A 115,343-nucleotide genomic window follows, 5' to 3' on the forward strand; every position below is an offset into this window, starting at 1 on the left:
ATTCATTGTTTGATCCAAATCAGGAAATGTCTTTAAACGCTTTGCTATTTGCTGAGGAGACCATAAACAACGGATCGCTTCAACAATAAATTTCCAGAGGATTGAATCGATTTTGAGTTTTCTGTGACCACGTCTACGTCTAGCGAAGGTGTTATCAGAAGCATATCGAGCTTGATAAACGTCATTGATGCTATTTCTTTTAAGCTCACGATAGATCGTACTAGGATGTCTTTTAATGAGTTCAGCAAATTTTCTGGCTGAAAAGCCTTCTTTTCTTGACTCAAGCATTAATGCAGTACGATCTTCAAAGTTAAGATGATGGTATGACAATTTTATATACTCCATAAACCCTTTAAATTAATTAGGTGGTTTATGTCGCACTTCAAGTTTTACTCTGCCATGCTTTAAAAGAAAAAGTCTTCTCAATTATTTACACACAAAAAGATTTAGTGGTGCGTGAAAAGTTAAAGGAAATATTCTTTTTACATGTCAATCTGGAAGGGCATTATTATTTGCCATTTAGAGCTATTTTTGAAATTGAAAAAATTTACCCTACAGCCTATCAAGTGGTTATACAGTACCGTCAATGGTTAATTGATGAAGTTTATAAATTACTTTTAACAGCGAAGAATGATGCTACTAAAAAAGATGCTCATATGTTTTTATTTGTAATTGATGGTGCCATTATTCAACTGCTAGATGAAACAAAGGCTGATAATAGAGAACTGTTATTGCAATATATTTTAAAAAGTATTTTTCTTAGTGATTAATTAATTAAATAGATGAGCTTAACTAACATTAGAGTTTTATTAATAAATTTTTTTTAAGAAAAGCTTGAACTTATATAAAATAAGGCCGCTATGCATTTAAAACATAACGACCTAATCTATATATAGCTAAGAAGATGAAACAAGTCTGTTCATGTAAAAGAGTATGTATTCAAGCTTTCGTATGGGTTAAAACAAGGTTTATTTATGAGATAGCATCATAAATAATTAAATCTATTTACGCAGCCGCACAGCTCTGCGTTGTTTCAAGCTCAATGAGTTTATTTATATAAGACCATGTTCTTTCAGCATTAATTTCTGGTTTATTAATGGTGCCATCAATAATAAGCCCATCAATAATATTTAGAAAAAGGCTGCTTAGAACTGTTGGATCTTCAATGTCTAGCTCTAAAAACATAGAGACTACTAAGTCGTAAATCCATTGTCTATATTGATTCACTTGGCTTTTAATGGATGGATACATTTGTAAAACTTCTATAGTCGCTTTTTTAAATAAACAACCATAAAAATCTTCAGTGTTAATCCAGTCTATATACCAGTTAAAAACATTTTTAAGTTTATTTAACGGATCATGTGCGCGGTTTACCTTTTCTAGTAAAGAAGCCTGCACTTCCAAAATTCTTCGCTGAAGGCATTCTTCAATTAAAACTTCTTTAGAAGAGAAGTACTTATAGAAAGTCATTTTTGCAACATTGGACTCAGCAATAATTTTGTCTACCCCAATCGAGGTATAACTTTTCTGATTAAAAAGGGTCATTGCTGTTGTTATAATCGTTTCTCTTTTTGACATTGGTTGCCCCGTCATAGATATTTTTTGATTAACTTTGCTATTGTAAAGTATGAAAGCTTAAATAAAACTTATTTTATGATATTTAAAAAATTATATTTATTCAATAGTTTGGTTTATTTTAAAAAACAATAATATATATTTTTTATTGGCAATAGTTTACTTTTTTAAATAATATTAATTAATCCATTGATTTGTTGAGATAATAAACATAATATCGACTCGTTAAGTATGGGTATATGGAATTTATCCTTTTAGCAATAGAGTGCGAAATGGAAATAGAGGGATAAGCCTTAGCTTAACTATAAGAAAAACTTTTTATTGAGAATGATTATGTCAAAAAAATTTGAAGACTTTGATAATCCAAGACAAAAAGCATTACAAGGTATGAAAAATAGTATTTCTGCCCAACAGTGGGAAGAAAACTTACAATTTCTCAAACAGTTAAGGAATAGAATTGCACATTTACCAGTAAGTCATCATCCAGCCATTGAAATATTAAATAACGGTTATCTTGATAAACAAACCTTGACACGTATTCATTTAGAATATCGTCATGCCATCGTACAAATTTTTACTGATGCTTTATTACAGGCACAGTTTTTAACAAAGCAATTGGAACCAAAGCTTCACTCTGGCGCCAAAATGTTTCCACGTGTGTTATTAAGCCTAAACATATTAGATGAATTTGGTTTTAGACCGGGTTTGGGTAAAGATAATTATTATTTAGGAAACCCTGAATACGCACATTATCCATTATATGAAGATTTATTAAATGACTACGGTTTGTCTGAGGACGACCGCCGTAATTATAAACCTTCAAAAATTGCAGATCAGGTGAGAACATTTTTAGAAGCTTCTTATGATAGCTATATGAATGTGGTGGCTTTATTGGCTGTAGCAGAAGAAGAGGTTATTCTTTTTAGCCCGCCATTAAGACAAGCCACCAAGTTTGTTAATATTGATGTTGAGGGTGGTGGTTATTATCACGTCCACGGCGTCTCAACAGATGAAACAGCAGAAGCTGCTGACGATGATCATCAAGACGATTTGTGGTTTGCATTAGCACAAGCGATTACCAAAGATGATTATGAAAGCTTGACCAAACTATGTCTTGATTATTGTGCATTGTGGACTGAGTTTTGGGATGCACAAATTGCCGATGTTCATTTTATTGAAGAAAAGAAATTGGCATAAGTTTTTTAAGTTCACTCGTAAAAGCCTGTTTATATTGGACAGGCTTTTTTATTGGTGTGAGGACCCAAATTTTTATATTTTCACCAAAGTTATTTCAAATATGAAAACACGGGCCAACAACTCAACAATCTCTAAACAGTACCTATAAATCTGCTACAATTACGCCAATTTTTATTTTGATCGACTTTAGATCTTTGGCACTGCAATCTCCGCAGTAGGTGTATTTCATGAGTTTTAAAGATGAGTTAGCGGCACAGGTCGCTCAACGACGCACATTTGCTATTATTTCCCACCCCGATGCCGGTAAAACCACCATGACAGAAAAACTGTTGTTATGGGGTAAAGCGATTCAGGTTGCAGGGATGGTAAAAAGCCGTAAATCTGACCGTGCAGCTACATCTGACTGGATGGAAATGGAAAAAGAACGTGGTATCTCGATCACTACGTCTGTTATGCAGTTCCCATATAAAGGTCACACCATTAACTTACTCGATACACCGGGGCACGAAGACTTCTCGGAAGATACTTATCGTACGCTTACCGCGGTTGACTCTGCACTGATGGTGATTGACGGTGCAAAAGGTGTCGAAGAACGTACCATCAAATTGATGGAAGTGTGTCGTATGCGTGACACACCAATTATTTCTTTCGTCAACAAAATGGACCGTGAAATTCGTGAGCCACTTGAGTTGTTAGACGAAATCGAAAACGTTTTAAATATTCGCTGTGTACCAATTACATGGCCACTTGGTATGGGTCGTGACTTTGCTGGTGTATACAATATTCTTGAAAATAAATTGTATGTTTACAAAGCAGGTTTTGGTTCAACCATTACCGATATTGAAGTACGCGATGGCTATGATCACGCCGATATTCGTGAAAAAGTAGGTGAGTTGGCTTGGGCTTCTTTTGAAGAGTCGCTTGAGTTGGTACAAATGGCAAACGAACCATTAGACCGTGAACTTTTCTTACAAGGTAAACAAACACCTGTTCTATTTGGTACAGCATTAGGTAACTTTGGTGTTGACCATGTTCTTGATGCATTTATGAACTGGGCACCTGAACCTAAAGCACATCCAACGCAAGAGCGTATGGTTGAAGCGAAAGAAGAAGGTTTCTCTGGCTTTGTATTTAAAATTCAAGCCAACATGGACCCTAAACACCGTGACCGTATTGCCTTTATGCGTATTTGTTCAGGTAAGTATGAAAAAGGCCTGAAAATGAACCACGTGCGTATTGGTAAAGAAGTCCGCATTAGTGATGCGTTGACTTTCCTTGCAGGCGAGCGTGAGCACTTAGAAGAAGCATGGCCGGGCGATATTATTGGTTTACACAATCACGGTACCATCCAGATTGGTGATACTTTCACTAGCGGTGAAAACTTACACTTCACTGGTATTCCACACTTTGCGCCAGAAATGTTCCGCCGTGTACGTTTGAAAGATCCATTAAAGTCAAAACAATTGCAAAAAGGCTTGAAAGAGTTGTCTGAAGAAGGTGCAACTCAGGTGTTTATGCCACAAATTAGCAATGATTTGATTGTGGGTGCGGTTGGTGTGCTTCAGTTTGACGTTGTTGCTTACCGCTTGAAAGAAGAATATAAAGTTGACTGTGTTTACGAGCCAGTAAGCGTAAATACTGTGCGTTGGATTCATTGTGATGATGACAAGATTCTTAATGAGTTCAAGAAAAAAGCACATGACCAACTTTCAATTGATGGCGGCGGTCACTTAACGTATCTTGCTCCTAGCCGTGTAAACTTGCAGATTATGCAAGAGCGTTGGCCTGATATTGAGTTCCGTAGTACACGTGAACACTAAGCATATAAATGTGACAAACAGCTTCGAACAGAAGCTGTTTTGTTTTGAAAAATAAGAAAGGATGATGAAATGAATTTGAGTAAAAAGGCTATTATTGCGCTTGTGGTTGCAGCCATAGCACTAATTTCTGCTATTTCTGCATTTGTCTGGAAAAGCACTCAGTCCTCATCATCTTCTGAAAAAAATATAGCTTCTGCCCAAAAGAATACTACTGAAAAGGCAGAGGTTTTACCTTACTTAAACTTGACTGAAACCAAGGCAAATTATGCAGTGCCTTTTTGTGAAAAGAAAAACTGTATTGATGTCGATATTCAAACCATAAAAACCCAAGATGCGTGGTTAAATAGCTGGATCGAAAAAAATCAGGCGAAAGTCATTCAGACTCAAATTAATTTGAAAAAAGATTTGAACCTGCAACAAGCAGTTGATGCTTACGTTAAAAAGTCAGACGAATGGCAAGATAAATATTCTAAAAACCGTGCCTATGAATTACACATTCATACACGCATTGCTTCGCAGCGTAATCAATATGTATTACTACAACTGGCTTTGGACAGTAAACAAGAAGAGATCACTATAAAAGATCGTTATTATTTTTTCGTGGCTGATCGTAAATTGCATAAAAGCTTAACTTTGCTTGATGTACTTCAAAAAGATCAGCAAACCACTGTGCATCAAATCGTGCAAACTGCGTATCAGGATTGGCTGAAAAAACAAAATGCTGATGTTAAAAAAGACGCACCAAAAACTTTGTATTGGGGACAGGCCGACTGGTTCTTTGATGGCGAAGGTGTAGGTCTGCATTATCAGGCAAATCAGATTACCAAAGATGCGCCTCAGCTCGATATTTATTTAACGACAGAACAAACCAAAAAAATATTACAACCTGAGGTTTATGAACAAATGTTTTAAGTTGGTAGCAGAATTTGCAACCTACTTATAGATGCGCTAACTTCATATCAGTTATGCATAATCTTCTCAGAATAAAGGCAAAATATGATGTTAACTTCTAAGGCCTCGCTACGTTTAACGCTACTTGCTTCTGCACTATTTTTAGTGGCATGTCAGCCTAAAAGTGATCCTAAAGAGTCGAAAGATCAGCAAAAGCCAGCAGTGGTTGAGCAAAAGCCTGTGGAACTGACTTTAAAAGGGGAAACAGTTCAAAGTAAGGTGGTTTTGCCAGACTGTAGTGGTAAAACTTGCCCTGAATTTACTGTAGAGCGCTTGCAAAGTAACTATCCATTTATTGATAAGATTATTGATCAACAAGTTTTAAAAGCACTCGGCCAGATTCTTGAAATTGCAGAACCAGATGCAAAAACAGCAAAAACTGATAAAAAGACAGAAGCTTCGGGAGTTGCTGCTGCTGACCAACAAGATAGTTTCGATGCTCAGGTTCAGCGCTATGCAAACTCATTTATTGGTTTAGACAAGGAACTAAAAGAGTTAAGTAGTAATCATCAGATTAATCTTTTAGTAAAACCTAAAATCATACAGTCGCAAGGTAAAGTCGTAACTGTTGTAGTTAACAGTAGTAGCTATTTGGGTGGGGCGCATGGTTCGGCTGCCCAGCATTATTACAATTTTGATTTAAAAGAGGAAAAGCAAGTCAAACTTGAAAACTTGCTGCGTCCAGAGAAAAAAGCCGCTTTAGAAAAGTTAGCACATGAAGCGTTTAAAGCTTGGGTGACTGACTCAAAACTTGCCAATAGTGTGAGTGAATATGAACAAGCTTGGCCATTTAAACTCACTGAAAACTTCTTGCTCGGTGATCAGGGCTTGATTCTTCAATATGGCGAATATGAAATTGGTCCTTATGTTGTGGGGTTGCCTCGTTTAGTTATTCCATACGACCAATTACAAGATGTATTGAAAGAAGAATATTTACCACAGCCTAAAGCTAAACCAGCTTCGACACCTGCCGAAAAAAGTGCTAGCTAATGCATTTGTTTGATACCCATACCCATTTCGATGTTGCCGATTTTGATGAAGATCGGCAGCAGTTAGCACTTGAGGCTAAAAAAGTGGGTGTGGATGCTTTGGTGTTAATTGGCTTTTTACAGTCACGTTTTGATGATTTGGTATACACTCATCATCAGCTCAAGCAGTGGGAGAAGGTGCCCGCTTCTTATTTAGCGCCGGGGTTGCATCCATTTTATATTGAGCAACACAGGCCAGAACATCTTTCTCATCTTGAACAAATTTTGCAGCAAGAAGACTGCGTGGCAGTGGGTGAAATTGGCCTCGACACTTTTTTGAAAGAGCATAAGCAGCCCGATATATATGCCAAACAAAAACAGTATTTTGCCGACCAGTTAGATCTGGCAACTCAATATCAAAAGCCAGTGTTACTTCATATTCGAAAAGCACACGGGGACGTATTAGCAATATTAAAAGCACATAAGTTTAAACTCGGCGGAATTGCTCATGCCTTTAGTGGTGGTGTGGAAGAGGCAAAAGGCCTGATTAAGCTTGGTTTTAAAATTGGTGTGACGGGACAAGTGACTAACCCGAATGCGAAAAAGCTTCATACTGTGGTACAGGCTATAGGTGCAGAGCATTTAGTGATTGAAACAGACTGTCCTGATATGACCCCGCTTTGCTGTCAAACTTCAACTGAGCAGCGTACTCGCAATACGCCTGTGAACTTACCTTATGTACTCAAAAGTTTGGCCGAAAATTTAAATATGGCCGAGTCAGATTTAGCTGATTTGCTATGGAAAAACTCACTATCAGCATTGAAATTATCGTAATAAAAATCAAAGATTAGAAATAGTAACTAAAACAAAACACAGCAATGAAAAAAGAAGCTTAAAGTAAGAAAACAACATGTAAAAACGTGAAAAATAACATTGCCAGACATGGGAGGATAACCCAATGGCTAAGTATAGCAATATCAATAGTTTTAATGCTCTACAGACGCTAACAGTAGGTTCCAGCAATTATCAGATTTTTAGCTTAACCCAAGCCGAGAAAAAGCTAGGTGACATTGCCAAACTGCCGAAATCATTAAAAGTACTGTTGGAAAACTTATTACGGTTTGAAGATCAGCACAGTGTTAAAACAGAACACATTCATGCTTTAGCTGAGTGGCTAAAAACCCGTACTTCCGATCAGGAAATTCAATATCGACCTGCACGGGTTTTAATGCAAGATTTTACCGGTGTTCCGGCAGTTGTTGACTTGGCTGCAATGCGTGCTGCAATGGCACAAGCGGGCGGCGACCCTGAAAAAATTAATCCTTTATCACCTGTAGACTTAGTCATTGACCACTCCGTGATGGTGGACTATTTTGCCGATGATCAGGCTTTTGAAGAAAACGTTCAAATTGAAATGCAGCGTAATGGCGAGCGATATCAATTTTTGCGTTGGGGACAATCTGCATTTAATAACTTTAGTGTTGTGCCACCGGGTACCGGTATTTGCCATCAGGTCAATTTAGAGTATTTGGCTCAAGCGGTGTGGCTAGGTGAAGACAGTGGTCAAACCTTTGCTTTCCCTGACACATTAGTAGGTACAGACTCACATACCACTATGATTAATGGTTTAGGGGTTTTAGGTTGGGGTGTTGGTGGTATTGAAGCAGAAGCTGCCATGTTGGGTCAGCCTATCTCTATGCTTATTCCTGAAGTGATCGGTTTTAAACTGACCGGCAAATTACAAGAAGGAATTACGGCAACCGACTTGGTACTCACCATTACTCAAATGCTTCGCCAAAAAGGTGTAGTAGGTAAATTTGTAGAATTCTATGGGGATGGCTTAGCCGACTTACCACTTGCTGACCGGGCGACCATTGCCAACATGGCACCTGAATATGGCGCAACTTGTGGTTTCTTCCCAATTGATGAAGTGACTTTGGGTTATTTGAAATTAACTGGTCGTCAAAGTGACCGTATTGCACTGGTTGAAGCATATAGCAAGGCACAAGGCTTATGGCGTAATCCGGGTGATGAACCTGTTTTCACAGATACCTTAAGTTTAGATATGAGTACGGTTCAGGCAAGTTTGGCAGGTCCAAAACGCCCTCAAGACCGTGTGCTTTTATCAGAAGTACCAAAAACGTTTAATGCGCTCATGGAGTTAACACTTAAGCCAGCCAAAGAAGCCAAAGAGCGTTTGGAAAATGAAGGCGGTGGTGGTACGGCTGTAGAAGCGACCAAAGCCAATATTCAGCATGAAAGCCCGTCTTGTGTGATTGAAGGACAGGAATATCCATTAAATCATGGTGATGTCGTCATTTCAGCGATTACTTCATGTACCAATACCTCTAACCCAAGTGTAATGCTGGCGGCAGGGTTACTTGCTAAAAAAGCCATTGAAAAAGGCTTGCAGCGTAAACCATGGGGAAAAAGTTCACTTGCACCTGGTTCTAAAGTCGTAACCGACTATTTATTGGCTGCTGGACTTACCCCGTATTTAGATGAGTTAGGCTATAACTTGGTAGGTTATGGTTGTACAACGTGTATTGGTAACTCGGGTCCTTTACCTGAACCAATTGAAGATGCAATTCAGTGTCATGATCTAAACGTGGCATCTGTACTTTCGGGTAACCGTAACTTTGAAGGGCGTGTGCATCCATTGGTTAAAACCAACTGGCTTGCTTCACCACCCCTTGTAGTTGCTTATGGTTTAGTTGGGAATATCCGTACCGATTTAACGACTCAACCGATTGGGCAAGGTAAAGATGGGCAACCTGTTTACTTAAAAGACATTTGGCCAAGTCAGGCAGAAATTGATGCCGTCTTACAAAAAGTAAATACCGACATGTTCCACAAAGAATATGCTGCGGTGTTTGATGGTGATGAAAGCTGGCAAGCGATTCAGATTCCAAAAAGTAAAACTTACGAATGGGCTGATGACTCGACTTATATTCGCCATCCGCCGTTCTTTGAAGGCATTGGTGAGCCACCAAAACCAATTAAAAATATTGAACAGGCACGTATTTTGGCAGTGCTAGGTGATTCGGTAACCACCGACCATATTTCACCAGCGGGTAATATCAAAAAAGACAGTCCGGCAGGTCGATACTTACAAGAGCAAGGTGTTGAGCCAAAAGACTTCAACTCTTATGGTTCACGACGTGGTAACCATGAAGTCATGATGCGAGGTACCTTTGCCAACATTCGTATTAAAAACGAAATGTTGGGTGGCGAAGAAGGCGGTAATACCATTCATGTACCAAGTGGCGAGAAGCTTGCTATTTATGATGCGGCGATGCGTTACCAACAAGAGCATACACCGCTTGTGATTATTGCTGGTAAAGAATACGGAACAGGTTCTTCACGTGACTGGGCTGCCAAAGGTACGAATTTGCTGGGTGTTAAAGCTGTGATTGCTGAAAGTTTTGAACGTATTCACCGTTCAAACTTGGTGGGTATGGGCGTGTTGCCATTACAGTTTGTTGATGGTCAAACCAGACAGTCGCTTAACTTAACTGGTCATGAAGTCATTTCGATTCGTGGTTTATCGGATGGCATTCAGCCTCATGAAATTCTTGAAGTTGATGTGAAAGGGCCAAATGGAGTAGCCAGCCACTTTAATGTGTTATGTCGAATTGATACGTTAAATGAGGTTGAGTACTTTAAGGCAGGTGGTATTTTGCATTATGTACTACGGAATTTGATTGCTGGTTAATGTTGTCTTGAGATTAATACCAATCAATATTTTTATTGGTTGGTATTAATTGAGCTTTTACATTAGAACTTTTCATTTTATTTGCTTGAGCTAATCATCATTCACAACCTGCCCATTATAAAAAGATAATAGTTTCTGCGATTCTTCTGATACTCGTGAACAGATGACAGGTTTTGTGAATGAGAAAGTTTTTGCTTACTTTTTAAAAAAGTAATAAGATTTAGCTGTTAGTACTTGAATTATAATGATAAGACTTGTCGTGAATTTAAATATCACCATCTCAAGTTTTCTTTGATCTGAAATACACTTTCTTCTGAAAAGCAGTAAAATACTCTCCGTGTTTTATATCCCCTCAAAGAGTAGCAATGACCGATCTTCAACAAGATGAATATGACCGCCGTTTTGCAGGTGTAGCCAAAATTTATGGTGATTCATCGTTCCTGCACTATGAAAAAAGTCATGTGATGGTGATTGGTATTGGTGGGGTTGGCAGTTGGGCGGTAGAAGCTTTAGCGCGTACAGGTATTGGCGAGATCACACTAGTCGATATGGATGTGGTTGCGGCATCAAATGTGAACCGTCAGCTACCTGCAATGACCTCTACTCTGGGCTGTGAAAAAGTTGAGATTATGGCGGAGCGTTGTCGCCAAATTAACCCACGTATTAAAGTTAATATTATTGATGACTTCTTAACACCAGAAAATGTTGCAGAGCTTTTAAACCCTATACCAGATATTGTTTTGGACTGCATCGATGACGTTAAAGCAAAACTGGCTTTAATGCTGCATTGCCGCTTTAATAAGATTCCTTTGATCGTGTCGGGTGGGGCAGGTGGTAAACTCGATCCACTTAAAATTCGTGTGGCTGATTTATCAAAAACAGAACAAGACCCAATGTTAGCTAAGCTACGTAGTCAGCTTCGTGCTCGCGGCATCTGTAAAAAGCCAAAAGAGAAATTTGGCATTACCTGCATTTATTCTATCGACAACCCGTTTTCTAGTGCGGATGTCTGTCCATCGGCTGGCTTGCGCTGTGGAGGGTATGGTTCAGCGGTGGTGGTCACTTCAAGCTTTGCCATGATTGCTGTGGCGGAAGTTTTGAAAAAACTCGATTTAAAGAAAGCCTAATTTGAATATTGAAAAGGCATGCGCTTATGTGAGTGCATGCCTTTTATTTTTGAGAGAAACTATTTAATCATATAGCTCTATGTTGTCTTGCTGTGGCTGTGTAGGTAGCTGCTGATCATAAAATTTAAAGCACCATAAAATTAAAATAACGATGGTGCATATTGCGAAACCTTTTAAATACTTCATGAAGAATTCAATCAAGTGAATGGTCTTAATAAAATTCTAGCGAAGGGAATCTATCTAATCTAATATAGAAAACAGACCGAATGATCTAATTTTGAGATGGTAATGCTCACATTAAAACAATTCCAATATTTCATAAAAATTGTTGAAGAAGGGAGTTTTACCGCTGCTTCCGAAAAACTATTTATTGCTCAGTCTGCTTTAAGTCGACAAATGAAGCTATTAGAAGAAGAAATTGGTTTTCAGTTGTTTGATCGCACGGATAAAAGGGCAAAACTCACGGCGGCGGGAGAAGTGTTTTATAAGAAAATAAAAGATAATTTGCTCTACTTAAATGAAATCATTGATCTTGCCAAGAGTGTTTCGGAAGGGAAGAACCGCCAGATTAAAATTGCTCATTCAAGTAGTATTGTTATGGATCATAAAAAGGTACAAATATTAAAAGAAGTTAGCTTAACGCAGCAGCTGGGTTTTGAGATCAATACCTTGTCATCAGAGCAGCAAATCTTAGCTTTAATGAACGGTGAAATTGATATTGGTTTTATTAGACCTCCCGTTCGGCACACTCTAGATGAGATGAGCATTTTTAAGTTATATGAAGAGCCTTTAATGGTGGCTGTGCATACCGAGCATGCCAAATTTGCTAAAGCAGAAAAGGTTTATTTAAAAGACTTGAAAGATGAGTGTTTTGTAACTACACCTCATGCCGAAAGAGGGGGCTTGAGTTATTTGGTCGCAAATCTGTGTTTAGCTGCAGGATTTACTCCACAAAAAGCCCCCATTCTGTCACGTAAGGTTTCGCAGTTACAATTGGTCGCTGCAAATTTGGGAATCAGTATAGTTCCTGAAGAGTTCAAACAAATTTTGCCTAATCAGGTAAAGCTATTACCTTTGGCAGATGATTTGTCATTCTCAGAAGTTTTGTTGGTTTATAGAAAAGATCAGGATGAAATGATTCAGCATTGTGCCGAGCAAATTCATCAAATGTTCCGATCTTAAAAAGCAGTAAATTAACCTAATCTGTAGTAAGTATAGGTGACGTTGTCATCTTTATAGACGTCGTAACTGCTTTGTTTGAAGTCCGAAACCCATTCACTTCCTGTGTAACCAGCGATGTGACCATAAACATGGTTGCGGGTTCTGTGAATGATGTAAATGTCGCCTTCTTGAGGCTCATCAAAAGCTGGGTTAATTTCTTTATAGCCAATCTTTTTCAGGGTATCGCCCCAATCAGATGCTGCAATTGGATGGTTTTCAACATCGGCACCAGCAGATTCAAGTGCAAGACGAATGCTACGTGCACAACGAGCTTTGCTGCGTCTAGAAGTAACACTTTCTAGTTTTGCTACGAATTTTTCTACATCAATGGCGGGAGGGGGATTGCTTTCAGTGCGGTGATTGTTGGGTTTCATGGTGAAGGGATAAGGAAGGCTTGGTGTGCTGTGTGATACAACAATCGCTGCCTTATTTGAATCCTGATACATATAGTTATCAGCTACTTGTCCGTCATAAATAATCATCGTGAAATCTCTACCCGTACTACCTATATCCGTATTTAGAAAATCACCACCTACCTGTGGCGTTCAGAGATACTAATTGCCCAAACTTAAAAGTTTTGTTTATGTTATGTAATAACGTATCTTTTTTCCAGTTTTTATTTCTGACTGCGAAAAAATAGCCTAGTTAAAATAGTGGCTAAAACTAGTAAAATTTAAGTAACTGATATTATTGAGTATAAATAAATAATCAGAGCTTAAATTTGAATATTTCGAGCCGACATTTGCGAATATACTCAAAATCTAAGTCTCTGATTTAAAATGCCACATTTTCTTACAATTTAAGAAGGCTGAGTGGGCTTAAGCCTGATGCTCTTTCACATATTCTTCAGTACGAATAATTGCAGCTTGCATGTTTCGAATAGCATTCTCGACATCAGTTAAAGTTTTTGCATTTCCACCGCTTAATGCTTGACGCCATTTACGGGCACCCGGTAGGTTTTGAAATAAACCTAAAATATGGCGCGTAATGATAGAGAGTGGAGCTCCTTCCGCCATACGTTGTTCAATATAAGGCAACATCTGTTCCATGATATCGAAACGGTCTGGTGCTTCTAAGTTCCAAAGTTGGCCAAGCTCAGCAAGTAGGTAAGGGTTGTGATAGGCTTCACGACCAATCATCACGCCATCAACATGCTGTAAATGAGCTTGAGTTTCGGCAAAAGTTTTAATTCCGCCGTTAATTTCAATCGTTAAGTGCGGGCGTTCTTGCTTTAAACGGTAAACATCTTCATAGCGTAGCGGTGGTACTTCTCGGTTTTCCTTCGGAGATAAACCTTTTAATATCGCAATACGGGCATGTACGACAAAGTGTGTGCAGCCCGTTGCCGCAACGGTATCTACGAAGTGCAGCATTTCTTCGTAAGACTGCATGTCATCAATACCAATACGGTGCTTAACCGTTACCGGAATATTGACCGCTTTTTGCATGCTATGAATACATTCAGCAACTAAGTCTGGCTCTGCCATTAAACATGCGCCGATTTTATTGTTCTGTACACGGTCACTTGGGCAGCCTACATTCAGGTTGACTTCGTCATAGCCCCAGTCTTCAGCCATTTTTGTACAAGTGGCAAGCTCTTGAGGATTTGAACCACCAAGTTGCAGTACGATTGGGTGTTCTTGAGCGTTATAGTCCAAGTGGCGTTTTGCATCGCCAAATAAAATCGCGCCTGTTGTCACCATTTCGGTATACAGCACAACGTTTGGGTTAAACAACCGTGCAAAGAATCGGTAATCCTTTGTAGTCCAGTCCATCATTGGGGCTACACTGATTCTTGGAGATTTAATAGTTTCAATGGTTTTGTTAATAGTCATTAAAAATCATACCTTTAATCAGTGTTTTGCAACCTGTTTGAATCTGTGGGAACTCATGTTTAGCTGCGTTAATCGGTTTGCATTTACACCAGAATTTACACCATAATGAAAAAAATGGTTCATGGTGTAAAATTATGGGGTCAATTACTGCCAGAAAAAGTGCAGATGGAAGTGTTAGTTACCGAGCTGCTATCCGGATCAACAAAAAAGGTTATCCTGCTTATTCTGAAAGCAAAACATTTTATTCAAAAAAAGTGGCAGAAAACTGGCTTAAAAAAAGAGAAGTTGAGATTCAAGAAAATCCAGACATTTTACTTGGCAAAGAACAACTGATTGATCTAACTTTGTCAGATGCCATAGATAAATATTTGGATGAAGTTGGGAGCGAGTACGGCAGGACGAAACGCTATTCTCTACTCTTAATTAAGAAGTTGCCAATTGCGCGCAATATTATCACAAAAATACATTCGATACATTTGGCTGAGCATGTGGCTCTAAGACGAAGAGGCGTGCCTAATCTTGGTTTAGAACCTATTGCAACAAGTACACAGCAGCATGAGCTTTTACATATTAGAGGTGTTCTATCTCATGCATCTGTTATGTGGGGTATGGAAGTTGATTTAAGTAACTTCGATAAAGCTACAGCACAGCTTAGAAAAACTCGTCAAATCTCGTCTAGTAAAGTGAGAGATAGGCTTCCTACAAAGGAAGAGTTAATTGCTTTAACAAAACTTTTTGCTGAGCGTTGGAAGTTAAATAAATACGGTACTAAGTATCCAATGCATTTAATTATTTGGTTCGCAATTTTTTCATGTAGACGTGAAGCAGAGTTAACACGCTTATGGCTGCAAGATTATGATTCTTACAACTCTTCATGGAAAGTTCATGATTTGAAAAATCCGAACGGTTCTAAAGGTAATCACAAGTCTTTTGATGTGTTGGAACCTTGTAAAACAATAATTGAACTTTTATTAGATAATGAAGTGCGGAGTCGTATGCTTCGATTAGGATATGATGAACAACTCTTATTACCTTTGAATCCCAAAAGCATAGGAAAAGAGTTTCGCGAAGCATGTAAAATATTGGGAATAGAGGATTTACATTTTCATGATTTGAGACATGAAGGTTGTACGAGACTTGCAGAACAAAGTTTTACTATTCCTGAAATTCAGAAAGTAAGTTTGCATGATTCTTGGGGGAGCTTACAGCGGTATGTTTCTGTGAAGTCAAGGCGAAATGTAATTCAATTGGAAGAGGTGCTACGCCTCATTGATGAAACGTAGCAAAGTCTTTAGCAGCTTCAGAATACTTCTTATCTAAGATATCAGCCAAGTCTTTAACGTGCACCAGAAATGGTGCGCGTTTGCTTGAATCTATTTTAAAGACAGAGAAAGGAAACTCTTGATTATTTGCCTTTCTCAGCGCCTCTGCCTTGCTTAAGTGAGGATAGTAGTCTTGTACTATGCTCATTAATTCGACAGTCATAGAGCGATATTTCATAAATAGGTAATCAGCGGTGTTTAACTGGAATGCACCCATTGTGAAATAGCCTCTTAACTAGTTAGTTTTAAACTTTGAATACAACACATCAAAATTGGACTGTGTATCCCAAATTCGAAGGACTGCATCACTGCCTATCAGGTACGTTTTGAGCAGCTTAATAAGATCTTTGCACCTTGGATCACTTTTAAAAAAATGATTAGTTTGCATAAACCCGTTTAATGGCATAGATACAGGATATGCTTTGCAATTAAATAGGCCTTCCAGATTACCTCGTAAGGCAATGAAAGCATTTTCATCAGAAGAACCAACAGGATCATCTATGAACTGGCGTTCCAGTAAAAACACCAGCCTAAGTGCTAATTGTCCTTGGGGTGTAAGTTCCCATTTCGAAAATACGGCAATAATTTCATTATTTCCACCTTCATTAAGGAAAATGGCGATCATCTCTTTTTTCTGCTGATCTAAATATTGTTGTTTCGAATACATTGGAGTATTCGCTGAAAGCGTAAATAGCATTGGCAAATATAGCTCATGTGTTTCGAAGCCTGCGTAGTCTCTGAATAGAACCTTCATTGTCGAATCAAATAACTCTTCAGCACGACTTTGTTCTGTATTCCAAGCTGTTAAATCCTCACTAAACTGCCTAGTGTTGAGCATATATTGGTAGCCCGTAATTTGATTAGAAAAATACTGATCGTGGCAGTAAATCCCCCCATTAAGCATAGGCCCCATATGTTTAATAAACTGAATAAACAATTCGTTCTCTGGCTTTAGTCGAACAGATAACATCCCATTAGTGACAGGGGAGCCTGTCACTAATGGATATGCTGATCTAATCAACTCAACAGGTTTACTGAGAGATAATGCCTGATTACTATTTTGAGAATTTTGTTTTGCAAACATGCTTGTAGTTTTTGATCTCCCAAGAGCTTTTGCTGACTTCTCAGAACCAATCAGATCGTAAGCCCAAATAGGTTGAATGCTGCATGACGAATGTGTAGCTGCAAGTAAAGCATCTGATGCGTACTTAGTCATGTTACTGTCCTCCTACTTGAGCATCATCTGACTGATCAGAGTCTAGTAGGTTAAGTTGCTCGAACTTGCGTGGACGGCCAAGTTTGGTAGCAGGAACTTTTGGTATTTGGCTTGTTCGGAAGCTCCGAATTTGTTCTCCATTAGTAAAGGCGAAGTACTGATCATTTTTGCATATGTAGTCAAACGTAGCCTTGAGATTCTTAAGCATTTCATGGTCGGTATACTCCAAAATGCCTAAGGCACGATAGCGGTACTCATCTTTCTTCATATTGCAGATAAAAGCAGTCCCAAGATTGTTTGTAGCAACCCTCCATTTCTCAGCAATATATTGCCCCCACGTGATGTCCTCACGATGGTCATTGGCATTGAAGAAGTAATAAAGATGTCCATGGAATCCCTTGGTTGGGGTGTGTTCAATACGCAGGATATACCCGAGCGCTTGCTTAAGCTGATTATGCTTAGATGCATCATAGAACCGAATAAAAGACTCTTGCATAAACTCACTATCATGTTCAGCCTGAGCAAAATCAGTTGAGATAGCAAGCTGTTGAAGCTTAGCTGGATCGCGTATTAATCCTAGGTCTACTCGAACAACAAGGATTCGAGAATGGATCTTGAGTAGAGTCTCTACAAGCTCAACACAACGCTCTTTAGAACGGCGTCGATTACTAGCACGATTCGAAAGTTGTTTACGAATTGAGGCACTGCTCATTCTTATTGCAAACAACTTCTGAAATTTAATTAAAGCTGCAACATAAGCCTGAGCCTGTTCAGATGTGTAACACTGATTGATCAGAGAAAATTCATAAAGGGTATATTGTTCTTCCTTTGAAAGTTCTAAGAATGAATCCTTAAAGGCCTGTAACTCTATGCCCATCTTGTAATTGCCAGAGTGAGCAGACACAAAGATTGTTGTAAGCTGGCACTTAAGCAAAAGTGGAATATCCTTCGCATATTCAACACGTAGTTGCTCTTTGCCCTTAAAACTTTGAACAGATTTAAGAGTAGCGATTGGGCGCTCTTTCTCAAAATACTTGATGAACTCAACACGACTGAGCATTTTTTCAACTTCAGGGTTTATACTCGTTTTGAATATTTTAATCTTACCGTTTTCTGTCATGTACTCATGAGTTGAAAAATCTTCCTTGAGCTGTTCTAGGAATGCATCTCTATCTGCAACTGAGAACTGTGCGATAGGTGGAAGAATTGGTTTAGCTGTGTTGTTCAGAGATTTCATAGTATACCTACATACAAATAATTAATTACGTATCAGGCGTCATGAGGTAAATGCTCTCCCTATGGACATCGTTTAGAAATGTCCATTAGGGTAGGCGTAGAGTGGATATTGGCTAATCTATCTGGAGTGTATTCATCTCAAATGGATACACAATTAAATCAATCTAATCTATAAGCAGTATTTGCTAAGGCACACTGCTTATGACAATAAGTATCTAGTAGATTAATTACATATATCTAATATTACTTATTACAATTGTATTTAAACCGAAAAGCCGATTGCACTTTACTTCGAGAATGCTCTACCAAAAAATGACGGTAATACGAGGACTTTTTAAAAGTTGTGATGTCCTGCGTTATGCAGCATTTAAATGGCTTCGTTGAGCTATTCTTCGGGTGACCCACACCCGTAAATTGCTAAGCTTCCAATTGAATGTACTTATTAATTTGATGTGTTGCTGGCTTAGGTTTGAGTTGGTCATATTGGTTCCTTATGTAGCAAGTTTTGTATGCTTGATTGCATAAGGGAAATTCTAGAAAAAAATTAAGCACCCTCTAAAAATCTGCGAAGAATTTATTTAAGCTACTGATATATATGTATTTAAAATCTTTAAAATATAGAAATTTCATTGTAATTATTACTCTTTTAAAAATTTATTAATTTTTTTTAAGAGCATGTCAGTGTAGAACTAACAGGCTCTAAATAAATTATGTGAGTGATCGGATTTTTATTGGGGTGGGAGGGGAATTCTAAAGTTTTCTACCTTTCTTTTCTATAAAAATGTTCAGCGCATCATATAGGCTTGGCTCGCTTTCCTTTAACCAAGATTTAGCGCTATTCAGTAACTTCATTCTCTGATCGTCGGTTCTAATTTTACTTTTTTGAGTTTCTAAGGCAGAAATCTTTTTCTGATAAAATACTCTTATTTCCTTATAACGTTCGATAGGGCGACCTGCAAAAGAAGTTAGGGGTTGATCACGGTTCTGAGCTTGTATGATTACAGTTTTTTTACCATATTCTTCAATTTCTTTGACTTCAGCTGTAGATAGATCATTTCGAGCTGCAAAAAGAAAATATTCAGCTTCTTCTTTTTTTCGTAAACAATGTTCTATTTCAGCATTGTATTCTTGAGTGAGGTATTCTGGAATTTTTGAGATAGCTTGCTGCTCAATGGCTCCTAGAACCGTATCCATACTTGAGTAAGTTTTTTGATTACTGGTAATAAAACGTTGAACAAGTGAGAGGTAAGTTTTTTTTACCCTCTGGGATTTTTTATGGCTGTTTCGGGCTAATTGAGATTGCCTAATCTGTTTATAGATATCTTCTGGTAGCGTGTAGATATAGAAAGAACAATCATAATGTTTGGAGTAGAGACGAAATGCTTCTTCAAAATGTTTCTCAGCTTGTTGTGCTGTTTTTTTGAATATTCTGGTTTTAGTTGATACCAAGTTTTTGAATTTACGAATTTCAGTCGCGATTTCGCCATAGTGTCGGGCAAGTCGGTCCTCTTCGGGAATGTAGATGTAAATTTCCGATTTACCTCGAAGTAATGGTGGGGGTAATCTCCATGCCTGTTGACGGAGAGCCTTTTGTTCTGGCGATTCTTTTAATAAGCCTTGATCAAGCTGTTCATAAAACCACTTTCGGTCATTATCCGTCATTTCTTCACTGATAGGTTCCATTTGTTCGGGTAAATAAGCTTTGTAGTGTTCGGCATAGGCTGATGGCAAACCATAGGGAAATTTATGTCTTTTAATAATATGTTCTTCAAGTTGGTCAATTAAGCCAATAAGTTTTTTGATGTTACTCGTAGATGTGGTTTCTTGTTTAGCCTTAGCATTTTTTTTAGCTGAAGTTGCCATGTAATCAAGTTCACTTATTCATTTTAAAAGAAGTGCATATATTATAAGTCGTAACTACTTATAATTTAAAAATGATTTAGCTTAACTTGAGAGTGAATTATGAGCATTTGTAGAGGGGTGTTAGGTGTTAAACTGCACTCCATTTATGTACCGACTTATGATGATTCTGTACCGACTTGCGATGTTTTGGGTGAAAAGTAGTCAAAATCAAAATGTAGCTTAGAGTTATAATTGTTGGACTAAACTTGTAGTACTGTGAAGCATTCTACTGGATTATAAATTTATTATGGACTGAATCAAGTGCTAGAAAATCACTCATTATTGGTTAGTTAATAGTATGTCTTTGTATTACTAAAAGGTCTCAATAGCGTTTCATTAATTGCAATGCAAGATTGTAGGCTACGGTTGTAGAAATTGACTCTGCTATAAAGAACTCTTGGGGTGGGGTGAAGTTTAAAGCCTGCTTTCGATAACGCGTCTGCTTTCCTGTCTGTTTGTCTTTAAAAATAAACTCATCCTGAGCATGAGAATATTCTTGTCCATACAGTGGACCACCAAGACACTTTAACCGAAACACTGAATCATCCTTAAATTTACCTAATGGTTAGTTTAAAGAATTAATCTAATGAAAAACAATAACAATCACTTTACGACTTAGTCGATAGATCATTGACACCTTAAATATTGCACATTATCCTTTGCTTGCTGGCCACATTGCCAGTCGGTTTTGACAGACCGTTTTATTGGGTTGCATCAGAGTTATTCCTTCTGAGGAATAATTTTGAGGGTACATCTCGTCTCCTCCCGTTGCGGTAGGACGGGAGAGGGACACTTTCGAGTGTGCTGGTGTCAATCCAATCCGGTCTGTCAACCCTTTCTCGTTCTGCCACCATAATTCTCTAATGCTTTGGCAGAACTCCCAATATAAAGGAGTTGGCTATGCATATTCTTTTTATAACGCCTGATTAGTTTTAATAGGATTTGATGAACTTCTAGTTTCTCAAGCTTTAGATCTTTTCGTCTAAAAATTTACTTAAAAAAATGTCATGTGAGCTACACCATGGCAAGGCTTCGTGTTGCCTAAAAAAGCCTAAGCTCCATGACGACGTCACTGGATAAAATGATGAAAAATAAAATTTTGATGGGTTTGGTAGGTGTCAGTATTTTGTTGGTTACTGGTTGTTCTTCTGATTTCGAAAAGGGTATGAAACAAAGCTGTAGGAATACGGGAGGAAGTCGCAGTTTCTGTTCCTGCTTCTACGACAGGATGGAAGAACATTATGGTGAAGAAAAGCTGGAGGCGATTGGCATGATGCAAGTCAGGATGCCAGAGGATTTCGAAGAGGTGTCTTTTAAGTCTGGTCAGCAATGTGCACATAAACTTTAGAGCTCGTATTCACATTAAATCTTAGTTTGTCTTTTGATCTCACCTGCTGCCATAGAGCAGTGGGTTGGATAGGCTTACCTAAAAAAATGAGGAATTTACAATGAAACATCCATTGATTGGCCTTTATTTCACCATTGTGATTGGTTATTGGCTGTATTTGATTTGGCAGTACCCTATTTATTCTGGTTCATATTCTTTGGGTCAGGCACTTGTTTGGCCTGCTGATTTTCTACGTTGGTTGTTTTAGTCGCTAAATTGGGGAAGTTGCCATGACAATCATATCGAGAGAATCACTCCAGAAAAGCCGTTGGATGTTGATGTTAAGAGCGAGTGACAATATTTATTTTGCACCCGCTATTCCTTATAAAAAATTGCAAGGGGCTATGAGTTATCTCCCTCAAGGAATTCATCCAGATGAAATCCTTATGCTAATTGACGATACGGTATTTGGCAGTGCTAAAGCTGGACTTTGTGTGACGGCGACAGGACTCTTTTATAAAGAAAGCTTTGGAGATGAAGCGGTTTATCTCTTTAAAAGTATTCATCATGTCGAGGCAGATATTGGCGTCATTAATCATGGCATCGTACTGAATCGTATAGAAACCCTGACCTTTACCCAACTGGATAAGGGCACAGTACGAACATTGGCTTCATTTCTAAATGAAGTTTGTCAGGGTGAAACAGAAACCGATCGGGCTCCACCACAGATTGATGCAGAACTGAAGGTAATTATTGATCTGTTTGCTTATTTCATCACATTCAATATGGGTAAGTGGAATCCTGAATCTAGTCATGCAATATCTAAACATTTTGTAAAGCTGAATGATGAAGCATCACAGCACTATATTAAAAGGTTACTGACTGAACATCCCAACTTTGAATATGAAGAATTATTACATCGCTTTGCAGAACTGAAAGATGTGCTGGCTTACAAGCTTCGTACGGAGATGATCGAACAACTGGTTTATGCCATGGCACTGGGTCAGGTTGAGCAGAATCAGGCGGATCTCTTCATGACCCATTTATGTCGTGTATCCAATGTTTCTAAAGCCGTATTTCCTGATCTGGTCAAAATTATCTATCAATGTCTGGCTGATGAAATGAATCAGTCTACTACTTCTACTTTCAACGGTGGACAACTTCAAGCGTGCAAACTTCTTGATATTCAGCCTAATTCACTGACTGAGCAGAACTTACAATCTGCTTACCGAAAAAAGATGGCTGAGTTCCATCCCGATAAATACCAGAACTTACCTGAATCTGTTCGTCAGTTGATTGAAAGTCAGGCACAGCAACTGAATGAAGCAAGAGCTTTATTAAAAAGCTATTTGGACAATAACTGAAAATAAAGAATTTTTACTTACATATTACCCCAGTGAAGGCAGCCCTAAAGCGCCGTATATCCTCTATTTCAAGGTAATGATATGAATATGATAAAGAACAGCACTAACTCAACTAAAAAGATACCACCGTTATATTGGTTGTTAACTGTAGTCATGATGGCGGTGTTAATTGCAGGCGGTATTTTATTTAATCAACATCAAAAACGACAAACTGAACTTCAGTTAGCACAACTCGCTTTAGAACAATCTAAGGTACAAAATCAATCTGCCACAACACAAGCAGCATCGGAACCCGTTGAATCAGGTTTCACTGGAATTGAAAGTATGGTGGAAAACCCGGAATCAGAATCTGCTCATTCACAAGCTGAAGATGAGGTTGTTGCGGGGGCAATAGCCGCGGTTGATCAGGCAAAAGCACAAGATACAAGTCTAGGTAATCTCAGTTCAGAAGTTGATGGTGAGTACCATGAAGGGAAAACCTTAAGTTCCAATGCTTCTCGCTATGGATTAAAGCCAATCAAATCTGCTCCAGCTGATTTAAAGTCAACCATCCCGAATATTGATCAAATGTTAGCGTCACATCTCATGAATGTATGGGGCCGCTCAAGTCCAGATCAGGTGAGTAAACGAGTTGAAGGATGGAGCCAGCAAGGTAATACCATGACCTATCGTACTGCATGGGACTCTGACCGTTACCAATGTACTTGGTATGTGGTGAGTTGGGATAAGAACAGCAATCAAGTCCTTCACGAAGGATACCAGCCATGCTTTGGTCACTAATTAAAGCTGGTCTGTAGCATTCGTTTAATTATTACTTTACTTAATCAGAGAAAATACCATGAACCCAATCAAACTTATCGCATGTGGAATTTTAAGTCTTTCACTCAGTTCTATTGCTTTTGCTAAAACTGAGCAGATTACACTTAAAGCCAATGTCTATTACGGCGAAGAATCGGTGGTTTTTCCAACTACTAAAGGCGAAGTCATTTTAAATAGCTACGCTATACCAGCTAAAGTCGTTCCACAAGTTAAACCTTTTAAGAAGGGGCAATGTTTAGAAATCAAATCAAAACATGGTTTCTTTAAAGACACTGGAGATGGTCAATATATTGAAAGTATCCAACCTTGTAGCAAGAAAGGTTTAGCGACTCCAAAAGTAACTCGTTAATTTGACTTAATCTAAAACGACATAAAGCTCAATCAAACCACAAGCATTTGCTTGTGGTTTTTTTTATGCCTTTTATTGAGAGGAGACGACTATGCATCAATGTCCTTACTGCCATTCGAGACATCTGAAATTACTACGGCAGTCAGAACAAAGCCATCAAGGTGTATTTGCAAAACTTTCATCATTCTCCCCCATGTCTCTGGCAGCAGCCTGTATGCAATTGTCAAAACGTAGTCCTATTCACCCACTAGTCGGTGGCTTTGTTGGTTTAGTTGTAGGGGGCATGTTTCTGCTCTACGTCCAGCATCAAGACAATACAGTGTCCTTGCATTATCAGTGTGAGCAGTGTCTGCAACATTTTGAAATCCAGCAATCAAGCTTTTCTTAACTTCATCCCAAACTCTTAATCAAATTATTTAAATCACTTAATAGGAAAAACATCATGGCACATCAAGTTGAAACAATGGCTTTTGTAGGTCAAACCCCTTGGCATGGTTTGGGCAATCAACTCACTAGAAATCAACCTTTAGAAGTATGGGCACAACAAGCAGGGATGGATTGGCGAATTGAATCATCCAATGTCAGCTATATGACAAAAAATGAACGTGGACAAAACATCATCATGCCGTATGAAGATCAGAGAGTCCTTTATCGTTCAGATACTCATGCGCCGCTATCAGTGGTAAGTCAGCGTTATCAGGAGGTGCAACCGATGGAGATATTAAACTTCTATAAAGACCTGACAGAACAATCAGGCTTTGAACTGGAAACAGCAGGGGTATTGAAAGGTGGTCGTAAGTTCTGGGCACTGGCTACGACTGGACAATCAACAGCACTGAAAGGAAAGGATGTGAGTAATGGTTATATCCTTCTGGCAACAGCATGTGATGGGACATTAGCCACCACGGCGCAATTTACAAGTGTACGTGTGGTGTGTAATAACACCTTAGCGATTGCCTTACGTGGGCAGAATAGTAGTGCAGGTGTGGTGAAAGTTCCACACAGTACCAAGTTTGATGCTGAAAAGATTAAACAGCAATTGGGTATTTCGGTTCATGCATGGGACGAGCACATGTATGAAATGAAGCAGCTCAGCCAGCGTAAAGTCACCCAGCAGGAAGCAGCAGCTTACTTCGATGCAGTGTTCAATAATACAAACCTGAATATTGCTGAACAAGATGAAAGTATCATTCAGTTCTACCGTAATGTAGCTACGCCTAAACAAATCAACTCATCCAAAACCGACAATAAAACTGAGCCAAATGGACGTGCGATGTCTAAGGTCATGACCATGTTTAACGGGCATGGTCGTGGTGCCGAGTTAGCTTCAGCTAAAGATACGGCGTATGGACTGCTTTGTAGTATTACCGAGTTTGTTGATCATGAGCGACGTGCGATCTCAAAAGATCACCGATTAGATTCAGCATGGTTTGGGGTAGGAGCCAACCTTAAACAACGCGGGCTGGAACAGGCACTAAGAATGGTTGTATAAGTTATGATTATTTGTTTAAGTTTATTTATACATGAATTACAGAAAATCATGTAATTAATTTATAAAAACATGGGCAGATTATGGGGTAAGTAATTTTACCCCTATATTTTAAAAGATCTGAGACTCTACAGTCTTACACTACACTCTACTTACAATAGTAAAGCTTATGGAGTTAGAAAAAATATCAAGGATTGAACCAATGATGAAATCAAGCAGAATCAGATAATTTTTTTCATTTTACTTTTTTAAATTACTATATACCTATTTAATCAATTCCCACTACAGTTGTAATATATCCAGTCGTTAAAAGGATCATTAGGCCTAATGACATTTCAAATAAAATGGCATAGCCCAACTGTCTGGCAAATTTCGGGTCTTGTAAGCGAGGGGTAAAATACCATTTGTTGAAAGCAGCTAATAATAAAATGCTTAGAACAAATGCGATCTTAATAATAAAACCATGCCCATAAGGAGTATTTAGTAGAGTATTGAAATCTTTAATGAGTAACAGAGCAATACTAGCACCACAAGCGAGTAGTATTCCCACAACAAATGCTGCGATTCTCCCAAATAAGTGCATGCGATCTTTTAATGGAAGACCAGTAATTTTTTTACTTGTTTTCCATAAAGGAAAAAGTGATCCCATCCATAAGGACATTACAAGGACATGTATTGATAATAAGAATTGAGCGAAAAAGGGCAAGTTTGTGACATGGCCTAATTGTGAAAAACTAAAAACCATGGGGATAAGTAGGATGGTAAAAATTGTTCCTTCTACTTTGGAAACTTGGATAGTCCCTTTACTAAGCTTTACGATCATAAATAACAATAAAAGTGCAAAACTAACTGAGCGGATGATATGGATATGCCCAGTGGGAGTATTTATTAAGATATTAATGTAGTTACTGTCCCACATTCCTGAAAGACCTGTATTGGCAAAACTTCCTATAAGAACAAAGAAGCCTAAAGTGCTTGAAATAAAGCCTAATCCTGCACCAATAGTAATGTACTTTAGAAGAGTTTCCCTGATTTCTACATAACGTCCCAGTAGAAAATAGCTAAAGGCACCACCAACAACAAATGCTATTCCTAAATATAAAACGACTTTAATCAGCCACGTTGCATATATCCAAGTTTCAGGATTCATATTTTTCCTCCCTGCGATAGCAATATGCCAGCAAGCTGCTGGCATATAGACTATTGATGCTCTATAGTTATTTCGCTGATTTAATAGTGAAGCTATATTCGCCATTCATGTTATGGCCATCAGTACCCATTGTGGTCCAAACCACTGTGTATTTACCTTTCTTAAGTTTAGGTACTGCTACTTCAAATGATTTTTTTAAATCATGAGTTATCTGATAAGTTAAAGGGATGTCTTTACGTTGAGCATCAAGTAATTTGACATTCATTAACATGACTTCTTCACCAAAATTTAAAGTTATATTTTTTGGCTGACTTGCTACAGATGCATTAATAGCTGGAGTGGCACTTTCAAGTTTGACATGAGCAAATGCGCTTGAAGCAGCTACAACCATAGTCGCACCTACTAGTACATTACGTAGAGCTGACACTTTATTTTGGAAAATTTTCATTTCATCACCTTTTAAAAATTAGTACGTGCTAAGTAATGACCCAGTGAAATTCCTAAATTGATCGAGTTGGTCATCACTCTTTATATGCTTATTATTTAAGAAAGAGAGCAACGTCTTGATGACTCCAAAATTACATTTTTGTCATTTTTAGAATTAAAAACTCACAAGTGTTACACTGACTTTATCAAGAATAATGTTCATTAAATACTCAAATAATCAGAAATGTATTTCTGCACGAAGGTAATTAATTTTTTAAAATCAAATATGAAGGAGGTTTCTATATGGACCATCATCATGAAAAGAAAACTATAAATAACGTACTAAAGGATCCTGTCTGCGGCATGGCTGTAACAGAAGAATCTAAATTTCATGAACAAGTTGGCAATAAGACTTTTTACTTTTGTAGTGAAAAATGTCAGATAAAATTTAAGCATGATCCTACTTTTTACATTGCTAAAGAAGATAGATCTGTTTCCGAAAATGTCTCCCTAAATAAGATGGATACACACTCAGATAGTGTAAATACCTCATCAATTTATACTTGCCCAATGCATCCGGAGATCCGACAAAATCATCCTGGTAACTGTCCGATTTGCGGTATGTCACTAGAACCATTACTTCCCAATCTAGATGAAGCCGATGATAATCCTGAACTTAAAGATTTCAAAAGAAGATTTTGGTACACCTTACCGTTAACCCTCATTATCATATTTTTGGCGATGTTTGGTCATCAGTTGAACTGGTTTGAGATGAAGGTACAAAGCTGGATTGAACTTGTTCTTACTTTACCTATCGTCTTTTGGGCAGGTTGGCCATTTTTTGTTAGATGTTGGCATTCAATTTTAAATCGTAGTCCGAATATGTGGACTTTAATTGGAATTGGGACTGGAGCTGCATTTATTTATAGTGTCGTTGGAACCCTAGCCCCACAAGTTTTCCCAGCGTCTTTCATCTCTATGGGGCGTGTTGCTGTATATTTTGAGGCAACAGCCGCAATTATTTCACTGACCTTATTAGGTCAAGTTCTTGAGTTAAAGGCACGTTCGCAAACTTCGTCAGCAATAAAATCTTTACTTGGGTTGGCACCGAAAACCGCAAGAAAAATTAATGAAGATGGCACAGAGGAAGATATCCCACTTTCCCATGTACATGTTGGAGATTTACTGAGAGTACGACCAGGTGAGAAGGTCCCCGTTGATGGAATAATTACAGAAGGTTCAAGTTCTATTGATGAATCAATGTTAACGGGAGAGCCAGTTCCAGTAACAAAACGTATAGGTGACCAAGTAATCGGTGCGACAATGAATATGAACGGTTCATTAGTGATACGTTCGGAAAAGGTCGGTTCTTCAACAGTACTTTCACAGATAGTTCAAATGGTAGCGCAAGCTCAGCGTTCTAAAGCCCCTATGCAAAGAATGGCAGATCAGGTAGCTGGCTGGTTTGTACTGGTGGTGATCGGTATATCTATCCTTACCTTTTTTGGGTGGGGAATATTTGGACCAGAACCGAGTTGGGTATACGGACTAATCAATGCTGTCGCAGTTTTAATTATTGCTTGTCCGTGTGCTTTAGGATTAGCCACACCAATGTCAATCATGGTGGCAACGGGTCGTGGTGCATCCAATGGCGTACTCTTCCGTGATGCTGCAGCAATAGAAAATTTACGTAAGATTGATACATTAATTATTGATAAAACAGGGACCTTAACAGAAGGTCGCCCCTCATTTGATAAGGTCATTGCTTTATCTGGATATGAAGAAAATGAAGTTCTCAGATTAGCTGCCAGCTTGGATCAAGGTAGTGAACATCCATTAGCGGATGCAATTGTACAGGCTGCCCGTGAAAGAAATCTTGTACTAACAACACCAACATCTTTTGAGTCAGGTTCTGGAATTGGTGTTAAGGGTGAGTTAGATGGACAACAATTATCATTAGGCAATACAGCTTTAATGGAACAACTCGGCATATCAGTTGATACATATATCCCTCAAGCTGAGCAATTAAGAGCAGAAGGCGCAAGTGTTATGCATTTGGCTGTTGATGGGACGCTCGTAGGACTATTGGCTGTTTCAGATCCAATCAAAGTCAGTACACCTGAAGCTGTGCATGCTCTGAAGAATTCTGGATTAAGAATTATAATGGCCACAGGAGATGGTTTAACTACTGCAAAATCAGTTGGAGCTAAATTAGGTATTGATGAAGTTTACGGAGAAGTTAAACCAGCAGATAAACTGGAACTGGTTAATAAATTACAAAAAGAAGGAAGAATGGTTGCAATGGCAGGGGACGGTATCAATGATGCCCCAGCTTTAGCTCAAGCGGATATTGGTATTGCAATGGGGACTGGAACAGATGTGGCTATGAATAGTGCTCAAGTCACTTTAGTCAAAGGTGATTTACGAGGTATAGAGATCGCTCGCTCCCTGTCAGAGGCCACTATTAAAAATATGAAGCAAAACCTGATGTTTGCATTCCTTTATAATGCATTAGGCATCCCTTTAGCCGCGGGTATTTTATATCCATTTACTGGTTGGCTACTTTCTCCTATGATCGCAGCTTTAGCAATGAGCCTAAGTTCAGCATCGGTTATTGGTAATGCTTTAAGGCTACGTAGTTAAGAAAGGATCATTTTCTGACTACTCATAATTTTTTAGATACTGGAAATGAGTAGTCAGTTGTCTTTTATTTACAAAATTAGTTTTTAAAAGTTATTTTAAAAACTATCCGACCGTTGTTATAGTCTGCTTGAATCGTTGCGCCATGTACATCAAGAATTGACTTGGTAATTGCTAGACCTAAACCTGTGCCTTCCTCAACTCTTTGTCTGGATGCATCCGTACGGTAAAAACGGTCAAATAATCGATTCAGCTGTTCAGATGTTATTGGTGAGCTTTCATTTTCGATTGTGAATATAGTGGTATCAATATTTTGTCGGCAATTAATCTTAATTATTGAATCAGGTTTACCATATTTGATCGCATTTGATAGTAAATTACTCAGTGCACGACGTAACATTGAGGGATCGCCTTTTACGTATCCTTGTCCACTTTGTTCTAGGGACATTCCCTTTTCAGCAGCGATAGCATCATAGAAGTCAAATAAAGCAGAAATCTCTTTTACTAGGCTGACCTGTTGTAGGTTTGGTAAGTGTAGGCCATGCTCTGCCTTTGCAAGAAATAACATATCTGAAACCATTCGAGCCAAACGTTCAAACTCTTCCAGATTAGAAAAGAGGACTTCCTGATAAGTATTAATATCCCGACTACGAGATAAACATACTTGAGTTTGAGTCATTAAATTATTAATAGGTGTTCTAATTTCATGGGCCAGATCAGATGAAAAATCTGAGAGTTTTTCTACAGCCGTTTCTAGCCGATCTAACATATCGTTAAAGGCTATGGCTAATGATTTTAGTTCAGTGCGTGTATTATCGACCGCTAATCGTTCAGATAGATGCTGAGCTGAAATGCCTTCTGCAACTTTTGCCATTTTCTGAACTGGACGTAAGCCCCTCCATGCGGCAAACCAACCTAAAAACATTAAACAAATTGTGCCCACAACTCCGATATATAACAATTGTCGTCTAAAGTCGTTTAAAAAATGTTGATGTTCGGAGGTATCGATTCCAACAATAATTTGAGCAGTTGGAACACTCATATTTTTATCAAACGATTTTTTATAAACTAAGCCACGGTATGTTTTATTTTGAATTTCCCACTCTATCCAAGGGATATGTTTAGACTTTACTAATGTTTGAGCCTTTATAACGGCAGGGGCTGAACTAAAAATGATTTGGCCAGTTGGGCGTTCAATCTGGACAATTAGATCATGATGACCAACTAAAGCATCTTTTAAATATATCTTTAGTTCATCGGTGTTTTTCGGATTCTGTTCCAGTAAATTTTCTAAAAGCTGAATTTTCCCTTCTAGCTGAGTGCGGTCCTGAGTTTCAAAATGATGCATAACAAGCTGATGAATGACCAGCCCCATAATCATTAAGATAATAATGGTAGATAATGAAAAAATGATCGCAATACGGAAACTGATCGCATTAAACAGTTTATGAGTCATCTTCTACCTCTAAGACATACCCCATTCCGCGGATGTTTTGGATCAACTTAGGACTGAAATTACTATCTATTTTATTTCTTAGACGTTTAATAGCGACTTCTACAACATTGGTATCACTATCAAAATTCATATCCCATATTTGAGAAGCAATAAGAGCACGAGGTAGAATCTCTCCACGTCTACGCATAAATAATTCCATCAATGCGAACTCTTTAGCTGTAAGGTCAATTCTTTGTCCAGCACGTGTGACGCGACGTTTACGAAGATCAAGTTCAAGATCAGCAATTGTAATAATATTGCTATCTTCCTTTTGTTGACCGCGACGAAGTAAGGTTTTAATTCGGGCAAGAAGTTCTGCAAAAGCAAAAGGCTTAACGAGATAATCATCAGCTCCTAGTTCCAGGCCTTTAACTCTATCTTCAATTTGATCACGAGCTGAGAGAAAAAGGATAGGCATAGTTTTGCCACTTTTGCGAATATCATTAATGATATTCCAGCCATCTAACTTCGGTAACATTACATCTAGTATAATTAGATCGTATTCTTCTGAAAGAGCTTGATGTTTACCTGATAAGCCATCTGTAACCCAGTCTGTAATATATCCTGCTTCAGAAAGACCTTGCTTTAGATAATCACCAGTTTTTTGTTCATCTTCAACTAGTAAGATTCTCATTTATTAAGCCCCGTATCGCATATTAAGACCATAATAACGTTATAAATACAGGATGCGATGTAGATTACAAAAATGTCATTTTCAAGTCACATAGATGTCCGGTTCCAACCTATAAGTTAGTTATATAAAATTTATTTTTGGAGCAATCAATGAAAACTCTATTCCGTCGTGGCTTAACTGCTTTTATGTGTGTTGGGACTTTAATTGCTGGAAGCCAATCTTGGGCTGCTGATGCTCAACAGAAAAATACTTTAAGTACAGAAGTTAAAGTAAATTCAAAAGCGCAAGAGAAATGCAAAAAACCTTGTGATATGAAAGAAGATAAGGAAAATCAACAGAATCATAGTCAGCATGATCACAGCCAAATGTCTGATATGTCCCAAATGGACCATTCTAAGATGATGAATATGGACCATTCTAAGATGATGAATATGGATCATTCTAAAATGGGTGAGATGGACCATTCTCAAATGAATATGCCAAATAAATAATTAATACGCGAAATAAGATATTGAGGGAAAAGTATTTTATCCACCTGCTTAGCCCTCAATTAACTATAGATAGGTGAAAATAAATGTCTAGAAAATTAAGTCATGTCCTTTTAATAGGAGTCGGATTGTTTTCGTCGACTTGGGTTATGGCAGCGGTTAAAGAATATGATTTAACAATTGCTGAACAGACGGTGAATATTACAGGAAAGCCTCTAAAACGAATTACTGTAAATGGTAAGTTTGTTGCGCCTCTTCTTGAGTTTGAGGAAGGCGATGATGCCGTTATTCGTGTACACAACAAGTTGAAAAACCAAGATTCTTCAATTCATTGGCATGGTTTAATTTTACCTGGCATCATGGATGGAGTACCTGGGTTCAACCAGTTTGATGGTATTGCACCAAATAAAACCTATGAATATAAATTCAAGGTTCGTCAGAATGGAACCTATTGGTATCACTCGCATAGTAAAGGTCAAGAGCAAGATGGTCTGTATGGCCCTTTAGTCATTTATCCCAAAAATAAAGTACCTTTAACGGCCGGAGAAAAAGCTGATAGAGATTACGTAGTCTTACTCTCTGATTTTCACAACTCTACTAGTGGTCAGATTATGAGTAATCTCAAGAAAGAAGCTGATTACTACCAGAATCGAAGAGAAACAGTTTTTGATGTTTTTAGGCAGATTAAAAGAGACGGTTTAAAGGCAACATGGAAAGATCGTTCCATGTGGAATCAGATGCGAATGCTTAAGACAGATATGTCTGATGTAACAAACTATACGTTTTTAATGAATGGTAAGACTCCAGAACAAAATTGGACTGGAAATTTTAAAGCTGGAGAAAAAGTACGTCTTCGGTTTATTAATGCCTCGGCAATGTCTTTGTTCGATGTAAGAATTCCTAATCTGAAAATGACAGTAGTCAGCGCAGATGGACAACCAGTAAAACCCGTGCCAGTGTATGAATTCCGGATAGGAACAGCTGAGACTTATGATGTTATTGTAGAACCGAAACAAGCAAATTATCAGATTGAAGCTGAATCTATTGATCGAAGTGGTTTTTCTATTGGTACATTACATGATGAAAATACTTCACTTGTAAAAAGTACTACGATGCCGACACCTCGTCCCCGTGCTTTACTGACGATGGAAGATATGGGAATGGACCATGATATGTCTTCAATGAAAGGTATGGATCATGATATGTCTTCAATGAAAGGAATGGATCATGATATGTCTTCAATGAAAGGTATGGATCATGATATGTCTTCAATGAAAGGTATGGATCATGATATGTCTTCAATGAAAGGAATGGACCATGATATGTCTTCAATGAAAGGTATGGATCATGATATGTCTTCAATGAAAGGTATGGATCATGATATGTCTTCAATGAAAGGTATGGATCATGATATGCCTTCAAAAACAGTAAGCTCTTCTGGATCTGATCAAGTGGTTTACGGATGGGCGAATGCATCAACACCAGCTGGTCTAAAAGCACTTCAATATAGTGATTTACAATCTTTAACCCCCCAAAAAGATACCCGTGCTCCAGAACGTGAAATTGAAATCCGCTTAGGTGGAAATATGGAGCGCTATATTTGGACAATTAATGGTAAGAAGTTTAATGAAACTGAACCATTTAAAGTGAAATATGGTGAGCGTATACGCTTGAAATTTGTTAACGATAGTATGATGGCTCATCCAATGCATTTACATGGCATGTTTATGCAACTGGAAAATGGCCAAGATCCTAGCAATATGCCGAATAAACATACAGTAATTGTTCCACCAGGTAAAACAGTTACAACTTTATTAACGGCTGATGAGTTAGGTGAATGGGCTATCCATTGCCATTTGCTCTATCACATGTCTGCTGGAATGATGAATAAACTTATTGTGGCAAATGTCGATAGTAATAGTACTGATTCGAAAGATGTTGTTGCTCAACCTAATACTAATGATAAGGGGGTAAATCAACATGCGCACCACTAAAAAAATATATTCTAAGACATTTTTATCTATAGCTTTAATTGGATTATCAGGTGTAGCTTTTGCAAATGATACTGCTGTTCAAAGCATGGATAGTAGTACTAAATCCTCTCAGTCCGAGAGTATGAAAATGCTGTTAAAAGAGCCTGGTGGATTAGGTTATGTTGATCGTAATACTTACCAAAATTCAACTTCTGGTAATGATGGAGATAATGGTATAGGCCTGGAAGCCAAAACTTCTAATAACCGAAATCATGATAAACATCTGAAAGAACATGGTGGACAAGTTTTCCAAATGACTAAGTTTGAGAATGAGTGGACTGTGGATGAAGATGGCAAAGGTGCTTTAGGATCGAAAATTGAAACATTGATAGGTACAGATGAAAATCGCCTATTTATTGAAGCAAATTTGGATAAAGCAGAAAGTCATGATCCAAAATATGATGTATCTGCGCTTTATAGCCGTAATGTAGCACCCTTTTGGGATGTACAGGCTGGGGTGAGATACAGTGAAGATAAAAATAACAGCAACAGCGATCGGGTTGATGGTGTTGTTGGCGTGTTGGGATTAGCTCCATATTTCTTTGAAACCCAAGCTTATTTGTACGGTGGTGAGAATAATTTTTGGGGGGCAAGCTTAGAAGTCGAGCGTGATTTCCTGTTAACCCAGAAATTGATCACACAACCTTATCTTGAAGTAGATGCTGTATTTAGCGATGATTCTAACTATGCTGCAAAATCAGGTTTGTCTGAACTAAAAACCGGTATTAAAACCCGATATGAAGTCACTAAAAGAGTCAGACCTTTTGTGGATGTTGCTTACCAATATGAAAAAGGACAAAAAGCAACTAACGTGCAAGAAGCAACTGAGTCCGAAAAAGGATGGAAATATGGTGCAGGCATCGAATTGGTATTTTAAAATACTATAACTTGAAATCATGAATAGTAGTTTCGGCTACTATTCATGAAATTGTTGCTATTACGATTCAATTCTGTAAAACTAAAAAAGCTTAAAATTTGGTCTATGTCTATGCAGTGGTTAAAAACATGCCTATCGCTGTTTTTATCGTTTGCTATCCTGTTAGTAGGATCGGCTGCTGTTGCCTCGTCTGTACATAAACGATGTTTAATGCCATCTGAACAGATGCAATCCATGCAAATGGAAGAGTCGAAAAATCAGAATATGATGCATACTGATTGTATGAAAGGAGAAGCAAAGTCCAAAAAAACTCTGCATGATCCATCCTGTCTGTCTGAACAAGATTGCATTATGTCTTTTACCAAGCTTGTATATGCTAATGACGTTCAGGGTATTTTGCACTCAATGGTTTCCTTTCCTATAGAGCGCTCAGCTTTTTACTCTTTAGATCAAAATCTTCCTTCTCCATACCCTTCGGGTTTATGGAAGCCTCCACGCTCTAACTAATTTGATAGTCCTCTATCATTCATAGAATTTTCTATGAATGTTCTGCGCGTGCGCGTAAACATTTTAGAGCAAAAAATATGAATATTTATAAAGAAAAGCAATCTCATCGTAAGAGATGGCCAATAGCTACTATCTGTTTCTGTCTGGTCTATGGTCAGGCTTATGCTGAGCCATTAACTTTGAATACAGCTATGAAGCTTGCTGAGCAATATGCACCTACCCTAAGAGCAAATAGTGCAAGGATTGAAGGGGCTGAAAATATGGTTTCAGCTTCAGGTATTTTACCCAACCCTAAATTATTTGTAGGTTTAGATAATTACCCTGTATCCGGCGATGCCGCATGGTCAGTCACACGCGAAGGTATGACTATGCAAAAAATTGGCGTGATGCAAGATTTTCCAAATCGTGCCAAAAGACAAGCTGAGGTCGATTTAGCAAAAGCTGAACTAGGTTCGGCCAATGCTCAAACTGAGATTCTGCGTATTGAGGTACGTCAGAAAGTCGCATCTGCTTGGCTTAAGCGCTTTTATCTTGAACGTAAATTAGCACTATATGATGAACTGTTTTCAGAGAATCGATTACTTTCTCAAATTACTCAAACACAGGTCATCTCTGGTCGTACAATCATTGCCGATGCACTTGATCCAAGACAAGAAGCCACGGTATTGCTTGACCAGAAGGATGATTTACTTCGTGATTTAAATAAAGCCAAGTTAGAGTTGCATCGGTTAGTCAGTGCAGAACCTACTGAAAATCTCTCTCAAATTGAAACCTTACCTGACCAAGCACCATCTATCTACCTTGATACATCAAAGCTATATCATCATTTGCATCAACATCCTGAATTAAAAGCATTTCAGGCAGAAAAGCAAACTGCTGAAGCAAAACTGAAGCAAGCTCAGGCTTTACAGAAACCAGATTGGGGTATTGAACTTGCTTATCAGCATCGAGCACCCGAATTTGGCGATATGATCGGGGTGCAACTAACAACAGAGCTTCCTGTCTTTTCAAAAAGACGTAGTAGTCCACTCATTCAGGCAGCTTTAGCCGAACAAAACAGGATTACCGCCGATCAAGAAGTCCAATACCGTGACCATCTCACTATGCTAGATGATGGGTTATCCGATCTTGATGCACTTGATCAGCAAATTAGACGTGCGATGCAAACAAGTATTCCACTCGCTAAACAAAAAGTGGGTTTACAGTTGGCAAGCTATCAAGCAGGTAAAAGTAATTTGTCTAATGTTATTGCTGCTCGACAAGCTCTTTTAGAACAGCGTTTGCGTCTCATTGATCTCCAACAGCAACAGGCTGTGACTAAAGCCCAACTTTATTATGCCTTTGAAGAACCGACCTTAAACCATGTTGAGGGGCAGCCATAATGTTAAGAAATAAATTAGCAGTTACTGTCATGGGCGTTGCGGTAATTAGTCTGGCTGCGGGTGGTGGTGCTGGATACTGGATTGCACATCAGAAATACAATCCTCAATCAGGTCCGCAACAGGCTGCCAAAGTGTTGTATTGGTACGACCCAATGAAGCCTGAACAGCATTTTGATAAACCGGGGAAATCGCCATTTATGGACATGCAACTGGTTCCTAAATATGCAGATGAAAATACTACGATGACTGAAGACAGTTATCCTGCGGTTAAGATTGATCCATCCCTCCAACAAAATTTAGCAATTCGTTATGCTTCAGTCGAACAAGCTGTGATGGGAAATACTTTGTTAACCAATGGTATATTGCAGACCAATGAACGACAGGTAGCTATTTTACAAACAAGAGCAAGTGGTTTCGTCCAACGAGTGTACGGACATGCTGTTGGGGATATGGTGATGCAAGGCAGTCCCATAGCTGATATTTCAATACCTGAATGGACAGGAGAACAAACTGAATTTCTAGCTGTACTCCGAACAAGAGATCGTTCTCTTATTCAGGCAAGCCGACAACGTTTACAGCTTTTAGGAATCCCACAAAATGTGATTAATCAAGTCGAGCGGACACATCGAGTGCAATCCAATATGACTTTAAGTGCACCTGTAAGTGGATTTATTGATTCGTTAGAAGTCCGCAATGGAATGGCTTTAGCTATGGGGCAAACGCTTGTCACCATCAAGGGGATAAGCCCAATCTGGTTAGAAGCATCTGTTCCAGAAGCACAAATTGCCGGGATAAAACGGGGAATGAAAGTTGAAGCTACTTTTGTTGCATATCCTCAAATAGTGTCCGGTAAAGTCATTGATATTTTACCAACTTTGGATAGCACGAGTAGAACCATAAAAGTTCGTATTGAGTTGCCCAATAGAGAGGGATTGCTCAAGCCGGGAATGTTTGCTTCCGTTAAATTCTCCAACAACCCACAAAGCAATTTAGTTATACCAGAGCAAGCTGTTATACGTACAGGTACTCGGAACGTTGTCATTGTGGGACATGAGCAAGGGCGTTTTGAACCTGTTGTAGTACAGTTAGGTCAAAGTGATGGCAATAAAATTGCAATTCTAAAAGGGTTGAAAGCTGGTCAGAAGGTGGTAATTTCAGGGCAATTCCTGATTGATTCTGAAGCAAATTTACAAGGTGTATTGGATAAGCTGAACACTGGACAATCGAAGACTTCATCTCAAGTGGTTAAGACATCAATATATCAAGGCATTGGTAAAGTTGAAAAAGTCACAGCTCAAGACATTACCATTTCACATCAGGCGATTCCTGAGTTGGGTTGGGGGGCTATGACTATGAGCTTTAAACAACCAGTGCAACCATTTACCCAAATTCAGCAAGGCGATCAGGTCCGTTTTAGTTTTACACATGCTAGAGATACTTACGTTATTTCTGACATTTCCAAGATGTCTATGACATCTATGAAGAACTAAACGGGAGGACGATTATGATTGCCCGTATTATTCGTTTTTCAATTGCAAATCGTGTATTTGTCCTGTTGGCCGCTTTAATTCTGGCTGCTTGGGGAACTTGGGCCGTAAAGAATACTCCGGTCGATGCATTACCAGATTTGTCTGATGTACAAGTAATTATTCGAACTAATTTTTCTGGTCAGGCACCACAAATTGTTGAAAATCAGGTGACCTACCCTTTAACAACAACCATGTTATCGGTGCCCGGTGTTAAAACTGTTCGCGGTTATTCTTTTTTTGGTGACTCATTTGTTTATGTCATCTTTGATGAACATACTGACCTTTACTGGGCCCGTTCTCGTGTATTGGAGTATCTAAATCAAATTCAAGGGAAAATGCCTGCAAATGCGAAATCTTCATTGGGACCAGATGCCACTGGCGTTGGTTGGGTTTATGAATATGCATTAGTAGACCCAACAGGACAGCATGATCTTTCGGAGCTGAGAAGCATACAAGACTGGTTTTTAAAGTATGAACTGAAGACATTACCTAACGTGGCTGAAGTTGCCACAATTGGGGGAATGGTTAAGCAATATCAGGCTGTCTTAGACCCAAGCAAGATGGCTACTTTAGGTGTCACACAAAACAATGTCATTGAGGCGATTCAAAAAGCTAATCAGGAAACTGGTGGTTCAGTTCTGGAAATGGCTGAAACGGAATATATGGTGCGGGCTTCTGGTTATTTAAAAACTTTAGATGATTTTCGCCAAATTCCTTTACGAACAAATAGTTTCGGTGTTCCTGTTTCTTTAGGTGATGTTGCAACTATTCAACTTGGTCCAGAAATGCGTCGTGGCATCAGTGAATTGAATGGGCAAGGTGAAACGGTTGGGGGTGTCGTGATTTTACGAGCAGGTAAAAATGCACGTGAAACGATTACTGCTGTGAAAGCGAAGCTAGCTGAATTACAACAAAGTCTACCGAAAGGTGTACAAGTTGTTCCTGTATATGATCGCAGTCAATTGATTGATAGAGCAGTAGAAAATCTCAGCCATAAATTAATTGAAGAGTTTATTGTGGTGGCTTTAGTCTGTGGACTATTCCTCTGGCATTTACGTTCAGCAATGGTGGCTATTGTTTCTTTGCCGCTTGGGATTTTATCTGCTTTCTTGGTGATGCATTATCAAGGGCTAAATGCCAATATCATGTCGTTGGGTGGTATTGCTATCGCGATTGGCGCTATGGTCGATGCCGCAATTGTAATGGTTGAAAATGCACATAAGCATATCGAAACTTGGCAACACGAACATCCTGAGCAAGTCTTGGAAGCACAAGTCCGTTGGAACATCATTACACGTTCTGCCAGTGAGGTCGGGCCAACTTTATTTTTCTGTCTACTCATCATTACCTTATCCTTCATTCCTATTTTTACTTTACAGGCACAAGAAGGTCGCTTGTTCTCACCACTGGCATTTACTAAAACCTATGCAATGGCAGCAGCAGCAGGTTTATCCATTACCTTGATTCCCGTTTTAATGGGTTATTGGATTCGAGGGAAATTACCTTCTGAACAGCGTAATCCACTGAACCGTTTTCTGATCAAAATATACAGCCCTATGTTGGATAAGGTTTTAGCTCATCCAAAGACAATTTTACTTGGTGCATTGCTAATTTTCCTTATTAGTCTTTTCCCTTTAACACGGTTAGGTGGGGAGTTTCTACCCAATATGGATGAAGGTGATTTACTGTATATGCCTTCAGCTTTACCGGGATTGTCCGCAGCAAAAGCTTCTGAGCTACTCCAACAGACTGATCGAATGATTAAAACCGTTCCTGAAGTTGCAACAGTATTCGGTAAAGCTGGTCGCGCAGAGTCAGCCACAGATTCTGCACCATTAGAAATGTTTGAAACCACGATTCAGTTCAAACCACGGTCTGAATGGCGTTCAGGTATGACACCTGACAAATTGATAAAAGAACTAGATAAGGCAGTCCAAGTACCGGGTTTAACAAACATTTGGGTGCCACCTATCCGTAACCGGATTGATATGTTGGCAACTGGGGTGAAAAGTCCAATCGGGATTAAGGTTTCAGCAAATGATCTGCAAGATATTGATCGGGTAGCACAGCAAATTGAACAAGTGGCTAAACAGGTGCCCGGTGTTAGTTCAGCTTTAGCTGAACGGCTCACAGGTGGTCGATATGTTGATGTTGATATTAACCGTATGCAGGCTGCGCGATATGGTCTCAATATTAAAGATGTACAGCAAATCGTCTCATCAGCGATTGGCGGGGAAAATATTGGTGAAACTGTTGAAGGCTTGGCACGGGATCCCATTAATGTACGTTACCCACGAGAGATTCGAGATTCACTGGAAGCCTTAAGAAATTTACCGATTCTAACTGAATCTGGTCAACAAATAGTCTTGAGTAGTGTTGCTAATATTCAAATTACAGATGGGCCGCCAATGCTTAAAAGTGAGAATGCCCGTCCAAGTGGTTGGATCTATGTCGATGTACAAGGACGTGACTTAGCTTCGGTTGTACAAGATTTGAAGCAGGCCATAGACCAAAAAGTAAAACGTTCTTCTGCCATGAGCATTAGCTATTCAGGACAGTTTGAGTTCATGGAGCGTGCGAATGCTCGCTTAAAAGTTGTTATTCCAATTACTTTGATGATCATTTTTCTATTGCTCTATTTGATTTTTAGGCAAGTACAAGATGCTGTTCTGATTATGGCAACACTACCTTTTGCCTTGATTGGTGGTATTTGGGCTATGTACTTGAGTGATTATCACTTTTCGGTTGCGATTGCTGTTGGTTTTATTGCACTTGCTGGTGTTGCCGCAGAGTTTGGTGTAGTCATGTTGTTCTATTTAAAGCAAGCAATTGAGCATGCACAGCAAAGCCTATCTTCTTCAACGGCATCCTTAACAGAGCAACAACTCAATAAGGCAATTCATACAGGAGCCGTGCTACGTGTTCGCCCTAAAGCAATGACAGTCGCTGTCATTTTGGCGGGGTTAATCCCTATTCTGTTGGGGACTGGAACAGGTTCTGAATTAATGAGTCGTATTGCTTTACCTATGGTTGGGGGGATGATTTCAGCCCCTCTCTTATCTATGTTTGTTATCCCTGCGGCATATCAGCTTTTAATCAAAAGAAAACTATCAAAGAATTGATAGTTTTATTATTTCGTCAAAAGAGGTTTTATTATGTTGAAATTTATGAAAATTGTGGCTCTTGTTGCAACTGTTGCTGCGTTAAGTGCATGTAGCAAAAATGAGGCATCAGAGCAAAAGAAAGCGGAAGCACCGATGGAGCAGATGAGTAAAGAGTCATCTACAGTTGCAACAGCTCAAGCTGTTGGTGTGATTACTGCTATTGATACGAAAGAAAATATTCTAACACTCGACCATGAAGCAATTCCTGCAATTAAATGGCCTGCAATGACCATGGGCTTTAAAGTTGCAGATCCAGCATTATTGAATGGTTTAACTGTAGGGGAAAAGGTTGACTTCGAATTAAAAATAGAGGGTGAGAGTCAGATTATTGTTGCTGTGAAAAAAAGCTCATAATCAGTTTGATACTTAAAAGAAAAATGGATGCGAAGGCATCCATTTTTCTTTATGAAATATTCTTATTTTGATTAAAGTCTACTAATAAGCTGATATGTAATGAAGGCAAAGAAATACGCAAGCCCAAATAAGTAAGTCGCCATAATAACAGGCTGTTTCCAGCTACCAGTTTCACGACGAATGGTCGCTAATGTTGCAAGACAATGTGGTGCGAAAATGTACCAAACTAATAATGACATCCCTGTAGCTAGCCCCCAACCATCAGGACCAGAGATTTGACTCAACAATGTTTGAGTTACAGTATCTTCATCTCCAGACATAGCATAAATTACACCTAAAGCAGCAATGACAACTTCCCTTGCAGCCATAGCAGGAATTAATGCGATACAGATTTCCCAAGTAAAGCCAATAGGTGCAAATATAGGCTGAATAATGTGTCCAAGTTGTCCAGCTAAACTATAGTTGATAGCAGGCATCGTGGCATGCTCAGGTGGTTGAGGGAACGTAACCAACACCCAAAGCAATATAGATAATGCTACGATAATACCACCAACTCTTTTTAGAAAGATCGTAGCTCGATCATAAAGTCCTAATGCAACGTTTCGAATATCTGGCAATCGATAAGTAGGCAACTCAAAGATAAAAATACTTTCTGTTTTATCTTTTCTAACTAGTTTCAAAAATAAAGAAACACATAATGCTGAAACAATTCCAGCCATATATAGTCCAAAAAGAACTAAACCTTGTAGGCTCAACCAACCATAAACTAATTTGTTTGGAATGAATGCCGCAATTAGCAAAGCATAAACAGGTAATCTTGCAGAACAAGTCATTAATGGCGCAATCATAATGGTTGCTAGACGATCTCTTTCCGAACTAATGCTTCGTGTTGCCATGACACCAGGAATAGCACAGGCAAAACTAGACAATAGTGGAATAAAGGAACGTCCACTTAAACCAGCTTTGGACATTAATTTATCCAAAAGGAATGCTGCTCGTGGCAAATAACCTGATTCTTCTAAAATTAAAATAAAGAAGAATAAGATAAGGATCTGCGGCATATAAGCCAAAACACTACCCGATCCAGCGATTACCCCATCAACAATAAGACTTCTAAGTAATGGATGAGTAATAAGCGGGCCAATTGTATTACCTAACCAAGCAATTGCATTTTCAATTAATGAGATAAAAGGTTGTGCCCAGATAAAAACGGCTTGGAACATGACAAACATGGTAAGCGTTAGGATGACTAAACCAAGTACAGGATGTAAGAAAATTTTATCCAAGAAAGCTGTTCTTGCATCACCGTTATCATTTTTTAAAATTACCTGTTTAGTAATATTTTTAATCTGATCAAAATGATTCAGATCAGAATGATAAGGAGTGACAAATAGATTTTTTTGATCTAATTGATTTAGTAGTTCTTGCACGCCTTTAGTTTTAACGGCAACAGCCTCAATAACAGGGATACCCAACAATTCTGATAGCTTATTAATATCTATCGAAATACCACGCTTTTTGACCTCATCCATCATATTTAAAACAAGAAGCATTGGTCGATTCAATGCCCTTATTTCAAGCACAAGACTTAAATGTAAATGTAAATTAGTGGCATCAACCACACATACATATATATCAGGTAGAACCTCACCCTCAAGCTCACCTAAGCATACAGCCCTTGTTACCTCTTCATCTAGACTCGTAGGCTTTAAGCTGTATGTGCCGGGCAAATCTAAAACTCGAACTGATTCACCAGAAGGTAGTTTAAAAAAACCTTCTTTCCGCTCAACAGTAACACCAGCATAATTAGCTACTTTTTGACGAGTACCTGTTAAAGTATTAAAGAGAGATGTTTTCCCACAATTTGGGTTACCAATAAGTGCAATATTTTTACTGTTCATTTGAAACAATCTCTACAAAAATTCGTTCAGCTTCATTCTTTCTTAACGCAAATCGAGAAGTTTCAATTTGAACCAATACTGGATCACCACCGAAAAGTCCCTTAGCTAGAACTTGTAAAGTTTCACCAATTCTGAAACCTAACAATTCAAGTCGTTCGAGAACTGGATCATTTTTATCTAAATATTGGTTACCTTTTTTTAGGTCAACAATTTTGACAAATTCGTTTGGTTTAACTTGGAATAAATTCATTTTTAATACTCTTATTTCAATGCCAAAATTTTTCGAGCACCGTTAAGTACGAAAAGTGAAACAATTATTCCTATAACAAGATCTGGATATGCGGAACCTGTCAAAGCAACTAGTATCCCTGCACAAATCACACCAAAATTGACTATGATATCATTGGATAAAAAGACCCAACTAGCCTTCATGTGTGCACCATCATTTTTTTGATGAGACATTAGGTATATACAATAAAAATTGGCAATTAGCGCTAAAGCAGCAATTCCAATCATCAAGAAAGACTCTGGCTCACTACCATAAATGAACCGACGCACAACATCTACAATTACAGAAGTAGCGAGAATTAACTGTAACCAGCCTGAAAGATGCGCTGCTTTTAATTGTTTTTTTACACTTTTACCAACAACAAACAGTGCTATACCAAACACTGTGGCATCAGCAAGCATATCCAATGAGTCAGCAATCAAGCCTGTAGAGGCAGCTACCAAACCACTGATAAACTCTATAAAGAATAATAGGAGATTAATCGCTAAAAGAATTTTTAAAACTTTTGCTTGTTCAGACGTATCTGCTTTTTCAGGCATTTCACCCACAGAGGCAGCGGTACTTTCAAGTTTGGCTCCAAAACCAAGTGCTTCAAGTTTGCTAGTAATTTCATTAAGACCATCATTATGAAAAACTTTTAATTTCCGATTAGGTAAATCAAATATTAGTCCTTTGACCTCACTCACTGGAGACAATGCCATACGAACCATTTGCTCCTCAGCAGAGCAATCCATTTTCGGAATCAGAAACGTACTGATTTCTTTTGCATGCTCTTTATTTACATAGGCTTCAGTTTTATTTAATTTAGCGCCAAACCCAAGAGCTTCAAGTTTTGCAGTGATTTCATTACTTTCACCATTATGCATAACTTTTAGGTTTCGATTCGGCAAATCAAAAACTAGCCTCTTAACATTTACCAAAGAAGATAAAGTCATCCGAACCATTTGTTCCTCTGCGGAACAATCCATTTTAGGGATTTTATAGTCACTGATGAAAGTCGCTACACCCTCATTATCACTGATTATCTCAGGTGAACTTATTGAATCTGGGGTGCAACATGAGTTTGACTGCGTAGAACATGGCTGAGTACTAGCACAAGAATCTTTTTCATCTGGCTTAGATTGTTGTGGTACTTCATTACCACAACAAGAGCTTTTACTTTCTTCAGCAGTTAAATCTTTACTGTTACCAGAATTTGTTTCTGATTCATTTTGATTTTGCTTAGTGTCTTCACAAGAACTTTCTTTATTACAACCGCAACCACTCATTGATGTGCCCATAGTCATATCTTTACTTATTGCATATTAAAATCTCTATAGCTACTATAGAGTCAAGTTGGATTTTGAGTATTTCTAATGTTTATGAAGATAGGAGAGCTCTCTGAGAAAACGTCGTGCTCAGTACTGACAATACGGTTTTATGAAAAAGAAGGTTTAATCCCGCAACCTGATCGAACTCAAGGTAACTATAGACTATATACTGAAGATTACATTGATCGGTTGAAATTCATTGTGAATTGTCGTTCTTTGAATATGAACTTAATTGAAATCAAAAAATTACTAAATTATAAGGATCTGCCTAATCTAAATTGTTCTGATGTGAATGAGCTTATCGATTCACATATTAACGATGTAGAGGAAAATATTCGGAAGCAGCAGAAACTCATACAGCAGCTATTAGAAATAAGAAAGACTTGTGATGGGTTATGTACAGTGGACAAATGTGGTGTACTGAAGAAGTTAGCCTGAATAAAAAGTTAGTGATCACATTTGTTTCTCAAACTTACTGATACGTATATTGGCTTATTTAATATTATTGCTAAATTCTTAATCTAAAATGAATTGTTTACAGCAGTTTTTCAAATTTAACTAGCTTATTTAATGGATTGTATTTTGCAGACCATCATATATGAAGTTGCATATATATGCTAATTCATATATAAAGATATTAATATATTAGAGGTCCCAGTTTCATGACAACTTCATTAGATGTAAAGATTTATCACAATCCTGCTTGTGGCACCTCTCGGAATACTTTGGCTTTGATTCGCAATACAGGAATTGAACCAACCGTTATTGAATATCTCATTACACCACCTAGTCATGACGAATTAGTTAAATTGATTCAGGATGCAAACTTAACAGTAAGAGAGGCTATTCGTCAGAATGTAGATCCTTATCGGGATTTACAGCTTGATCGTAGTGATTTGAGTGATGAACAACTACTCAGTTTTATGCTTGAACATCCTATTTTGATTAATCGACCATTTGTTGTTACTGAATTAGGTACTCGCTTAAGTCGTCCTTCAGAAGTTGTCTTGGATATTCTGCCATTACCACAAAAAGGTGCTTTCACTAAAGAAGATGGTGAACAAGTGATCGACGAAAATGGTCAGAGAGTAAATTAAAAAATTTAGTTCTTGTATGTGATTATCTGCATATCCAAATTTATAGGTAGCAAAGATGGATCAAGTTAATTTTTTTAAATGCTTATCAGATGAAACCCGTCTCAATATTGTCACTTTAATTGCTGAGAATAAAGAACTCTGTGTTTGTGATCTGACAGAAAAGCTACAACTGAGTCAACCAAAGATTTCTAGGCATTTAGCTTTATTACGCTCTTCTGGTCTCTTACAAGACAGACGACAAAGCCAATGGGTGTACTACAGCATTAATCAACAACTTCCAGCATGGTGTTTTGAAATTCTAGATACTTTAAAAAAAACATCATCTAGTCAAGTTGTAAGCAATACCAACACGCTTTCTATAAATAGTTATTGTGAGTAATAGATTATGAAATTCCTTTTTTTGTGTACTGGAAATAGTTGTCGTAGCATTTTGTCTGAAGTGCTTTTTAACAGTCGTGCTCCTCATGACTGGAAAGCATACAGTGCAGGTAGTAAGCCATCAGGACAGGTGCATCCATTGACTATTGAAACTTTGGAAAACCTTGGTCTTTCAACAGAAGGTTTATGGAGTAAAACCATTGATGACTGTGAGCAATATAAACCTGATGTAGTGATTACTGTGTGTGATTCAGCAGCTCAAGAAGTTTGTCCTCTTTATTTGGGGGGAGCGATCAAGGCACATTGGGGCTTGGCTGATCCATCACATTTAGACTTGCCTAAAGAGGAAAAATTAAAAGCTTTCCAAGTGACAGTAGACCATATCAACCGTCGTTTAGATGCTTTATTTGCACTTGATACAGCAAATATGTCTCGTCCTGAATTAATTGCTGCAATCAATCACATATCAGATATTGAATGAGAAAATCATGGCTCAACAAAGACTGTCATTTTTAGATCGTAACCTGACGCTATGGATTTTCATTGCGATGGGGTTGGGGATTGCGATAGGTGTCTTCTTACCTCAAGCTTCCGTTACTTTAGACAAAATGAGTGTGGATTCTGTCAATATTCCAATTGCGATTGGTTTGATTCTGATGATGTATCCACCGTTAGCCAAAGTGGACTATGCAGCTCTACCACAAGTATTTAAAGACAAAAGAACATTAACTTTGTCTTTAGTACAGAACTGGATTATTGCTCCTGTATTAATGTTTGCATTAGCAATTATTTTTTTGCATAGCTATCCAGAGTATATGACTGGACTAATCCTGATCGGATTAGCTCGTTGTATTGCAATGGTTTTAGTTTGGAATGGTTTAGCCTGCGGCGATAACCAATATGTAGCAGCATTGGTTGCATTCAATAGTATCTTTCAGATTTTGTTCTTTAGTACTTATGCTTGGTTATTTCTTACCTTCTTACCACCTTATTTTGGTATTGCTGGGCAAGTAATCAATGTGGATTTTTGGACGATTACCCACGCGGTATTAATTTACTTGGGTATTCCTTTTTTTCTTGGTTTCTTGACCCGTTTGATCTTAGTCAACGCCAAAGGCTTAGAGTGGTACCAAAATGTCTTTTTACCGAAGATCAGTCCATTAAGTCTATTGGCATTACTGTTTACTATTGTTGCTATGTTTAGTCTCAAAGGTGGAGATGTAGTGAGTCTGCCTTTGGATGTAATTCGAATTGCGATTCCATTAACAATTTACTTTATCGTAATGTTCTTCATTAGTTTCTTTATGAGTAAGTGGATGGGTAATGACTACCCAAAAACTACAGCAATTTCATTTACTGCTGCGGGTAATAATTTTGAGTTAGCACTGGCTGTAGCCATTGCAACCTTTGGTTTAGCATCGCCTGTGGCATTTACTACAGTCATTGGGCCATTAGTTGAAGTACCAGTTTTGATTGCTTTGGTCAGTGTCTCTTTATGGCTAAGAAAAAAGTATTTTGAATCGGTGTAAATCTATGAATCTCCCAAATGTTGATATGAATCTTCTTGATCGACCTACTTTAGAGAAAGTTCAAGCTAAAGCACTGGATCATGCACCACGCATCTTATTGTTATATGGCTCGAATCGTGAACGTTCTTATAGTCGTTTAGCGGTGATGGAAGCAGGACGAATCTTGGAGGAGTTTGGTGCTGAGGTGAAAATCTTTCATCCGAAAGGATTGCCTTTGCCAGAAGATGCCGATACTGAACATCCAAAAGTAAAAGAATTGCATGAACTTTTGGCTTGGTCAGAGGGTATGGTTTGGTGTTCACCTGAGCGTCATGGTTCTATGAGTTCTATTTTTAAATCCCAAATCGACTGGATTCCTTTGGCTGGTGGTGCAATACGTGCGACGCAAGGTAAAACTTTAGCACTTATGCAAGTTAGTGGTGGTTCACAATCTTTTAATAGCGTTAACCAGATGCGTATTTTGGGGCGCTGGATGCGGATGATTACAATCCCGAATCAATCTTCAATTCCTAAAGCCTTTTTAGAGTTTGAAGAAGATGGACGTATGAAAGCATCTTCTTATTACGATCGTATAGTAGATGTGATGGAAGAACTCTATAAGTTTACATTACTTACGCGTGGACAAAGCCTGTATCTAACTGATCGATATTCTGAGCGTAAAGAATCTGCTGAAGAATTATCTAAACGTGTTAACCAGCGTAGTCTGTAACACATTGGAGAGAACTAAATGCAAAGTAGACATTCACGTCTGATAATTCTCGGTTCTGGCCCTGCGGGCTATAGTGCAGCTGTCTATGCAGCGCGTGCAAACCTTAAACCTACTTTAATTGCGGGTTTACAACTAGGTGGGCAACTTACAACAACAACCGAAGTTGACAACTGGCCGGGCGATCCTGAAGGTTTAACTGGTCCTGCATTAATGGATCGTATGCAAGCACATGCTGAACGCTTTGGTACAGAACTCGTCTATGACCATATTAACGAAGTGGACTTAAACGTACGTCCTTTTGTTCTAAAAGGTGATATGGAAGAGTACACATGTGATGCTTTGATTATTGCAACTGGTGCTACAGCTCAATATCTTGGCCTAGAGTCTGAACAAAACTTTATGGGACAAGGCGTAAGCGCATGTGCAACATGTGATGGTTTCTTCTACAAAAACCAAAAAGTAATGGTTGTAGGTGGTGGTAACACTGCTGTTGAAGAAGCGCTTTATTTATCAAATATTGCTTCACATGTAACGCTAGTACACCGCCGTGATAGCTTACGTTCTGAAAAGATTTTGCAAGATCATTTATTTGCTAAAGAAAAAGAAGGCAAAATCAGCATTATCTGGAATCACGAAGTTGAAGAAGTATTGGGTGACAATACTGGTGTAACAAGTGTTCGCCTTAAATCAACTCAAGATGAGTCTAAGCAAGACGTAGAGGTTCATGGTCTATTCGTTGCAATTGGCCACAAACCAAATACTGGAATGTTTGATGGTCAATTAAACTTACGTGATGGCTATATCCAAGTACAAAGCGGTACTTCTGGTAATGCAACAGCAACTTCTGTAGCTGGTGTTTTTGCTGCTGGTGACGTCGCTGACAGCATTTATCGTCAAGCGATTACTTCAGCTGGGTCAGGCTGTATGGCTGCTCTAGATGCTGAAAAATATCTAGATCAATTGAACGATTGAAAAGCTAATTCAATCACTTGAAAGTTTTAAGAAATAAGCCCAGTCTGTTAAACAGGCTGGGCTTTTGATTTTGTTTATGACAATAAAGAAGAGGGAGAGATAATTTGTCTCAATTACAAGCTGAAGTAGATGTAGTCATTATTGGTGGTGGACAAGCAGCTCTTGCTACAGCCTATTTTTTAAAACGTAAGAAAATTCCATTTGTGATTTTAGATGACCAAAATCAGGCAGGTGGTGCATGGTTACATGCTTGGGAGTCTTTACGTCTTTTTTCTCCAAATACTTGGAGTTCGTTGTCGGGCTGGATGATGCCAAAAACTGAACAAACTTATCCAACGCGGAATGAGGTGATTCAATACTTATCTGCATACGAACAACGCTATCAATTTCCTGTCATTCGACCTATACATGTTGATCATATTGAGAAAAAAAATGACTGCTTAGATGTATATGCGGGTGATAAATATTGGCGAGCAAAGGCCGTTGTCAGTGCTACAGGTACATGGAGTCAGCCTTATATTCCACATTACGAAGGATTAGAAAGATTTAAAGGAATACAAACCCATTCAGCACATTATGTTAATCCAGAACCTTTTATTAATAAAAAGGTTCTAGTGATAGGAGGAGGTAACTCTGGTGCTCAAATTCTTGCTGAAGTTTCAGAAGTTGCAGACACTATTTGGATCACAGTAAATCCTCCTCAATTTTTATCGGATGATGTTGATGGGCGTGTTTTATTCCTTCGAGCAACAGAACGTTTGAAGGCACAACAGGAGGGACGAATAGTTGATCAACCCATTGGTGGTCTAGGGGATATTGTCATGATTGATAGTGTCAAAGATGCACGTGAACGTGGGGTATTACATAGCAGAGAACCCTTTAAAGCATTTAAAGAATATTCGGTTGTTTGGGAGGATGGTTCAACACAATTGGTTGATGCTGTGATTTGGTGTACAGGCTTCAAAGCATCCCTAAATCACTTAAGGAGTCTAGGAGTGATAGAACCTAATCAGACTGTTGCTGTCAATGATGGGCGTTCAATAAAAATAAACAACCTTTGGCTAGTTGGTTATGGTGAATGGACAGGCATGGCATCGGCAACATTAATTGGGGTTTCTAGAACAGCCAAAGCAGTAGTCGATGAAATAGCTGTTTACTTAGCTATAGATTAAAAATTCTTAAATAAAGGATGGCTAAAGATATAGAAGGTTTATATATTTTTTATATCAAACACTTATATTTTTTTTTGGTGGTATTGGTTCTAATTTAGTTAGTGATCAATAACTGGAAAATTTTAACTAGACTCTAGTTGCTTAATATAATTCCCAATAAAACTAGTCTACTGTTTATATACTCTTTCATGAGTAAGGAGGTATCTGAGTACTACAAAAGTTGTTATTACTCAGATACCGACAGATTTAATTGAGCTAATTACACTGTAAGCAGAACCAATTACAGAGATGAAATCATGAAGTCTATAGATGAAATAAAAGCTCAAGAGGTATGTGTAGCTATTCTATTAGATAAAAAAGCTACTAATACGCAAGCCAAGATACTTCCTAGTGAAAATATAATCATTGATAGGTTACTTGAGCGTAAAGTTGAGTTACAACATGCTTATAGTGAGTTGTATTCAAAACTAGGGAAATATCATCAAGCCCTCACAAATTTTTTAGATTTGTTAGTAGAAATTACTTCAATGCATAGTCCAGAGGAAGTAATAAAGTCTAGAGCTGCTCAGAAAAAATTGAATGAGATTAATCAGCAAATTTCTATTAAAGCTCATGAATTAGCAGCTCTCCTAGAAACTAGATCCGAGTTAATAAATACTTCTGGCTTTATGACAGATACCCATTATCACATTGGTAATGTAATTCGTGAAGCATCTCAGAATAATCCGTATTTTAGAACATCTTTGCTAGATAAATTAAAGCAACTCCAAGGTCGGTTTGATCTTAAATATTGGCCTCGGTTAGATGATGTAATGAAAGTTATCGCTGAAGATGCAAGAATGGCCGTACCTATTGCTATTGATTCTATTACTGAAGTGGCAACAAGAGGTGAGAGAGCTTCCTTAGTTGATTATTTTAGAGCTTTATTTGAAGCTATTGAATGTAATCGTCAGAAAGAATATGGTTTCTTACCTAATGACTTTAAGTTAACAGATAATACAATTGCTACTTTAGCTAATTGCGCCTTAGCTTTAGAGCCAAAAGAAATGATTGATGGCCTATATGTGAAAAATTTTAGAAGTCGTGAACGCAAACGCATAGGTAGTGACTCCTAATTTTAAATATGTGGACAAGTCTGGATTTGTCCACATACATAAAACAATCTATAGACTACCTATCCCTATAACAGAAAGTATTTTTACTGTTATTTATTATTTAAGATCATTAGAGGTTAGTCAGACTGTAATTCTGTTAGAAAGACCGTGACTAAATTAGGTTTTGAATGAAGGAATTATGGGCAGCTTATGTCAATTCAATATCTAACATATCAAACTTTAAATATTGATTTATTTAATTAAATTTATTCTTTTATTTCAAAAAAATCTAACAAAGACCATATCACTGATAAATATTTAAGCAATTAAAGTAGTTCTCAATAATTAGTTTATGATAATTACCAAAATGGGAATTGAGTTGTATTTTGAAATGGTGTAATTTATTCCCAAATTGGGAATATTTTTAAATGAAGCTTTTAGGTCTTGAAAAAATAACAGTGATTGAGTGTGAGTTTGCTAAAAAATGGCTCATAAGTTGGATCTCTGAAATACGTGATGCTCATTGGCGGGGCGCGGAAGATATTCTGAAACAATTTCCAAAAGTATCTATTTTGGAAAATCAATGTTTCGAATTTTCGATACATAACTCTAAATGGGTTATTTGTCTACAAATCGCGTTTTCTCAAAGAATAGCGATTATTAAAGCTGTAAACATTAAAGGTGCTAACAATGGAATTTAAAGTTATTCGTACAAGAGAGCAGTATCAAGCTTATCTTGACGAAGTGCATTCTTTAATTATGCTAAATCCGGCTATAGGAAGTCCTGAGAGTGATCGGTTGGAATTATTATCGGTTTTAATAGAAGATTATGAAAATAAACAATATCCGATAGAGGCGCCTGATCCTATTGATGCAATTCTATTTAGGATGCATGAGAAAGGGTTAAAACAAGCTGATTTGGCCCCATATTTTGGTACTACTAGTAGAGTTTCTGAAGTTCTTAATCGAAAAAGAGCTTTAACCGTAGATATGATCCGAGCATTATCTGTAGGGTTGGGACTGTCGGTAGAGACATTAATTGGTTTATCAAATTCAAAGAATACATTAGATAAAAATAATATTGATTGGTCTAAATTTCCTGTTAAAGAGATGAAAAATAGGGGGTGGTTAAAAACATTTCTTGCTGATACGGCAGCATCAACTGAGAGTATTATCCAAAAATATATTGCTCAATCAGGGTTACAAATCGGCTCAGCTTCTTTTAAACGAAAGTTGTCTGGTGATGCCCAAACACCTAATACGATGTATGCACTGTATGCGTGGCTAGCTAGAGTCATTCTCCAAGCTAGAGATAAGAAAGATAGTCTAGGAAAATATGACCCTAATTTAATAAATAGTAATTTTTTAAGAGAGTTAGCTCAATTAAGCTGGTTTGAGCATGGGCCAATATTAGCAATTGAATACTTAGAAAAGCATGGAATTGCTGTAGTCATTGAGCCTCATCTTAAGGGTACGCATCTTGATGGAGCGGCATTGAAGGACAGTGACGGCACTCCTATTATTGGGCTAAGTTTACGATATGACCGATTGGATAATTTTTGGTTTACGTTACTACATGAATGCGCACATATTTGGAAGCATGTTGATGAAACAGAAGCATTTCTCGATGATTTAGATTCATCAAGTATGGAGGATCGGAGGGAGGCTGAAGCAAATCGATTGGCAAGAGAGGCATTTATACCAAGAGGAGTTTTGAGACGTACAGAGGCATTTATCTCACCAAGTAAAGAATCTATTGAAAAGTTGGCTAAAGAGTTGAGAGTTCATCCAGCAATCATTGCAGGGCGTATTCGAAAAGAGTTGGGAAATTACACCTTATTTTCAGACTTGGTTGGTCAATATCAGGTCAAGGCATTATTAACCAATTCTCATTTATTAAGTGTTGAGGAGTAGAGATGATGAAAATTCCAGAATATGTCCCAATCATGAAAGCGAAGCAAGGTGAATTTGATGCGATAAAACCTATTAGGTCTGAGCAGTTAGAATATCAAATACAGCCAACTTTCCACCCTTTATTTGAAATGCCTAATATTTATAAAGAAGGGGTTTCAAGACTTGTTGATATTAATAGCCGTTGCGAGAAAATAGGGAAATTATGGAGTGGAAATATTGCTTTAGTGGATGGTTATTTTTGGAAACCATCTGAAGCTTTATTGGAGAATGGTGAGCATTTCCTAACCTATACGTATAACAAATTGTTTGCATTAGGAGTAAAGGTAGTTCCTGTAATTGGTTATGACCGTTGGTTTGATCAAATGAGCAGTCTTTATCATCAAACAATGAAAAATTTAAATTATCCAGAGGCTCCTTATTTTTGTATTAGATTAGATGGTGAGGCAATGTATGATATTGATGAACCTGATTTTTTCAAAGAACAACTAGAATCAATTATTTCTGATTTAAAATTAGCAGAAAATAATTGTTCTATATTATTAGATTTTGGGGATGTAAGTGTCAATCGTATAACAATTGAACAGATGCTAAGCAAGTCTAGAGACTTTTTAGAAGTATTAACTGAATATGATTTTAAATACATTTCTATCAGTGGAGCTTCATATCCTTCAAGCGTTGCAGAAGCCATTGAAGATCATGATACGGATGGTCCAGTACTTCGAAAAGAAATGGTTGTATGGCAGACTTTAAGAAACATGTTCCCTAATGTTAAATTGAAGTTTGCAGATCATGGAGCAAGACATCCAGCTCCAGAAAAGCAGATTATTAATCAACATACGAATGGAAAAATTATCTACACTATAGATAAAAATTACTATGTCGTAAGAGGCCATCCATTTTCTAGAGATGGTGGAAGTCATGGGCATAGAAAGCAGCTAGCAATGAGATTAATTAATTCTATCTATTATGAAGATGTAAGCTTTAGTTGGGGAGACAATAAAATCTTTGAATGTGCGCACGGTATTAATAATTTTATAGGAAATCCTACGCAATGGGTTGCAATTGATACGAGCCACCACATTCGGTATGTCTTAGAGGAAATAGGATCTTTTGAGCTAGCTTATCAAAAATAGATCAAATAAAAATCCAGCCATTCATAAATGGGCTGGATTTTTAAATTATTTTTCAGTAATTAAATTTTTACACTAAATTTACACCATGAATTTTATTTTTGTTTCTAAGTTTTTAATAATAAATGATATTTTATTTTAGTTGATCCTATCCATCATTGGGGCAACTGAAATACGAGGTTGTAACGATTGAAGTGATTGCATAATCAATAGACCCAAAAGTCGCTAAATTAAAGAAAGGGCAGCATTATACGGGGTTTAGCTCTGAATCGACAGAGACATTTAATCGCGTAATTTATAACCGCCCTTATGATGAATGTAGAAAGATGATTTTTAACAAATTACCTTATGAGTGAGCCAACTGCTTTTTTTGTAAGAAGGCATCAATCACACTAAATAAAATACAAAACAGAACGAGTCCAACCCCTGCAAGGCAAGTCATGGCCCATCCACCATGATTCCAAGCAAAAATTCCTAATGCCGAACCAGCTGCGCCACCAATAAAGTAAGTGGTCATATAGATGGCATTAATACGGGATTTAGCATCTGGACGTAGACGGAAAATAATACTTTGGTTACTGGTGTGAACGAGCGCGAGTGCTAATTGAATTAACGCAAACCCAATGACATATGTAGAAAGTAGAGTTTGTCCAAAGTAGAAACAAACCCAACTGACTAAGAATAGTCCACAGCCCATCCAAGTAAGTAATTTTGTGTAGCCTTGGTCGGCGTATTTACCAATATAGCGGGTTGATAATGCACCAAAAATACCAACTAGAGGAACGAGTCCAATAAACAGATCGGGTAAATGGTGTGCTGAGGTCAGTAGTAAGGCGATAGTGGAATATAAAGTACTTACTGCTGCAAAGGCGAAAGCACCTGTAAGCGCTCTTAGTAATAGTCGCTTTTCCTGCTTTAAAAGCTGAGCCATGGAAACAAAAATTTGCCCATAGTTCATTTTCATACGCAAGACGTAAGGTAGACGACTTTTTAAAGTAAATGCCAGTAATAGCATTAATACGCCGCTTACCACATAAACGACTTTCCAGTGGAAAAGATTGGAAAATAAACCGGCCAGACTGGTAGAGAGTAAAATCCCGACCAATAAGCCACTCATTAAAAAACCAATAATCTCGCCTGTTTTTTCAGGTTTGACTGTCATAGTAGCTAATGGAATTAATACTTGAGCTGCAACAGAAAATAAGCCCGCTAAAATTGTACCAATCCAGAGCATAGGTAAGTTAACAGCAAAGGCAGAAGTAAATAGACCAACTGCGCAAAGCACCATCAAAAACGGAATAGCTTTGGCTTTATTGACGATGTCACCCATCGGAACAATAAAGAGTAGACCAAGGGCATAAGACACCTGAGCAAATGTCACTGTTAAAGCGGCTTGTGCTTGAGTTACAGCAAACTCTTGCTGAATAGAGTGAATTAGAGGCTGACAGTAATAATTCACACCTGCACATAAGCCACATGCTGCTGCCATCAACCAAAGCAAAGGTTTATTTTGACTGATATCTTCAGGGGTAGACATGATATTCTCTCGGTTTTATTAGGTGTATGCTGTTGCTTCAACTTCAATGAGCATGCGCTCTAATGCAAGGCGTGGTACAGGAATGAGCGTACAGGCTGGAAAAGGATGATTTTTCCATAGATTTTGCATGATTTTAATTAAAATTTGGTGTTTTTCATCTGAGTGGTCAACAATTAAAACCCTTAAAACAGCAATATCTGAGATTTTTGCTTCTGCTGCTGTTAATGCATTTTGAATGTTATTAAAAACTTGAGTGGTTTGTTCTTCAAAATTTGGGCTTAATTCCCCTTTCGAATCTTCACCGCCTTGTCCTGCAATATGAATAATATTTTTAAAATTTTGGACTACAGCAATATGGCTATAAGCATTTGGCGTTGGGTTATATAAAGTAGAGGGATTTATGATTCTAAAAGCTTCTTTATTCATCGGAACTCAACCTTTCAGTAAAATTTAGATGAGTATCCAACCTCAACTTAAGTTGAGGTCAAGAGAATTTAATGTTTTAGTCTTTTCTTTCTAAGCGTAATCATCATTACCCCTACAATATTGAGTAGGCAACCGACCCATTGCCACATATTAAGATGTTCATTTAAGAAAACAACGGCAAGTAAAATAGTTAAAACTGGTCCGATTGAAGCGATCATTGCAGATTGTGATGCACCAAGACGTTCAATACTTTGTATGAGCATAACGGTGGGTAAGACAGTGACTAAAAAGCCTAAGCCGATTCCATACCAAATTACACTTGAGGGGAGCTGTAATATTAGTTGAATAGGGTGAGGAGTACTTAGTGCGTAATGTGTTAATGCCCCAATACAGGCCACAGTTAACGCTAAACCTGTGAAATTCCAAGAACCAAATTTTTTAATTAATGGCGGGGGTAGGAGTAAATAACCAGCAAATGCTACCGCACTTGCAAATACAAAACTTGTACCTAGCCAGAAATTGCCCTGAATTGGTGCGTTGTTATGTTCTTGGAGCATCACTAGCACGGTTCCACCATAACTAAGAAAAATGGCGATTAAACTTTTTATATCTAATTTTTGTTTGTAGAGCAGGCTTGATGCAATCACGGTAAGTGTTGGATATAAAAATAAGATAATTCGCTCTAAAGAAGCACTAATAAACATAAGGCCCATGAAATCAAGCCAGCTGGCAAAGTAGTAGCCTAATAGACCGGCAAAAATTAAAATTAGCCAATCCTTCTTTTTTATGCCCTGATTATGATGCCTATTGAACCAGCAAATTAATAGAAAGAACGGTAAGGCGCTTAGCATACGTAAAGCCATCAGGACTGTACCGTCTACTAATGGAGAAAGGGCATAAGTTTGTTTAATAAAGATTGCTTTTGTGCTGAATAGAAAAGCAGAACAAAGCGCGAAAAAAGACCCAATTTGAAACGAAGATAAAGAAATTTTCATATACAGGACTGTATAAGAGAGACTATTGTCTGCAAAAAAAAGAAAAATCTTCCTATATTACACCTCAAGTCAAATATCGTGAATCATCAGTTCAAAATATGGGTATTTATTAAATAAATAGTGGATGGTATTTTCAAAAAGTTCAATTAGAATCCAAATTCTGTACAAAGAATACACATGGGGGAAACATTGCGGGTTGCAATGTTTTTGACAATGAGAAATTAGCTTGAGGAACGCTCATGCAGATCGGAATCCCAACCGAAACTGTCGTCGGTGAAAATCGTGTAGCTGCTACGCCAGAGACAGTAAAGAAGTTGATTAGCGCTGGTCATAGCGTTGTGATTGAACGTGGTGCTGGTGTAAAGGCTGCGTACATTGACAGTGCTTATGAACAGGTCGGTGCAACCATTACGGATGATGCCTATACGGGTAGTCAAATTATTTTGAAAGTTCGTGCGCCACAAGGCGGGGAAATTCAAAAACTTGCAGCAAATACAGCTGTTGTAGCAATGTTTGATCCTTATCGTAATACCGAGCTAGATCAGTTTGCGAATCAGCAAGTGTCTGCTTTTGCTCTGGAATTGCTTCCTCGTACGCTTTCTCGTGCACAAAACATGGATGTGTTGTCTTCTCAGGCAAACTTGGCTGGTTATAAATCAGTTTTGCTTGCGGCTGCCGAGTATCAACGCATGTTTCCAATGCTGATGACTGCTGCTGGTACTGTAAAACCTGCACGTGTTGTGATTATGGGTGTTGGGGTTGCGGGCCTTCAAGCGATTGCTACAGCAAAACGTTTGGGTGCTGTTGTTGAAGCAACAGATTTACGTCCAACAGCTAAAGATCAAGTTGAGTCTTTAGGTGGTAAGTGGTTAGACGTACCAATGTCTGAAGAAGAACAGCAACGTGCAGCAGACGCAGCAAAAAATGGTTATGGCTGGATGCCGGGTGAGCAATACATCAAAGACCAAGCTGCGATTGTGGATAAAGCTGTGTCGAATGCCGATATCGTGATTACAACAGCATTGTTGCCGGGTCGGGATGCGCCGCGTCTGATTAAAGCTGAAACTGTTGCCAAAATGAAGCCGGGCTCTGTCATTTTAGATATGGCAGTTGAAACGGGTGGTAACGTTGAAGGTTCTAAAGTTGGCGAAACTGTTGTGACTGAAAATGGTGTGAAAATTTTGGGTATTCCAAATATTCCAGCCACTGTTGCGACAGAAGCTTCTGCATTATATGCACGTAACGTTTTCAATTTCGTAGAGACTTTATTCGACAAAGAGAAAAACTTTGCGATTAATCAAGAAGACGAAATCCAAAAAGCCCTATTGGTCACTCATGGCGGTCAAGTGCTGCTTAAGCGTGGTTAAGGAGATTTCTCATGGTTGAAACTATTACAATTTTCGTCCTTGCCATCTTCGTAGGTTATTACGTAGTTTGGGGTGTTACACCAGCTTTACATACGCCACTTATGGCGGTAACTAACGCATTGTCATCAATTATTGTCGTTGGTGCGATGTTGCAAACAGTCGGGCTGCCTGTACTTGGTGTAGATGCAAATGTTGCATTTCAAAGTGTGAATGTTGTAAGCGTACTTGGTGCGATTGCGGTATTTTTGGCAAGCATTAATATTTTCGGCGGCTTCGCAGTAACTGCACGCATGTTGGAAATGTTCAAGCCTAAGCAAAAGAAATAAGAGGGCTTTGACATGGAATTTATTCAAGCAAATGCAAACTGGTTGTACCTTGTAGGCGCAATTCTCTTTATCTTGACGCTTCGCGGTCTATCTGGTCCTAAAACAGCAATTCAAGGTAACCGTTACGGTATGATCGCAATGGCGATTGCAGTTGTAACAACCTTCTTTGTTGCCAACAACCCGGTTATTTGGATGATTGGCGGTGCAATGGTGCTTGGCGCGATTGTGGGTATTGCACGTGCACGTACTGTACCAATGACTCAAATGCCTGAAACTGTTGCACTTATGCACTCATTGGTAGGTTTGGCTGCAGTTTTAATTGCAGTTGCTGCAATTTTACATAACAACCAGCTTACAGCATTGTTTGCTCAAAACGAGGCAGCATTAACAGCGGCTGGCGTGCAACATGCGCACATGAGCAAAGTTCATTTATTTGAATTGTTTGTGGGCTGTTTCGTTGGTGCGATTACCTTCACAGCATCTGTATTTGCTTACGGTAAATTGGCTGCGAAAAAATGGGCTAAAACAATTTCTGGTGCATGGGTTAAACCTGTTCAAGCGCTTATCTTTGTTGCGATGTTGGCTTGTGGTTTCTACTTCTTCACAACTGGTAATATGACTGCTTTCTGGGCAATGACCGCACTTGCACTTGCATTTGGCTGGGTATGGATTGCACCGGTAGGTGGTGGTGACATGCCTGTGGTGGTATCGCTTCTTAACTCGTTCTCTGGTTGGGCAGCAGCAGGTATTGGTTTTACCCTTGAAAACAACATGTTGATTGTTGCGGGTTCGCTTGTAGGTTCATCTGGTGCGATTCTGTCATACATCATGTGTAAAGCAATGAACCGTTCAATCATCAACGTATTGTTTGGTGGTGCAATGGGTGGTGCGGCAGTTTCTACAGCGGCCAAAGGTGAACAAGTTCAACGTAACTACCGTTCAGGTTCTGCTGATGATGCTGGCTTCTTGATGTCAAATGCAGACAGTGTTGTGATTGTACCGGGTTATGGTATGGCGCAAGGTCGTGCACAAAATGCTGTGAAAGAGCTGTGTGAAATTCTAAAAGAGCAAGGTGTTCGTGTTCGTTTCGCAATTCACCCAGTTGCAGGTCGTATGCCTGGTCATATGAACGTATTGCTTGCTGAAGCAGACGTAGCGTATGAAGATATCTTGGAAATGGATGAGATTAACTCTGACTTCCCGGCAACTGACGTAGTACTTGTTATTGGTGCAAACGACGTTGTGAACCCTGCTGCAAAAGATGACCCAGGTTCACCAATTTATGGTATGCCGATTCTTGAAGCACATAAAGCACGTACAATCATGGTGATTAAGCGCTCTATGGCAACAGGTTATGCAGGTCTTGATAATGACTTGTTCTATAACGAAAAAACAATGATGATCTTTGGTGATGCTAAGAAAGTTGTTGAAGACATGACTAAAGCAATTAATGGTACAGGCCACTAAGTTGCTTTGATACAAAAAACCACCTTCGGGTGGTTTTTTGCTTTTTGGGATTTAAAGAAACTTTTCTACTAAGTTCATTGATTGTTGGTAGAGGTCGCGTGCCAGTTGCTGGTTTTTGGCATGTGACGATTTCCAGTCAGGCATATGCGCGCTGACATATTCGCCATTGCGATTTTGCCATGAGTCTCCAATCGCCATTTCTGTAATGAGCTTTGCGGGAACTGACGTTGGAACTAAACCTACTTTCATGGCTGCATAAACTGGTTTGGGTAAGTCGCGATAAATATCGGAGGCAACACCACCAGGGTGTAGTGCATTATTGGTAATTGAACTGTCTGCTAGTCGTTCAGCTAGTGCATTGCTCAAGAGCAAGTTTGCAAGCTTGGATTGTCCATAATAGAACAGGGGGTTGTAAAAACCTTCTGCACGAAATTTATTAGGTTTAATTGAGCCAACCCAGTGAGCAATAGAAGCAAGATGAACAATGCGTGCTTTAGGTGACTGTTTTAAAGCTGGAAGTAACTTTTGAGTAAGTAAGAAATGACCTAAGTAATTAACGCCAAATTGTTGCTCAAAACCATCTGCGGTGAGCTGTTTTGTTTTTGCAAATAGCCCGGCATTATTAATAAGCACATCAAGGCTGCCATATTTATCTGTAATTTCATTAGCAGCTTTTCGCGTTAGCTCAAGGCTATTCAGATCAAGAGAAACAATATCAACTTGTCCTTGGTTGAGTGAGCGTAGTTTATTTTGCGCTTCTTGTGCTTTTTGAGAATTTCGGCATGCCAAAATGACATGTTGCCCTTGTTTTACAAGTTGTTCGGCTGTGGCAAAGCCAATCCCTGTGTTGGCGCCTGTAATGAGTATTTTCACTTTTTAGTGCTCCGGTTATGCTATTTATTGATGAGACTATAAGAGTAGTTATAGTGCTGTAATTCTGACAATTTGTCATGTCAAATTTAAGTGAGATTGATGACTAGCTCCTAAGTGCTGTTAAAGCTTTGATGAGGATATCTGAGGCTATAAAAGATAATTTTTTTAAATAAAATTTTGATTAGTTATATAAACAAAAAGCGGCTCAAAAGAGCCGCTTTTTTTTTAAAGCAAAAATTTTATGCGACTGACTCTGGGGCAGTACGCCATAAGCTTTCTAAATCATAGAATTTGCGGGCAGTTGGTAGCATCACGTGTACTACAACAAAACCAAGATCAATTAAGATCCATTCGGCATCTCGTTCGCCTTCAACGCCAATCGGGCGGAAACCAGCTTTTCGAGCTTCTTCTGCAACATTGTCAGCAAGTGCTTTGACGTGACGAGTAGATGTACCACTCGCAATGACAATAGCATCCGCAACGTTGCTAATAGAACTAACATCTAACTGTAGAATATCTTTTGCTTTTACATCAACTAAAGCGTCATGGACGACTTTGAGACAAGCTTGTACGTCTTTATTTGAGGTGTTCATTGCGAAATCGTGAGAATTAGACACGCTGGGCGATGGTTCTAAATTCATATAGGGTATATTTTCCTGACAATTACTCACTATCTAATATAGTGGTTTTCACTCAGAATTTCAAACGAAACTAGTAACAGTTTATATATTTACATCATCGGAAAAATATTTGTTTTTCCATGTAAATGACTGATTTGAACCATTTTTAGGTTTGTATTCTGCCGCAATGTAGCCCATATAAGCACTTTGTTTGATCCAAGAAAATATTTGTTCGTAAGGAATCTGGGCTGTATCGGGTTCATGGCGTCCCGGACAATCTGCGAACTGAATATGGCCAATCTGGTGAATATTTTCTTGTAACCCTTCAAGTACATCTTCACCCATCATTGCCATGTGGTAACAGTCATATTGCATTTTTAAAGCAGGGTGGTTGACTGCTTCAAGCATCTCTTGGGCTTGGGCAATGTTCTGTACTAAAAAGCATGGCATATCTGTGCCATTAATCATTTCAAATACAGGTTCTATGTCGTGTTCTGTAAGTAAATCACAAGCTAGCTTTAAGTTGCTTGCAAGTGTTTTAAGGCAAGGAAGTAAGTCAGAATCTTGAGGTTGCTTACCTGCCAAAATATTAACACGAGGCACTTTTAAGGCAGTGGCATAGCGAATAGCTAACTCTAGTGCTTCACGGAATGCTGCTTCTTGGCCAGGTATGCCTGCTAAACCATTTCCACCTTGCATAAGATCGCCAGCAGGAACATTAATTAAACATAAACTTAGGTTGTAACGTTCAAGTTGGTCTTGAATATCGGAAATGGAAAGTTCGTATGGGAATTGGATTTCTACATGTTCAAAGCCCTCTGCGTGGGCCAATGCAAAGCGTTCAATTAAAGAAACTTCGGTAAAAATCATGGATAAGTTAACGGCAAGACGACCCATACACAAACTCCGTTTATTATTGCTCTACTATTTGAATCATAGTAGCTAAATCTTTCTCAGCAAAGCCATTTTTTTGGTGAGTTTGTAGCTGTAATAGAGCTTTTTGTGCAACAGGGATGTCTAAATTAACATTGTTAGCCAATGTTACCGCGTTGTTAAGATCTTTGGATAATGTTTGAACTTTCCATTGAACAGGCTCAAAAGTATGTGTCGCCATACGTGGAGCCAGTATTTGAAAAGGCTTTGAGTCAGCAAAACCACCTGCTAGGGCGGGAGCGAGTAATGTCGTGTCTACACCTGCGCGGTCTGCTAGTGCTACAGCTTCGGCAATAAGAGCACTGTTTGCTGCCACAATCAGTTGATTACAAATTTTAGTGGCTTTACCCCCACCCGTATCGCCCCCACGTGTTACACGTTGGGAAAGCACATTATAAACAGGACTTAAAGCTTCAATAGTTTGAGCATCTCCACCTGCAAAAATGACAAGTGTACCTTGTTCGGCACCAGCGGTTCCCCCTGAAACAGGAGAGTCAATCCATGTCACATGTTGTGACGCGGCAGCCTGAGCAAGTGCTTTTGTTGCAGCAACGGACAGGCTTGAAAAATCGACAATAACTTGATTTGCTTTTAAATGAGGCTGGACTTGCTCAAATACGGCTTTTTCAACTTTTTTGTCAGCTAAACAAAATAAAAAAATAAGGGATTTTTCGGTGTTTGAAAGATCGAGAGCGTGTGCGCCAATATCGATAAGTTCTTCACAAGCAGATGCTGTTCTGTTCCAGACAGCAACTTGAAAGCCTGCTTGAATAAGACGGCTAGCCATGCGGCTTCCCATAAGCCCTATACCTAAAAAAGCAATAGGTGTATTACGATCAAAATTCATCTTCAAAGCTCTTATCTATATTGGCGCGGTAAAAATTTAACTTCCGGGTGTTTATCTTTTTTACGAGCAAGTTTGCTATTTTTACCAAGTAATAATTTAAGTTGCCAGATTTTTTCTAGGCGCAATGATTTTTCTGGTTGATGCTCCATTGCATCTAATACGCGTTTTGCGGCAGTTAAGGCATCTGGTGAGCGTTGCAGCATTTCTGAGGCAATCGCATTTGCTTTTTCTAATGGATTTTTACTTAAGTGAGTTACAAGGCCAATATCTTTTGCATAGTTTCCGTCAAACACACGGGCAGTTAAGGTGAGTTCTTTGGCAAGGTCAACACCTATTAAACCTTTAAGTGAGCGGGTAAGTCCCATGTCAGGTACTAAACCCCAGCGACTTTCCATAATCGACATTTTAGTCTCTGGGTGAGCAATGCGAATATCGGCAGCCAGCGCAAGTTGCATCCCCGCACCAAAGCAATAACCTTCAAGTGCTGCAATCACAGGTACAGGTAAGTTCTGCCAAATCAGAAAGGCTTTTTGGAAAAGGCTTTGTCCCGGCTTTACAAGTTCCCAAATCGCAAATGCGGAGTTTTTAGGGTTGTTAAGGTCAGATAAATCAATACCAGCACTAAATACTTGTGCTTCACCAGTCAAAATTACACAGCGGATATTTCGGTCTTTTTGTATGGCTTTAGCCGTTGAAACGAGTTCTTTGAGGAGGGCAAAACTCATGGCATTACGTTTATCAGGACGGTTTAGATAAACTGTTGCAATACCATTATTTTTTTCAATACGTAAAAGTGCCATGAAATTCCCGCTTATTTTTTTATCGATAAACGGAGCATAACATGGCTTGAAATTGGAAACATGACAGGTCAGTCATGCCTTTTTACAGGTTCTTGTTTAGTCGGGTATAACTAAAATTTGATGAGCTGCACTTTCAACTTCTTTAATAACAAGACCTAATTCATCGAAACGTCTCATGACTTCTTCAATGAAGCCATCGTCAGCTCTGCGGCGCTCTTTACGTAATGTTGAAACAAATTGCTCGAAGTCACCAGTAACTTGTTGAAGCTTTGGTGTGCCTACATAGCGAGTTGCACCATAGAGGCGGTGCAACACATGTTCGAGTTGAGGAAAGTCTTCAAGCTCAATGAGTTGCTGCATTTCACCTAGCTCGGTTGGGAAACTGTCTACCAACATTTTCAATAAGTCTTGGGCAAGATCTTCTTTATTTGCAGCTAATTGTAGGCTTTGTTGCCAGTTTAATATTTCTGGGTCGAGTGCCTCGGCAACAACATGGTGATCTTTATCTAAAGCTTGTGCAGTGAAATTGTTTTTAGTCCATTGAGTTAAAATCTGAATGATTTGCTCCATTTGAATTGGTTTGGTGACATAGTCATTCATACCAACTTTCAGAAGCTTTTGTTTTTCATCAGCAAGGGCATGGGCTGTTAACGCAATAATTGGAAGCTGCATTTCTCCATCTAGCGTTGACTCTAGTGAACGGATCGCGCGAGTAGTATCAATGCCTGACATAACCGGCATTTGAATATCCATAAACACCAAATCAAACGGTTTGAGTTTTTGGTCAATGCGTTCTTGGATGATATTCAGCGCTTCTTGTCCACTTAAGGCTTTAGTGGTTTTAACATTTAACTCACCTAACAATGCTTCTAAAACAATTAAGTTCGGTAAATGGTCATCGACCGCTAGAATATGTAAACCCTGACCATTAAAGTCTTGTTGTTCCTCTTCAAAAATAGGTTGGTTACTTAATAATTGAATGAGACCGCTACGGCTTAATGGTTGGTAAAGTGGGCGAGCACGATATTCAGTGAGCATGTTTGGCTCAAGGGTCATTTGATAGCCGTAAACTGCTAAATTGCCCTGATAGCGGCTACGAATTTCTTTAAGCAGAGCTTCTGTATCGCCACTATGATCAACAATAAGCCATGTATTGTCTTTCTGATCGAGGTGTTTTAGGCGGCTAAACAAGTCCAAAATTGATTGAGTTTCAATGTGTGGAACTTGGTAATTTTCAAGATAGTACCGTAAAACACTTGCCGTTGCAGGGTGTGCTAAATAAGACACCACTTGTAAGTGTTCGAAGTGAGGGTGTTCTATCTCATGCTCTTCATCTACAGCAAACTGTGCAGTAAACCAGAATGTTGAACCTTTTTCTGTTGGTGCACGTTCTTGGTTATCTTCAAAACCAATTTGACCATGCATGAGATGAACCAGTTGTTTGGAAATTGCAAGGCCTAAGCCTGTACCACCAAATTGACGGGTAACAGATGCATCGCCTTGTGAAAATGATTCAAATAACTTTTTACGGTCAGTACCACTCAAACCAATACCACTATCTTGAACGCTAAAATGCAGCAAACATTGACCAATGTCATCATGCTCCATACGAACACGAACAATAATTTCGCCGTCTGGCGTGAACTTGATTGCATTTGAAATTAGGTTGGTTAAGATTTGCTTAAAGCGTAAAGCATCTCCAATGACTTCTTGAGGAATGTTGTCTGCATAATAAAATGCCATGGCAATATGCTTTTGCGCAGCCAATGGAGACAGCATATCCATCACATCGAAAATTGCTTCTTCTAAATCAAACGGTGCTGTCTCAAGCTCTAATTTACCTGCATCAATTTTTGAGAAATCTAATACATCGTTAATTAATGCTAATAGATGGGCAGAAGATTTTCGAATAGTCTGTAAATAGAGATTTTGCTCATTACTTAGATTTTGTTGGCGAAGTAGTAAATGAATAAAGCCATCAATACTGTTAAGTGGTGTACGAAGCTCATGACTGATATTGGCAAGAAAAACTGATTTTGCCTGATTTGATGAAATCGCTTGGTCACGTGCTTGACGGTAAGTAATGTTTTGAACTTCGAGGGTATCTAATGTTCTACGTAAATCTTCTTCGGTTTGTTCGGTGTGTTCTTTAAGCTCTAAAAAACTAAAATGTAGTCTTTTCACCACACTTGCGATATCACGTTGGAGTAAGCGTAATTCACCCGTACTGTTAATGACCATATGCTGATCTAATGTGTCTGCATTGAGTCGCTGTAGTTGCATCCGAATTTCGTACATTGGTGCAACCCAGCGACGAGAGAAGAAATTTAGACAGAGCAAAAGTAAGAGCAGCGTCATTAAACTCGTAATAACTAAAGCGATCAGAATACGATAACGTGCTAATTCTAGTGGTTGATTATCCATTTCAATCACTAGCCAGACAGGGGTTTTACCTGTGATATTGCTGATGCGAACCCCATAAATATTGTTATTGTTATAAGAGATCGGGCCAAAAAAACTATTGTTTTGCGTAAAGTTAGGCCAATAACGATTATCTCGATAGCCTACACTTAAGTAAGTCTGACCATTACTGTCAATTAAAGCAGCACGCTTGAGATTTTTTTCACTGAACATGCTTTGCATAATATGTTGAGCATGGTCATATTCATCGGGTTTGAGTTCTACTAATGTATAGAGATCTTTAGCGATTTGATTATAACGCGCCAAAATAGCTGAGGCATGATGCAGTTGCTGTTGTTTTGCAGAGTAAGATGTTTCAGTTAAAACCAGAAAAGCACCAACACCAGTTAAAATCATCATGGGCACAAAAATAAGAGCAATCAATTGCCCATATGCATGATTCAGACGTAAGCGTTTCGATAAGGTTTTATTGAAATTAGACATGGCTACATCGGATTGATCTCTCTGTAGGGCATATTATCACGCTTTATTTTAAAACAGACGGCATTTTATAACTGACTGGGCTTTAATCACTTTAATTAAAAAGCATAGTGAAATGGGTGCAGTACCGATCATTTTTTCATACAATAGTGCCACCCCGATTTAGGTGTTGATCATGAGTAATACACAACCTGATTTTTTAGCCGACGAATTTTTGTTAGATCACTATGTAGGTAAAACACCTCTAGTCCGTTTGCAGCGCTTGGCTTGTCACACGCAGGCAACGGTTTTAGCAAAATTGGAAGGTAATAATCCGGCAGGTTCTGTAAAAGATCGCCCTGCATATAACATGATTATGCAGGCAGAAAAGCGTGGTCAAATTAAACCGGGTGATACGTTAATTGAAGCAACTAGCGGCAATACAGGTATTGCTTTGGCTATGGTTGCGGCAATGCGCGGCTATAAAATGAAACTTATCATGCCAAATAACATGAGCCAAGAACGTAAAGATGCGATGTTAGCTTATGGCGCAGAGCTGATAGAAGTGACTCCACAGCAAGGTATGGAAGGCGCACGTGATTTAGCTTTGCAAATGGAAAAAGACGGCAAAGGTCATGTTTTAAACCAGTTTGGTAATCCTGATAATGTTGAAGCTCATTACCTGACGACAGGTCCTGAAATCTGGAAGCAAACGGGTGGTAAAATTACTCACTTTGTAAGCTCAATGGGTACAACCGGTACCATTATGGGTGTTTCTAAATATTTAAAAGAACAAAATCCAGACATTCAGATTGTGGGCTTACAACCTGCAGACGGTTCAAGTATTGCTGGTATTCGCCGCTGGCCAAAAGAATACTTACCAACAATTTTTGATAGCAGTCGTGTAGACCGAATTATTGATATTCCTCAAATTGAGGCGGAAAAAACCATGCGTAAATTGGCTCGTATGGAAGGGATCAGTGCAGGTACATCTTCAGGTGGTGCAGTTTGGGCATCAATTAAGATTGCAGAAGAAAATCCAGAAGCTGTTATTGTTTGCATTATCTGTGACCGTGGCGACCGCTATTTGTCTACAGGTTTGTTCTCAGTACAGGACGATAACTCATAATTGAGAGAAAGAATGCGTTTCCCAACTTTAGTTTTTGACATTGAAACTTTAACTGATTTAAAAGCGGGAGCGCATTTATATCATCTTGATTTGCCAGAGGCAGATGTTGAACAGGCACTTACAAAAATCCGCCGCCAAGAATCAGGTATGGATTTTCAGCGTTTGCCATTGCATGAAATCGTTTGTATCTCTGGTTTATGGATTGATGAATCGGGCTTTAGACTGTTTTCTTTTAGTCGAGAGCACTATTCAGAAGCTGAAATTTTACAGAAATTTCTATCTATTTTTGACAAGCGCCATCCCACTTTGGTGAGTTGGAATGGCTCACAATTTGATTTGCCGGTTATCTTGTTCCGTGCCATGTATCATGGTCTTTCTGCACCGGGCTTGTTCGATCAAGGTGAGCTTGATAGCCAGAAGCGTTTTAATAATTACCAAAACCGTTATCACCACCGTCATATTGATTTAATGGATGTGATGGCAATGTTTAATGGCCGTAATTTCCAGAAACTTGATGAGGTTGCCTGTATTTTAGGTTTACCAGGTAAGCGTGGTGAATCGGGGTATCATGTTCCTGAATATGTACGTGCTCAGCAATGGTTAAAGTTAACCAGTTATTGTGAGGGTGATGTACTCAATACATGGTTTATTTATTTGCGTTGGTTGTTACTTAAAGGTCAAATCAATGTAGATGAACATAATCATTGGATTAGTTCTAGTATTGAATATTTACAGACTATGCCTCAGCAGGCCGATTTTCTTGAAGTGTGGCAACGTACGTCGAAACATACCGACTTTACATCCCACTATTTTAATCCTTTAGATTTTTAGGTTCATTCTTTGAAACAGCAAGCCAAATCTCGCAAAGCTCAGCAACCTGAATATATTTTTCAGGTTGAAACTCTTTCTCATGAGGGGCGAGGAATTGCGCACTATGGTTCTCATCCGGATCATCCGGCAGATAAGCATGGTAAAAAGGTATTTATCCGTTATGCGTTGCCTGGAGAAACAGTAAAGGCTCAAATTACGCATGAGGCTAAGCGCCTTGAAGAAGCTGAAATGATTGAGCTTTTAGCAGAACCTTCGTCAAATCGCGTAGAGGCTGTTTGTCCTCATTATGGTATTTGTGGCGGCTGTAGCATGCAGCACATTCATCCAGATGAGCAAATTCGCTTAAAGCAAAATGTACTCCAGTCACATTTACAACACTTTGCGGGTATTCAACCTGAACAGTGGTTAGAGCCAATTCGATCTTTACAAAGTGATTATCGCCGTCGAGCGCGTATTGGTGTGCGCTATTTGCCAAAACAGGACCGTTTGATTTTAGGTTTCCGTGAGCATCATAGTAATCGTTTAACTTCTATCCATACCTGTAGTGTTTTGGATAAAAAGTTATCAGCTAGCCTGCCAGAATTGCGTACTTTACTCCAAAGTCTAAAAGGCAAAGCACATATTGGTCATGTAGAATTAGCAAAAGGTGATGATGAAATTTCTTTATTGGTTCGCCATGTAGAAAAATTAAACAATTCTGATGTCAACCAATTAAGACAATTCGCGTTACACAAAGGCTGGCAGTTGTATTTGCAACCTAAAGGTCCCGAAAGTCTTCGTCGTATTGATGAAGATCAAGGCGCTATGCGATTACATTATACTTTAAATGCATTTGAAGTAAATTTTGCTTTTTCGCCATTGGATTTTACGCAGGTCAATGGCACAGTAAATGAACAAATGGTGCAATTGGCATGTGAATTGCTTCAATTGCAGCAGGGTGACAGAGTACTGGATCTGTTTTGCGGATTAGGTAATTTTTCGCTTCCACTTGCACGATGTGTTGGTGCAAATGGACAAGTTGTTGGTGTGGAAGCAAGTGAAGAAATGGTGCAGCGAGCAACGGATAATGCCAAGTGCAACAATCTGGTGCAAGCAAGCTTTTTTTCACAAGATTTAACAAAAGATTTTTCGCATCATTCTTGGGCAAATCAAGGATTTGATGCATTATTGATTGATCCTCCTCGTGCTGGTGCATATGAAATCATGCAGTATGTACCAAACTTTGGAGCAAAAAGAATCGTTTATGTATCATGTAATCCAGCAACACTAGCAAGGGATGCAGGTGTTTTGGCTCAACATGGATACAAGTTAAAAAAAGCAGCGGTTATGGACATGTTTACGCACACAGAACATGTTGAATCAATTGCTTTATTTGAAAAAATTCAAGAGATAAACGATTAAAAACATGAGTTACATATCCAGGAGAATGGTATGGTCACAGTACGTGAACAGTTACCTGAACAACTAACTGAGTTGTCAGAGGAAACGACTGTAGAGCATGCCGCCGAAACACAAGTCGGTTTAGCCTCATGGTTGGATCGGGTTCGTGAAATATTAGATGGGGCAGAGCTTAAACAACTCGAAGAGGTTGCGCATTTAACCCTGCAAAAAGAGTTAGATTCAACGGTTAATCATCGTTCCAATACATTTGCTACTGGTGTTGGAATGGCGGATATTCTGGCGCATTTACATGTAGATGAAGATACTTTATCTGCTGCAATGCTTTATCGTAGTGTTCGTGAAGACATTACTGATATAGAAGAAGTAAAGCGCAAGTTTGGTGAGCAAGTCTATAACCTTGTCAAAGGTACTTTGGCAATGGGTAAGCTTTCAGAACTCATTGAAAAAAATAAACGACTAGAAGACCATTTTAATAACAACCAGAGGGAACATTTAAGCGGCATTTATAAAATGCTGATTTCAGTGACTGAAGATGTCCGTGTTGTTTTAATTAAGTTAGCTGAGCGTACTTATTCTTTACGTGAGTTAGCCAACTCTTCACGTGAACGTCAAGAGCGTGTGGCGCGTGAAATTCTTACTATTTATTCGCCATTGGCGCATCGCCTTGGTATTGCACAGCTTAAGTGGGAACTAGAAGATTTAGCCTTTCGTTATTTGGCACCAGACCGTTATAAAGAGATTGCTTCATTACTCAATGAAAAGCGTCTTGAGCGCGAACACTATATTCAGTTCGTAATCGACCGCTTAAAAAATGAATTGGCATCTTACGGTATTGAGGCGGAAATTACAGGTCGAGCAAAACACATTTATTCGATTTATCGAAAAATGAAAAGTAAAAACCTGAGTTTCGATCAGCTTTATGACATTCGTGCCTTACGTGTATTGGTGAATAGCGTGCCGGAGTGTTATCACTCATTAGGTATTGTTCATCAAATCTGGCGCCATATTCCACACCAGTTTGATGACTATATTACCAACCCGAAAGCTAATGGTTATCGCTCATTACATACTGCTGTAATTGCTGAAAATAAATCTTTAGAAGTACAAATCCGTACTCATGAGATGCATGATGAAGCAGAATTAGGTGTATGTTCGCACTTTAACTACAAAGAAGGCTCAAAGAATACCGACCATTCTTTTAACCATCGTTTACATTCGCTTCGTGCCGTTTTGGAACATTACCAAGAACGTAATGAAACCACAGTACACCAAAACGAAGATGAGACGGAAGGCTTTGATCAGCTTCAAGACTTTGAAGGTTTTGAAAAGATTTATGTGTTTAGCCGTGATGGTGATATTAAAGAATTACCACGTGGTTCAACGGTTTTAGACTTTGCTTATCATGTGCATACAGAAGTAGGAAACAAGTGTTATGCGGCACGTGTTAACCAACGCTATGTACCATTAACCTATACGCTAAAAACTGGTGAACAGGTCGAGATTTTAACCAAAAAAGACCGTGAGCCTAACCGTGACTGGTTGGTGAACTCTTTAGGGTATATCAAGACAGCTCGTGCACGTGACAAACTACGTCATTGGTTCAGACAGCAAGATCGTAGCAAGAACCTTGAAGTTGGCCGTGAGTTATTAAACAAAGAATTGTCTCGATTGGCGATTCACCCTAAGAGTATCGACCTGAACGACTACTCATCACATTTTAATGTGAAAACAGGGGATGACATTTTAGTTAGTCTGGTCAGCGGTGATATCAGCTTGCATGCCTTGATTAATCAGATTAATCGTCAAATGCATCTGGATCAGGATGAGCCTGAGCTGGTACTTAAACCAACATTAAATCCGCGCGCCAGTCATACTTTGTCTGCGCATGGCATCTTAATTGATGGTTTAGACAATGTTGAGTTACATATTGCACAGTGTTGCCAACCAGTTCACGGGGAGTCAATTGCTGGCTATATCACATTGAATCGTGGTGTAAGTATTCACAAAGTCTTGTGCTCTGATTATCAACGTATGATCAAGCAAGAACCAGAACGTGCTGTTGAAGCCGATTGGGAAATGCAGCCAACTCGTGGTCAAAGTGTTCAAATTGTGGTTGAAGCTTATGATCGTCGTGGTTTGCTCAAAGACTTAACTCAAGTGATTTTCTCTGACCAAATTAATATTCGTCAGGTGAATACAATTTCTGAGGCAGATGGTATTGCCAATATGAAGTTGCTCATTGAGGTCAAAGGTTTGGCTCAGCTTTCACGTTTGTTGGCTCGTTTAGAGCAACAACCTGGAATTATTAGCGCACGACGCATGATTCAAGGTGTTTAATTAAATTAAAAAAGGCCGTCAATTGACGGCCTTTTTTTTTAACTACTTTCTTGATAAATAAATATTAGTTAAACGATTTAAAAACTGTGGACTTATGGTTGAGAGTTGATAAAGCAGTTTGGTTTTTATACCAACTGGAGTGTGGGTAGGAGTCCAGAAATGAGCTTTTTTCTCGACAAGTGAAAGGACCTGCTGAGCAATATCATTTGGTGTTAAGTCAACGCCCATATTTTGAATACTACCTGCATCCATATTATTGACCATTGCGGTTTGTACAAATAAAGGCATCACATCTAAAACACGAATACCATATTTTTTCCATTCCACATCTAAACCTTCGGTAATTCCGCGAACTGCAAACTTACTGGCTGAATAAGAAATGAGATCAGCTTGCCCGTAAATTGCAGAAGCCGAAGAAAGATTAATGACGCGTGCAAAAGAAGCTTGTTTTAAATAAGGGAGTGCAGCATGGCAACCGTTGATTACACCGTTTACATTAATATTGATTGTTCTTTGGTGTGAATTGATATCGATGTGTTCAAAAGCCCCAGAATATAAAATTCCTGCGTTATTCACTAAAATATTAAGCTCGCCAGCCCAGTCAGTAAATTCTTTTAATATATGTTGCCATTGCTCGTAATCACTGACATCTAAATAACCAGCGCATGCATTGGGTCCTAACTCTGTTGCTAAGCTTTGAGCAAGTGATTCGTTAATATCATAAATGCCTACTTTATATCCTTGTTTGTAAAATACTCGTGCAATTTCTGCTCCAATACCTTGAGCTGCGCCACTAATCAGAATGCTATGTTTCATCTTTTTTTCTCTTTATCGTTACAATATGACGAATGATTTGCCGCTTTAATTTTGATCATAGCAAATTAAGATTTTAAATTTACTGACCAACTTTTTGAACTTGAGGGTTACCATGGATAAATTGCTTAAAATTATGCAAGAGCTACGTGAAAAATGTCCGTGGGATCAAGAGCAAACCCCAATGTCACTGACTAAATATGCAATTGAAGAAGCATATGAAGTCGAAGCTGCTATCCGTCAGGGCGATATTGATGAAATTCGAAATGAGTTGGGTGATTTGTTATTACAAGTTGTATTTCAATCGCAAATGTTTAGCGAACAAGGGGCGTTCAATTTTCAAGATGTAGTTGAGGCAATTAGTGAAAAATTGATAAGACGTCATCCACATGTTTTCCAGGCTGATCAATTTAATAACTTAACACCAGAACAAGTAAGCGAGTTATGGAAACAAATTAAACAACAAGAGAAGCAAGGCAAGCCGAAATCAAGATTAGATGAAATTAAACATGGTCCTGCACTGACTCAAGCACACGAAATTCAAAAGAATGTTGCAAAAGTCGGATTTGATTTTGAAACAGTAGAAGATGCTTATGTAAAATTAGAAGAAGAATTAGGTGAATTCAAAGAGGCGCTTAAAAATCAAAATATTGATGAAATTCAAGACGAATTTGGGGATTGTCTGTTTTCATTAGTCAATGTAGGACATAAACTTAACATTTCAAGTGAAACTTCACTTTTATCAACCATACATAAATTTAGAAGTCGTTTTGCTTTTATTGAAGAGCAAGCTATAAAACAGCAAAGAACATTAGAAGACATGACCTTGTCCGAGATGGATGAATTGTGGAACCAAGCAAAACGACAATTACATTCAGGGGAAAAACGACATGCGATACAGCATGAGACTTTGGAAAAATAATTGTTTTATTTTAATGATGTTGTGCTTAGGTGTGATTTCACCTTCGGTTTTTGCTCAATCGTTTGATCAGAATTTTCAGGAATGGAAGGCTAAGCAGCAGATGTACGACCAAAAGTTAAACGTCTCTAAGTCTTCTCATTCTTATGGTTCTAAAATTTCTCAAACGAACAGTTTAAATGATTCTACTGGGCAGATTCATTTAAATCAGGCCACTGTAAATGAGTTTCGGCAGCTAAAAGGTATAGGTGAGAAAAAGGCTCAAGCGATTGTGGAATACAGACAAAAGAATGGGGGTTTTAAAAATATTGATGAAATTAAAAACGTCAAAGGAATCGGCCCCGCTATTTTTGAAAAAAATAAATCACGTTTAGCCTTATAAAAGTTCTGTTCGTCAATTATCATTTCCTGCGCAATCTAAAGAGAATCAAATTGCCCTTTGTGTGTGTTAGAGCTATGATTAGCGACAACTTGTTATTTACGTCCTGACGTAGGAGACAGCGTCTTTTGCAAACCTTGCGAGCGTCAAAATGTGGTTTGTCCACAGCCCAACTTCCTTCTTCGATTTTAGATGTGATCGATAGTCTGACCAAAGCAGGCTATGAAGCTTATATTGTTGGGGGTGGTGTCCGTGATTTAATGCTAGGACTCAATCCTAAAGATTTCGATGCAGTCACCAATGCAACACCTTCTCAAATTAAAGAAGTTTTTGGTCGTCGATGCCGAATTATTGGCCGTCGATTTGAATTGGCACATGTCTATTCAGGGCGTGAGCTAATCGAAGTTGCTACTTTCCGTGCCCCTCCTAAAAAAGCAGTCACCAATGCTTCAGGCATGATTTTGCGTGACAATAACTGGGGAACCATCGAACAGGACTTTGCTCGACGCGATTTTTCTATCAATACGCTTTACTACCAACCACGTAAAGGTATTGTGCTCGATTTTTGTAAAGCAATTGATGATGTCAAAAATAAGACTTTGCGTTTATTGGGCGACCCTGTACAACGTTTTGAAGAAGATCCGGTGCGTATGCTACGGACGTTACGTTTTGCAGCGAAGTTAAACTTTAAAATTGATCCAGCGATTCTCGATATTTTTGATGTTGAGATGACGCAGTTGCTTCGTGATGTTTCTCCGCACCGTTTATACGATGAGTCTCAGAAGCTTTTCACAATGGGTCATTTGGCACGTGTATTACCAATGCTGATTGAATTTGGCGTGTGGAAACAGCTTTTTGCTGATATTCGCCCAGATTTGACGCCATTTATTCAACGTGCTGCAAAAAATACAGATCAACGTATTCAAATTGGTAAAACCATTAACCCTGCATTTTTTTATGCAGTTTTATTGTGGCAGCCATTTTTAGAACGTTGTGACTTTTATTTAACAAAAGGTGTAGTACCAGCTGAAGCTCGTGCTCAAGCTGGTTTAGATGTTTTAAAACGTCAAGCCACACGTACAGTCATTCCTCGTTTTGCCGAAACTTTTATTCGTGAAGTTTGGGAAATGCAAACTCGATTGCTTAATCCAAAGCCACAGCAAATTGAAGCATTGGCAAGCCATGCGCGTTTCCGCGCAGGCTTTGACTTCTTATTACTTCGTGAAAAGTCAGGTGATGACACAACACAAGGAATGGGAAGCTGGTGGGATGCTTACCAAGAAATGTCAAATGACGAAAAAGAAGCTGCGATTAGCCAATATAATCGTCAAAAAGCGAAAAGTCGTCGTAAGGTTGCTGCTGAACCTGTTGAAAACAATAGAGTTGATGCAGAAATTGAGCCTTTGGTGGATGTTCCAGAGCCTCGAAGCCGTCGTGGCAAGAAAGAACGTGCACGACAAGAGCAGTCTGTTGACCGTTTTATGGAAAAATCTTCCGCATCACAAACCAATATGACGAGCGATCACCCAATCTTAAAGCGTAAGCGGGTACAACGTGATTTGAGCCAAGTTATTTTTGGACCTACGCAATGACAGTAACCACATATATTGGCTTAGGAAGTAACCTAGGTGACTCACGCCAAATTTTGTCTGAAGCGATAGCCAAGCTTAAATCTATTGGTGAAGTGAAGGTATCCAAACTGTACCAAAGCCCACCGATGGGTCCTCAAGATCAACCGAATTATCTAAATGCAGTAGCTCAGCTAAAAACTGAGTTACTTCCGCTTGATTTACTCGACCATTTACAGCGTTTTGAACAGGAAGCTGGGCGAGTGAGACTCCGTCATTGGGGAGAGCGAACTTTAGATCTTGATCTACTGATTTATGGCAATGAAAAAATACAAAATGAGCGCTTAACTGTGCCGCATGTAGGAATCTTGCAACGAGATTTTGTTGTGATTCCTTTATTAGATTTAGACGCTGATTTACATATCGATGATCAGCCACTTAAAAATTTAGAACTCTTACAGCAGCCGACGCTGACTGTACTTGCTGATGAGTCTTGGGCTTAAGCCTGACTTATACGTTCTGCAAACTCCTGTAGAGGATACCATCATGATTAGTCTAAGTGACTTAAGAAAATTTAAAGCCGAAGGACGTAAGTTCTCTTGTCTAACTTGTTACGATGCAAGTATGGCAAAAGCAATGGAACTTGCTGAAATTGATACTATCTTAATTGGTGATTCTCTTGGAATGGCAATTCAAGGTCGTGATTCAACTTTACCTGTAACTGTTGAAGACATGGCTTATCATACAGCGGCAGTGCGCCGTGGTAACCAGCATGCTTTAATTATGACTGATTTACCATTTATGAGTTATGCCACTTTAAACGATGCTTTGCAGAATGCGAAAACAGTTATGCAAGCTGGTGCGCAGATGATCAAAATCGAAGGTGGCGCATGGCTAAGTGAAACTGTACAGGTGTTAACACGTAATGGTGTGCCTGTATGCGTACATTTAGGTTTAACCCCTCAGTCTGTACATGTTTTTGGTGGCTACAAACTACAAGCTAGAACCCGTGAAGCAGCTGATCAACTTATTGCTGACTGTACGGCGGTGGTTGAAGCGGGCGCGGCAGTTTTATTGCTCGAGTGCGTTCCGGCACAATTGGGTCAAGAAATTGCTGAATTATTCCCGAATACTCCTGTGATTGGTATTGGGGCAGGTAATGCAACTGATGGTCAGGTACTTGTAGTACAAGACATGTTAGGTTTAACTTTTGGTCGAGTTGCGCGTTTTGTACGTAACTTTATGAAAGAGCAATCTGGTGAAACAGCAATTTTAGATGCTTTTAAAGCGTTTCATGCTGCTGTACAGGACCAGTCGTTCCCAGCCAAAGAACATACTTTCCAAGTTGAGCTGTAATTCATGAAAACAGAAACCACTATACAAGGCTTAGCTGCTTCTTTAAATCCTGCTAGAGCTGCACGTAAAATCATTGGTTTTGTCCCAACTATGGGAAATCTACATGAAGGCCATCTCACCCTTGTTCGTGAAGCGAAAAAGTTATGTGATGTTGTGGTTGTGAGTATCTTCGTAAACCCGACCCAATTTGGTCCGGGTGAAGATTTTGATAACTATCCACGTACTTTAGAGCAGGACAGTCGTCTACTTGCTGATGTTGGTTGTGATATTATTTTTGCGCCTTCAGTTGAGCAAATGTACGGTACACAACCTCGTTTAACTAATATTAGTGTCAGCCAGATTACAGATGACTTATGCGGTAGTTCACGTCCTGGGCACTTTGACGGTGTAGCGCTGGTTGTCACAAAACTCTTTAATATTGTGCAACCGAATTATGCTTTTTTTGGTCAAAAAGATTATCAACAGTTGGCGGTGATTCGCCAGTTTGTACAAGACTTAAATATTCCATTAGAAGTGATTGGCGTACCCATTGTTCGTGCAGCAGATGGTTTAGCACTGAGTTCAAGAAATGGTTATTTGACTCCTGAACAACGTCAAACTGCACCAGTCATCTATCAAGGTCTAAAGCAAGCTGAAGAGCAATTACACCAAGGTAAAGATTTACAACAAGTCTTGGCAGATTTAAAAACGTTGTTGACAGACAATGGTTTTGTTGTGGATTATGTGGAAGCTCGTCAGCCAAACTTGTTGGCTGTGTCTCAATTTGATCGTGATATTGTGTTGTTTGTCGCGGCTAAGTTGGGCGGAACACGTTTAATTGATAATTTACAAGTTGCCTTTACACCTCAATAATACATAAAAGGACAGCCATGCCATGAAGCGTATACTTATCGTGACAGGACTGTCTGGTTCAGGAAAATCTTCAGCTCTTCAAGTATTAGAAGATTTGGGCTATTACTGTATTGATAATTTACCTTTGGCATTGCTGCCTGAAATTGTGGCAAAGCTAGATCATGAAAATAATCTTGAACAGCTGGCTTTAGGTGTAGATGTCCGAAGTACTCGGGCTGATATGCAAGAGTTCGACCATGTTTTTGAGCAATTACAAAAACATGGTACGGTTGATGTGATTTATCTGACGACACAAGATCAGGATTTGATTGCACGATTTAGTGCGTCGCGTCGTCCACATCCGTTGGCGAATCGCTTCAAAAGCCTTTTGCAATGTATTCATGAAGAAAAGCAGTTACTGATTCCAATTCAGTTCCGAGCAACGGTTCATATTGATACCACTGATAAAAGTGTTCATGATTTAAAACATATCTTGCTGTCAAAATTAGGGCAGTCAGATAATCTGATTGTTATATTGCAGTCATTTGGTTATAAACATGGCATTCCTTTAGATGCTGACTATGTTTTTGACGTACGGCATTTACCAAATCCGCATTGGGATTTAGAATTACGCCGCTTTTCTGGTTTAGACGAGCCAGTTAAGCAGTTTTTAGAAGCAAGTCCGCAAGCAAATGAAATGTTTGAGGATATACACCACTTCTTAAGAAAATGGCTGCCGGCATTTGCTGAAGGGCATCGTCATTATATGACGGTTTCAATAGGTTGCACTGGCGGCCAGCATCGTTCAGTTTATATGGTAGATAGACTAAAACAAGCACTTGAGGCAGAATGGTCTGTTCAGGTCTTACACAGAGAAATGAAGCACTGGTCATGATAGACACAACTGTTGATGTAATTAATAAACTCGGTTTACATGCACGTGCATCAGGAAAACTGATAGAGGTCACTACAAAGTTTCGTTCGTCAATTCAGATTGGTAAGGGCGATCATTTAGTAGATGCTAAAAATATTATGTCGTTACTGATGTTAGGTGCAGGAAAAGGGACCACTTTACGTTTGGTCATTGATGGCACTGACGAAGAACAGGCATTAAATGAAGTACAGGCGTTATTCGCCGCAAAATTTTATGAGGCAGATTAATCGTGGCACGTCGTCCCCAGCGTTATACTGAAGAAGATTTTGATTCTTTAGAAGGACGTGCAAGTAAAACCGAACAGAAAAAAGCAGTTCAACGTATGGCTGCTTTAGGTGAGCAGTTAGCACAACTTTCTATCAAACAAATTCAAAAGCTTCCGGTTGATGAGCGTTTAATTGATGCTCTTTTAGAAGTCCAGAATATTAGTTCGTTTGAAGCACGCCGTCGCCAATTTCAACGCGTTGGTAAACTCTTGCGTAATGAAGATGAGACAGTCATTTTATCTTATTTGACTCCTCAACAAGGCGCGAAAAAACAAGCTCAACTTATGCGTTGGGTAGATCGTATGATCGAGCAAGGTGATCCTGCAATTAACGAATTTAGTAAAATCTATAATGCATCAGAACGTCATACTTTGCGTCAGCATGTGTTAAGGATTAACCGTGATAAGACTCAGCAAGTTCCAGAAGCAGATCTTGAAGCATCTAAAGGTAAGTTTATTAACTACGTGCAACAAGTCGCTTTATTGTCAGATCAAGGTTAATTTCGTTTTAACTAAAAAAAGCGACGTTTAATACGTCGCTTTTTTTATTTCTTATATTGTTTAAACGCGTTCTTTTGCCCATTCACGCAAAATGAATTTTTGCAATTTGCCTGTTGAGGTTTTTGGAATTTCAGTAATCACTACATCTTTGGGAACTTTAAAACGTGCCAGTTCTTTTTGACAATGTGCAATAATTTCTTCAGGAGTCACTGTAGCACCCGTTTTTAATTCAATAAATGCACATGGTACTTCTTGCCAACGTTCATCAGGTTTTGCCACAACAGCCGCTGTTAAAACCGCAGGATGTTTATATAAAACATCTTCAACTTCTAAAGATGAAATATTCTCTCCGCCCGAGATAATAATATCTTTGGAACGGTCAGTAATTTTTGCGTAACCATCTGGATGGCAAACAGCTAAATCTCCAGTATGAAACCAGCCACCAGCGAAAGCTTCTTCGGTTGCCTTTGGATTTTTTAAATATCCTTTCATAACAATATTGCCACGGAACATAATTTCTCCCATGGTTTCACCGTCATTTGGAACTGGTTGCATCGTTTCAGGGTCTAGTACTCGCATACTATCTTGAAGTGGATAAGGCACACCCTGACGAGAATGTAGTTGCGCTTGTTCAGTAATTGGCAGGTCGCTCCAACCTGCTTGAGAGGCACAAAGGGCAGATGGTCCATAGGTTTCGGTTAATCCATAGACGTGGTTGACATTGATTCCAATATTTCGCATACCTTCAATTACAGCGACAGGTGGAGCAGCACCTGCCACCATAACTTCAACATGATGTTCTATGCTTGGCTGCTTTTCTTTCGGTAGATTAATAATCATGGACAAGACGATTGGAGCGCCACAGAAGTAATCAATTTTATGTTTGGCAATAAGCTGCATCACCAGTTCGGGGTCAACTTTGCGTAAACAAATATTGGTTCCGCCACTTGCTGCAATACTCCACGCAAAGCACCAACCATTACAGTGAAAAAGAGGAAGTGTCCATAAATAAACAGCTCGAGGTTTCATACCGCAAGCTAAAATATTACTAGCTGCATTTAAATAAGCACCTCGGTGGTGATAAACCACGCCCTTAGGATTACCCGTTGTTCCTGATGTGTAATTTAAACTAATTGCATCCCACTCATCTTGCGGTAAATGCCATTCGAAATTAGCATCGCCTTGAGCTATCCATTCTTCATATTCAAACGAACCAAGAAATTGATTTTCACCCTCATACTCTTCATCAGCTACATCAATCACAATAATATGTTGGTTAGGAATGAGCGATAAAGCTTCTCTTGCTAAATTAACAAACTCTGGGTCGACCAAAAGCACTTTCGTCTCAGCATGCTCTAGCATGAAAGCAATGGTTTTTGCGTCTAAACGGGTGTTTAGCGTATTAAGAACGGCACCTGCCATAGGTACAGCAAAATGGGCTTCAATCATTGCTGGTACATTTGGCAATAAAACTGAAACGGTATCGTTTTTAGTTATGCCTAATTGTTGAAGCTGAGATGCAAATTGACGGCAGCGCTGATAAGTTTCTTTCCATGAAATCTGACGATTACCATGAATGATAGACGCTTGGTCTGGATAGATATAAGCTGCACGTTCTAAATAGCGCAGAGGGGATAACGCAACAAAGTTTGCGGGTGTGCGTGGTAATTCATCGTATGCACTAACCATGTGAAATAACTCCATGTTCTATTTTTTAATTCATTCTTTGAAAATATGACTTAATATTAATCAAAGCATTAATGCTTTAGTCTTAAACAGAAATACCCCTCAGTCAGGAAATGAGCACAAATGCTATTTTCAACATCTTAAAACAGTTCTGATGAATAATTATCCTATTTATGTATTTCTTAAAATTTAGGTAGAGCACTTATTAAAGTCACTTATTGCTGTTTACCGTATAAGCAAAATGTATTTATGATTTTATGAGTACAAAGGTTTTCACTTGGCTTGAACAAGTGTAAAATCTTTCAGGTTTTTTAATTTTGATTTACACCGTTTTTATATTTTGAGGCTTGCCTCGATCATAATCTCGCGGTGAAATGCTCCTTCGTATAGGGCATCACTCCTTAAGGATTTTTCTATGCCAATTATCACATTGCCAAATGGCGATCAAAAGAATTTTGATCACCCTGTATCTGTTATGGAAGTCGCTCAAAGTATTGGGCCTGGTTTAGCAAAAAATACCGTTGCTGGACGAGTAAATGATCGCTTAGTTGATGCATGTGACTTAATTACCGAAGACTCGACCTTACAAATTATCACTCCAAAAGATGAAGAAGGTCTTGAGATCATTCGCCACTCTTGTGCACACCTTGTAGGGCATGCAGTAAAGCAACTTTTCCCTGAAGCAAAGATGGTGATTGGTCCGGTCATTGAAGAAGGTTTCTATTACGACATCTGGATGCCACGTCCTTTTACATTAGATGATATGGCAGCAATCGAAGAGCGTATGAAAAAGCTCATCGATCAAGATTACGATGTTGTTAAAAAAATGACTCCACGTGATGAAGTTATTGCTGAATTTACTGCTCGTGGTGAAGAATACAAATTACGCTTGATTGCAGACATGCCTGAAGAAACTCAAATGGGCTTGTACTACCATCAAGACTATTTAGATATGTGTCGTGGTCCGCACGTACCGAACACAAAATTCTTAAAATCATTCAAGCTTACTAAAATCTCTGGTGCTTACTGGCGCGGTGATGCGAAGAATGAACAGCTTCAACGTATTTACGGTACGGCTTGGGCTGATAAAAAACAATTAGCAGCTTACATCAAGCGTATTGAAGAAGCTGAAAAGCGTGACCACCGTAAAATTGGTAAAGCATTAGACTTGTTCCATATGCAAGAAGAAGCACCGGGTATGGTGTTCTGGCATGCAAATGGTTGGACTATTTATCAAGTACTAGAGCAGTACATGCGTAAAGTTCAGCAAGACAATGGTTACCAAGAAATTAAAACTCCGCAAATCGTAGACTTTACGCTTTGGGAGAAATCTGGTCACGCAGCAAACTATGCAGAAAATATGTTTACGACTCATTCAGAAAGTCGTAACTATGCTGTAAAACCAATGAACTGTCCTTGTCACGTTCAAGTGTTCAACCAAGGATTAAAATCTTACCGTGATTTACCAATTCGTTTAGCTGAGTTTGGTTCTTGTCACCGTAATGAACCATCTGGTTCTTTACACGGTATTATGCGTGTTCGTGGCTTTACACAAGATGATGCACATATCTTCTGTACTAAAGAACAGATTGGTAAAGAAGTTGCAGACTTTATTCAACTTACTTTAGACGTTTATAAAGACTTTGGCTTTGAAGAAGTTCAAATGAAGTTGTCTACTCGCCCAGAAAAACGTGTAGGTGATGACGCTCTTTGGGATTTAGCTGAAAAATCTTTAGCAGATGCTTTAGATGCAGCTGGTCTTAAATGGGAATTGCAGCCGGGTGAAGGCGCATTCTATGGTCCAAAGATTGAGTTCTCTTTAAAAGACTGTCTTGGTCGTGTATGGCAATGTGGTACCATTCAGTGTGACTTCAACTTGCCAGTTCGTTTAGACGCTTCTTATGTAACTGAAGAAAACGAACGTGATCAGCCTGTAATGTTGCATCGTGCAATTCTTGGTAGTTTTGAGCGTTTTATTGGTATACTAATTGAACACTACGCTGGTTTCATGCCACCTTGGTTGTCACCTGTACAAGCATGTGTCATGAACATTACCGATGCTCAAGCTGAAGCAAGTGAGCAAGTTGTGGCAAAACTCAAGGAAAATGGCCTTCGCGCTATTTCTGACTTGAGAAATGAAAAAATCGGATTTAAGATTCGTGAGCGTACTCTAGAGCGCATTCCTTACCTGTTAGTTCTTGGTGATCGAGAAGTTGAAGAAGGTACAGTGAATGTACGTACTCGCTCAGGAAAAAATTTAGGTACTATGTCAGTGGATGCTTTCATTGACTTAGTGAAATCTGCCGTCGCCGAACGTGGCCGGTATATTGTGGAGTAAGAAAGATTAAACAGCCTGACCGTAACCAACAACAAGGTGCAAAGAGTAACCGTCCAGCAATTAACGATGAGATCCGTGCAAAAGAAGTACGCCTCGTCGCTGCTGATGGTGAGCAAAAAGGAATTGTTTCATTAAATGAAGCACTGCGTGCTGCTGAGGATGCAGATCTTGACCTTGTTGAGATTGTCGCAAACGCTGAGCCGCCTGTTTGTAAAATCATGGATTACAACAAGCACTTGTTTGACCTGAAACAGAAGCAAAAAGATGCCAAGAAAAAACAGCATCAAGTGCAAGTGAAGGAAATCAAACTACGCCCAGCAACTGATGTAGGTGATTATCAAGTTAAGCTTCGTGCTATTTTGAAGTTCCTTGAAGAAGGTAACAAAGTCAAAATCACTTTACGTTTCCGTGGTCGTGAAATGGCTCACCAACAACTTGGTTTAGCTCAATTGCAAAAGATTGAAGCAGACGTAGCTGAGTTTGGTATTGTAGAGCAAGCTCCGAAAATGGAAGGTCGACAAATGGGTATGTTACTTGGACCGAAAAAGAAAAAGTAATACTCAAAAAAAGCACTGCAAACGCAGTGCTTTTTTATGCCCGTCATTTCTTGATTTAATTCCTTTAAAGTGCGATTTAATAACTTTTTAAACCAAAGTTATTCTCAAATTTTATGTGTTTTTTGGTGTTGGACATATCATTGTATTAGCCAAAACATGATATAACGCAAGACGCAGTCATGATAACGATGAATAGGAAAATAGAATGATTGATCTATATTATTGGGGAACACCCAATGGACATAAAATCACAATTGCCTTAGAAGAAATGGGACTGGATTACACCCTTTATCCAATTAATATTTTAGAAAATGATCAATTTCAACCAGATTTCCTGAAAATTTCCCCGAATAATAAAATCCCCGCAATTGTTGATCAGGACGGTCCACGTGGTGAGCCAATTTCAGTATTTGAATCAGGCGCGATCTTACAATATTTAGGTCGAAAAACCGGATTGTTTTATCCAACAGATGAACAAGAGCGAGTTGAAGTTGAACAATGGCTCATGTGGCAAATGGGTGGGCTAGGGCCTATGCTTGGGCAGAATCATCATTTTAACCGCTTTGCGCCAGAGAAAATTCCTTATGCAATTGAACGTTATGTGAATGAAACTAAGCGTTTATATGGCGTATTAAACAAACAACTTATAGGGCAAAAATTTGTTGCGGGGGAATACTCAATTGCTGATATGGCAATTCTGCCTTGGATTTTGCGATATGAATGGCAGGGGATTCAATTGGAGGACTATCCTTATGTACAAGAATACATTGTCCGCCTAACAGCACGTCCTGCTGTACAAAAAGCTTTATCAATTAAAGTCATTTAATTTTGTGTAATAGTACAATGAATAAAGTGAAAGGTGATTTGGTTTTAATTTAATATGCTAAGTTACTTTTTACTTTTTTTGAGTGCTTTTGGGGCGGCTACATTATTACCATTACAATCAGAAGCTGTACTCGTTGCTTTATTATTAAAAAATCAACATTCCGCTTTTCTTCTTATTTTGATTGCTACTTTTGGAAACGTACTCGGTTCATGTGTGAACTGGTGGTTAGGTTTAAAAATAGAACAGTTTAAAGATAAAAAGTGGTTCCCGGTTTCCGAAAAACGTTTAGAGCAGGCTCAACGTTTTTATCATAAATATGGTTTTTATTCGCTGCTTTTAAGTTGGACTCCTGTGATTGGTGACCCTATTACTTTAGTTGCGGGCTTATTCAAAGAAAATTTTTGGCGCTTCTTATTTATGGTTCTTATTGCTAAGGCTGGGCGTTATATTTTCATTTATTGGGTAATTACAGACTTTATTTAAAATACAAGCATCCGAAGATGCTTATATTAAAACTATTTATTTAGTCTTCCGAGCTTTTGGTAATGTCGACTTTAAATAAGTCATTGGTTTTTAGCCAACAAAACGTGACCACTGCAAGCGTCATACAACCACCAAAAATAGTCGCTGCAATAGTCCCCAAATATTTAGCAGCCAACCCTGATTCAAATGCACCCAGCTCATTACTGGATGAAACGAACATTCCATTTACAGCCGCTACGCGACCACGCATATTTTCTGGTGGGAATATTTGCAAAATGGTTTGCCTAACCACAACTGAAATACTGTCACAAGCACCTGTCATGGCCAGTGCAAATAGGGATAACCACATATTATTCGAGAAAGCGAAAAGGATCGTAAATACACCAAACCCGGCAACTGCTAATAGCATGTTACGCCATGCGTGCTGAGTTGGAGGAAAACGAGTCAAAGCAATCATGGTAATGAGGGCACCAATAGATGGCGCTGCACGTAAATAACCTAAGCCTTCTGGTCCCACTTTTAAAATATCTTCTGCAAAGATAGGCAGTAAGGCAATCACACCTCCAAATAAAACAGAGGCAAGATCTAGAGAAATAGCCCAGAGAACGATTTTGGTTTTCCAAATAAAGCGGAAACCATCACCTAAGCTTTCTAATACATTCGCAGTTTCAATTTTAGGAAAGCTTCGTTTTTGTAATAAATTAATAAGAATAAAACAGATGCTGAGTAGGGCAGCAACACTAAAAAGACTGGTTTCTCTGCCTAAGTAAGCAAGCATAAAACCGCCTAGCATAGGCCCAATAATCACGCCACTTTGCCAACCAATTGTTGTCCATGTGGCACCATTGGCATAAAGCTCGCGTGGAATTAAGAACGGTTTCAATGAGGTGGCAGAGGGATTATAAAACCCACGTATCGTACCTAAGCCAAAGATGACTGCGTAAATACCCCACGAAAGGAAATTTACACTGATATGACCTAAACCATGCAAATGAAACAGCAACCACAAAACTAAAGGTAGAGGTACCGAGAAAAATAAACAGATTTTCATTATGACCTGTTTATTAAATTTATCAGCAAAATAGCCACCCCAAAGGGATAGGGCAATAAATGGAATGGCTTCTGCTAGTCCAATTAAACCTAAAGTTAGAGGATCTTTGGTAATTTGATAAAGTGAATAAGCAACAATAATTTCTTGAATCAAAATTGCTAACGTTAAGCAAAATTGATTAATGGTAACAATAGAGAAATCTCTATAGCGCAGTGCAGCTAATGCATCATGTTTCTGCATTTGAAATATCGTATGTTGATAATTTGAACATATTATAGAGCTAAACAAGCCATAATGTTGAATTTATTAGCAGTGACCAATCTCTAAAAAAATGATATGAATTTTTAATTTATTAAGACATTCATCTAAAAAAGCACTACGAGTAGTTTTAATTTTAGTCAGCATACTATAAAATACGCGCTTCCTTACCTGCAGGTCGATTTTGCAATGGTGCAATCGCGCCGAACAGGTGCCTAAAAGAGGTTACTATGGCTAAGTTAAAAACTCGCCGTGGTGCAGCTAAACGCTTCAAAGCGACTGCAAACGGTTTTAAGCGTAAACAAGCGTTCAAGCGCCACATCTTGACCAAAAAATCTGCTAAACGTATCCGTCAATTACGCGGCTGTGTAATGGTTCATGTTTCTGACATGAATTCAGTTCGTCGTATGTGCCCATACATCTAAGGAGATTATAAATGGCTCGTGTAAAACGTGGTGTAGTGGCTCATCGTCGTCACAAAAAAATTCTTGCTCGCGCTAAAGGTTACTATGGTGCTCGTTCACGCGTTTACCGCGTAGCGTTCCAAGCGGTAATCAAAGCTGGTCAATACGCTTACCGTGACCGCCGTCAAAAGAAACGTCAATTCCGTGCTCTATGGATTGCGCGTATCAATGCTGGTGCTCGTCAAAACGGTTTGTCTTACAGCCGTATGATCGATGGCTTGAAAAAAGCTCAAGTGATCATCGACCGTCGCGTATTAGCTGACATCGCTATGCATGATGCAGTAGCATTTGCTGCTTTAGCTGAAAAAGCTAAAGGTGCATTAGCTGCATAAGCTTAGAGATTCAAAAAGAGGCCGCTTTTTAGCGGTCTTTTTTATTTTTAATGGTTCTATTTTAAAAAGAGAAAATAATCAGAGATAAATGATGAAAGATGAAAAATTTCTAAATGACTTAATTCAAAAAGTACAGCAAGGTCACCAGTATAAATACTTATATTTTTGGGGACATACTCCTAAACAAGCTGATCTTGTTGATAAAAGCTGTTTTAGCCAGTGGTTCCCAGCGCAATTCAAAGTAGAAGGTGTCGAGTATTTTACTGCTGAACACTATATGATGGCGCAAAAAGCAAAATTATTTAATGATGAAGAAATTTTTGCACAGATTTTGCAGGTTAAACATCCGAATGAAGCAAAGCAACTCGGTCGTAAAGTGCGTAACTATGATGAACAGATATGGCAAGAAAATCGTTTTGACATAGTGGTGCAGGCGAATTTTGCGAAATTCTCACAGCATTCTGAATTGAAAAAATTCTTATTAGCAACGAAAGACCGTATTTTGGTTGAAGCATCTCCTGTCGATAAAATTTGGGGTATTGGTATGGCGCAAGACCATCCACATGTCCAAGATCCATCTCTATGGCAAGGTCTAAATTTGTTGGGGTTTGCTTTAATGCATGTTCGAGAGCGGCTTTTAACTGAATAGGTTGGTGTGAGATCAACCAATGCTTCACTTTAAAAAAGTAGTAAGGTGAGGGGAGCAAATTGAAGTCATTAAATAATTCAGATATTCGTATAGCATCATTTAACGATGCATTATCTATTGCAGAAGTACATGTGCAAGGTTGGAAAGAAACCTATGCCGGTATGGTTAAGCAAGAAATATTAGATGAGCTTAACGTACTAGATAAAGAACAGTTATGGAAAGAGATAAGCAGAAGTCCTGATCATAAGTTATTTATCTATACTGAAAATGGGGTAGTGAAAGGCTTTCTTGATGGCTATTTAAACCCAGAAAGTAATATTGCTGAAATTCTTGCTTTTTATCTTTTAAAAGAAGTTCAAAAACAAGGTATAGGTCGTGAATTATTCCAAAAGTTCTATCAATGCGCTTTAAATCAAGGTTATGCTTTTATTTGTTTAGAAGTCTTTAATAAAAATCCGAGCCGTTTCTTCTATGAAAAAATGGGAGCACAGTTAATTAATGAAGCCGAACTACCAGAGTTCGGCCTCGGAATAACAGAATTACTTTATCAATGGAAACTTTAATCTTGATTAAAGACCAAAATAATAAGCTAAGGCACAAATAATTACCGTTAGTACAATAAGCTTAATTACACCTGTTCCTCCAGCCTTATGATGAGGTGTTTTTAAATGAGTTGCGGATTCATTCGTTGCATCAAAAGGAGAAGGTTTTTCAACTGGTTTTAATTGTGCAGTTTGATAATGATTGGCTGCTTTCACAATGAGCTTTGCAAATAGATCATCAGTTTTGTGGGTAAAGTTTCTTAAGTTAATAATTTGTTCTTGGTCTAGGTCTTCCCCTAAAGGATCATTTGCGCTGCGTTTTTTCTGCTCTAAATAGTCAGATAGAGCTTGGGTGCGATAGAGGAGTTGATGCGCGCAATCTGCCGGGTAGTTTTCAGGTATAAGTGCAAGTGTTGGTTGATGATCTACCGAAATTTGATGAGTTGATCCATCAAAATATTTTTTCTGAAATTCGGGTTCTTCAAAACCTGCTGCATACTTACTCCGAAATAACTCGGTTTCCATAAAGTCAGCAATTTCATCCCATTGAGGTGCCTTTAAGTCAGCTTCAACTTTCTTAGATAATTTTTCATTCAATTCAAAACGCCAGAAAGTTTCTAAGCGTAAATCGCTACGCTGATTTAAAGGTGGTTCAAATTCGTTATCGCTACTGTACCACTCTGCAAGCTCATGACCAAAAATCCATGCGATTTTTTTATTGTTTTGGTGGCTTACAATAAAATGAGCATAAGGTAAAAGCTCGACATTACTATTCGGGTTTTGCTCTTCATTTAAAATAGTAGATAGGTGAAGAGAGATTTGAGTTGTCCCTTGTTTTTTGAGTGCTTCTAACCAAACTTGGAAATGTTGAGCAAGTAAATGCTGTGAAATTAAGTCACGAAATTGAAAACTATGCTGGTCAAAAATATGATGTTGTCGCCATTGGTTGAAGCTTAAATTCTGGCGAAGGTATTCATTACCGTAGGTCACAAGTGTAAGTTGTTGTTTCCAAATCTGATTGAGCGCCATAATAATTGATCTCATTGACGATGCTATTATTTTATACGTTTTATCTTTTTGTTGCCTAATACATTTTTCATGATGGATAAACTTCATCAATACGGTGAAAAACTGTTAGAATGCAGTGTTTTATTATATTTTTAAATTTGTTGCTTTGAGAGTTAATATGTCACTGGAAGCCCTGACCACAGAAGCGCTTGCTGCCATTGCAGCAGCTCAAGACCTTGTTGCACTTGATCAGGTGCGTGTGCAATTTACAGGGAAAAAAAGCCAGCTTGCAGAACAATCGAAAGCATTAGGGAAAATGGACCCTGAAGAACGTAAAGTACAAGGTGCTGCGATTCATGCTGTTCGAGAAACGATTAATAGTGCTTTAACTGAGCGTCAAACGGCATTACAACAAGCTGCGCTAGCACAAAAACTAGCAAATGAGACCATTGATATTACTTTGCCAGGTCGTGGACAGCGTATTGGTACAGTTCATCCTGTTACTCAAGTGCAAGAACGTATTTGCCAATTCTTTACTAAAGCTGGTTTTACGGTTGCAACAGGGCCAGAAGTTGAAGATGACTATCATAACTTTGAAGCATTAAATATTCCTGGGCATCACCCTGCACGTGCCATGCACGATACTTTCTATTTTGATGCAAACCATTTGTTGCGTACGCATACCTCTGGTGTGCAAATTCGTACCATGGAAACAAGTCAGCCGCCAATTCGTATTGTATGTCCGGGTCGTGTATACCGCTGTGACTCCGATCAAACGCATTCGCCAATGTTCCATCAGATCGAAGGTTTGTATGTTGCTGAGAACACCAGCTTTGCTGAATTAAAAGGTTTATTAATTAACTTACTTAATGAGTTTTTTGAGAAAGATTTAAAAGTACGTTTCCGCCCATCATATTTCCCATTTACAGAGCCTAGTGCAGAAGTAGATATCATGGATGAGCGTGGACGTTGGTTAGAAGTATTAGGCTGTGGCATGGTGCATCCAAATGTATTGCGTGCTGCGGGTATTGATCCTGATAAATACAAAGGCTTTGCTTTTGGTTTAGGGGTAGAACGTTTTGCAATGTTGCGTTATGGCATTAATGACTTGCGTATGTTCTATCAAAATGACGTGCGTTTCTTACGCCAATTTGCCTAACATTTTTTCAGGATTAAATAAGGTTTATAAAGATGAAGATTAGCGAAAATTGGTTACGCACATGGGTTAACCCTGCAATTGATAGTGATACATTATCTGATCAGTTGACTATGCTTGGTCTTGAGGTAGATGAACTAGCGCCTGTTGCTAAGCCATTTACCGGAGTTGTAGTTGGTGAAGTTCTAACAGTTGAACAGCATCCAGATGCAGACCGTCTACGTGTAACAACAGTGAATATTGGTTCAGGTGAGCCTCTGCAAATTGTATGTGGTGCTCCTAACGTTCGTGCTGGAATGAAAGCACCTGTAGCAACTATTGGCGCAGTATTACCAGGCGATTTTAAAATCAAAAAAGGTAAGCTTCGTGGTGTCGAGTCACAAGGTATGCTGTGCGGCGCTTCTGAAATTGATCTTGAAGATAAAATCGATGGTTTGCTTGAGCTGCCTGCCGATGCTCCAGTAGGGTTAAACATCCGTGAATACTTAAAACTTGATGATAACGTCATCGATATTAGTATTACGCCAAACCGTGGTGACTGTTTCAGTATCCGTGGTATCGCACGTGAAATTGCAGTGATTAACCAACTGCAAATGAATGAACCTGAAATTAAATCGGTTGATGCGACAATCACTGATGAGAAAAAGGTTGTTATCAGTACAGAGGGTGCTCCACGCTATTTAGGACGTGTCATTAAAAATGTCAATGTGAAAGCTGCTACTCCTGAATGGATGGAACAAGCTTTAGCACGTTCAGGAATTCGTACACACAGTATTTTAGTTGATGTAACGAACTACGTTCTAATGGAATTAGGCCAGCCAATGCATGCTTTTGATTTGGCTAAAATCGAAGGTACTGTAGAAGTTCGCCAAGCTAAGCCGCAAGAAAAGTTGCAACTTTTGAATGATCAAGAAGTTGAATTGCAAGAAGATGTGATGGTTATTGCTGATGACCAGAAAGCTTTAGCAATTGCCGGTATTATGGGTGGTCTAGCGTCAAGTGTAACTGATGATACGACAGACATTTTCTTAGAAAGTGCATTCTTTGCTCCGCTTGCGATTGCCGGGCGTGCTCGTCGTTTTGGTTTACACACAGACTCTTCGCAACGTTATGAACGCGGTGTAGATTTCGAATTACCTTTGATTGCGATGAACCGTGCTTCCCAGCTTATTCAAAAGTTGGCAGGAGGTGAGTTTGGTCCAATTACTATAGCTGAAAAATCTGATTTACTTCCTAAACGTGAAGCGATCGAACTTAAGCAAGCTCAGGTAGACCAATTATTGGGATATCAAGTTGCTGCTGAATTTATTACAGATGCTTTAACTCGACTAGGTTGTGAAGTAACTGTTAAAGCTGATGGCGAATGGAGCGTAGTTCCACCATCACATCGTTATGATATGGCAATTTATCAAGATTTGATTGAAGAAGTTGCACGTATTGATGGATATGACAATATTCAGATCAGCTTACCAAGCATGGATGTTCAGCTTGCTAAGTACCAAGATCGTTTTGAAATTGCACAGCTACGCCAAACAGTAGTTACTTTAGGTTACCAAGAAGCAATTAGCTTTAGCTTTGCTGATGCAAAACTTGAAAAGCAGTTAAACCCGCAAGTCAATCCACTTATGCTAGCAAATCCAATTTCAAGTGATTTGGCAGCAATGCGTAGCACTTTGCTTTCTAGTTTAATTCCTTGTGTGCAATATAATTTAAATCGTCAGCAAAGCCGTGTACGTTTCTTTGAGCTTGGCTTACGTTTTGATTATCAAGATGCCAATTCTATTCAAGACTTAAAGCAAATCCCGACATTAGCTTTAATTGCTGTAGGTTCTCGTGAACCAGAATCATGGCATGCTAAGCCACAACCAATGGATTTCTTCGATTTTAAAGGTGAAGTAGAAGAAGTTTTAGCTGCTGGACGTGTCAAAGTTGAATATGTACGTTCAGAGCGTTCATGGTTACATCCAGGACAGTCTGCTGAAATTTTAGTTGATGGTAAATCAATTGGTTACCTAGGTCGTTTGCACCCATCTTTAGAAAATGAGCTCGATTTGAGCACAACTTGGGTTGCTGAGCTTGATCAGGCAGCAGTTTTGCAATCTTATGTATCTAATTTTACAGAATTATCACGTTTTCCTTCGGTTAGACGTGATATTGCGCTTTTAATCTCTGATAATATAAATGTTAGAGATATTCAGCAGTTAATCGAAAAAACTGGTGGAGAGCTTTTAGACTCTACTTGGTTATTCGATGTGTATACGGGGCAGGGTGTCGAAGAAGGTAAACGTTCATTAGCGTTTGCACTATTATGGCAACATCCTTCACGTACGCTTGAAGATGCTGAAATTAAATCTGGTATGGACAATATAATCCAAGTGTTGGAAAACACTTATCAAGCGACATTGAGGGCCTCATGACAGCACTAACTAAAGCAGACATGGCTGATCATTTAAGTGAGTTAACCAGCTTAAATCGCCGTGAAGCAAAACAAATGGTCGAGTTGTTCTTTGACGAAATTAGCCAAGCGCTTATCGCGGGTGAGCAGGTTAAGCTTTCTGGTTTTGGTAATTTCGAGCTTAGAGATAAACGCGAGCGTCCAGGACGTAATCCTAAAACAGGCGAAGAAATTCCGATTTCTGCCCGTCGTGTAGTGACCTTCAGAGCAGGTCAGAAATTTAGACAACGCGTTGGAAATGAGCAGATCGATTGATCTGCTTTTTTTTATTTATAATTTTTTTATAGCTTTAGAATTAACATGTTTTATGGAGCGATCAAATTCATTTAAATCATATATCGAATATATATTTGTTTAAATCATAAAATTTAAGCATAAAAAAAGAGGACATAACGTCCTCTTTTTATCTAATCTAGATTCTAGATTAGTGTGCAGCAGAAGCAGCAGCGTCAGTAGCAGCAGCAGCAGCGTCAGAAGCAGAAGCAGCAGCGTCAGAAGCAGCAGCAGTTTCAGAAGCAGCAGCGTCAACAGCAACAGTAGCTTCAGAAGCAGCAGCTACAGCTTCAGAAGCAGCAGCAGCAGCAGGAGCTTCTTCTTTCTTAGAACAACCAACGAAAGCTAAAGTAGCGGCAACAGCAGCAGCAACAGCGAATTTTTTGAATAACATGGCATCACTCTCACAAAAAAAATTTGAGATTAAAAAAACCTAAGTTAGGCTGTTTTGCTTTTATTATTCCTAAACGTAGCTAGGTAACAACGCATGGAGCAGTCTAACTGGTCTGCCGCTATGCTATCACTGCAAATGTTGAAATACTACTGTCACCTGTCAAAAAAGCGCAGAAAAATTGAAAAAACAGCCTGTTTTTTAACAGAAAAAAACAATCAATTAGATTAGATATATTGGAAAAGGTATAAGTAAGCTACTAAAAAACATAATTTTTTTATATTAAAAATATTTGTTTTCAAAAACTTAAATATATCCTTACATAAGGTTTAACAAAATGTATTTTTGTGTAAAGCATGTCAACCAAATAAAAAAGCTACTCATGAGAGTAGCTTTTTGGAAACAACATAATGATTAAGTTGAAGCTTTACGTTTCATCTGATCAAAGAAATCATCATTTGTTTTGGTTTCTTTCATACGGTCAAGTAAGAATTCCATAGCAGCCAACTCATCCATAGGATGAAGGAGTTTACGGAGGATCCAGACTTTACGTAATTTATCTTCATCCATTAAACGTTCTTCACGACGTGTACCTGACTTCTTAATATTCATGGCAGGGAAGACACGCTTCTCAGCAATACGGCGATCAAGTGTAATTTCTTGGTTACCAGTACCTTTGAATTCTTCGTAAATTACATCGTCCATTTTACTGCCAGTCTCAATAAGAGCAGTAGAGATGATTGTTAAAGAACCGCCTTCTTCGATGTTACGAGCAGCACCGAAGAAACGTTTTGGGCGTTCTAATGCATGTGCATCTACACCACCGGTCAATACCTTGCCTGATGAAGGAATTACAGTGTTGTATGCGCGAGCTAAACGTGTGATAGAGTCAAGTAAAATCACAACATCTTTTTTATGTTCAACAAGACGTTTTGCTTTTTCAATGACCATTTCAGCTACTTGTACGTGACGTGCTGGTGCTTCATCAAATGTTGAGGCAACGACTTCACCGCGTACGGTACGTTCCATTTCAGTTACTTCTTCTGGACGCTCATCAATAAGTAAAACAATAAGGAACACTTCCGGATTGTTTCTCACAATAGATTGTGCAATGTTTTGAAGTAACATTGTTTTACCCGCTTTTGGCGGTGCAACAATAATAGAACGTTGTCCTTTACCAATTGGCGCAACTAAGTCGACAACACGGGCAGTTAAGTCTTCTGTTGTACCATTACCAAGTTCCATAACCAATTGTTCGGTTGGGAAAAGGGGAGTTAAGTTTTCAAATAAAATTTTATTTCGAGAATTTTCTGGCGTGTCATAGTTAATCTGGTTAACTTTGAGCAACGCAAAATAACGCTCACCTTCTTTCGGAGGGCGAATAGTACCTGTGATGGTATCACCTGTACGCAAGTTAAAGCGTCGGATTTGTGAGGGGCTCACATAAATATCATCCGGACCAGCTAAATACGAACCTGCGGCAGAGCGCAAAAAACCAAAACCATCAGAGAGAATTTCAAGAACGCCGTCACCAAAAATTTCTTCGCCATTCATTGCATGGCGTTTCAAGATGGCAAAGATAATATCTTGCTTTCGGTTACGAGCCATACCTTCAAGGCCCATAAATTCAGCAATTTTAATTAGTTCGCCGATTGGTTTTTTCTTGAGTTCAGTTAAGTTCATAGGGGTCAGAATTAGGAAAGAATAGAGTGTGGTTTAAAAGAAGAAAAATCGCTCGCATACAAAAAAGAGTATCGCAATTGTATTTACACAATAACAATTCAGAAGTCTAATTAACTGTTTCGAAGAGAAATGTGAAAAAACAATTTCTGTTGCCGAGTGGCGATCTTTATGTTTGTGTCTTGTAAGAAGCCGGACAGAAGACGATTCCCTTCAGTGCCTCTTGAGCATGCAATATAAGTGAGATCAGCTAATTTGTCAATTTATAGCCGAAAAAAATACGCTATAGAGATATAGCGTATTTCATCTGTAACGTTCGGACTTAAACGTTTTCGTCAATGAAGCTAACGAGTTTAGAACGAGGTACAGCACCGATTTGCTGCGCTACTACTTCACCATTTTTGAAAAGTAATAAAGCAGGAATATTACGGATATTGTATTTCACTGCAGTATCTTCACAAGAAGTCACGTCAACTTTAACGATTTTTACTTTACCAGCATATTCACTTGATAAATCTTCAAGAACAGGTGCAATCGCTTTACAAGGTGCACACCAACCTGCCCAGAAGTCAACAAGTACAGGTGTTTCTGCATCTAGAACATCTGCTTGGAAGTTATCATCAGTTGTATTTACAATAGTCGCAGACATGGTACGGCTCCAATTTTTAGAAAAAAGTGCTATCACTATAGGAGGATATAATCTCTATCAGTATTACATAGCTACTTAGTTCAATGTAAGGGTTTGATGCTATTATTCAAGGCTTAATTAAATTTGTCTAATGGATGCTCACGATATTCACCATCGGCTTTTACAATCGTTTAACAAATCGAAAATTATCGATGGCTATTAATTGTTGATGAAAATGGCTTTTCAATTGCATTCTTGTGAATTACTCTAGGCGTGAATTGTTATGGGTTTAGTTCAATAATGTCTGACTTTCTGATTGATGAAGAATTACTTGCTGCCATAGATATGGGGTCGAACAGTTTTCACCTTGCCATTGCACGGGTAGATCACGGTGAAGTTAAAAAAGTGGCTTCAATGTCAGAAAAAGTACAGCTTGCAGCTGGTCTGGATGAAAATAAAAACTTAACAGAAGCTGCACAGCAACGTGGCTTGGCATGTTTGGCTCGTTTTGTCGGGCGTTTGGGGTCGGTTCAACCTAATCGTTTAAGAATAGTGGCAACAAATGCTTTGCGTCAGGCTAAAAATGGCCATGAGTTTATTCAAAAAGCTGCTGAAATTTTACCTAAACCTATTGAAATTATTGCAGGCCGTGAAGAAGCACGACTGATTTATCTTGGTGTATCTCACACGATGGCAAATGGTGGACGCCGCTTAGTTGTTGACATCGGTGGTGGGTCTACTGAGTTTATTATTGGCGAAGAATTCGAGCCGATTTATACCGAATCATTACAGATGGGTTGTGTAGCATATACTAAAGCCTACTTTGCTGATGGTGAAATTACCCAAAAAGCTTTTGATAAGGCAGTGGTTGCTGCGCGCAAAGAACTTTCAGCGATCGCAACAACTTATAAGATGGAAGGTTGGGATACTGTTGTTGGTTCTAGCGGTACAATTAAAGCCTGCCGTCAAATTATGGTAAATATGGGGTTAAGTGACGAGCAAGAAAATGTTACTCGTGAAGGCCTCTATAAACTTAAAGATAAGTTGCTCAAGTTCAAAAATATTTCTGAAATTGATTTTGAAGGACTTAGAGAAGATCGACGAGCAGTTTTGCCAGCCGGATTGGCAATTTTGTACGCAGTTTTTGAAGTATTAGAAATTGAACATTTGGCATATTCTGATGGTGCATTACGTGAAGGAGTCATGTATGACCTTTTAGGTCGTTTTAAGCATGAAGATATCCGAGATCGTAGTGTGCAAGCCCTAATGGGACGTTATAACGCTGATCCGAAACAAGCAGAACGAGTTGTGAATACAGCTCAACACTTATTTGATGGGGTAGCAGAATCTCTGAATTTAACCAGTGAAGACAGTGACTTACTGCGCCGTGCAGCATATTTGCATGAAATTGGTTTAGCAATTAGTCATGGTGGTTATCATCGTCATGGTGCTTATTTATTACAGCATTCTGATATTCCTGGTTTCTCACAAATTGATCAAAACCATCTTTCACATTTAGTTGCTCATCATCGTCGTAAATTACGTAATGATGTAAAAAATGAAGTTTTAAAGGCGGGCGGTAATAAATTACTCTACCTAAGTTTATTACTTCGCCTTGCAGTTTTACTCAACCATAGTCGCAGTGATCAGATGCTTCCTGCCATTGAATTGACCATCATAAATGATCAACAATGGCAGCTTAGTGTTTCTGGTGATGCCAAACAATGGCCATTGTTAGTTGCCGACTTGCATGATGAGCAAGAGCAGTTTAAGCATTGGGACATTGAATTGAATATTCAGTCGGAAAAATTTATCGATTAAAGGGATAATATTCGACCTATGAAAAAAGCTACTCAGTCCAAAGCGTGGACAACGGTTCAAATTGCACGTCATCCTGATCGTCCGCAGTTTCTAGATTATGTCGGTGAAATCTTTACAGAGTTTGATGCCTTGCATGGTGATCGTTTGTTTGGTGACGATGGTGCGATGGTAGGTGGTCTTGCTCGTTTTGACGGTCAACCTGTGATGGTCATTGGACAACACCGTGGTCGTAGTACCCGTGAAAAATTAAAGCACAACTTTGGTATGGCGAACCCAGAAGGTTACCGTAAATCTCAGCGTTTACTAGATATGGCTGAGCGTTTTAATCTTCCGGTTTTTACGTTTATTGATACGATGGGTGCATATCCAGGTGTTGGTGCTGAAGAACGTGGACAAGCTGAAGCAATTGCCACTAGTCTTGCTCAACTTTCAAGTTTGAAAGTTCCTGTTGTTGCAACAGTACTCGGTGAAGGTGGTTCTGGCGGTGCTCTAGGTATTGGGGTTGCTGACCGTGTGATTATGCTATCACATAGTATTTATTCTGTGATTTCACCAGAAGGTTGTGCATCTATTTTATGGAAGACTGCTGAAAAAGCAGCTCAAGCGAGTGAAGCTTTAGGTTTAACAGCAGATAAACTACAATCTCTAGGTATTGTTGAATATGTAGTAGATGAAGGCGAAGGAGCTCATTTAGACCCTGAGCGTGTGATGCAAAACCTAAAAGTAGTTTTAAAGCAAGCTTTGGATGAATTGCTACCGATGGATGCAAATGAACGATGCGAAGCACGTTATCAACGTTTAATGAAGTTTGGCAGCGAAAATTTAGGCATCACGTCTTAAAGCAGGCTCAAGAGTTTTCAGAAAATAGTTCTTTTCTTATTGGATGTAGTGGTGGCATGGATTCAATGCTACTACTACATTTAATGACTCAAATTTTCCCTCAAAAGATCCGGGTAATTTACATTGATCATCAACTGCAAGAACAAAGTGCAGAATGGGGGAAACTTGTTGCCAGTCAGGCAACAAGTTTAAATATTTCTTATATTATTCAAAAAGTACAGATTTCTGATGGGAATCTGGAAGCTCAAGCACGTCAAGCACGTTATCAAGCTTATCAGCAACATTTACAACAAAATGAAATTCTATTGCTTGCTCATCATCAGCAAGATCAGGCCGAAACAGCTATTTTACGTTTATTGTCAGGTACAGGTGTAGATGGACTTGCTGCAATGCAAGCCATTGATTACCGTGAAAATATGACGATTTGGCGTCCTTTTTTGGATTTAACACGTGAGCAAATTGCTTCTTGGGCTGCTCAGCTTGAAGTGAAGTATATTGATGATCCAATGAATTATGATACCCATTATGACCGTGTGTGGTGTCGTGAAGAGCTTTGGCCATTTTTATCAAAAAGATTTCCAAAAATGCAGCAGGCGCTGAGCCGAACCAGTTATCTCATGCAGGATGCTTCCGAAATTTTAGAAGAAGTTCTGAAAAATGATTGGCAATATTCGGGTTCAGCTGATTATTTAGATTTAACGAAATTATCCGAGTTATCTTTTGCACGACAGCGCCAGTTACTTTCTGCATGGATGAAGGGTGATGGGCAATATCGGCCTGCATTTGAAATGGTCGAGCGCTTAAAAAAAGAAGTCATTGATTCTAAATCTGATGCACAAGCCGCTTTACATTGGAACCAGTTTTATTACGTCCGTTATCAAAATATTCTTTATAGGTTAAGTAAACAGATTTATCTTGCTGAAAAATTAAATCCGGTTGAAGCTGAACTGGAGCATTCATTTAAATTACAAGAAGAATGGCAGGGCGCAGCAGGGCTGTTCAATATTGAGAGTAAAAAAATTGGTTTAAGTCATTCTTTATTGAATAAAAAATTGAAAATAATTCGACGTCAAGGTGGGGAAAAGATTCATCTATATGGTCGTGTTGGACAATGGCCGTTAAAAAAAGCGATTCAAGAAGCACATATTTTGCCTTGGCTTCGTCATACAATTCAAATATTAGTCATAGATAATGTTATGCTTGGGGTTTTTACACCGAAAGGATTTTGGTTGGCTCAGTCTCCGTATTGTGAGCAAGGAGGATGGCAACCAGATTTAATTTCTCATTCTTGTGATCTGGTAAATGGCGAATATGGTTATGACAAGTGCAGTAAATAGTAATATCTGTTTTATTGGTGGTGGTAATATGGCTCAAGCGTTGATCGGCGGGCTGATTTCAAGAGGTTTGCCGCCAACACGTATTACCGTTTCAGATCCAGTTGAACAAATCCGTCATTTATTACAAGAAAAAGAAGTTCATGTAACCCAAGATAATGTGGCTGCAATTAAAAATGCGGATGTTGTCGTACTTGCGGTAAAGCCACAAGTTCTAGCGAATGTTCTACGTCCGCTGAAAGGCTTATTATCGGATAAACTGGTTATTTCCATCATTGCTGGTGCGGAAATTAAGACAATATCAAATCTTATTGATAGCGAACGAATTGTTCGTGTTATGCCGAATACGCCAGCATTAGTTCAAACTGGCGCACATGGTATTTATGCGAATGATGTAGTTGGTGCTTCAGACCGTGAATTAACGAGTCAAATTTTAGCAGCAACTGGTTTAACAATTTGGGTAAACTCCGAAGCTCAAATTGATGCGGTAACAGCAGTTTCAGGTTCAGGCCCGGCTTACTTCTTCTACCTCATGGAAAGTATGATCCGTGCAGGTAAAAATCTAGGCCTAGATGAAAAAGTTGCAACTGCTTTAACTCTTCAAACAGCATTAGGTGCGGCTCAAATGGCAATTACGAGTTCAAATACTCCGTCTGAACTACGTAAAAATGTGACATCACCGAATGGTACAACACAAGCTGCACTTGAAGTTTTTGATCGTGCACAAATCTCTCAAAATATTCAATCTGCATTAGCTGCTGCACAGAAACGTAGTCAAGAATTGGCTCAAGAACTGAGTGACAGTGCAAAATAGCTTTAATAGGATAAGACAACTATGGGTGCAAATTCTGCGCTAATTTTTGGAATTTTAATTAACGTTGCGATTTTATTGGTCTTTTTCCGGTTCTTAATGCAATTGGCGGCAGTAAGTCCTTATAATCCTGTGGTTTTATCGACAGTAAAGGCGACGAAGATTGTTGATATTTTTGGCCGAATTTTTCCAACAGTCGCAAAAGGCCGATTCAATTTAGCCGCGTTAGTTCTTTTAATTATTTTATATTTACTGAAAATTTTCGGTGTGATGTATCTTTCAGGTTCAATGCCAAATAGTCCGATTCATTTAGTGATTCTGACATTTGTGACAATGATCCAAGATTTGATTCGTTTCTGTCGTTATTTAATTTTTGCGACAATCATTTTGAGTTGGGTGGTGATGTTCACTCAATCTCGTTCACCTTATATTGAAGTCATTCAAGATTTGGCAGAACCATTATTAGCGCCGTTCCGTCGCTTACTGCCTAATATGGGAATGATTGATTTGTCGCCAATTTTGGCATTCTTAGCGCTCTATATTGCTGAGATCTTAATGAATGAAGTTGCTAAAGTTCTTTTAACTGGACTTTAAGTTGAGACGATAAAAAGGGCTGTATTTCACAGCCCTTTTTTATTGGTTTATTGATGACTTAGTGTGCATCATCCCAGTTTTGCCCTTGCCCAACTTCAACTACTAAAGGCACAGAAATTTCGACAACGGATTCCATAACACTTGCGATTTGCTTAGAAAGTTCTTCGGCAATGTTTTGATCGGCTTCAAACACTAATTCATCGTGTACCTGAAGTAGTAGTTTTGCTTGATCTTTTGGCAAGATTTTATCAACTGCAATCATTGCAAGTTTAATAATATCAGCTGCACTACCTTGTAAAGGCGCATTGATCGCAGCACGTTCAGCAGCCTTACGTACCATCACATTTCGAGCATCAATATCTGGTGTATAAAGACGACGTCCTAAAATAGTTTCAACAAAGCCTTGCTCCGATGCTACTTGGCGGGTACGTTGCATGTATTCATAAATACCCGGATAGCGTTGGAAATATTGCTTAATATAGTTTTGCGACTCTTGACGTGTGAAGCCTAACTGACGAATTAAGCCAAACTCGGACATACCGTAAAGTAAACCAAAATTTACAGCTTTGGCTTGGCGACGCTGATCGTTTGTTACATCTTCGATCGCAATACCCAATACTTCTGCAGCAGTACGGCGGTGAACGTCTTGTCCGTGCTGGAACGCATGTACTAAAGCATCATCTTGAGAAAAATGAGCCATTAAACGAAGTTCAATTTGTGAGTAATCGGCTGCTAGTAAAACTCGTCCTTCTGGTGGAATGAATGCTTTACGAATTTGACGGCCAATTTGTCTACGAATTGGAATATTTTGTAAGTTAGGATCCGAAGAAGATAGACGACCTGTCGCTGTGAGAGCTTGGTGATAACTTGTATGTACGCGATGGGTATCGTTATGAGATTGTTCAACTAGACGGTCAGTATAGGTACTTTTTAGCTTTGCTAACCCACGATGTTCTAGAATAATTTCCGCTAATGGGTGTTCGATTTTTTCTAAAACACTTTCACTGGTACTGTATTGTCCAGTTGCAGTTTTTTTACCACCTTTAATACCTAATTTATCAAATAGGATTTCGCCTACTTGTTTAGGTGAAGCAATGTTAAAAGTTTCATCTGCAATTTCCATAGCCTGATTTTCAAGGCCTTCCATGGTTTTTGCAAATTCAACACTTAATTTATCTAAGAATGCATGATCTAAACGAATACCATCTTCTTCCATGCCTGACAAAATTCGGGCAATCGGCATTTCGATATTATATAAAATATTTTCTAGCTCAGGATGTGCTTTAAGTTTATTTGAAAGGACTTCATATAAACGATAAGTCACATGTGCATCTTCGGCTGCATAATGAGCTGCAACTTCAATCTCAATTTGATTAAAAGTCTTCTGTTTAGCACCTTTACCAGCAATTTGTTCAAAAGTTGTGGTTAAGTGACTTAAATAGACACGAGCAACATCATCCATACCGTGACGAGTTGCTGCTGCATTTAATACATAAGATGCCAGCATGCTATCGAAATACCAGCCTTTAAGTTCTATACCGTGATTAGCAAAAATGTGCGCATCATATTTAAGGTGATGACCGATTTTTTTAACCGCTTCATTTTCTAATACTGGCTTAATTTGAGCCAGAATTTGTTCACGATCCAGCTGCTGTGGCGCATTTTCATAGTTATGTGCTAAAGGCACATAATAGGCATCTTTTGCATCAAAGGCGATTGAAAAACCAACCATTTCGGCAATACGGTAATCAAGACTTGTGGTCTCTGTATCAATAGCAAAATGATCGGCATTTTGCATGCGTTGCCAGAGTTGATCCCAAGCTTCTTGAGTTAAAACAGTATGATAATTTGCAGTCCCAAGCTGATCATCTTGACTAGTTAAGCTAGCTTGATCTTCTGTTTCTATTGTTTCAGCAGGTTTAACTTCATTTTGAACCACGGTCTGTGAAGCTTGCTGTTTGTAGCTTGAGCTATTTGGGTTGTTTGGATGATCAAGCGACTGTAATTGGTTTCTAAACTCGAGCTCAGTGTATAAATTACGCAAAGCCTCTACGTTTGGATCAGTAAGCTTTAACTCATGCCAGTCAAGTTCTAAAGGAAGATCACACACAATACTGGCTAACTGGTGATCAAGCTTAATATTGTCCAAGTTATCTTTAATATTTTGGCTAAGTTTGCCTTTAAGCTGGTCTACATTCGCAATGATATTATCTAAAGTGCCATATTCGGTCAGTAACTTGGCTGCTGTTTTTGCTCCCACGCCAGGCACGCCCATAATACCGTCAGATGCATCGCCCATTAGAGTCAAGTAATCGATAATCTGATTCGGCCAAACGCCAAACTTTTCAAATACGCCATCGGTATCCATTACGCGATCTTTAAAGCTATCTTCTAATTTTACATGGTCATTGACGAGCTGAGCCATGTCTTTATCTCCGGTTGAGATCAGTACATGATGCCCCTCAAGTACGGCACGTTTAGCCAGTGTCCCGATAATGTCATCAGCTTCAGCACCCGGAAGGCTATATAAAGGAATTCCTTGCGCTTTAATTAGAGCGTGTAAATATGGAATCTGTTGAGATAACTCTTCCGGCATAGTCGGGCGGTCACCTTTATAAATAGGTGAAAGCTTATGACGGAAAGTTGGCTCAGGCGTATCAAAAATGACGGCCATATGTGTTGGTTGCATACGGCGCATTAATTTTTGAATGGCAGAAATTGCCCCACGTATTGCATTGGTATGTAACCCTGTAGAGGTCGTCAATGGTGGTAATGCATGATATGCACGAAATAAAAAATAGGACCCATCAACCAAGACAAATGGTGGCATTGAACAATTCCTTAATTTGAATTAGGGGTATTTTACGTGAAAACGGCTATGAATGCAGGTTTATGATTTTTGCAGTATTTTGTATGTATAAATATACGCTTGTATTGGCTTGAAGTAAGATGATATGTAATGAAGGTGTCACATTGCTAAGCCCATGTATAAAAAAGACAAACAGGGAATGATCGTTGTTGTGATCGCTTTGACTTTGTTTTTAGCCATTTCAATTGGTTTTAAATTTCAGAGTGCCGTTGTTGCTTTATCTATTGCTCTTACTGTCATACTAGTTCAGTCGTTATCAAATCTACATCAACGTTTAACTCATTTAGAACAACAGTTTTCTCGGCAGAGAACCCCACTTTATTCTATTCACATACAACGCACAGTCATTTATGTGGCTGCTTTAGTTGCATTAGTTGCTTATATCAATCATTGGATGTGGATTGCTGGTGGGGCATTACTGGTTTTATTGTTATGTTTGATTCAAACTATTAGTACATTTCATACTCGTCTATTGTTCCTCGAGTCAGCCAAGCAAACAGTAAGTGTAAATGAATCTATACATACAGAAGTGATAATGCCTGTATCAGAGCAAGCTGATCCAAACAATATTACCGAGCCAGCTTTACCTGAAACAACCGCTTTAGATCAAGAAGAACAAATAGCTCGTACACAGACCACCGCATGGTGGCAACCAGCAGTCGATTGGATGATTCATGGTAATCCAATTTTAAGAGTTGCTGTTGCTGTGCTTATGGTTGGGGTGGTGCTCTTACTGCGTTTTGCCAGTGAGCATTGGCAGTTGAGCTTAGGTGTGAAACTTGGTTTTATTGCCATTGCAGGAGGTGTATTAACAGCATTTGGATATACCTTGCAAAAGAAAAACCAGTTATTTGCTGTGGCGTTGCAAGGTGTCGGGTTAGCAATTGTCTTTCTAACGCTTGTGTTCTCACATCATTTCGGTGTAATCGCAAGTCTAACTACAGCGAGTATTTTATTTGCTATTTTATTATCAATTACGGTATTCCTGAGCTTAAAACAACAAGCTATTTATTTAGCAATACTGGCACTCGGTATGGCTTATGCGGCTCCTTTAGTGATTCCGCAATATCGTCCTGATGTGATTTTTCTATTTAGTTACTATTTTGTCATTAATCTTGCGGTCGCTGTCGTTAACTTTATTCAGCCATGGAAAGTTTTAAATCAAATTGCTTTCTTTGCCACAATGTTTATTGGTGGTAGTGCAATCGCATTTTATGCCGAGCCAGCAAAATTTGGCACATTAGACTGGATTTTATGGTGTCATATTGCTTTGTTTATTTGGTTAAGTGTTCGTTATAGCCAAAATATATCTCGGGTTTCAGCACATGAAAAACAAGAGGGGATTCGTGTACCTCCACTCTTAGATGTTGGCCTTATTTTTAGTGTTCCTGTATTAGGCTTTACACTTCATGCTTATTTAGTTCATGAGTCGACCCAAGCTTTGACGATTGGTGCTGCTGTATTAGCGTGTACTTATGCGGTATTAACTTATTGGATTAAAAAATCCCATCCCCAACTTTCAGTTCTTGCAAAAAGTTTTTTTATACTCGCGGTTGCTTTTTTTGCCTTAATTTTTCCACTCGCAAAAGGGGCGCACTGGACTGCTATTGGCTGGGTTGCACAAGGTACGGCTTTAATCGTTTGGGGAGTAACTGAGCGCTATCGTTTAAGCCGATATATTGGCATAGTTTTAGTTTTACTCAGTTCACTTGCACTGTTTTATCAGGTTTGGGCAAATGAAGAGTTTCCAACGCTAAGCACTAGCATTTATGCAATTGCTCAATTCATTTCTGCTTTTTATTTATTGCAATACAACAGTAAAGAGCAACGCTATTTTAGCGCAAGTATGTTTAGCGGTATTTTCTTATGCTTAGGTATGTATGCGGGCGCCGTAGCTGGTATAGAAATAATGGCATGGCATCATCATGGTTTAAGTCCGTATTTGATCTTCGCTGTAGCCCTAATCGCAATATTTAGTGCTATTGTTCACTATAAACTTCGTGTGCAATGGCAAAGTTTGCAGTTAATTTTAATTAGCCTGTTACTGTTGTTAATTTTGGGGGAGGTCTCTGTTAGTCAAGTATTTACGTTGTTTAAATGGGTAGACTCATTACAACAAACTACTTTCCTAGTCGCTACAATTATTCTGAGCGGTTTATTTATTATGGCTCAACCGCAGACGGGTGAGTCTGGATACTTAAAAGTCTGGGCTGGTTTAAGCTGGTTAGCGTTAGCGATAGTTGGCGTGGCTATTTTCCCAAAAATGCCAATAGTCGCTTTGGCTTTTGTTCCTGTGGCTTATTCGCTTTGGGCTTATAAAACTCATAAAACGACACTATTGCATCAAATTCCGGTGTGGTGTTTAAGCTTGCTGTGGTTGCTTGCGGTGAGTATTGATAGCCATTCTGCCGAGTACCTTTATTTTATTCCTTTAATTAACTTAACGGACTTTCTTTCAATTGCGGTATTTGCAGGTTTACTTTTTATTATTTATCAACACGATTTTGATCAAGATAAGTCACTGGAGTGGACTTTTAAAATTACAACAATTTTAGTGGGCTTACTGGTATTTAGTAGTGTAGTCGTCAGAAGTTTGCACCATTACTGGGCAACACCGCTATGGAGTGTTTCAATTTGGACGAATGGTGTAGTACAGCTAAGTTTGACCTTACTTTGGGTTATTTTGGCATTTGTATTAACGACATTCTCTAGTCGAAAAATGATTCGTCAACTCTGGTTTGTAGGCGCTGCACTTTTAGGGATTGTTGTATTAAAGCTGATTTTGCTTGATCTATCGCAAAGTGCAACGTTAACTCGAGTTATTTCATTTATTGGAGCAGGTGGGGTAATGCTGATTATTGCTTATCTTGCACCATTACCACCATCATCCTCTGTAAAGAAGAATCAAGAGCCTAAGCTTTAGGCTCTCTTTTTAACTCTTTTTGATTACTGTATTGATCGATATCGTCTTCAGCAAAAATAGTAGATGGTCGATCAATTAATCCCATTTTAGGAACAGGAATCTCAATTTGGTTATCTAAAAAGCCATTTCGGATACGTTCTTGCATTTCATCTCGAACTTTTAAAGAATTTTCTTGGCGGCACCACATTGCAAATAAAAGCTCAATCGATGATTCCCTAAATGCAGTTACTGTAACCGCAGGTTTTGGGTCATCTAACACGAGTGGGTAATTTGCTGCGACGTTAAGTAGAACCTCACGGACTTTAATAATGTCTTCATGAAAATTAATGGCGAGTGTAATTGGAATACGGCGTATCGGGTATTTAGATAAGTTGTGTACAGGGGCACGAATAAGTTGTTCATTCGGTAAACGAATATAAACGTTGTCGAGTGTAAGTAATTTTACTGAAAGCAAATCAATTGAGATGACTTCACCTTCGATGGTATTGCCACGAATGAGGGTGATTTGAATGGTATCACCGACTTCAAATGAACCTTCACCAATCAAAAATAAACCACTAATCAAGTTACTGGCAGAGGTTTGCGAAGCAAAACCGAGCGCTACTGTTAAGATCCCCGCTGCCCCTAGGAATACACTAAGTTTGAACCCGGCTTCTTTTAAACTCGTCATAATGAAGAGTAAGAAAATAAAATAGAAAATACCGCGGCGCCATACCAGACGCTGATGAGCATTAAAACGTGAGCCAACGGTTCTAATAAATGTATTTGAAATAATACGGGCAAGGACAAAACCAATAAAACAAAGCACAACACCGACTAAAATTTCACTGATACGTTCGGTGTTAATATTGGTGAATATACTTTTGAGGCTATCAGCGATATCTCTAGGAATATTTGAATCAGCCATAGAACCCCCTTAAAAAAATGAATCAAACATATTAAATAGTGCACCGCCAGGTGAACGTGGGGGATGTACGTAAGTCACTTCACCTGCAAGAGGTGGTGTACGGTTTTCAATTCGTATACGAGCTGGACGGTCAGACCCTTCATAATAAACTTTAATCTGTGAGGTCCATAAGCGTCCCGTACTTTCACTATAAAATAGCGGTAGGACGGTAACCGGAACATTCATACGATCAAAGCGTAATTGATGATTACTGGTATTGTGAAAATCAATCGGCGTAACTGCTCTAAAAGCACGTGGTGTTAATAGATTTAAATCGGTACGTCCATCAACAGAGGTGGCATAGCAAATTTCACCTTGCTGTGCATTGGGTCCAAACCATGTATCTTTAGGCTGAATTACAGGAATCTCAAATAAAGGTTCATGCTGACTTTCAACTAAACCTGCAATCCATAACGGGGTACTAATATAAAGAGTCCCTCGCTGACCTGCTGGAATATAAATTGGATCAACAGGTTTAATCACAACAGATCGGTCTGCTAAACGAGGCATGAGTAAAAACTTTGGATTAGTTTTCCGAAACATGTAACGTTCGACTTGCACAGAATGTGGAAAACCAAAATTTGCATCCGTTATGATGTGCCAATCTTGCTCATTATCATCTTGGAGAGTGGGACGATAATATTCGATACGCCATTCTTTTATGCCCCGCGTTAAACGAAAGAGCATTGAACCGAATTGCCATGCTTTGGACTGGTTAATTTCAAAGTGCTGTTCACCCCACCATTTTAAAGAATTCTGGGGGCGAGGCTGATATTCATTATTTTCAAACAAGACGTAAAATTCCTCTACCGAGTTGTTAAACAGACTTCACGCTGTAATCTGCTTAGAGTACACTCAAAATCATCTTACTCATCATTATAAATTGTGATGCAAATATTGAAACAAATACAAGTTCCATATAGTTTTGCCAAGCGTCATGGTGTTTTATTTCGTTATGACGGTGATCAAGTTTTTATTGTTAGACGTCAAAATACAGAAAAAATTGCATTGCAGGAAGCAAGACGAATTTTGGGGAAGCCTGCACATTATCACCTATGTACTGAACAAGAGTTTAATAGCTTATTAAGTACGAGTTATGCTGGTGACACAGGGGAGTCGCAACAAGTTGCAGCAGGTCTAGAAGATCATCCAGATTTATTGAGTTTGGCCGATCAGGTTCCTGAAACAGAAGACTTAATGGACCAAGAAGATGACGCGCCTATTGTCCGTCTGATCAATGCACTTCTATCAGAGGCGATTCGAGTTGGTGCTTCTGATATCCATATTGAAGCTTTTGAAAAAAAATTATCCGTTCGTTTGCGGGTAGATGGTCAATTACGTGAAATTGTACAGCCGCGCCGTGAGTTGGCACCGTTACTTGTTTCACGTATTAAAGTTATGGCGAAACTAGATATTGCCGAAAAGCGTGTGCCGCAAGATGGACGTATTTCTTTACGACTTGCTGGACGTGAAGTTGATGTGCGTGTATCTACTTTGCCTTCGTCTCATGGCGAGCGAGTTGTTATGCGTTTGCTTGATAAACAAGCGGGTCGCCTTAATATGACTCACTTGGGTTTAATGGCAAATGACTATGAGCGTTTAACTCAATTGGTGCATCGTCCACACGGAATTATTTTAGTTACAGGTCCTACGGGTTCGGGAAAAACCACTACCTTATATGCAGCTTTATCTGATTTAAATGATAATACGCGCAATATCTTAACTGCCGAAGACCCAATCGAATATCAACTTGAAGGCATAGGGCAAACACAAGTTAATACCAAAGTGGATATGACATTCGCTCGTGCTTTAAAGGCAATGTTACGTCAAGATCCAGATGTTGTAATGGTTGGTGAGATTCGTGATTTAGAAACTGCTGAAATTGCAGTACAAGCATCATTAACAGGTCATTTGGTTTTATCGACACTACATACCAATACTGCTATTGGTGCGGTTACTCGTCTTAAAGATATGGGAATTGAACCGTTCTTACTTTCAAGTTCTTTAATTGGGGTCGTTGCTCAGCGTTTGGTTCGTACCTTATGTCCACATTGTATGACATGGCGTGAAGCCGATACTTTTGAAAAGCAGGTTTTTCAGCATATTTCGCATGAGCCAACTTTAAAGTTACCGGAAGCTCAAGGGTGTGAGCAATGTTCCCACTTAGGGTTTAATGGCCGTACAGCGATTTATGAAATTGTACCTATTGATGAACCTATGCGCCGACTCATTCATGGTAATGCAGCAGAGTTTGAATTAGAAAATCATGCCCGTCAGTATTCTGGTTCTATTCGAGATGATGGATTGCGTAAAGTGCTCTCAGGCAAAACTACACTTGAAGAAGTACTTCGTGTAACTAATGAAGCAAGTGAAGCATAATACGAAAGATATAAAAAATGCCCGATAATATTCGGGCATGTTTCAATATGAATAATTATTCAGTCACAATATTAAAAGTTACATCAATATTGTTACGAGTCGCATTTGAATATGGACAAACAATATGAGCTGCTGCAACTAATTTTTCAGCTTCTTCGCGGTCCATACCAATTAAATAAACATTTAAAGTAACTTCAATACTAAAACCTGTAGGAATTGGACCAATGCCAACTTCACCTTCAACATAAGCATCTTTACTAATGTTGAATTTATCGCGGTTAGCAACAAATTTTAAAGCCCCTAAAAAGCATGCTGAATAACCCGCCGCAAATAATTGTTCTGGGTTGGTTACAGCACCACCAGCGCCACCCATTTCTTTAGGTACACCAAGTTGTACGTCTAATACACCGTCTGATGAAGTTGCACGACCATCACGGCCACCAGTTGCTTTAGCTTTTGCACGATACACAACTTTTTCTAAAGACATCTTTTTATTCCTAAATTAAATTGAATGCAAATATATCGTACACGACTTAAATATTTTGACAAGTTAATTTTGTAAAAAAAGTGGTGATTATTTAGCTATATTTGTACGAAGCTGTGTCAGTTGATCTTTTAGGCCGAGTAACGTGGTCATATCACAAGAACTTGCTTCCAATATATGAGCTGGAATATTCACTGCCCGTTCTTTAAGTTTTTTCCCATTTTCGCTTAACGTAATAATTACTTGTCGTTCATCTTCTTTTGAACGAGTACGATTAACAAATTGCAGTGCTTCTAGCTTTTTTAAAATTGGTGTTAAGGTGGAGGACTCTAAAAATAACTTGCTGCCAATTTCTGAAACAGTAATCTCATCTTTTTCCCATAAAACCAACATCACCAAATATTGAGGATAGGTAATACCTAATGGAGTTAAAAGTTTACGATAAAGTTGATTAAGAGCTAAATTTGTTGAATAAATGAGGAAACATAATTGATTCTCAAGCTTTAAGTTTTGACAGTCTTGGTCCATATATTCCTCAGAAAACTAATGGGTGCTTTTCTAGTATATCGCTTTATGTTTAATTTCTTAAATGCTCATAATTCTGAGTTATTGATAAAAATCAGATAACGCAAAAAAAAGAGTAATCAAAGGATTACTCTATAACTTTAAAATATGAATTTGAAACAATTACCAGAGGTCAGCAATTTTTTTCATTAAACGAGCACGGTATCTTGCAGTTGGATTGTTCTCATCGCGTTGTTGCTCTTGTTCGTAAAAATCCTGCCAAGCAGTAATCATTTCCAAGGTTGTGCCTTGTTTTTTTATCATAGAAACATCAGCTGGTTGAATGTTTTCTAAACGTTGTCTTGCACCTTCAGCACCAGTTCCCCAGCCAATAATTCGTTGCCCAAAAGCAGGAAGAGGAATATTTTTTGGAGTAGGTGGAAAAGTATTTTGTTTAAGCTGTAAATTTGGAGAAACAAAATGATTTGTTGCACCGAAATCCGCTGCGTAACAGTGAATATTTGCCCCTAAGCAAAAAATGCTAAATAAGTATTTCCACATGAATAATTAAGCTTTTAATAGTGAATTAATTTACGATGAGTCATTAAAGGCATTGAAGTGCGAACAAGTTCTTGAGCAGCTAAATCAAAAGGTACAGTAATTAAACCATTACCTTCATGTTCAATCATACTTAAAATTTGTCCACGGCTATCAGTTGCTCCTGCATGTCCCCAAGTTTGACGTTTTTCCCCATGCCAACCTTGTTGTGCCGCTCCTAAAACATAGCATTGGCTATCCATTGCACGTGCTTGCAACAACAGCTGCCAGTGCATTTGCCCTGTTGTATAGGTAAATGCTGCTGGAGCAGTCAATAGATGAGCGCCTTGTTGTCTGAGGGTTAAAGCTAATTCGGGAAAACGCAAGTCATAACATACCATTAGGCCGATATTGCCAAAAGGAGTAGATGTGACTACAACGTCTGTTCCAGGCTCAAAGAAACGGGATTCTTGATATCCACCGACAGCATCGCCAACTTGTACATCAAATAAATGTATTTTGTCGTATCGTGCTTCTGTACCTTCAGGACTGATACATAAGCTTACTGTGCGCACGCGGCCA

112 protein-coding genes and 2 pseudogenes (1 of these 114 running past the window's edge) are annotated in these 115,343 nt (G+C 38.8%); 74 read left to right on the plus strand and 40 right to left on the minus strand.

Features of this window, described 5'->3' with window-relative positions:
- On the minus strand, positions 1–288 hold a 288-nt coding region (locus J671_RS08560), incomplete at its 3' end, for a helix-turn-helix domain-containing protein (RefSeq protein ID WP_249364829.1).
- Positions 289–404: 116 nt separating this feature from the next.
- Between J671_RS08560 and J671_RS08565 the strand changes: the two are divergent.
- A pseudogene (locus J671_RS08565) lies at positions 405–770 on the plus strand (TetR family transcriptional regulator); the annotation flags it as partial.
- Between the two features lie 235 nt (positions 771–1,005).
- On the opposite strand, the gene J671_RS08570 reads toward J671_RS08565, so the two are convergent.
- A complete protein-coding gene (locus J671_RS08570) occupies positions 1,006–1,578 on the minus strand; it encodes a TetR/AcrR family transcriptional regulator (protein WP_016803720.1) in 573 nt (190 codons plus the stop codon).
- A 330-nt stretch (positions 1,579–1,908) separates the two neighbouring features.
- Between J671_RS08570 and J671_RS08575 the strand changes: the two genes are divergently transcribed.
- The 7 genes from J671_RS08575 (at position 1,909) to J671_RS08605 (ending at position 11,353) form a co-directional block, all read left to right on the plus strand.
- Positions 1,909–2,772 (plus strand): hypothetical protein, encoded by an 864-nt coding sequence (locus tag J671_RS08575; RefSeq protein ID WP_004710645.1) that lies wholly within the window; start codon positions 1,909–1,911, stop codon positions 2,770–2,772.
- A 227-nt stretch (positions 2,773–2,999) separates the two neighbouring features.
- On the plus strand, positions 3,000–4,592 hold the full coding sequence (locus tag J671_RS08580; RefSeq protein ID WP_031982007.1) for a peptide chain release factor 3: 1,593 nt from the start codon (positions 3,000–3,002) through the stop codon (positions 4,590–4,592).
- Between the two features lie 69 nt (positions 4,593–4,661).
- Positions 4,662–5,504 (plus strand): hypothetical protein, encoded by an 843-nt coding sequence (locus J671_RS08585; protein ID WP_006580421.1) that lies wholly within the window; start codon positions 4,662–4,664, stop codon positions 5,502–5,504.
- Between the two features lie 87 nt (positions 5,505–5,591).
- The gene (locus tag J671_RS08590; protein WP_031982009.1) at positions 5,592–6,533 is read left to right on the plus strand and encodes an RsiV family protein; all 942 of its coding nucleotides are present in this window, start codon (positions 5,592–5,594) and stop codon (positions 6,531–6,533) included.
- Complete coding sequence (locus tag J671_RS08595; RefSeq protein ID WP_031982010.1) at positions 6,533–7,345, plus strand: TatD family hydrolase; 813 nt, start codon at positions 6,533–6,535, stop codon at positions 7,343–7,345. Before J671_RS08590 ends, J671_RS08595 begins: the two co-directional genes overlap by 1 nt.
- A gap of 124 nt (positions 7,346–7,469) precedes the next feature.
- Complete coding sequence (gene acnA / locus J671_RS08600; RefSeq protein WP_031982011.1) at positions 7,470–10,226, plus strand: aconitate hydratase AcnA; 2,757 nt, start codon at positions 7,470–7,472, stop codon at positions 10,224–10,226.
- A gap of 365 nt (positions 10,227–10,591) precedes the next feature.
- Complete coding sequence (locus J671_RS08605) at positions 10,592–11,353, plus strand: ThiF family adenylyltransferase (RefSeq protein WP_031982013.1); 762 nt, start codon at positions 10,592–10,594, stop codon at positions 11,351–11,353.
- 63 nt (positions 11,354–11,416) lie between these two features.
- Here J671_RS08605 and J671_RS24980 read toward each other — a convergent pair whose 3' ends face one another.
- Positions 11,417–11,539 carry a hypothetical protein gene (locus J671_RS24980; protein ID WP_081404853.1) on the minus strand — a complete coding sequence of 41 codons (123 nt, stop codon included), beginning with the start codon at positions 11,537–11,539 and terminating at the stop codon, positions 11,417–11,419.
- Positions 11,540–11,641: 102 nt separating this feature from the next.
- On the opposite strand from J671_RS24980, the gene J671_RS08610 reads away from it, so the two are divergent.
- Complete coding sequence (locus J671_RS08610) at positions 11,642–12,535, plus strand: LysR family transcriptional regulator (protein WP_016803801.1); 894 nt, start codon at positions 11,642–11,644, stop codon at positions 12,533–12,535.
- An 11-nt stretch (positions 12,536–12,546) separates the two neighbouring features.
- Here J671_RS08610 and J671_RS08615 read toward each other — a convergent pair whose 3' ends face one another.
- A complete protein-coding gene (locus tag J671_RS08615; RefSeq protein ID WP_031982014.1) occupies positions 12,547–13,056 on the minus strand; it encodes a hypothetical protein in 510 nt (169 codons plus the stop codon).
- Between the two features lie 336 nt (positions 13,057–13,392).
- Positions 13,393–14,409: a tRNA dihydrouridine(20/20a) synthase DusA gene (gene dusA / locus J671_RS08620; RefSeq protein ID WP_031982017.1), complete on the minus strand. Its 1,017-nt coding sequence runs from the start codon at positions 14,407–14,409 to the stop codon at positions 13,393–13,395.
- 134 nt (positions 14,410–14,543) lie between these two features.
- On the opposite strand from dusA, the gene J671_RS08625 reads away from it, so the two are divergent.
- Positions 14,544–15,692, plus strand: coding sequence for a tyrosine-type recombinase/integrase (locus tag J671_RS08625; protein ID WP_000534873.1), 1,149 nt, complete (start codon positions 14,544–14,546; stop codon positions 15,690–15,692).
- Here the strand turns inward: J671_RS08625 and J671_RS0104270 are convergent.
- The 5 genes from J671_RS0104270 to J671_RS08645 form a co-directional block, all read right to left on the minus strand.
- Positions 15,676–15,948, minus strand: coding sequence for a pyocin activator PrtN family protein (locus J671_RS0104270; RefSeq protein WP_000500676.1), 273 nt, complete (start codon positions 15,946–15,948; stop codon positions 15,676–15,678). The two genes, J671_RS08625 and J671_RS0104270, sit on opposite strands and share 17 nt — an antisense overlap.
- Before the next feature lie 18 nt (positions 15,949–15,966).
- Positions 15,967–16,947, minus strand: a complete 981-nt coding sequence (locus tag J671_RS08630) for a hypothetical protein (protein WP_000170392.1) — start codon at positions 16,945–16,947, stop codon at positions 15,967–15,969.
- A 1-nt stretch (position 16,948) separates the two neighbouring features.
- Complete coding sequence (locus tag J671_RS08635; protein WP_000838814.1) at positions 16,949–18,184, minus strand: YagK/YfjJ domain-containing protein; 1,236 nt, start codon at positions 18,182–18,184, stop codon at positions 16,949–16,951.
- Positions 18,185–18,933: 749 nt separating this feature from the next.
- Positions 18,934–20,046 carry a hypothetical protein gene (locus J671_RS08640; RefSeq protein ID WP_000235770.1) on the minus strand — a complete coding sequence of 371 codons (1,113 nt, stop codon included), beginning with the start codon at positions 20,044–20,046 and terminating at the stop codon, positions 18,934–18,936.
- A gap of 361 nt (positions 20,047–20,407) precedes the next feature.
- Complete coding sequence (locus tag J671_RS08645; protein WP_000489165.1) at positions 20,408–20,623, minus strand: hypothetical protein; 216 nt, start codon at positions 20,621–20,623, stop codon at positions 20,408–20,410.
- 546 nt (positions 20,624–21,169) lie between these two features.
- Here J671_RS08645 and J671_RS0104275 point away from each other — a divergent pair.
- From J671_RS0104275 to J671_RS08665, 7 genes are all read left to right on the plus strand, one after another.
- Positions 21,170–21,433, plus strand: a complete 264-nt coding sequence (locus tag J671_RS0104275) for a hypothetical protein (RefSeq protein WP_000790976.1) — start codon at positions 21,170–21,172, stop codon at positions 21,431–21,433.
- A 100-nt stretch (positions 21,434–21,533) separates the two neighbouring features.
- On the plus strand, positions 21,534–21,680 hold the full coding sequence (locus tag J671_RS25940; RefSeq protein ID WP_165757076.1) for a hypothetical protein: 147 nt from the start codon (positions 21,534–21,536) through the stop codon (positions 21,678–21,680).
- A 70-nt stretch (positions 21,681–21,750) separates the two neighbouring features.
- A complete protein-coding gene (locus tag J671_RS08650; RefSeq protein ID WP_000942646.1) occupies positions 21,751–22,776 on the plus strand; it encodes a J domain-containing protein in 1,026 nt (341 codons plus the stop codon).
- Positions 22,777–22,857: 81 nt separating this feature from the next.
- Positions 22,858–23,556: a hypothetical protein gene (locus tag J671_RS08655; protein ID WP_001985473.1), complete on the plus strand. Its 699-nt coding sequence runs from the start codon at positions 22,858–22,860 to the stop codon at positions 23,554–23,556.
- A gap of 58 nt (positions 23,557–23,614) precedes the next feature.
- Entirely contained in the window at positions 23,615–23,944 is a 330-nt protein-coding gene (locus J671_RS08660) for a hypothetical protein (protein WP_001068164.1), read from the plus strand.
- A 91-nt stretch (positions 23,945–24,035) separates the two neighbouring features.
- On the plus strand, positions 24,036–24,332 hold the full coding sequence (locus tag J671_RS0104280; RefSeq protein ID WP_000553831.1) for a hypothetical protein: 297 nt from the start codon (positions 24,036–24,038) through the stop codon (positions 24,330–24,332).
- A 54-nt stretch (positions 24,333–24,386) separates the two neighbouring features.
- Positions 24,387–25,436 carry a DUF932 domain-containing protein gene (locus J671_RS08665; RefSeq protein WP_000951143.1) on the plus strand — a complete coding sequence of 350 codons (1,050 nt, stop codon included), beginning with the start codon at positions 24,387–24,389 and terminating at the stop codon, positions 25,434–25,436.
- Positions 25,437–25,701: 265 nt separating this feature from the next.
- Here J671_RS08665 and J671_RS08670 read toward each other — a convergent pair whose 3' ends face one another.
- Both J671_RS08670 and J671_RS08675 read right to left on the minus strand, forming a co-directional pair.
- Entirely contained in the window at positions 25,702–26,583 is an 882-nt protein-coding gene (locus tag J671_RS08670; RefSeq protein ID WP_002035490.1) for a copper resistance D family protein, read from the minus strand.
- 67 nt (positions 26,584–26,650) lie between these two features.
- Positions 26,651–27,031, minus strand: coding sequence for a copper resistance CopC family protein (locus J671_RS08675; RefSeq protein ID WP_000689221.1), 381 nt, complete (start codon positions 27,029–27,031; stop codon positions 26,651–26,653).
- A gap of 281 nt (positions 27,032–27,312) precedes the next feature.
- On the opposite strand from J671_RS08675, the gene J671_RS08680 reads away from it, so the two are divergent.
- Complete coding sequence (locus J671_RS08680) at positions 27,313–29,652, plus strand: heavy metal translocating P-type ATPase (RefSeq protein WP_000349577.1); 2,340 nt, start codon at positions 27,313–27,315, stop codon at positions 29,650–29,652.
- A 76-nt stretch (positions 29,653–29,728) separates the two neighbouring features.
- On the opposite strand, the gene J671_RS08685 is transcribed toward J671_RS08680, so the two are convergent.
- Together J671_RS08685 and J671_RS08690 are read right to left on the minus strand one after the other, a co-directional pair.
- Positions 29,729–31,105 (minus strand): heavy metal sensor histidine kinase, encoded by a 1,377-nt coding sequence (locus J671_RS08685; RefSeq protein WP_000149039.1) that lies wholly within the window; start codon positions 31,103–31,105, stop codon positions 29,729–29,731.
- A complete protein-coding gene (locus tag J671_RS08690; protein WP_001221580.1) occupies positions 31,095–31,778 on the minus strand; it encodes a heavy metal response regulator transcription factor in 684 nt (227 codons plus the stop codon). The genes J671_RS08685 and J671_RS08690 overlap by 11 nt, the downstream gene beginning before the upstream one ends.
- Positions 31,779–31,927: 149 nt before the next feature.
- Between J671_RS08690 and J671_RS08695 the strand changes: the two genes are divergently transcribed.
- The 8 genes from J671_RS08695 (at position 31,928) to J671_RS08725 (ending at position 42,112) form a co-directional block, all read left to right on the plus strand.
- A complete protein-coding gene (locus tag J671_RS08695) occupies positions 31,928–32,269 on the plus strand; it encodes a hypothetical protein (protein WP_000853608.1) in 342 nt (113 codons plus the stop codon).
- Between the two features lie 83 nt (positions 32,270–32,352).
- Entirely contained in the window at positions 32,353–34,260 is a 1,908-nt protein-coding gene (locus J671_RS08700; RefSeq protein ID WP_081404854.1) for a copper resistance system multicopper oxidase, read from the plus strand.
- Positions 34,247–35,176 carry a copper resistance protein B gene (locus J671_RS08705; protein WP_031982021.1) on the plus strand — a complete coding sequence of 310 codons (930 nt, stop codon included), beginning with the start codon at positions 34,247–34,249 and terminating at the stop codon, positions 35,174–35,176. Before J671_RS08700 ends, J671_RS08705 begins: the two co-directional genes overlap by 14 nt.
- Positions 35,177–35,221: 45 nt before the next feature.
- The gene (locus J671_RS0104285) at positions 35,222–35,683 is read left to right on the plus strand and encodes a hypothetical protein (protein WP_000771473.1); all 462 of its coding nucleotides are present in this window, start codon (positions 35,222–35,224) and stop codon (positions 35,681–35,683) included.
- A 77-nt stretch (positions 35,684–35,760) separates the two neighbouring features.
- Positions 35,761–37,065, plus strand: coding sequence for a TolC family protein (locus tag J671_RS08710; protein ID WP_001028920.1), 1,305 nt, complete (start codon positions 35,761–35,763; stop codon positions 37,063–37,065).
- On the plus strand, positions 37,065–38,555 hold the full coding sequence (locus tag J671_RS08715; protein ID WP_004794612.1) for an efflux RND transporter periplasmic adaptor subunit: 1,491 nt from the start codon (positions 37,065–37,067) through the stop codon (positions 38,553–38,555). The genes J671_RS08710 and J671_RS08715 overlap by 1 nt, the downstream gene beginning before the upstream one ends.
- A 14-nt stretch (positions 38,556–38,569) precedes the next feature.
- Positions 38,570–41,716 (plus strand): efflux RND transporter permease subunit, encoded by a 3,147-nt coding sequence (locus J671_RS08720; protein ID WP_031982022.1) that lies wholly within the window; start codon positions 38,570–38,572, stop codon positions 41,714–41,716.
- A 33-nt stretch (positions 41,717–41,749) separates the two neighbouring features.
- On the plus strand, positions 41,750–42,112 hold the full coding sequence (locus tag J671_RS08725) for a copper-binding protein (RefSeq protein WP_000911302.1): 363 nt from the start codon (positions 41,750–41,752) through the stop codon (positions 42,110–42,112).
- Between the two features lie 71 nt (positions 42,113–42,183).
- Here J671_RS08725 and feoB read toward each other — a convergent pair whose 3' ends face one another.
- From feoB to J671_RS08740, 3 genes are read right to left on the minus strand one after another with little or no spacing between them, the layout of a single operon-like run.
- The gene (feoB, locus tag J671_RS08730; protein WP_001086233.1) at positions 42,184–44,013 is read right to left on the minus strand and encodes a ferrous iron transporter B; all 1,830 of its coding nucleotides are present in this window, start codon (positions 44,011–44,013) and stop codon (positions 42,184–42,186) included.
- Positions 44,003–44,263: a FeoA family protein gene (locus J671_RS08735; protein ID WP_001048218.1), complete on the minus strand. Its 261-nt coding sequence runs from the start codon at positions 44,261–44,263 to the stop codon at positions 44,003–44,005. Before J671_RS08735 ends, feoB begins: the two co-directional genes overlap by 11 nt.
- Positions 44,264–44,274: 11 nt before the next feature.
- On the minus strand, positions 44,275–45,582 hold the full coding sequence (locus tag J671_RS08740) for a cation transporter (protein ID WP_000537300.1): 1,308 nt from the start codon (positions 45,580–45,582) through the stop codon (positions 44,275–44,277).
- Positions 45,583–45,657: 75 nt separating this feature from the next.
- Here J671_RS08740 and cadR point away from each other — a divergent pair, with 75 nt between their 5' ends.
- The 12 genes from cadR (at position 45,658) to J671_RS08790 (ending at position 55,610) form a co-directional block, all read left to right on the plus strand.
- Positions 45,658–46,050, plus strand: a complete 393-nt coding sequence (cadR, locus tag J671_RS0104290) for a Cd(II)/Pb(II)-responsive transcriptional regulator (RefSeq protein WP_031982023.1) — start codon at positions 45,658–45,660, stop codon at positions 46,048–46,050.
- A gap of 224 nt (positions 46,051–46,274) precedes the next feature.
- Positions 46,275–46,709: an arsenate reductase (glutaredoxin) gene (gene arsC / locus J671_RS08745; protein ID WP_000213577.1), complete on the plus strand. Its 435-nt coding sequence runs from the start codon at positions 46,275–46,277 to the stop codon at positions 46,707–46,709.
- Between the two features lie 55 nt (positions 46,710–46,764).
- Positions 46,765–47,088 carry a metalloregulator ArsR/SmtB family transcription factor gene (locus J671_RS08750; protein WP_000373080.1) on the plus strand — a complete coding sequence of 108 codons (324 nt, stop codon included), beginning with the start codon at positions 46,765–46,767 and terminating at the stop codon, positions 47,086–47,088.
- A gap of 6 nt (positions 47,089–47,094) precedes the next feature.
- Positions 47,095–47,568: an arsenate reductase ArsC gene (locus J671_RS0104295; RefSeq protein ID WP_031982024.1), complete on the plus strand. Its 474-nt coding sequence runs from the start codon at positions 47,095–47,097 to the stop codon at positions 47,566–47,568.
- A gap of 7 nt (positions 47,569–47,575) precedes the next feature.
- Positions 47,576–48,616, plus strand: a complete 1,041-nt coding sequence (arsB, locus tag J671_RS08755) for an ACR3 family arsenite efflux transporter (protein ID WP_000068658.1) — start codon at positions 47,576–47,578, stop codon at positions 48,614–48,616.
- 4 nt (positions 48,617–48,620) lie between these two features.
- A complete protein-coding gene (gene arsH, locus J671_RS08760) occupies positions 48,621–49,325 on the plus strand; it encodes an arsenical resistance protein ArsH (RefSeq protein WP_001052988.1) in 705 nt (234 codons plus the stop codon).
- Between the two features lie 18 nt (positions 49,326–49,343).
- A complete protein-coding gene (trxB, locus tag J671_RS08765) occupies positions 49,344–50,297 on the plus strand; it encodes a thioredoxin-disulfide reductase (RefSeq protein ID WP_001191832.1) in 954 nt (317 codons plus the stop codon).
- Positions 50,298–50,401: 104 nt separating this feature from the next.
- Complete coding sequence (locus J671_RS08770) at positions 50,402–51,469, plus strand: ArsO family NAD(P)H-dependent flavin-containing monooxygenase (protein WP_000080827.1); 1,068 nt, start codon at positions 50,402–50,404, stop codon at positions 51,467–51,469.
- Positions 51,470–51,765: 296 nt separating this feature from the next.
- Positions 51,766–52,584, plus strand: coding sequence for a hypothetical protein (locus J671_RS08775; protein WP_000835370.1), 819 nt, complete (start codon positions 51,766–51,768; stop codon positions 52,582–52,584).
- A 407-nt stretch (positions 52,585–52,991) separates the two neighbouring features.
- On the plus strand, positions 52,992–53,264 hold the full coding sequence (locus J671_RS08780) for a type II toxin-antitoxin system HigB family toxin (protein WP_000770669.1): 273 nt from the start codon (positions 52,992–52,994) through the stop codon (positions 53,262–53,264).
- Positions 53,254–54,477, plus strand: a complete 1,224-nt coding sequence (locus J671_RS08785; protein ID WP_000394712.1) for an ImmA/IrrE family metallo-endopeptidase — start codon at positions 53,254–53,256, stop codon at positions 54,475–54,477. Before J671_RS08780 ends, J671_RS08785 begins: the two co-directional genes overlap by 11 nt.
- 2 nt (positions 54,478–54,479) lie before the next feature.
- Entirely contained in the window at positions 54,480–55,610 is a 1,131-nt protein-coding gene (locus J671_RS08790; RefSeq protein ID WP_000975797.1) for a beta family protein, read from the plus strand.
- A gap of 343 nt (positions 55,611–55,953) precedes the next feature.
- Here the strand turns inward: J671_RS08790 and J671_RS08795 are convergent, their stop codons facing one another.
- The 3 genes from J671_RS08795 to J671_RS08805 form a co-directional block, all read right to left on the minus strand.
- Positions 55,954–57,144 carry an MFS transporter gene (locus J671_RS08795; RefSeq protein WP_004710591.1) on the minus strand — a complete coding sequence of 397 codons (1,191 nt, stop codon included), beginning with the start codon at positions 57,142–57,144 and terminating at the stop codon, positions 55,954–55,956.
- 18 nt (positions 57,145–57,162) lie between these two features.
- Positions 57,163–57,570: a RidA family protein gene (locus J671_RS08800; protein WP_031982026.1), complete on the minus strand. Its 408-nt coding sequence runs from the start codon at positions 57,568–57,570 to the stop codon at positions 57,163–57,165.
- Between the two features lie 68 nt (positions 57,571–57,638).
- Positions 57,639–58,565 carry a DMT family transporter gene (locus J671_RS08805; RefSeq protein WP_031982027.1) on the minus strand — a complete coding sequence of 309 codons (927 nt, stop codon included), beginning with the start codon at positions 58,563–58,565 and terminating at the stop codon, positions 57,639–57,641.
- 239 nt (positions 58,566–58,804) lie between these two features.
- Here J671_RS08805 and J671_RS08810 point away from each other — a divergent pair, with 239 nt between their 5' ends.
- From J671_RS08810 to J671_RS08820, 3 genes are read left to right on the plus strand one after another with little or no spacing between them, the layout of a single operon-like run.
- Complete coding sequence (locus tag J671_RS08810) at positions 58,805–59,932, plus strand: Re/Si-specific NAD(P)(+) transhydrogenase subunit alpha (RefSeq protein ID WP_004883185.1); 1,128 nt, start codon at positions 58,805–58,807, stop codon at positions 59,930–59,932.
- 11 nt (positions 59,933–59,943) lie between these two features.
- Entirely contained in the window at positions 59,944–60,258 is a 315-nt protein-coding gene (locus tag J671_RS08815; protein ID WP_000230434.1) for a proton-translocating transhydrogenase family protein, read from the plus strand.
- A gap of 12 nt (positions 60,259–60,270) precedes the next feature.
- On the plus strand, positions 60,271–61,725 hold the full coding sequence (locus J671_RS08820) for an NAD(P)(+) transhydrogenase (Re/Si-specific) subunit beta (RefSeq protein WP_000394402.1): 1,455 nt from the start codon (positions 60,271–60,273) through the stop codon (positions 61,723–61,725).
- A 51-nt stretch (positions 61,726–61,776) separates the two neighbouring features.
- Here J671_RS08820 and J671_RS08825 read toward each other — a convergent pair whose 3' ends face one another.
- The 6 genes from J671_RS08825 to J671_RS08850 all read right to left on the minus strand — a co-directional run bounded on the left by J671_RS08825 (position 61,777) and on the right by J671_RS08850 (position 68,702).
- Entirely contained in the window at positions 61,777–62,598 is an 822-nt protein-coding gene (locus tag J671_RS08825) for an SDR family NAD(P)-dependent oxidoreductase (protein WP_031982028.1), read from the minus strand.
- 239 nt (positions 62,599–62,837) lie between these two features.
- A complete protein-coding gene (gene rsfS / locus J671_RS08830) occupies positions 62,838–63,239 on the minus strand; it encodes a ribosome silencing factor (protein ID WP_001047580.1) in 402 nt (133 codons plus the stop codon).
- Between the two features lie 81 nt (positions 63,240–63,320).
- Entirely contained in the window at positions 63,321–64,115 is a 795-nt protein-coding gene (locus J671_RS08835; RefSeq protein WP_031982030.1) for a hydroxypyruvate isomerase family protein, read from the minus strand.
- 16 nt (positions 64,116–64,131) lie between these two features.
- Complete coding sequence (locus J671_RS08840; RefSeq protein ID WP_031982031.1) at positions 64,132–64,998, minus strand: NAD(P)-dependent oxidoreductase; 867 nt, start codon at positions 64,996–64,998, stop codon at positions 64,132–64,134.
- Between the two features lie 11 nt (positions 64,999–65,009).
- Positions 65,010–65,798 carry a crotonase/enoyl-CoA hydratase family protein gene (locus J671_RS08845; protein ID WP_031982033.1) on the minus strand — a complete coding sequence of 263 codons (789 nt, stop codon included), beginning with the start codon at positions 65,796–65,798 and terminating at the stop codon, positions 65,010–65,012.
- A 96-nt stretch (positions 65,799–65,894) separates the two neighbouring features.
- Positions 65,895–68,702, minus strand: a complete 2,808-nt coding sequence (locus J671_RS08850; RefSeq protein ID WP_031982034.1) for an ATP-binding protein — start codon at positions 68,700–68,702, stop codon at positions 65,895–65,897.
- A 172-nt stretch (positions 68,703–68,874) separates the two neighbouring features.
- Between J671_RS08850 and cysM the strand changes: the two genes are divergently transcribed.
- The 4 genes from cysM to J671_RS08870 are packed head-to-tail and all read left to right on the plus strand — an operon-like array spanning position 68,875 to position 74,376.
- Entirely contained in the window at positions 68,875–69,807 is a 933-nt protein-coding gene (cysM, locus tag J671_RS08855; protein WP_002054567.1) for a cysteine synthase CysM, read from the plus strand.
- A gap of 12 nt (positions 69,808–69,819) precedes the next feature.
- Complete coding sequence (locus tag J671_RS08860; protein WP_004710576.1) at positions 69,820–70,638, plus strand: 3'-5' exonuclease; 819 nt, start codon at positions 69,820–69,822, stop codon at positions 70,636–70,638.
- Between the two features lie 9 nt (positions 70,639–70,647).
- Positions 70,648–72,039, plus strand: coding sequence for a 23S rRNA (uracil(1939)-C(5))-methyltransferase RlmD (gene rlmD / locus J671_RS08865; RefSeq protein ID WP_031982035.1), 1,392 nt, complete (start codon positions 70,648–70,650; stop codon positions 72,037–72,039).
- Positions 72,040–72,069: 30 nt separating this feature from the next.
- The gene (locus tag J671_RS08870) at positions 72,070–74,376 is read left to right on the plus strand and encodes a RelA/SpoT family protein (protein ID WP_002054537.1); all 2,307 of its coding nucleotides are present in this window, start codon (positions 72,070–72,072) and stop codon (positions 74,374–74,376) included.
- A 42-nt stretch (positions 74,377–74,418) separates the two neighbouring features.
- Here J671_RS08870 and J671_RS08875 read toward each other — a convergent pair whose 3' ends face one another.
- Positions 74,419–75,192 (minus strand): SDR family oxidoreductase, encoded by a 774-nt coding sequence (locus tag J671_RS08875; protein WP_002054535.1) that lies wholly within the window; start codon positions 75,190–75,192, stop codon positions 74,419–74,421.
- A 112-nt stretch (positions 75,193–75,304) separates the two neighbouring features.
- Between J671_RS08875 and mazG the strand changes: the two genes are divergently transcribed.
- The 9 genes from mazG (at position 75,305) to yjgA (ending at position 81,942) form a co-directional block, all read left to right on the plus strand.
- A complete protein-coding gene (gene mazG, locus J671_RS08880; RefSeq protein ID WP_031982037.1) occupies positions 75,305–76,111 on the plus strand; it encodes a nucleoside triphosphate pyrophosphohydrolase in 807 nt (268 codons plus the stop codon).
- Entirely contained in the window at positions 76,080–76,490 is a 411-nt protein-coding gene (locus J671_RS08885; protein WP_031982038.1) for a ComEA family DNA-binding protein, read from the plus strand. The genes mazG and J671_RS08885 overlap by 32 nt, the downstream gene beginning before the upstream one ends.
- Positions 76,491–76,615: 125 nt before the next feature.
- Positions 76,616–78,079: a polynucleotide adenylyltransferase PcnB gene (gene pcnB / locus J671_RS08890; protein WP_031982040.1), complete on the plus strand. Its 1,464-nt coding sequence runs from the start codon at positions 76,616–76,618 to the stop codon at positions 78,077–78,079.
- Positions 78,076–78,558 (plus strand): 2-amino-4-hydroxy-6-hydroxymethyldihydropteridine diphosphokinase, encoded by a 483-nt coding sequence (gene folK / locus J671_RS08895; protein ID WP_031982042.1) that lies wholly within the window; start codon positions 78,076–78,078, stop codon positions 78,556–78,558. Before pcnB ends, folK begins: the two co-directional genes overlap by 4 nt.
- Positions 78,559–78,601: 43 nt before the next feature.
- Positions 78,602–79,411 (plus strand): 3-methyl-2-oxobutanoate hydroxymethyltransferase, encoded by an 810-nt coding sequence (gene panB, locus J671_RS08900; RefSeq protein ID WP_000624763.1) that lies wholly within the window; start codon positions 78,602–78,604, stop codon positions 79,409–79,411.
- Between the two features lie 3 nt (positions 79,412–79,414).
- Complete coding sequence (gene panC, locus J671_RS08905; protein ID WP_016804448.1) at positions 79,415–80,263, plus strand: pantoate--beta-alanine ligase; 849 nt, start codon at positions 79,415–79,417, stop codon at positions 80,261–80,263.
- Positions 80,264–80,285: 22 nt separating this feature from the next.
- Complete coding sequence (rapZ, locus tag J671_RS08910) at positions 80,286–81,137, plus strand: RNase adapter RapZ (RefSeq protein WP_031982044.1); 852 nt, start codon at positions 80,286–80,288, stop codon at positions 81,135–81,137.
- A complete protein-coding gene (locus J671_RS08915; RefSeq protein WP_000567533.1) occupies positions 81,134–81,403 on the plus strand; it encodes an HPr family phosphocarrier protein in 270 nt (89 codons plus the stop codon). The genes rapZ and J671_RS08915 overlap by 4 nt, the downstream gene beginning before the upstream one ends.
- A 2-nt stretch (positions 81,404–81,405) precedes the next feature.
- Positions 81,406–81,942, plus strand: a complete 537-nt coding sequence (gene yjgA / locus J671_RS08920) for a ribosome biogenesis factor YjgA (RefSeq protein ID WP_004710561.1) — start codon at positions 81,406–81,408, stop codon at positions 81,940–81,942.
- A gap of 60 nt (positions 81,943–82,002) precedes the next feature.
- Here yjgA and J671_RS08925 read toward each other — a convergent pair whose 3' ends face one another.
- Positions 82,003–83,631 (minus strand): acyl-CoA synthetase, encoded by a 1,629-nt coding sequence (locus J671_RS08925; RefSeq protein WP_031982046.1) that lies wholly within the window; start codon positions 83,629–83,631, stop codon positions 82,003–82,005.
- 412 nt (positions 83,632–84,043) lie between these two features.
- Here J671_RS08925 and thrS point away from each other — a divergent pair, with 412 nt between their 5' ends.
- The 4 genes from thrS (at position 84,044) to J671_RS08945 (ending at position 87,832) form a co-directional block, all read left to right on the plus strand.
- On the plus strand, positions 84,044–85,966 hold the full coding sequence (gene thrS, locus J671_RS08930) for a threonine--tRNA ligase (RefSeq protein WP_004710556.1): 1,923 nt from the start codon (positions 84,044–84,046) through the stop codon (positions 85,964–85,966).
- Between the two features lie 5 nt (positions 85,967–85,971).
- Positions 85,972–86,523, plus strand: a complete 552-nt coding sequence (gene infC / locus J671_RS08935; protein ID WP_079377112.1) for a translation initiation factor IF-3 — start codon at positions 85,972–85,974, stop codon at positions 86,521–86,523.
- A gap of 205 nt (positions 86,524–86,728) precedes the next feature.
- The gene (locus J671_RS08940) at positions 86,729–87,349 is read left to right on the plus strand and encodes a glutathione S-transferase N-terminal domain-containing protein (protein ID WP_002054551.1); all 621 of its coding nucleotides are present in this window, start codon (positions 86,729–86,731) and stop codon (positions 87,347–87,349) included.
- A 54-nt stretch (positions 87,350–87,403) separates the two neighbouring features.
- The gene (locus J671_RS08945) at positions 87,404–87,832 is read left to right on the plus strand and encodes a YqaA family protein (protein ID WP_031982047.1); all 429 of its coding nucleotides are present in this window, start codon (positions 87,404–87,406) and stop codon (positions 87,830–87,832) included.
- Between the two features lie 40 nt (positions 87,833–87,872).
- On the opposite strand, the gene nreB is transcribed toward J671_RS08945, so the two are convergent.
- A complete protein-coding gene (gene nreB / locus J671_RS08950; RefSeq protein WP_006581361.1) occupies positions 87,873–89,123 on the minus strand; it encodes a nickel resistance MFS transporter NreB in 1,251 nt (416 codons plus the stop codon).
- Between the two features lie 129 nt (positions 89,124–89,252).
- Here nreB and J671_RS26120 point away from each other — a divergent pair.
- The 5 genes and pseudogenes from J671_RS26120 to J671_RS08970 form a co-directional block, all read left to right on the plus strand.
- Positions 89,253–89,360, plus strand: a pseudogene (locus J671_RS26120) (hypothetical protein); the annotation flags it as partial.
- Between the two features lie 11 nt (positions 89,361–89,371).
- Entirely contained in the window at positions 89,372–89,566 is a 195-nt protein-coding gene (rpmI, locus tag J671_RS08955) for a 50S ribosomal protein L35 (RefSeq protein WP_002054552.1), read from the plus strand.
- An 11-nt stretch (positions 89,567–89,577) separates the two neighbouring features.
- Positions 89,578–89,937: a 50S ribosomal protein L20 gene (gene rplT / locus J671_RS08960; protein ID WP_000124858.1), complete on the plus strand. Its 360-nt coding sequence runs from the start codon at positions 89,578–89,580 to the stop codon at positions 89,935–89,937.
- A gap of 91 nt (positions 89,938–90,028) precedes the next feature.
- Positions 90,029–90,586 carry an NADAR family protein gene (locus tag J671_RS08965; protein ID WP_020992366.1) on the plus strand — a complete coding sequence of 186 codons (558 nt, stop codon included), beginning with the start codon at positions 90,029–90,031 and terminating at the stop codon, positions 90,584–90,586.
- A gap of 59 nt (positions 90,587–90,645) precedes the next feature.
- On the plus strand, positions 90,646–91,149 hold the full coding sequence (locus J671_RS08970) for a GNAT family N-acetyltransferase (RefSeq protein WP_016804442.1): 504 nt from the start codon (positions 90,646–90,648) through the stop codon (positions 91,147–91,149).
- Positions 91,150–91,155: 6 nt separating this feature from the next.
- Here the strand turns inward: J671_RS08970 and J671_RS08975 are convergent, their stop codons facing one another.
- Positions 91,156–92,157, minus strand: a complete 1,002-nt coding sequence (locus tag J671_RS08975; protein ID WP_016804441.1) for a hypothetical protein — start codon at positions 92,155–92,157, stop codon at positions 91,156–91,158.
- Positions 92,158–92,314: 157 nt separating this feature from the next.
- On the opposite strand from J671_RS08975, the gene pheS reads away from it, so the two are divergent.
- The 3 genes from pheS to J671_RS08990 are packed head-to-tail and all read left to right on the plus strand — an operon-like array spanning position 92,315 to position 96,002.
- A complete protein-coding gene (gene pheS, locus J671_RS08980; protein WP_002054514.1) occupies positions 92,315–93,295 on the plus strand; it encodes a phenylalanine--tRNA ligase subunit alpha in 981 nt (326 codons plus the stop codon).
- 32 nt (positions 93,296–93,327) lie between these two features.
- The gene (pheT, locus tag J671_RS08985; protein ID WP_031982049.1) at positions 93,328–95,709 is read left to right on the plus strand and encodes a phenylalanine--tRNA ligase subunit beta; all 2,382 of its coding nucleotides are present in this window, start codon (positions 93,328–93,330) and stop codon (positions 95,707–95,709) included.
- Positions 95,706–96,002, plus strand: a complete 297-nt coding sequence (locus J671_RS08990) for an integration host factor subunit alpha (protein ID WP_000126166.1) — start codon at positions 95,706–95,708, stop codon at positions 96,000–96,002. Before pheT ends, J671_RS08990 begins: the two co-directional genes overlap by 4 nt.
- Positions 96,003–96,171: 169 nt before the next feature.
- On the opposite strand, the gene J671_RS08995 is transcribed toward J671_RS08990, so the two are convergent.
- Positions 96,172–96,414 carry a hypothetical protein gene (locus J671_RS08995; RefSeq protein ID WP_031982050.1) on the minus strand — a complete coding sequence of 81 codons (243 nt, stop codon included), beginning with the start codon at positions 96,412–96,414 and terminating at the stop codon, positions 96,172–96,174.
- A 93-nt stretch (positions 96,415–96,507) separates the two neighbouring features.
- Between J671_RS08995 and J671_RS24990 the strand changes: the two genes are divergently transcribed.
- Positions 96,508–96,642: a hypothetical protein gene (locus J671_RS24990; RefSeq protein WP_017393480.1), complete on the plus strand. Its 135-nt coding sequence runs from the start codon at positions 96,508–96,510 to the stop codon at positions 96,640–96,642.
- Positions 96,643–96,825: 183 nt separating this feature from the next.
- On the opposite strand, the gene rho is transcribed toward J671_RS24990, so the two are convergent.
- Both rho and trxA read right to left on the minus strand, forming a co-directional pair.
- Positions 96,826–98,094, minus strand: coding sequence for a transcription termination factor Rho (gene rho, locus J671_RS09000; protein ID WP_001054522.1), 1,269 nt, complete (start codon positions 98,092–98,094; stop codon positions 96,826–96,828).
- A 319-nt stretch (positions 98,095–98,413) separates the two neighbouring features.
- Positions 98,414–98,740: a thioredoxin gene (trxA, locus tag J671_RS09005; RefSeq protein ID WP_002054512.1), complete on the minus strand. Its 327-nt coding sequence runs from the start codon at positions 98,738–98,740 to the stop codon at positions 98,414–98,416.
- A 279-nt stretch (positions 98,741–99,019) separates the two neighbouring features.
- Here trxA and ppx point away from each other — a divergent pair, with 279 nt between their 5' ends.
- The 5 genes from ppx to J671_RS09030 are packed head-to-tail and all read left to right on the plus strand — an operon-like array spanning position 99,020 to position 104,119.
- Positions 99,020–100,540 carry an exopolyphosphatase gene (gene ppx, locus J671_RS09010; RefSeq protein ID WP_002054555.1) on the plus strand — a complete coding sequence of 507 codons (1,521 nt, stop codon included), beginning with the start codon at positions 99,020–99,022 and terminating at the stop codon, positions 100,538–100,540.
- 18 nt (positions 100,541–100,558) lie between these two features.
- Positions 100,559–101,380 (plus strand): acetyl-CoA carboxylase carboxyltransferase subunit alpha, encoded by an 822-nt coding sequence (locus J671_RS09015; RefSeq protein ID WP_002054564.1) that lies wholly within the window; start codon positions 100,559–100,561, stop codon positions 101,378–101,380.
- The gene (tilS, locus tag J671_RS09020; RefSeq protein ID WP_081404855.1) at positions 101,317–102,717 is read left to right on the plus strand and encodes a tRNA lysidine(34) synthetase TilS; all 1,401 of its coding nucleotides are present in this window, start codon (positions 101,317–101,319) and stop codon (positions 102,715–102,717) included. Before J671_RS09015 ends, tilS begins: the two co-directional genes overlap by 64 nt.
- The gene (gene proC / locus J671_RS09025) at positions 102,692–103,528 is read left to right on the plus strand and encodes a pyrroline-5-carboxylate reductase (protein WP_081404856.1); all 837 of its coding nucleotides are present in this window, start codon (positions 102,692–102,694) and stop codon (positions 103,526–103,528) included. The genes tilS and proC overlap by 26 nt, the downstream gene beginning before the upstream one ends.
- 21 nt (positions 103,529–103,549) lie before the next feature.
- Positions 103,550–104,119 (plus strand): YggT family protein, encoded by a 570-nt coding sequence (locus tag J671_RS09030; RefSeq protein WP_002054582.1) that lies wholly within the window; start codon positions 103,550–103,552, stop codon positions 104,117–104,119.
- A 58-nt stretch (positions 104,120–104,177) separates the two neighbouring features.
- Here the strand turns inward: J671_RS09030 and polA are convergent, their stop codons facing one another.
- Positions 104,178–106,949: a DNA polymerase I gene (gene polA / locus J671_RS09035; protein WP_031982053.1), complete on the minus strand. Its 2,772-nt coding sequence runs from the start codon at positions 106,947–106,949 to the stop codon at positions 104,178–104,180.
- Positions 106,950–107,103: 154 nt separating this feature from the next.
- On the opposite strand from polA, the gene J671_RS09040 reads away from it, so the two are divergent.
- Positions 107,104–109,911 carry a DUF2339 domain-containing protein gene (locus J671_RS09040; protein ID WP_031982054.1) on the plus strand — a complete coding sequence of 936 codons (2,808 nt, stop codon included), beginning with the start codon at positions 107,104–107,106 and terminating at the stop codon, positions 109,909–109,911.
- Here J671_RS09040 and J671_RS09045 read toward each other — a convergent pair.
- Positions 109,901–110,818: a mechanosensitive ion channel family protein gene (locus J671_RS09045; protein WP_004883114.1), complete on the minus strand. Its 918-nt coding sequence runs from the start codon at positions 110,816–110,818 to the stop codon at positions 109,901–109,903. The two genes, J671_RS09040 and J671_RS09045, sit on opposite strands and share 11 nt — an antisense overlap.
- 9 nt (positions 110,819–110,827) lie before the next feature.
- Positions 110,828–111,649 carry a hypothetical protein gene (locus tag J671_RS09050; RefSeq protein WP_031982055.1) on the minus strand — a complete coding sequence of 274 codons (822 nt, stop codon included), beginning with the start codon at positions 111,647–111,649 and terminating at the stop codon, positions 110,828–110,830.
- A gap of 96 nt (positions 111,650–111,745) precedes the next feature.
- Between J671_RS09050 and gspE the strand changes: the two genes are divergently transcribed.
- Positions 111,746–113,236, plus strand: coding sequence for a type II secretion system ATPase GspE (gene gspE, locus J671_RS09055; protein ID WP_031982058.1), 1,491 nt, complete (start codon positions 111,746–111,748; stop codon positions 113,234–113,236).
- A 55-nt stretch (positions 113,237–113,291) separates the two neighbouring features.
- On the opposite strand, the gene J671_RS09060 is transcribed toward gspE, so the two are convergent.
- The 4 genes from J671_RS09060 to J671_RS09075 all read right to left on the minus strand — a co-directional run.
- Positions 113,292–113,723, minus strand: a complete 432-nt coding sequence (locus J671_RS09060; protein ID WP_000051124.1) for an organic hydroperoxide resistance protein — start codon at positions 113,721–113,723, stop codon at positions 113,292–113,294.
- A gap of 87 nt (positions 113,724–113,810) precedes the next feature.
- Positions 113,811–114,248, minus strand: coding sequence for a MarR family winged helix-turn-helix transcriptional regulator (locus J671_RS09065; RefSeq protein ID WP_004710519.1), 438 nt, complete (start codon positions 114,246–114,248; stop codon positions 113,811–113,813).
- 159 nt (positions 114,249–114,407) lie between these two features.
- A complete protein-coding gene (locus J671_RS09070; protein WP_002054542.1) occupies positions 114,408–114,785 on the minus strand; it encodes a DUF4951 domain-containing protein in 378 nt (125 codons plus the stop codon).
- Between the two features lie 14 nt (positions 114,786–114,799).
- Positions 114,800–115,343, minus strand: the 3' portion of a protein-coding gene (locus tag J671_RS09075) for a carbon-nitrogen hydrolase family protein (RefSeq protein ID WP_002054557.1). 281 nt of this gene lie beyond the right edge of the window; the window shows 544 of its 825 coding nt (coding positions 282–825); its start codon lies off the right edge, out of view — the gene reads right to left on this strand; its stop codon occupies positions 114,800–114,802.

It is taken from the genome of Acinetobacter sp. 1130196, from assembly GCF_000588095.1.
GTDB classification, from domain to species: domain Bacteria; phylum Pseudomonadota; class Gammaproteobacteria; order Pseudomonadales; family Moraxellaceae; genus Acinetobacter; species Acinetobacter nosocomialis.

What these genes read in the sequence shown, in the direction of transcription:
- J671_RS08570 (WP_016803720.1), bottom strand. Translation starts at nt 1,578, where the DNA reads ATGTCAAAAAGAGAAACGATTATAACAACAGCAATGACCCTTTTTAAT.
- J671_RS08575 (WP_004710645.1), top strand. Translation starts at nt 1,909, where the DNA reads ATGTCAAAAAAATTTGAAGACTTTGATAATCCAAGACAAAAAGCATTA.
- J671_RS08580 (WP_031982007.1), top strand. Translation starts at nt 3,000, where the DNA reads ATGAGTTTTAAAGATGAGTTAGCGGCACAGGTCGCTCAACGACGCACA.
- J671_RS08585 (WP_006580421.1), top strand. Translation starts at nt 4,662, where the DNA reads ATGAATTTGAGTAAAAAGGCTATTATTGCGCTTGTGGTTGCAGCCATA.
- J671_RS08590 (WP_031982009.1), top strand. Translation starts at nt 5,592, where the DNA reads ATGTTAACTTCTAAGGCCTCGCTACGTTTAACGCTACTTGCTTCTGCA.
- J671_RS08595 (WP_031982010.1), top strand. Translation starts at nt 6,533, where the DNA reads ATGCATTTGTTTGATACCCATACCCATTTCGATGTTGCCGATTTTGAT.
- acnA (WP_031982011.1), top strand. Translation starts at nt 7,470, where the DNA reads ATGGCTAAGTATAGCAATATCAATAGTTTTAATGCTCTACAGACGCTA.
- J671_RS08605 (WP_031982013.1), top strand. Translation starts at nt 10,592, where the DNA reads ATGACCGATCTTCAACAAGATGAATATGACCGCCGTTTTGCAGGTGTA.
- J671_RS24980 (WP_081404853.1), bottom strand. Translation starts at nt 11,539, where the DNA reads ATGAAGTATTTAAAAGGTTTCGCAATATGCACCATCGTTATTTTAATT.
- J671_RS08610 (WP_016803801.1), top strand. Translation starts at nt 11,642, where the DNA reads ATGCTCACATTAAAACAATTCCAATATTTCATAAAAATTGTTGAAGAA.
- J671_RS08615 (WP_031982014.1), bottom strand. Translation starts at nt 13,056, where the DNA reads ATGATTATTTATGACGGACAAGTAGCTGATAACTATATGTATCAGGAT.
- dusA (WP_031982017.1), bottom strand. Translation starts at nt 14,409, where the DNA reads ATGACTATTAACAAAACCATTGAAACTATTAAATCTCCAAGAATCAGT.
- J671_RS08625 (WP_000534873.1), top strand. Translation starts at nt 14,544, where the DNA reads ATGGGGTCAATTACTGCCAGAAAAAGTGCAGATGGAAGTGTTAGTTAC.
- J671_RS0104270 (WP_000500676.1), bottom strand. Translation starts at nt 15,948, where the DNA reads ATGGGTGCATTCCAGTTAAACACCGCTGATTACCTATTTATGAAATAT.
- J671_RS08630 (WP_000170392.1), bottom strand. Translation starts at nt 16,947, where the DNA reads ATGACTAAGTACGCATCAGATGCTTTACTTGCAGCTACACATTCGTCA.
- J671_RS08635 (WP_000838814.1), bottom strand. Translation starts at nt 18,184, where the DNA reads ATGAAATCTCTGAACAACACAGCTAAACCAATTCTTCCACCTATCGCA.
- J671_RS08640 (WP_000235770.1), bottom strand. Translation starts at nt 20,046, where the DNA reads ATGGCAACTTCAGCTAAAAAAAATGCTAAGGCTAAACAAGAAACCACA.
- J671_RS0104275 (WP_000790976.1), top strand. Translation starts at nt 21,170, where the DNA reads ATGAAAAATAAAATTTTGATGGGTTTGGTAGGTGTCAGTATTTTGTTG.
- J671_RS25940 (WP_165757076.1), top strand. Translation starts at nt 21,534, where the DNA reads ATGAAACATCCATTGATTGGCCTTTATTTCACCATTGTGATTGGTTAT.
- J671_RS08650 (WP_000942646.1), top strand. Translation starts at nt 21,751, where the DNA reads ATGTTAAGAGCGAGTGACAATATTTATTTTGCACCCGCTATTCCTTAT.
- J671_RS08655 (WP_001985473.1), top strand. Translation starts at nt 22,858, where the DNA reads ATGAATATGATAAAGAACAGCACTAACTCAACTAAAAAGATACCACCG.
- J671_RS08660 (WP_001068164.1), top strand. Translation starts at nt 23,615, where the DNA reads ATGAACCCAATCAAACTTATCGCATGTGGAATTTTAAGTCTTTCACTC.
- J671_RS0104280 (WP_000553831.1), top strand. Translation starts at nt 24,036, where the DNA reads ATGCATCAATGTCCTTACTGCCATTCGAGACATCTGAAATTACTACGG.
- J671_RS08665 (WP_000951143.1), top strand. Translation starts at nt 24,387, where the DNA reads ATGGCACATCAAGTTGAAACAATGGCTTTTGTAGGTCAAACCCCTTGG.
- J671_RS08670 (WP_002035490.1), bottom strand. Translation starts at nt 26,583, where the DNA reads ATGAATCCTGAAACTTGGATATATGCAACGTGGCTGATTAAAGTCGTT.
- J671_RS08675 (WP_000689221.1), bottom strand. Translation starts at nt 27,031, where the DNA reads ATGAAAATTTTCCAAAATAAAGTGTCAGCTCTACGTAATGTACTAGTA.
- J671_RS08680 (WP_000349577.1), top strand. Translation starts at nt 27,313, where the DNA reads ATGGACCATCATCATGAAAAGAAAACTATAAATAACGTACTAAAGGAT.
- J671_RS08685 (WP_000149039.1), bottom strand. Translation starts at nt 31,105, where the DNA reads ATGACTCATAAACTGTTTAATGCGATCAGTTTCCGTATTGCGATCATT.
- J671_RS08690 (WP_001221580.1), bottom strand. Translation starts at nt 31,778, where the DNA reads ATGAGAATCTTACTAGTTGAAGATGAACAAAAAACTGGTGATTATCTA.
- J671_RS08695 (WP_000853608.1), top strand. Translation starts at nt 31,928, where the DNA reads ATGAAAACTCTATTCCGTCGTGGCTTAACTGCTTTTATGTGTGTTGGG.
- J671_RS08700 (WP_081404854.1), top strand. Translation starts at nt 32,353, where the DNA reads ATGTCTAGAAAATTAAGTCATGTCCTTTTAATAGGAGTCGGATTGTTT.
- J671_RS08705 (WP_031982021.1), top strand. Translation starts at nt 34,247, where the DNA reads ATGCGCACCACTAAAAAAATATATTCTAAGACATTTTTATCTATAGCT.
- J671_RS0104285 (WP_000771473.1), top strand. Translation starts at nt 35,222, where the DNA reads ATGAAATTGTTGCTATTACGATTCAATTCTGTAAAACTAAAAAAGCTT.
- J671_RS08710 (WP_001028920.1), top strand. Translation starts at nt 35,761, where the DNA reads ATGAATATTTATAAAGAAAAGCAATCTCATCGTAAGAGATGGCCAATA.
- J671_RS08715 (WP_004794612.1), top strand. Translation starts at nt 37,065, where the DNA reads ATGTTAAGAAATAAATTAGCAGTTACTGTCATGGGCGTTGCGGTAATT.
- J671_RS08720 (WP_031982022.1), top strand. Translation starts at nt 38,570, where the DNA reads ATGATTGCCCGTATTATTCGTTTTTCAATTGCAAATCGTGTATTTGTC.
- J671_RS08725 (WP_000911302.1), top strand. Translation starts at nt 41,750, where the DNA reads ATGTTGAAATTTATGAAAATTGTGGCTCTTGTTGCAACTGTTGCTGCG.
- feoB (WP_001086233.1), bottom strand. Translation starts at nt 44,013, where the DNA reads ATGAACAGTAAAAATATTGCACTTATTGGTAACCCAAATTGTGGGAAA.
- J671_RS08735 (WP_001048218.1), bottom strand. Translation starts at nt 44,263, where the DNA reads ATGAATTTATTCCAAGTTAAACCAAACGAATTTGTCAAAATTGTTGAC.
- J671_RS08740 (WP_000537300.1), bottom strand. Translation starts at nt 45,582, where the DNA reads ATGGGCACATCAATGAGTGGTTGCGGTTGTAATAAAGAAAGTTCTTGT.
- cadR (WP_031982023.1), top strand. Translation starts at nt 45,658, where the DNA reads ATGTTTATGAAGATAGGAGAGCTCTCTGAGAAAACGTCGTGCTCAGTA.
- arsC (WP_000213577.1), top strand. Translation starts at nt 46,275, where the DNA reads ATGACAACTTCATTAGATGTAAAGATTTATCACAATCCTGCTTGTGGC.
- J671_RS08750 (WP_000373080.1), top strand. Translation starts at nt 46,765, where the DNA reads ATGGATCAAGTTAATTTTTTTAAATGCTTATCAGATGAAACCCGTCTC.
- J671_RS0104295 (WP_031982024.1), top strand. Translation starts at nt 47,095, where the DNA reads ATGAAATTCCTTTTTTTGTGTACTGGAAATAGTTGTCGTAGCATTTTG.
- arsB (WP_000068658.1), top strand. Translation starts at nt 47,576, where the DNA reads ATGGCTCAACAAAGACTGTCATTTTTAGATCGTAACCTGACGCTATGG.
- arsH (WP_001052988.1), top strand. Translation starts at nt 48,621, where the DNA reads ATGAATCTCCCAAATGTTGATATGAATCTTCTTGATCGACCTACTTTA.
- trxB (WP_001191832.1), top strand. Translation starts at nt 49,344, where the DNA reads ATGCAAAGTAGACATTCACGTCTGATAATTCTCGGTTCTGGCCCTGCG.
- J671_RS08775 (WP_000835370.1), top strand. Translation starts at nt 51,766, where the DNA reads ATGAAGTCTATAGATGAAATAAAAGCTCAAGAGGTATGTGTAGCTATT.
- J671_RS08780 (WP_000770669.1), top strand. Translation starts at nt 52,992, where the DNA reads ATGAAGCTTTTAGGTCTTGAAAAAATAACAGTGATTGAGTGTGAGTTT.
- J671_RS08785 (WP_000394712.1), top strand. Translation starts at nt 53,254, where the DNA reads ATGGAATTTAAAGTTATTCGTACAAGAGAGCAGTATCAAGCTTATCTT.
- J671_RS08790 (WP_000975797.1), top strand. Translation starts at nt 54,480, where the DNA reads ATGATGAAAATTCCAGAATATGTCCCAATCATGAAAGCGAAGCAAGGT.
- J671_RS08795 (WP_004710591.1), bottom strand. Translation starts at nt 57,144, where the DNA reads ATGTCTACCCCTGAAGATATCAGTCAAAATAAACCTTTGCTTTGGTTG.
- J671_RS08800 (WP_031982026.1), bottom strand. Translation starts at nt 57,570, where the DNA reads ATGAATAAAGAAGCTTTTAGAATCATAAATCCCTCTACTTTATATAAC.
- J671_RS08805 (WP_031982027.1), bottom strand. Translation starts at nt 58,565, where the DNA reads ATGAAAATTTCTTTATCTTCGTTTCAAATTGGGTCTTTTTTCGCGCTT.
- J671_RS08810 (WP_004883185.1), top strand. Translation starts at nt 58,805, where the DNA reads ATGCAGATCGGAATCCCAACCGAAACTGTCGTCGGTGAAAATCGTGTA.
- J671_RS08815 (WP_000230434.1), top strand. Translation starts at nt 59,944, where the DNA reads ATGGTTGAAACTATTACAATTTTCGTCCTTGCCATCTTCGTAGGTTAT.
- J671_RS08820 (WP_000394402.1), top strand. Translation starts at nt 60,271, where the DNA reads ATGGAATTTATTCAAGCAAATGCAAACTGGTTGTACCTTGTAGGCGCA.
- rsfS (WP_001047580.1), bottom strand. Translation starts at nt 63,239, where the DNA reads ATGAATTTAGAACCATCGCCCAGCGTGTCTAATTCTCACGATTTCGCA.
- J671_RS08835 (WP_031982030.1), bottom strand. Translation starts at nt 64,115, where the DNA reads ATGGGTCGTCTTGCCGTTAACTTATCCATGATTTTTACCGAAGTTTCT.
- J671_RS08840 (WP_031982031.1), bottom strand. Translation starts at nt 64,998, where the DNA reads ATGAATTTTGATCGTAATACACCTATTGCTTTTTTAGGTATAGGGCTT.
- J671_RS08845 (WP_031982033.1), bottom strand. Translation starts at nt 65,798, where the DNA reads ATGGCACTTTTACGTATTGAAAAAAATAATGGTATTGCAACAGTTTAT.
- J671_RS08850 (WP_031982034.1), bottom strand. Translation starts at nt 68,702, where the DNA reads ATGTCTAATTTCAATAAAACCTTATCGAAACGCTTACGTCTGAATCAT.
- cysM (WP_002054567.1), top strand. Translation starts at nt 68,875, where the DNA reads ATGAGTAATACACAACCTGATTTTTTAGCCGACGAATTTTTGTTAGAT.
- J671_RS08860 (WP_004710576.1), top strand. Translation starts at nt 69,820, where the DNA reads ATGCGTTTCCCAACTTTAGTTTTTGACATTGAAACTTTAACTGATTTA.
- J671_RS08870 (WP_002054537.1), top strand. Translation starts at nt 72,070, where the DNA reads ATGGTCACAGTACGTGAACAGTTACCTGAACAACTAACTGAGTTGTCA.
- J671_RS08875 (WP_002054535.1), bottom strand. Translation starts at nt 75,192, where the DNA reads ATGAAACATAGCATTCTGATTAGTGGCGCAGCTCAAGGTATTGGAGCA.
- mazG (WP_031982037.1), top strand. Translation starts at nt 75,305, where the DNA reads ATGGATAAATTGCTTAAAATTATGCAAGAGCTACGTGAAAAATGTCCG.
- J671_RS08885 (WP_031982038.1), top strand. Translation starts at nt 76,080, where the DNA reads ATGCGATACAGCATGAGACTTTGGAAAAATAATTGTTTTATTTTAATG.
- folK (WP_031982042.1), top strand. Translation starts at nt 78,076, where the DNA reads ATGACAGTAACCACATATATTGGCTTAGGAAGTAACCTAGGTGACTCA.
- panB (WP_000624763.1), top strand. Translation starts at nt 78,602, where the DNA reads ATGATTAGTCTAAGTGACTTAAGAAAATTTAAAGCCGAAGGACGTAAG.
- panC (WP_016804448.1), top strand. Translation starts at nt 79,415, where the DNA reads ATGAAAACAGAAACCACTATACAAGGCTTAGCTGCTTCTTTAAATCCT.
- rapZ (WP_031982044.1), top strand. Translation starts at nt 80,286, where the DNA reads ATGAAGCGTATACTTATCGTGACAGGACTGTCTGGTTCAGGAAAATCT.
- J671_RS08915 (WP_000567533.1), top strand. Translation starts at nt 81,134, where the DNA reads ATGATAGACACAACTGTTGATGTAATTAATAAACTCGGTTTACATGCA.
- J671_RS08925 (WP_031982046.1), bottom strand. Translation starts at nt 83,631, where the DNA reads ATGGTTAGTGCATACGATGAATTACCACGCACACCCGCAAACTTTGTT.
- thrS (WP_004710556.1), top strand. Translation starts at nt 84,044, where the DNA reads ATGCCAATTATCACATTGCCAAATGGCGATCAAAAGAATTTTGATCAC.
- J671_RS08940 (WP_002054551.1), top strand. Translation starts at nt 86,729, where the DNA reads ATGATTGATCTATATTATTGGGGAACACCCAATGGACATAAAATCACA.
- J671_RS08945 (WP_031982047.1), top strand. Translation starts at nt 87,404, where the DNA reads ATGCTAAGTTACTTTTTACTTTTTTTGAGTGCTTTTGGGGCGGCTACA.
- nreB (WP_006581361.1), bottom strand. Translation starts at nt 89,123, where the DNA reads ATGCAGAAACATGATGCATTAGCTGCACTGCGCTATAGAGATTTCTCT.
- rpmI (WP_002054552.1), top strand. Translation starts at nt 89,372, where the DNA reads ATGGCTAAGTTAAAAACTCGCCGTGGTGCAGCTAAACGCTTCAAAGCG.
- rplT (WP_000124858.1), top strand. Translation starts at nt 89,578, where the DNA reads ATGGCTCGTGTAAAACGTGGTGTAGTGGCTCATCGTCGTCACAAAAAA.
- J671_RS08965 (WP_020992366.1), top strand. Translation starts at nt 90,029, where the DNA reads ATGAAAGATGAAAAATTTCTAAATGACTTAATTCAAAAAGTACAGCAA.
- J671_RS08975 (WP_016804441.1), bottom strand. Translation starts at nt 92,157, where the DNA reads ATGGCGCTCAATCAGATTTGGAAACAACAACTTACACTTGTGACCTAC.
- pheS (WP_002054514.1), top strand. Translation starts at nt 92,315, where the DNA reads ATGTCACTGGAAGCCCTGACCACAGAAGCGCTTGCTGCCATTGCAGCA.
- pheT (WP_031982049.1), top strand. Translation starts at nt 93,328, where the DNA reads ATGAAGATTAGCGAAAATTGGTTACGCACATGGGTTAACCCTGCAATT.
- J671_RS08990 (WP_000126166.1), top strand. Translation starts at nt 95,706, where the DNA reads ATGACAGCACTAACTAAAGCAGACATGGCTGATCATTTAAGTGAGTTA.
- J671_RS08995 (WP_031982050.1), bottom strand. Translation starts at nt 96,414, where the DNA reads ATGTTATTCAAAAAATTCGCTGTTGCTGCTGCTGTTGCCGCTACTTTA.
- J671_RS24990 (WP_017393480.1), top strand. Translation starts at nt 96,508, where the DNA reads ATGGAGCAGTCTAACTGGTCTGCCGCTATGCTATCACTGCAAATGTTG.
- rho (WP_001054522.1), bottom strand. Translation starts at nt 98,094, where the DNA reads ATGAACTTAACTGAACTCAAGAAAAAACCAATCGGCGAACTAATTAAA.
- trxA (WP_002054512.1), bottom strand. Translation starts at nt 98,740, where the DNA reads ATGTCTGCGACTATTGTAAATACAACTGATGATAACTTCCAAGCAGAT.
- ppx (WP_002054555.1), top strand. Translation starts at nt 99,020, where the DNA reads ATGTCTGACTTTCTGATTGATGAAGAATTACTTGCTGCCATAGATATG.
- J671_RS09015 (WP_002054564.1), top strand. Translation starts at nt 100,559, where the DNA reads ATGAAAAAAGCTACTCAGTCCAAAGCGTGGACAACGGTTCAAATTGCA.
- tilS (WP_081404855.1), top strand. Translation starts at nt 101,317, where the DNA reads ATGCGAAGCACGTTATCAACGTTTAATGAAGTTTGGCAGCGAAAATTT.
- proC (WP_081404856.1), top strand. Translation starts at nt 102,692, where the DNA reads ATGGTTATGACAAGTGCAGTAAATAGTAATATCTGTTTTATTGGTGGT.
- J671_RS09030 (WP_002054582.1), top strand. Translation starts at nt 103,550, where the DNA reads ATGGGTGCAAATTCTGCGCTAATTTTTGGAATTTTAATTAACGTTGCG.
- polA (WP_031982053.1), bottom strand. Translation starts at nt 106,949, where the DNA reads ATGCCACCATTTGTCTTGGTTGATGGGTCCTATTTTTTATTTCGTGCA.
- J671_RS09040 (WP_031982054.1), top strand. Translation starts at nt 107,104, where the DNA reads ATGTATAAAAAAGACAAACAGGGAATGATCGTTGTTGTGATCGCTTTG.
- J671_RS09045 (WP_004883114.1), bottom strand. Translation starts at nt 110,818, where the DNA reads ATGGCTGATTCAAATATTCCTAGAGATATCGCTGATAGCCTCAAAAGT.
- gspE (WP_031982058.1), top strand. Translation starts at nt 111,746, where the DNA reads ATGCAAATATTGAAACAAATACAAGTTCCATATAGTTTTGCCAAGCGT.
- J671_RS09060 (WP_000051124.1), bottom strand. Translation starts at nt 113,723, where the DNA reads ATGTCTTTAGAAAAAGTTGTGTATCGTGCAAAAGCTAAAGCAACTGGT.
- J671_RS09065 (WP_004710519.1), bottom strand. Translation starts at nt 114,248, where the DNA reads ATGGACCAAGACTGTCAAAACTTAAAGCTTGAGAATCAATTATGTTTC.
- J671_RS09070 (WP_002054542.1), bottom strand. Translation starts at nt 114,785, where the DNA reads ATGTGGAAATACTTATTTAGCATTTTTTGCTTAGGGGCAAATATTCAC.